Consider the following 96,745-nt stretch of genomic DNA (forward strand, 5'->3'; position numbering starts at 1 on the left):
TCAACATAATATTTATCAACACTGGTCGAAATCCAATACTCACAACCACCCCTACAAATCAAGCTATATGGAGGAGTAACATTCTCTTTAGCCTCTAGATCTGCTAGCTCAATACTAATTCTAATAATATCAAAATCCTCACACATATTCCTTCCAGAATCAGAGAGCACACCAATTATCTTCTCAAAACCATCTTTAACCAAATAGATTTTATGGCTGAAAGACCAATACAGAATTTCAACTTCATCATCAATCCAGTAAGGCTCACAAATGAAAAACACAGGAGTATGCACATAGATGCTTATATCTCTTCTGTTAAATACTTTAGTTGAAAAATTTAATATTGAATCTCCATACAACTCAATTTTCTCCTGCTTCGGATAATGAAGAAATCCACTAAGATAAGCACCCTCTCCAATTAAATCAGTGAAATGTAATTCAAAGTTGACCCCATAAACTTCAAGGTCAGAGCCTATCTGAACACTATACTTAGCAATAAAGGGCATAAAGCTCGGCGGAATTAAATAAAAAAGAAAACCACTAAGAATCAGAAAACAAGAAAAAACTGTTAATGCATCTATTCTCAATCTTGCTATATTGAGAAATCCAACCTTAGAGGGAAGAGGTGGTTTGGGTAGCCAACCTCTAATCAAACTAGCTAGCTTATCTCTAGCTCTCACTTTTTACACCCGTTTGTTTTAAGATAATTTTAGAAACTCCAGATAGTATTATAATGGCAAATCCACCTAGACCACTAAAAAGAACACCCATAATATTTTGTCTTTCATACCATTCTAAAACTACAAAAATTTTCACCCATTCACCTACATATAAATTAGGATTTTCGACAACGAAGAAAATCATCCCATCAGCCTGCTCTTCCTTAAGAGGTATTCTAAAAGTAATTCTTGAAATATTTTTAGCTTCAAAATATGCTGTATAAGGCTCACATATTTTCCAGTTATGGAAGCTAGTCTCATTTAGAATGTAAAAATTGATAGGATTATTCTCTTCTGTTACAAGTTGCCCCCTAATGAAGATGTCTTTTACATCTTTGAAAAGGGACAGAGGAGATCTGCGAAGACCATAAAAATATACATTCTCATAAAAGGATGTTTCAGTAAGGTAATCAAGAGATACATCAACATAGACTTTAAGCTCTATTTCAGCTAAAGCTCGCTCAATAACGAAATAGTAATAATTAAGGTCTCGTATACTTGCTGAAGTTAGATTAAAGTTAAAGTTGACTGACGATATGTTAAATGTTTTAAAGTAGCAAGTATAATTTTTATTTAACCTCCATAAATCAAAGTTTTCTCTATCAAACACATAGAAATTAAATATGCTTACGGAAGATAGTTGCCCCTTAATTGTAATATTCTTTGAAACTGCTAAGATATAGGGAACCTGTGGGGGAGGATAATCTACTTCAGATAAATAAAAGACTAAAACTTTTTTGTAAGTATAAGTTTCAGAAGACTTCAAAGTCAAATTTTCACGTACCAAATTAAAATGCATATACTCTAATTTAGGATCAATGTGCCAATCTTCATCTAATAAAATAATACTATTTCTCCTCCAGTCAAAATAAGATGTAAAAGCAAAAGCAGTATTAGTAATGAGAAATATCATACCAATAATGAAGAGTATTTTAGGAATATAATTCTGTAATATGGTTAATCCCCTCGCTTGCCTTGTTTTTTGAATTATTTTTGATTGTTTTGGTAGCCATCCTCTTATTAGCTTAACATATTTATCTCTTAGTTTCAGGGCTTTCACCTCGTGAATTTTTGATAGAGAATAGCTATGCTTACTACAAGTCCAACAATAGCAATTAATGTAAGACTTATTGTTTGCTGTTGAGATGTGGATTCAACTTCAAATATTATTTTCCAGCTGTTAAATGCTGCTTCTCCATCAGTTAATGGACGAATTTCACACGAAGACCAATAGTATGTAGAATCAAAGGAGGGCTTAAATGGAAGGAAACTACTGCAATTGGACGGCAGGGTCATTTCAGCAAACTTATATCTCACCCCAATTGGTGGATAAATTCTCATGTAAAGATAGGATCTCCAAACACTATTATTCAGAATAACAGTTTTATTTTCTCCAAACATCTTAATAATGTCAATGACATTTACACTTCCAGAAGTATAATTGATATTTGTCTGCATTTGAGTAAGGATTTGTATGCCTTTTCGACCTCCATCTTCACCTATCCAGTAAGTGACAATTGAATTGTTATTTATATGATTCTTATCTATTAGGCTACTGAAACCAAGATTTGGCTTAAAGCTAAAAATAAAATCTAAAGCCTTTTCACTACTTGTATTTTCAAATTTATACTCATAAATCATAATATGCTTATATTCTCCCAACGTAGAAGAATACTCTTCCTCTTTAATCAAAACAGGAATACCATTTATTTTCGAAGCAAACTTTCCAGCAACAATATCAGCCCAAACCTTAGTCTTATTTTTAGGAAGAAATCGAACATCATAAACTATTCTAAGACTAACTTCACTCGAATCCCTTCTAACAGCATAGAATGATAATGAAGTAAGTCCCATTCCTGCTTCTCCCAACACGAAGGGTAATGGAATCTGTATGAGAAAGCGCAATTCAACAATATTGTTAGGACGAAAGACCATTTCAATCTCCTCAGACATACTTGTGACAACGCTTTTTCCTCTCAAGATTGGTTTAGATTTAAACGAAAATCGTGAAGATACTGGTGGGGAAGTAATCCAAGGTGAAATTAATTGTGCAATAAGAATTAAAGCCGTAAATGTGAATGTAACTGAGAAAGCTATTAGGTTAATGCGATTAAAAATCCCCATTTCCCAAGATGGTTTAGGAGGCTTAGGCAACCATCCTCGAATCAGTTTAATAAAATATTTAAGAGACAAAGACTTACCTCCTAAATTTAGAGTAAGCCAAGAATGATAACAATGCTGCTAAAAAAGCGATCATTATTATTGCTGATGGGAAAGTCTCTGTAGACTCTACTTCAAATTCAATTTTCCAACTATCAAAAATCGACTCTCCATCTATCATCGGATAAATCGAACATGACATAAAGTAGTGTGCACCTTGATTTGAATGATAATACTTAAGAGGTGAAAGATAACTATAGTTGAAAAGTAACTCGAATTCAATAATCTTATATCTAACTCCACTCGGTGGGAAAATCCTCAGATATAAATTCGAACTCGAGACGTTACCATTTAAAATAACAGTCTTATTTTTACCAAAAATTTTGACTAAGTCAAGTATATTTACACTTCCAGGAGTTTGGTTAATGTTAACCTTTATTTTAGTTGCAATACCAATATACATGTCTCCCTTGGGGTATGTACCATACCAAACTTCCGAATCTTCATTTATATGACTCTTATCTATTAATCCTGAAAAACCCAGTTTTGGCTTAAATGAAAACATAAAGTCCAATGCTTTTTCTCTACTAGTATTTTCGAAAATGTAGCTGTAAAAAATTAAACGTCTAGATAAAGACATATCAATTATGGGAAGAAAATCATACTCCTTCTCTTCTACAAGTACTGGTGTTCCGTTTATCATTAATGCAAACTTCCTCGCAATGGAGTCAGCCCAAAGTCTAGTTTGATTTTTTGAAAAGGAAGTAATATCATAAGTTAAATGTAACATAACTTTATCAATCCTCTTCTTTATAACATAAAAATCTAAGTCTCGAAGCTCAGTTTCAGCTTCACCCAATTCAAATGGAAGCGAAACAAAGACATAAGCAACAACTCGAAGAGTATTATCAGGCTCAAAAATAAACTCAACTTCTTCCGAAACACTAGAGTTAGAAGCCCTACTTAGCATTATTGGTCTAGATAAGGATGGTGGACTAGAATAGGTAGTAGACGTAATACTCCAAGATAAGGGACGTATAAATATTGCCATAATCACTATAGCTAAAATGCCAATTGAAACAACCATCGCATTTGACTGAGTAAAGCTCCTTAAAGACTTTGCTGGTTGTGGAGTTTTGGGTAGCCAGCCTCGAATTAACCTCCACAACTTATCCTTAGAAATCACGATTTAACCCCCGGAAGAAGCCTACTAAAGATGACATTTGCAAGCTTTGCTGGATGAAGCTTTTTCTCCTCCTCGGTCAAATGAATCCCCCGCTCCTCCGCGAAGGTTAACAAGTATTCCCTTGTCTCGTTTAGAAAAGCTTGGTCAGTGACTTCCTCTGGATTATCATACCAATACCAAATCTTAATCCCCTGTCTAGCAGAATAAGTTATGATCGCATCCCTCCTAAGACCTGGATGATAACCCCAAAGAATGCCAGCCTCAGGTCTAGCCAACTTTATCTGAATACTACTAGCACACGCAGCCTCCATCAAGGCGCGAAGCAATTTAGCCTCAGCAGCCCTCCTAGTCTGATGAACATATTGTGGAGTAGTCCTCAACCTCCTAGCAACCTCAGAAACACTAAGACCACGACTCAATAAAGACCAAATCAACCTCTGCCTAGGACTTAAAGGCGAAATAAACGACAACACAACAACCCCAAATAAACATTTTTAAATATAAATATATTTAATTTAATATAAAAATATTGTCATACAAACTTATTGAAATAAATCACAGAGCAAACTAAATATCTAAAATTCAGTTTACCAATAACAATCTTGATAAAGTAGAAATACTTGAAATTTTACTTCATATCAGCTATTTTCTATACTTGGGCTTTAATGGTCCCTATATTTGACTATTGGTTTAATTTAATTCAATTTCAACGACCTTAAAATATTATTCTAAATTTAACTCCCACATGTAGAGGGAGCACTATTTTGGACACTTATATCATCAGCAACTGGAATATAATCAACCGATAGAAAACACTTAGGCCTTGACTTAGCAACAGTGTTATTATTTCTATGAGTGATAATTGCATTTCAACCGCCAGCAGGATGTGTGAGAATTGGTTTAATTAATTTTATATTAGCTTTTCTAATATCCTTTCATGTCATAGACTGGGACATTAACATAGGCAATAATCTTAATAGTCTATAGGCTATATTTGATGAAAAAAGAGAAACTTGAAAAACTAAGTGAAACAGAGTAAAGCTAAACAATAAACTGGAAATAAACAATTACAACAAAAATAAGTTTACTTAGGAATTCTAGAAATTTTATGAAACTGATTCTTAGATAGATAAATTAAGTTTTTTAACATAGCCTAAAGGAAGTAGAAAAGGCTTGATATATATGATTAATGCGTTAGGTTTGTCTTCAACTGCGAGATTTATTTTTGTATTCTCAAAGGGCATTATATTGTAGTAATTACAACTTCCCCCACCAGTTATGACAACTGTAAACGGTATAATATTTTTAGAGGATAGAGCAACAATAACTTTGGATTGATTAGTATAAGGAGTGTAAACGGTTACTGAATCTATAAGAAAGTTTCCATGTTCAGGACCTGAAACAGATACTGCTCTCATTAGTATTTCTAAGCTCTTGACCATGAAGTTTTCAATTTTAAATTCCGGCCTATAGCCTATTCCAAGTTTTGAACGTGCATTTCGATCTGAAGATGCAACTCCGAAAGCCTTACTCAAATCTAATTCAACAATTCGCCAACCATTGTAGACATCATGCTCTAAACCTGTTTTAGGTGAAGCCCAACCGTTATCTTTAGTGACTGCAAAATCTGGATGCATTGCAATTGTACCTCCAGTATACCCTAAACTAACATTAAATTCTTTAATTCCAATTTTGATTGTCATATCAATCCAGAGCACATATAAGTAACCCTCAGCAGTTAAGTTAGCAACTTTATATGCAAATAAAACTTTAAAACCCCTAGCAGGGCAAGGTCTAGATAAATTAATCTTTACACTTCCACGATCTCTAATAAGCAACGCCTTAGAGCCTTCAAAGCTATCACTACTTATAACCATACCATTAGAAAACCAACCAACTAATCCACCTTCAAATCCACCATTACTTAGTAGATTATCACCAGCAACATATGTTTCATAATGAATACTGATTCTAGGATAACTTGCTTCAATAACAAGGAAAATTGCAGAAAGGAATATAATAGAAAGAACATAAAAAATAACGCGCTTAGTAACCATCTATTTTCAACCCTCAAACTCCTCTACTAGAACCCATTCAGTAGCAAGAACCGTTATGCTTTCATTCTTTTTAACACAAAATTTAATTCTTGCCCAGCAAGTTTCATCCATTATATCACAGGTAACTTCTTCAACACGAGAACAATAATATTTCTTCTTTCCATCATAATCTTGAAGACATGCCTCTGACACATACCATTGAATTGGAGGACTAGGTCCAGATAAACAACCAGCCCACCACTCTATTTCAAAGAAAACCTTATCAGGGATGGGCTCTTCTTCCTCGGTTATATCTCCCTCAGCATAAGCATAAAGATAACATCCTCCATAACTGGTATATTTTTTAGAAGGAACCTTTTGAAATTTCCCTTTCAACTATAATTCCCCTTGTCATTATTCTTAAAAAATATTTAAATATTACTAAAAGAAGAATAATTTTAATTAGAGTGATATCAAACGAAAGCCGTTTGTCCTAGAACAAAATTGTAAAAAAGTTTAGGTAACGATACATATTCTTTCGTTTATTTCAGATGTGAAAGAAAATAGAGAGCTTAAAACAATATTGAAAAAGTCACAGTGAATATTTTAATTTAAGAATTTTAGATATCTCCTTTAGTTCCCTAATCATCCCAGAAACATAAGTGGATAAAGCCCTTCTTCCTTCCTCAGTAAGATGATAATCTGTGCGTGGCTTACGCTTCAAAAAGCCCTTCTTCACCCCAATAAAACCAGCCTTCTCGAGAACTTGAAGATGACTCCACAGATTTCCCTTACTCAACTCAGTAGCCTTAAGCAAATCATTAAAACTAGCACACCCACCCATCTCAGCAATAAACTTCACAATAAACAGCCGATTAGGCTCATGAAGCACCTTAAATGAAGAATCTACATTCATAATCTATGCACCAAGGTATAAGAAGATAAAGACTTATTTAAGGTTTCCATGACAGACCAGTCTGTAAAAAAGACTAAATTGAAGCTTATATATCAATTTACAATACAAATAGAGGGCAACATATCTACAAGAAACACAAATAAACTACAAAAGCATACTGGAGAGACTAGACGAATTAATTCATCAAATCGAAATCCTACAAAAAGCAACTGAAAAAGCCCAAGAACTGAAGGCAGAAGAAATAATTTGGGGAGACATAATAGCTGGAGGTTTTCTAGCTGGAAGTGTAATAAATTTTCCAAGAGACCCAACCGAATACATAACAACCAACCTTAAGAAACCAATCCCAATAATCCTAACAACAGATATAGCATTCATTCTAATGTCATCAATTCTAATTTACAAGCGGTTCAAGTAGGCAAGCTATGTTAATATCTATATTTTAAAAATTTTAAAAGGAATTTTCTTTAAAAATTAATGAGAGGAGATGGATGAGTATGTTTTATTGTGATAGACAATGTTTTTTCTGTGTTTTAAGGGAAATTTGTGATGGTGTTGGGAGAGGTGGGCATTATTGCCCCTTTTTGAGGTGTAATCTTTCTGGACGTGTGATTGGGAAGATTGCGGATTGCTGGATTTATGGTTCAAAATTTGTCTTATTAGATATGAGTAGAGAGGAGGTTAAGGCTTTACTTGATTCTCTAAGAGAAGTGGAGGCTTTAAGTGTTAGGGATGCTTCATTGCCCAGAGTTATTCCAATAATTTCTATTGGTGATAAGGAAACTTATTGTTGGAGATGGGTTAATGTTAAGGCTGTTATAGTGCCTTTTGAGGAAATTTATTGTAGGAGAGATTTATTTAACGATGTTTGTCTAGAGGTATTCATTCATATCTAGATTTTGAAGGTAAAGTTTTATTATCATCCATAATGCTTGATGAGCTTTTACTTGATGAAGAAGTCTTTGAAGAATTCATTAAGATTGCTAAGCAAGGTGGATTTGACGCTGTGATTGGATGGGATGTTCCAGTCTATCTTGACATACCATTATACTACTCATGGATCAATTTGCTAATGGGTTTAAAGTTAACATACAAGCTCTGCCTAGAAGATTTAGCTGTAATTGGCTTACTTAAGGGGAATACGCCTAAGCAAATATCATTCAGCGTAAAATCTCTTAAGAAAATGGGTGTTAAAAATGTAGCTTTACATGCATCTGAATACCTAGCAAACTTCAAGTTTGACCCATGGGCTAGAAACATAATTTATCGATATGCAAGTGAAATTCAAGGTAAATTTAAATCCCTCCTAATCATTGGCGCACTACGTCCATCCTCAATAAAATTCATAAAAGAAGTATTCCATAAAGTTAAGAATCTAAGTATAGGCGGATTCAGCTATTATTTAGATGCAGGGAGATTTACACTCTACTTAGATGAAAGAGAAGTAAATGTTTCAGGAAAATTTCTAAAATGTAACTGTCCCACCTGTAAAAATATTAGAACTAAAGATTTGCTTGAAAATGTAGGGTTTAGAGCTGGTCACAATTTAAGTCAAGTTAAATCAATGCTAAATGGTGGAGAAGCACATAGCTATGAATTATATGACTTAGTAATAGAGAGAGGTGAAATTGCAGTCTTAATATCAGACAGCCACATATGGACTCCCCAATCACTATTCGAAGAACTACTTGAATTCCTTGAAGATTTAGAACCAACATACATAATATTTCTAGGAGACGTCTTTGACTTAAGATGGGGAAGACCAGAACTATACCAAACAACAATGTTCTTCAGGACGCTTAGAAAACTGAAAAGCTACGTACTTACAGTTAAGGGATGCTGCGACAGCTCAGACAAAAACCTGCTAAAATCAATGGATAAACTAGCCCTCCAAAACATGCACACATCAAACATATACAGAATAGAAAGAGACATAAAGGAAAAACTACTAGAAGAAAACCTACTAAACCTATACCGATTCCACAGAACAGCAAAAGAAAAACTAGTAATAAAACTCCCAGACAACCAAACAATCCAAATCCAACATGGACACAAAATAATTGAAAACCCAAAAACCAAAATGAAACAAGCCATAAAAACACTAAAACAATACAAATTCACAATAGAAGCAGACTGGCTAATAATAGGACACATACACAGAGCCTTCATAAACCATGAAGAAGGACTAGCATCAACAGGATGCTGGCAGCTACCACCAACACACCTACTCGGAACACCAACCAAAAAAGACCTAAAAACAGCAATCATAATCACACCAAGAGGAAAAGTAAAACTAATCCAGTGAAAAACCATGGGACAATACAAACTAAAAACAAGAACATACCTAAACACAACAAGAAAAAGAAGAATACTAGCAAAACTAATCATAAAAATACTAAAAGCAACACAAAACCAAAAAGAAATAGACATAGAAGAACTAAGAACAAAAATAAAAATACCCAAACAAATAACAAACAACTAACCAAAATAATACAAAGACTAAAACCAAACACAAAAATAATACACAAACACTACCACTGGTACGACGAACCACCAACAATAAAGATAGCAATAAAAACAAAGATATTAAAGCAAATCTTAGACAAACTAGTCCAACAAAAACAGGCAAAAAACTACTACGACCTACTCAAAAACAAACTAAAAATACCATCAAGAAAAGCAAAACTATATATAGAGTGGCTTAAAAAACCAGTAACACACCCAACTGTAAAATCACTACTACAATTCTGCAAATACCTAAAATTAAATCCAAAACAACTAGAGGAAATAAACCTATTCACAAGAATATTCCCAATAAACCTAAAATCACCAACCATAATCAAACTAAAAACACACATACTAAACGAAGGAACAATAGTAGCAAAAAGCTCAACCCAAGTAAAAGCCGAATACGTCAACAAAGACCCAACACTACACAGATACGTAATAGAACTCCTAAAAGAACTAAAAACAAACGTAAAAGAAAAACCAAGATGGGACAAATCCAAAGGAGCCTACGTAACAAACATAGACCCAACAATAGCAAGAGCACTAATAAAAACAGGAATAAAACCAGGCAAAAAAACAATAACAAACCCAACCCTAGACCCAGAAATATACAAAAACCCAGAACTACGCAAAATACCACTTCCAAGCAACGCTAACAGAGGAAGGAACAAGTAGCCTCCATATCACAAAAGAAAAAAGACTAAGAATGACAGTATCATGGAGTAGATCAATAGACATAACAGACAAACTAACACCACAACAAATACAAAAACTAAAACAACTAACAACAGAGAAAAAACGAAAAATACCAATAGGAAAAATTAACGATGAACATATTATTGATATCGTTCTAGAAAACCCGCCCACGATGTTGGAGCAAGAAGTAGAAATCTTAAGAAAATCGCATCAAAAAATTATTAGAGAAAAAGCATTAAGAATCCGTCCAGCTTCACTGCATATAAGCAAAAAGGATAGAGTAACAGTTTCATGGAATTGTAATATTGGAAGACAAAGTCTACTTGAACTAATATGCAAAAAGTATGGAATGTTACCAGAATCATGGAAAGCTGAAAGACTTAAGAAACAATACGAAATCTTCCTCAAATATAGGCATAGAATGTTGGAGAAAACACTGAGAAGAAAAATTGAAAAATTGATAGACAATATTCCTTCATACATCCCACAGGAATGGAGGCAAAATAAATTTAATGAGATCTTTTATAGGAAAACGAAGAAAAAATCATGAAGAAAGAAAGTTTGAGGGATAAGAATGGAAATAAATAAATTAAAGAGAATGATCAAAGAAGTTTTTGATTTCTATAAAGAAAAAATAATATATAGAGAAGAATTTATCGCTTACTTTAAAAAGAAAGGTATGGAAGAAGATGACATAAAAAACTATGGGTGAAAGCCTTAAACAATAATATAATAGATATAGGAGTAATACCGATATCAGAGCCAGAAAACCCACTGGAAATTATAGGAAGAAAAATAGTGTTTGAGTTAAAAACTGAGGAAGAAGATGAAGAATAGGAAAAACACTAGGAAACTAATCAAAAAAGCCTTTAAACACTACAATAAAAACGCTTTACTTGAAGAAGAAATCTATGAATGCCTCATGAAAAAAGGACTAAGTAAAAATGTAGTCAAAAAGTTTATTAGAAGATGCACTAGTCTATGACGTAGTGGACATAGGACTAACAACCATAATAGAAAAAGAAGAAATAAAAACGAAGAAAGTATATATCCTAAAAGAAAAACTCGCAAAAACAGAATAAAAGTACCAATAACAGATAAGAATTAAAATACAATTTAAAACTCTAAAATAAGGGCATAAATTAAAAACTAAAGAAGCTAATCCAAGAAGTCTTCAAGCATTACAATGAAAAAGCACTCTTCAAAGAAGAAATCCACCAATACTTCAAAAGCAAAGGAATGAATGAAAAAGAAATCGAAAAAATACTCAGAGAAACACTAATGCACAACATAATAGACGTGGAAATAGCACCAATAATAAAAGAAGAGATGCCACCAAGAGAAATCAAACAAAAATAGCATACAGCCTAAAACAAAAACCTATTAAATTAGGATAACCAACATTAGAAAGAAGTGGTGCGGCGGCCGGGATTTGAACCCGGGTCGCGGGCTTTTTGCTAGGATCGGCAAGCCCGTGTCCTAGTCCAGGCTAGACGACCGCCGCTTTCTTCTATTTTATTGGTGGATTTTTTATGTTTAAGTTTTTCTGTTATATTTGTTCCAAATGAAGAGATCTTTATATTATTGTTAGTTTTATGCTTTGCTTTGTCCAGCTCTAGGATTATAGCCTCTTCTCCACTAATTTTACTATGGAAAACTGGACTTTATTTTGTACCGATATTCCTCTTTATTGTCTATTAAATTATTGTATATTCGTACATTTCATTGAAATCAATCTACTTTAATAGACAAATTTAGAAAACATGTTCTCGTAATGTTTATTTATAGTTTTTGTTTAGTGGGTTTGGTGATTTTGTGACCAGCGTAGAGGAAGTTGTTCAATGTCCTTGTGGTAGGTTAATTAGGAATGCTAATGAATATAGATTGGTGTTTTTAAGGCGTGGCGCATTCGAAGTTGATATTTTGTGTCCTAATGAAGTTTGTTATCTTAAGGAGTTGGGTTATGTTAAATTTAGGATGAATAATGGTAAGGTTGTTTTAGAAAGTGCTGAGTTTTACCCTCCTTTTGTTACTTGGAATTCTAGTAGATTTGGTTTTAAGAAAACGTCTAGTATTTTGAAGAAGCATTTAAAGATTATTGTTAAGGAGCTTATTGACTGGAATGAGATTAAGAGGATTTTAGGGAGAAATAAAAATAAGATTTTTTCATTTTAATTGTTGGTGGTTTAATTGACCTGTTTGAAGCAAGTTGTTGAGGTAGCTGATTTACTTGATAGTGCATATGTTGATGGAAGAAAAATAAAAGAAAAATTGAAGGAGAGAGGTTTAAAGAACATTAAAGTAGAGAAATTAACTGGAAAGAAAGGATCTACGGATTTCATAAAGATAATTGTTTCAGGTAGAAAAGGGAAAATAGCTGGCGGCGAGGCACCTACACTTGGAATTATCGGTAGACTAGGTGGTGTTGGTGCTAGGCCGGCTATGTTAGGTTTAGTTTCAGATGCAGATGGCGCTATTGTCGCTTTAGCTTGTGCATTTAAACTCGCAGACATGGTTAACCAGGGAGATGTTTTGGATGGAGATGTTATTGTAACTACGCATATATGCCCTAATGCCCCAACAACTCCACATAAACCAGTTCCATTCATGGGTTCACCTCTGGACATCTTTACAATTCTTGAGAAAGAAGTTGATGAAAGGATGGATGCAATATTATCTATCGATGCAACTAAAGGCAACAGAGTAATTAAAGTTGATGGCTTCGCCATAACTCCAACAGTTAAAGATGGATGGATATTAAAGGTTAGTGATGACTTAATTGATATTTATGAGAGGGTTACTGGAGATGTAGCGAAAATTGTTCCAATAACCATGCAGGACATAACTCCCTATGGAACAGGAATCTATCATATAAACAGTATAATGCAACCATGGTTAATGACAAATTCACCTGTAGTTGGAGTTGCAATAACAGCCAGACTCCCCATAGCAGGATGTGCAACTGGAGCAACCTACATCAATAGCCTTGAAGCAGCAACTAGATTCTGTATAGAAGTAGCTAAGGAGTATACTAGAGGAGAATGTAAATTCTATGATGAAGAAGAGTATAAAAGGCTAATTGAACTCTTCGGTGAAATGAAAAAGCTAAGAAGAGGGATTAAAAGGAAAAATAAAGTATAACAAGATAGCAGTCATAATTCACTTAAAAATTGAATTAAAGTATTTAAACTCAACTTTACATCACTGAAAGTAATATTCTCAATAATCATGGGGCCAGACAGACCAGAATTCAAAATTTTCATTAATGCTTGACGCCAATTCAATGAACCCCTATCCAGAGCCCAATGTAAATCACGCTTACCATTATTATCACTAATATGGAAATAAACTATCCTATCTGACAGAAGATTAAGATAATCATCAAAAAAGCCAGTTAAAAGAGAATGTGGAATATCTAAAACCATTCTAAAATTACCTGTCAATTTAAAGAAAAATTTAAAGTCACTTGGAGAAATAATTGTAGCCCTCATTGTAGATAAGTTCTCTAAAAGAGGAGTTATACCATACTCATTACATAAGTCTCCAATTCTAACTAGAAAATCAAAGCTCTCAACTATTGGTTCATTTAAATCTTCAAATAGAAAAGTAAATGGATCCCTTAATCCAGGATGAAAAACAATATACTTACAGTCAAGCTTCCTAGCATGATCTATACAGCTCAAAGTAATATCTTGAGTATATTTACGTAAAACTGGATTAGTAGCAGAAATATTAATTGAAGCATAAGGAGCATGCATAAAAAGAGTCAAGCCTAAATCTCTAACCCTCCTACATAATGCCAATAATTCTTCCTCTTTTCCATGAAGAAAATGTAAACCATCATTAACAAACTCCCAAACATGGATAAGCGTATCATCAATATGATTAATAAGAAAATCAATATCCACATCCATAGTAAAAAGAGTTGAAACACCAATTTCAAAGGACATCTATATTCACCCTAATAATACCATGTCTCAGTGAAATTATGTTCAGGAAGCACTTGAAGCTTTGGATTAAGTCTACCCCTACACACAGCTTGTAAAGGACAGTTATGATGGCAATTACCTATTAAATCCATAAGTGGACAGTCAAAGCGATTACAACCAACCATACATACAGGTGAAACTCTTCTACAACAATACTTGCCAAGTAACCAGAAAAAATCATCCAAGACGGTTGGCCTAACTCTAGAAAAAGCTGAAACCAATTTATAAGCCTCTCTAACTCTAAGTCTAAGAGCATAATCCTCAGTTACAGTGAATCTCTCACCCAGACTAATTTTATTTAAAGTCTCATCATCAACATGAATTATTCCTAGCCTCAAGGCAATTCTAGCTAAGTGATTATCAACTGCAACATTAAGATTATCTTCGTCTATAACCTCTAAAAGACCACGTCTCTCAAGAAACTTCACTAATAAAAATGACTTCTTCTCAATAGGATCTTCATAAGCTCTAAAGATTTTAAGTCTCTCAATAAATCCATCACCATTACGATAAAGATAGCCCTTCGACCTCTCAATTAAATTTAAAACTGAACCATCATAGTACGTGATAAGCTTAATAGCTGCATCTCTAAGAAGAAAAGCTCTAACATCAGGATCTCGAATCCAGACAGGCACAGGAAAATCAACTTTAAACCATTCCATTATGTCACGAGTAGAAATATTCCTCATATTTTCAGGCAAAAACAATTCAGGATTAGAGTTAAACTTTAACTTACCTAATCTCCAAAGCAAATTTGAACCATGAAACATTCTTCCATGAACACGTCCATTAAAAGGCAGGCAGTTAATACCAGTCCTATGATCAATGGCAACCATGAAGAAGAAATAATTTGCAACCAATTCATCATCACATTTTAATCCTGGATAATATAGCTCATCAGTAAATGATGAAGGATAAAACCTTATTTTACTCAACAATAAACCTATGTAACGACAAAACTCTATATTCAAGCTTACCTCCAACTAGTTCACCTAAAGAACAATATAGATAAGTAGAATATTAGGTTTATATGCTAGACATAAAAGAACACCAAAATAAAGTGATGAAAATGAAAATATTAGCATGGGATGAAAAAAGAGGCATAATGAAGTTAAAAGTTGAAAATCAAGATGACCTATGGCTACTCTATAACATAATTAATGAAGGAGATATAGTTTATGCAAAAACATCGAGAGAAATAAAAGTCGGAGAAAAAAGTGCGAGAAAAACAATGACCCTAGGCATTAGAGTAAAAAAACTTGAATTCCAACCCTTCACAGAAAGATTAAGAATTAATGGGATCATCATTGAAGAACCGGAAAAATATGAAGAGAGAGGATTTAGAGGAAGCCACCATACAATCAGTCTAGACATCGGAAAAGAAATAGCCATAATAAAGGATAAATGGCAAAAACACATAATAAAAAGAATTAATGAAGCATGCAAAAAAACCAAAATGAAAACCATGATCCTATCAATAGATGACGAAGAAGCCGCAATAGCAATCCTCAGAGATTACGGCGTTGAAATACTCTTCGAAATAGCATTAAGACTACCAGGGAAAAAAGAAGTACAAAAAAGAGAAGAAAAAATAAGAAAGAAGATATCAGAAATAACTAATAAAGTAAAAGAAATAGTTAAACAAAAGTCAATTGAAACACTAATAATATCAGGACCAAGCCACATGAGAGAAAAAATAGCTAAAAAAATAAAGGAAGCATTTACAAATGAAAAAACAAAACCAAGAATATACGAAGAAAACACATCAAACGGTGGAATAAGAGGAGTTTATGAAACACTAAGAAGAGAAGCAATAATGAAAGCACTAAGCGAGTATGGAATAATTGAAGAAGCAAAGCTAATTTCAGAACTACTAGAACTACTCATAAAAGAAGAAGAAAAAATAGTCTTCGGAATAGAAGAAATAGAGAAAATGGCAAAAATGGGAGCAATAGAAAAATTATACGTGCTCGACGAAATCTTACATTCCTATGATGAAACAAGACTAAAAATCGAAGAAATAATGAGGGAAGTAGAAAACAAGAGAGGAAAAATAAAAATCTTTAGCTCTATACATGAGCCGGGAAAACAATTAAAATCACTAGGGGGAGTAGTTGCAATTTTAAGATATAAACTTAAAAGTTAAATAAAGGATTAATATATGGCGATGATGTTGCGTGTAAGGGCTGAATATTGATGAGCCAGCTGAGCACTGAGCCAATAATTACTAAAAATAAATAAAAATAATAAAATATTTCTATAAAAAATACAATTATTTAAAAATACTCTTAAATTTTTCTTCTTTAAAAAACATGTATTGATAATCATTTGAAAAAAGTTCACATAAAAATAAAAGGAAGATATCTTGAGAACAATATGAAAATAAATCAAGGTGTAAAAGATGAGTTGGAAAGTATGCCCGCACTTCAGAAAGTACGTAAAAGCCATAGACGACAACTGCATCAAAATAATTAGAAATCTAAACAAAGTCAGATCTAGAAATCTGTCACTAGTAGCCAGAGAAACAGGTATGCCTCCAGCATTAGTTCACTACTATTACGATAAGCTTGCTAGAAGAGGAATTCTAAAATTAAACGTAGACATAGACCTAGAAAAAATAGGATTAACCCCAGTTATTGTAATTGCAAAGCCATTCTATAATGCTATCGACAAAGCAGGTGAAGCATTAAAAATCATTGACTACTGGAGAGAAATATCAAGATGCTACCTATCAGATCAAACATTCTATTATTGCTATTATGCTATTCCATCTGATAAAAAGAAATTATTCGAGAAATTCATAAACGAATTAAAGCAACAGGAGATCTTAAATAAAGTAAAACTATACTGGAAACCCAAAAAACAACATCCAAAGCCAAACTTTCAATGGTTCGACACCATAAATAAACAATGGATATTTAACTGGGATAAATGGATTAAAGAATTCTTAACTCATCTTTCAAGTAGTACTGAGAAAGACGTAATGGAGGAAGGTTTTAGAAAAGAAGCATATGCCCCCCTCGATGAATCTGACTTCTTTATACTCGAAAAAATTGAAGAAAACAGTGAAGTAACCTTCAAAGACTTAGCATTAATGCTTGGAGTAACTCCACCCACAGTAAGATACCATTACTATAAACATTTAGTAAACTATGGTGTAATAAAAGGATATGAACCAACTATATATCCATATCCAAGACAATTTGCCCATCAATCAATTGTAAGAGTAAAATTTGACAGCCACCATAAACTAAATGCATTCATAAAGTCTCTTGAAGAAAAACCATTCATACAGCAATTAATGATCTATGAAAAAGAGCTACTACTAATTCTTAGAACATACATATTAATTGACCAGTTACCCGGATTTGCTCGGGCATTAACTCAAATGCACTCTAAAAAGGCTATTTCAAAATATGAATGGTGTTTAATAGACCCTGAAAAAGACTGGAAACAATTATTACCAATAAGGCTACACGTCAAAGGTAAATGGCAGTATCCACATGAAGATTACATCAAAGCTCTGGAAAATATGAAAGTTAATTAAAACCACATAAAAAATAAACTTTATTTTTTATATCTGTGCATTTTACATGAAGCTACATAAAAAATTTAAGCACGAAACTATTCTCTCAAACTTAGGAGGCTGACAATTTAATGATTAGAAGTGAAGAGGAAGAAGAATGGTGGGAAGAACTAGAAGAAGAGGAAGAAGAATGGCTTGAAGAAGAATGGGAAGAAGAGTGGGAAGAGGAGGAATGGGAAGAAGAGGAAGAGGAAGAATGGGGGGTAATATAGTTAAACTAGAACCAATAAACAATCACCTTGGCAGAAAATCTTCTGGACGAGGTATCTCTAGAGGTAAACCCTTCCTCTTTCTTATTTGCTTAATTATCTCCATTGCCAATTGAGATGGAACTGGAGCCCATCTTGAAAATTCAGTACTCCAGAAGCATCTTCCTTGAGTAGAACTTCTAATCTGATCTGCTAAGTCGAAGGTTTCAGAAACAGGAATTTCTCCCCTAACTAACATTAACATTCCATGCTGCTCCATTTGATGAATTCTTCCACGCTTAGAAGTTAAAACTCTTAATAATCCACTTAAAAATTCCTGTGGAACCTTAGCTTCAATCTTCAATAAAGGCTCTAAGATTATTGGTTCAGCCATTAAGAATGCTGCAAAAATAGCATCTTTAGTGGCAGGCATAATCTGAGCAGGACCTCTATGTGCTGGATCTTCATGAACCATTGCATCTACAAGCTTAATCTTAACTCCTCTAATAGGTTCTTGACACAATGGACCTGCCTCCATAGCCCATCTAAAACCAGAAATGATTGTATCTCTAATGTCTCTTAAATATTGAACACCTTTCGTAACATCTACCAGAATATTTAGATGCTCATCTATAGCCCAGATGCCCCTTGCTTCACTAGAATCCCAATTAGCTTCTGTACGAAGTATTTTTGCACGTGTTCTCCAGTCTTGATCCTCATAAACTTTACCTTCAGCTAATAAATTCAAAGTAGTCTCATCTAAAGGTTCGATTGAAATATAAACTCTATTATGCTTATTAGGAGACTTCCCTTCCACTGGTCCTGCAGAACGTTTAATACTCTCCCTATAAACGACGATTGGTGGAGAAGTCTCAATTGGTATTCCACCAGTTCTTTGTTGCAAATCCCATAAAGCAATTTCAAGGTGTAAAGTGCCCATACCGCTAATCAAATACTCACCAGTCTCCTCATTAATTTTGACTTGAAGTGTTGGATCCTCAATAGCCATTTTACGTAGAGTTTCAACCAATCTAGGTAGGTCACTACTTCTTTTAGGTTCAATAGCAATAGTAACTACAGGTTCACTAATATACCTTAAGCGTTCAAATGCAGGCATAACGTCCTTGTACTTTAAATCAACAATGGTTTCTCCAGCTCTAGCTCTATCTAAGCCTAATAAAGCGACAATATTGCCAGCACTTATCTCATTAGCTACTTCACGGTAAGGTCCCATATATAAGCCTACTTGCTGAACTCTACCACTACTCCTAGCCATAATTAAGTATACTTCATCTCCATTATGAACCGTTCCACTAAAAACACGTCCAGTAGCAACTAAACCTGCATGAGGATCAACAACAATTTTACTAATACAGATAACTAGTGGTCCATCTGGATCACAATTTAACATTGCTTGGCCAATCTCACTATTTAGATCACCAGACCAAAGCTTAGGTATCCTATACCTCTGAGCTTCACGGGGATTAGGAATATGTTCCACAACCATGTCAAGTATAGCAGCATACAATGGGAATTCCTTTGCAAGTTCCTCTACAGCTTCAGGACCACTATTATATGCATTGATAATGTCACTAAACTTTAGACCTTTTTTCTGAGCAATAGGTATAGTGACGCCCCATTTATGCAAAGCCGATCCAAATGCAACTTGACCCTTAGCTGGATTAACTTTCCACTTATTTTTAAATTCAGGTTCAGCATATAAGTCAATCAATGCATTAAAATCACGAATAATCTCCATTAACTTCTCTTGAATCTCAGTTGGAGACAATCTAAGTTCACGAATTAACCTATCAATCTTATTAATATAAAGTAGAGGTCTAACTCTCTCTTCAAGACCTTGACGCACCACAGTCTCAGTTTGAGTCATAACCCCCTCAACAGCATCAACAACAACAATCGCACCATCCATAACTCTAAGTGAACGAGTTACATGCCCTGTGAAATCTACGTGTCCAGGGGTGTCGACAAGATTAATAACATAGGGTTTACCATTCCATTCATGATAGAGAGAGACGTTTGCAGCCTTAACGGTCATTTGCCTCATCTGCTCGATTGGCACATAATCTAAAGCTAATGCTTTACCTGCAACCTTAGGAGAAATCATTCCTGCAGCCATCAACAAGGAGTCAGATAAAGTTGTTTTCCCATGATCTACATGTGCCAAAGTACCAATATTCCTAACCTGCTCTAAATTCTTCATCAACCTTAAGACATGCTCAGTAGTTTTGAACTTTACCATAGTACACCACCAACATTGAAATTAGAGCTGAAAGATAATATGAGAAAGGTTTCTTAAGTTTTACTACTACACCTCAAATCACTTTCACCAAAAATGAAAGATAAAAATTACGCTTAAACTTTCCACTACCCTTTTAACGTTCAATATATATAAAATTGAATAAAAGGAGAAATAAGAATGCAGAAAAAGAAATGCTATCCATCGAAATACTATGTTAGATTTAGCCCTCCAAGCCCAGTTGTGCTTGTAACATGCATTAACAAAGAGAATAAATCCAATATAATTACCATTGGAATGTATATGCCGATCTCATTTAATCCACCTCTACTAGCCATAGGAGTATCACCGAAAAGATATTCACATAAACTAATTGAGGAAAACGGTGAATTCGCAGTTAACATACCTCCCAAAAAACTGGTTAGAGAAATAATTTACTGTGGAACACACTCAGGAAGAAATGTAGACAAATTCAAAGAAACAGGTTTAACTCCAATTAAAGCCAATAAAATCAAAGCCCCCTTAATAAAAGAATGTATCGCCCACTTCGAGTGCAAAATGGCTGGAAAATATAAAGCAGGTGATCACACCATTTTCATAGGAGAAGTAATCTCAGTAACATTAAATGAAAACCTAGAAAAAGAAGAATTACTAAACGTGTTAAAAGCAGAACCAATCTCGCATAGAGGAAAATACTATTACATACACAAACTATTCTTTGAAGCATAAACATCAAAAACGACATATATCTTAAAAATAAAACAATCAAAAGTAAAGTTAAAATTGAATCTTTTCACAATCATTTAAAAATTTAATCACCAAGAGTTAAATGGGTGTCCTTCATGAGGATTAAAGATGCAAAAAATATGTTAGAAAAAATTGGTTTACCTGGAAGAGACTTATATGAACTCCCAACTTCAACAAAAACCTTCCCCGATAAATGTCAATATAGAATAGAAATTTCAGGCGTAGAAAGACCATCCACACTAGAAGCACTAATTAATGAAGCTGATAAAAGAGACGTACCAGTACATAGACTCATAAGCACAGTTATGGGATCGACACTACTATCAAAAAAAGAGCTTGAAGAATTTGCTAAAATGGCAGCAAATGCAAAAATGGAAGTAATATTAACACCCGGCCCACGACCAGCATGGGATGTTGGGAGGCAATTTATAACTCCAGAAGGTAGAATATCTGGATTAAGACATAGGGGAGCAGACCAACTATCATATATCATCACAGATATAATGAGAAGTATAGAAATAGGATTTCGAGGATTCCTAATAACAGATGAAGGACTACTATGGGCATTAAATGAGCTCAAAAAAATTGGTGAAATACCAAATGATATAGTCTTCAAAGTATCAATATATGCCGGACATGCCAATCCAGCTGGAGCAAAAGTCCTAGAAATGCTAGGGGCAACAACCTTCAATCCAACAGGTGACTTAACACTACCCCAGCTAGCTGCAATAAGACAAGCAATCAGCATACCAATAGACATACACGTATATCTTTTTGAGTCATTTGGTGGATACGTAAGATTCTATGAATGCCCCGAAATGGTGAGAGTAGCAGCACCATGCTACTTTAAAATAGAGCCTGGAATAGGAACATCAAATCTATACCGGCCATGGACAAATCCAGATACACTAGCATTCCTAGCAAAAGAGAAAGTGAAATACGCTGAAATAATAATTGAAATAATTGAAGCCAACTATCCCCAAGCAAAACTATCTAAGCAAGGAGCATCAGACCTAGCCATACCTAAACCTTAAGAGATGATTGAAATGAAAAAGGAGAAAGCTCTAGAAGGCATTCTTCCAGCATTAATAACACCCTTCAAAAAAGATGAAATAAACGAAGAAAAGCTAAGAGAACTAGTCGACTTTCTAATAGAAAAAGGTGTACATGGAATTGTACCAGTAGGGACAACTGGAGAATTTATGTATATGACAGAAAGCGAAAAAAGAAAGGTTTATGAAATAGTAGTAGATCATGTCAATGGTAAAATACCAGTAATAGCAGGAGCAGGAGCCAGCGGAACAGAGGAAGCCATTAGACTAGCAAAAATTGCTGAGGACATAGGAGCCGATGCAATACTAGTGGTAAGCCCCTTCTATCTAAAGCCATCAGATAAAGGAGTATATCAACACTACTACACCATCTCAAGCAAAGTTAACATACCGATAGTCTTATATAACATACCTCAATGCACTGGATACTATATAAGCGGAGAAGTAATCGAAGACCTAGCCGAACTCGACAATATAGTGGCATTAAAAGATAGTAGTGGAAACCTAGCCTACATACTAGAAATAATAAATCGAGTAAAAGAGAAAATAGGAATTTTCATAGGCTATGATGAAATAGTCATGCCAGCATTAATAATTGGAGCAAAAGGAGCAATACTAGCCACAGCAAACATAATACCTGAAATATGGATAAAAATATATGAAAAAGTAAGAAAAGGCGAAATCCAAGAAGCAGCTGAAATCCAAAAATCAATACAAAAATTATTGAGAATTATAACTAGGAAAGGAGGAATACTAGCCGTTAAAAAAGCAGTTGAAATGAGAGGAATAAAGATTGGAACAGCTAGAAAACCATTAAGTCTAGGGGGAAGCCTAACACTAGAGAACATGGAAGAAATAAAACTAGAATTAGAAAAACTAGGATTAATACCCGTAAAAGAAACAAAAATAGAAAAAGAGCAAAAACCATTAGAGGAACTCTTCCTAGACTTAGGAATAAATGCAGAAACAATTAATAAAGAAGGACTAAAGGCAAGTAAAGGAGAAGAAGGAGAAAACATAGACAAAATCACCATAGCAATTCTAATAGGGGAAAAAGAAACAAAAATCACTGAAGCATATATTAAAGCCTTAGCAGGACTCATAAATGGACGCGAAGCATTAACAGCAATACTAGAACCAAATCTTATGATAAGACCACCAACTATAATCATACCAGAAATAGAAATCAAAAGTTTAAGACAAGCAAGCATAATTTATGGACCAATACAAGCAGCAATATCAAAGGCAATCATCGACTATATAACAGAGAAACAAGTCAAAGAAGAAACCATAGAAAAATACGTAATAATAGTAAAAGTACTAGCAAATCCATCATTAACAAATAGAAGAAAAGCCTTCAAAAACACTTATAAAGCTATGAAAAAGGCGTTATCAAAAATTGAGGTGACAGGATGAAGAACAAAAAAACACTCTACGGAGTAATACCAGCAATAGTAACACCATTTAAAGAAGACAGTATAAACGAAGAAGTATATCGAGAATTAATCGAACATTTAATAGAAAAGGGGATAACAGGAATTGTTCCAGTGGGAACAACCGGAGAATTCATTTACATGAAAAAAGAGGAAAAAATAAGAACAATAGAAATAGCAGTAGACCAAGTCAACAATAGAATCCCTGTAATTGCAGGGACAGGAGCAAATACAATCAAAGAAACTATAGAGCTAACAAGAATAGCTAAAGATATAGGAGTTGACGCAGCATTAATTGTAACACCATACTACTTAAAATTAACTGATAAGGAAGTATATGAATACTATGAAAAAATAGCAGAAAAAGTAGAGCTCCCAATAGTCCTATACAATATATCCCAATGCACAGGATTTGAAATGAAATGGTGGACAGTAGAGGGATTATCACAAATTGAAAACATAATTGGAATAAAAGATTCAAGCGGAAGTATGAAACTAATAAACACACTACTAGAAAAAGTTAAAGGAAAAATATCCATAATATGCGGACATGATGAAATAGCCGCAACAGCATTAATGGCAGGTGTAGATGGAGTAATCTTGGCAAGTGCAAATATAATTCCAGACAAATGGGTAGAATTATACAAAGCCATAAAAAACAGAAAACATGTTGAAGCAAGAAAAATACAAAGAGAAATCCAAAAATTAACCAGGCTAATTGTAAAAGGAGGAGCAGTCGCAGTAAAGGAAGCATTAAACATGATGGGATATAAAATTGGAGAAACAAGAAAACCAATGATACCAGGCGACTTCTTCACCTTCGCAGACATAGAAGAATTAAGAATAACTCTAGAAGACCTAGGAAAAATAAAGAAAAAACCAGTAGAATTCATATTAGACAAAGAAAAAAGTATAATAACTCATATCCCAGCTATCCCAGAAACACCAAAGAAAATATACGGATTAACATTCAAAGTAGGAGAAGGATTTGCAGGACCACCAATATTTGAAATAGCACATATAGATCTCATATTAGGCTTAAAAAATGGGCCACTAGGAAAAGTAGCTAAAGAAATAATTGAAAAATGTGTACAAGAACATAAACCAAAAATAATCACAGAAAAACCATTAACCATAATTATACCCACAGTAAAAATAAGAAGTAAAAAACAGGCAAAATTAGTCTATGAAGTAGCAGGTGAAGGTATAAAAAGAGCAGTTAACGAAAGCATTAAAGACGGATTCCTACCAAAACAAATTGTCGATGAAATCATTATAATAGCAAATGTATTTGTACATCCAACAGCATCTAATGAAAAAAGAATATTAGCAAACAATTTTAAAGCCATGAGATATGCTATAAGAAAAGCTATTGAAGAAAGACCAAAAATAAGAGAATTACAGAAACATAGGGAAATATTCAGACATCCATTTAGATATCAACCATAACCTAAATTGCTTGAGATATAAATAAAAAATGGACTATGCTTCCTCACCGGTAATCATTTTCACTTTACTTTTCTCAAGCAAAGACTTCACAGTCTTAGCTAAAAGTTCAGCTTGTGAAGGAGTCAAACCAGTAATTTTGGTATCTTTAACTCCAAATGGCGTTTTTTCTCTAATAATTACTTCTCCATTAGGAGAACAGTTTATATCTAAAATCTCATCTAAATAGAAATCCCTTGGAAATACATATGATAGAACCCATCGCAAAGTCTTGTAGAATCTACTCCCCTCTAAAATATTTTCGATATAAGCTCTGGCGCCACGCTTCAAGTCTATTTCAAGCTTTTTATCAGTCAAAGTAATGATATAATCTCTAGATTCGAAAACTATTTTCATTAATAACCACCTAAAAGACTATAATATTTAGTAAATATAAATAGTTCTCTATCCAAACAATCATAAAGTAACAGTTTAAAATAAAATTACTCTAAGGCAATTCATGAAGATATTAATCAAAAAAGCTAAATCCCTCAAACTATAAGCTGAAATAGGGATACAAAATGTCAGAAAGCAAGGAGAGATGGTTAGATTTAAAAATTGAAGAGGAAGAGTGGAGCGAAGAAGAGGAATGGGAAGAAGTAGAGGAAGAGGCAGAAGAATAAAAATATCCTCACAAACTAAATAACAAATAAAAAAGACATAAGGTAATTATGCATTATGATGCAGTAATTATAGGTGCAGGAATAATAGGGTTGTCAACCGCATATCATATAAAGAAAAATAATCCAAATAAAAACATCCTCATAATAGAAAAGGAAAAAGGTCCTGGCTTCGGAGCAACTGGAAAAAGCGCTGGATGCTTCCAAGGATTCTTCAAATCGGAAATCAGCAGAAAATTAGCAGTATCTTCAATAGAATTCTATAGAGACATACACAAACAATCAAAATATAACTTAAAAATCAGGTGGATAGGATTTCTATGGCTGCTAGATGAAGAGCAATATATTGAAATAAAGAAAAACCTCAAAGAAATGAAAGAAAAGGGAACTGAACATGAAATAATAGAAGCAAAAACTCTAATGAAGAGACTAGGAGTAAAAACAAACAAAGATAGAAGTCAAGACGCAAAAATAATTGGATTAAGCAACATTGAAATCGGAGTACTAGCAAAATATGCAGGGACAATAAGTGTTGACGCCCTAGTAAAATTCTATGAAAAAGAATTCATAAAAATGGGAGGAAAAATAGTCTACAACCACAAAGTAAATCAAATTTTAATAGATCCAAGTAAACCATTAAGCATACCTGGAGAACCATATTACTGGCAAGAGAAGAGAATATCAGGAATAAAAGTAAATGGAAAGAAAATTCTAGCAGAGAAAACAATTATTGCAACAGGAGGATGGATGCAACAATTACTAGACAACATAGGAATAGACTCCCATATAAGACCCCTAAAAAAGAATATCCATGTTATAAAAGCAAAAAATGAGAAATTAAGAAAAATCCTTCACACTAAGGGATTTAACAAAGAAAAATGCATGCCATTCACAATAATCCCAAAGCCGGAAGTATATATAAAACCAGAAATTGAAGAAGAAGCTTTTTGGATTGGGCATGGATTAACTCTAGGGAATCCATTCAAAATCGAACAAGAATATTTACCAGACTTTAAATTTTATGAGAAAAACATATATCCAATTCTAAAATGTTACTTTCCTCAATTTAAAGACATGAGACCGTCAAACGCATGGTCCTCCATATATGAAGTAACCACCATTGATAGACAACCTGTAATATTTGAAGAAAACGATTTAATTGTCGTAGGAGGAGGTAGTGGCTACGGAATAATGAAGGCAGACGCCATAGGAAGAATTGCATCAGCAGTCTTTAATGGAGATAAATGGGCTGAATTATATGGAGAATTAAAAATTAAATGTACAGACCTAAGCATTAAAAAAAGAACGATTGAGGAAGAATTATTCCTCCTATAACCAAAAGAATCTACTTAAATAATAATTTGAAGAAAGACAATAAATGAAATGGTGTACATATTGCTAGACGTAAGTGAACTATCCAAATATTTAAGCAAACTATTCAATGAAAAAAAAGTAAAAATTATAGGGATAGGAGAACTTGGAGATAAAATTGAGCAACTAGACAAACTAAAGGAATTTGGGTATGGTAAACCGTACCTAATAAAGTTTAAAGTAAATGGCGAAGAAAAAGAAGTAGTCTTAAGCACAATAAAACCAAGCATCTTCAATCACCATCATTTTTCCGATAGAGCAAAAATATTATTGTGGCAGCATCAAGCCTTCAACAAACTACCAAGACATGTTAAATCAATAGACGTTGGAGCATTCACCCATGAAAATCAAATAATTTCACTAGGGAAATGTAAGGAATTCTTCATCCTAATGGAGAAAGCTGAAGGAGAATTATATCATAAAGATCTTGACAAAATAAAAAGGGAGAAGAAACTCACAAGCATAGATATTAGAAAATGTAAAGCTTTAGCAAAATACTTAGCTACAATACATTCAGTAAAGGGTAATGACCCCTCATTATACATTAGAAAAACAAGAGAATTAATAGGACATGGGGAATGTATAATGGGATTAATAGACAGCTATCCAGAGAACTTAGAGTATGTAAAAAAGGAATTTTTTATCAAAATAGAGAAAAAATGCATAAACTGGAGATGGAAACTTAAAAACAAAGCATATCGATTAAGTCAAGTTCACGGCGACTTTCATCCATGGAACATAATGTTCAAAGACGAAAACACATTCACATTATTAGATAGAAGTAGAGGAGAATATGGTGAACCAGCAGACGATGTAACAGCACTAACAATAAATTACATATTCTACAGTCTACAAGCATATGGCAGATTAGAGGGGCCCTTCAAAAAATTGTTCGAAGAATTCTGGAGAACGTATTTAGAATTAACAGGTGACCATGAAATACTAGAAGTAGTACAACCATTCTATACATGGAGAGCCCTAGTCATAGCATCACCCATCTGGTATCCAAACCTACCCCTAGAAGTAAGATTAAAACTATTTAAATTCATTGAAAAAATGCTTCATATAAACAAATTCAACATTAAGGATGTAAATAAATACTTGGAGGGATAACGATAAAGGGATGGTGTATCTGGATAACAGGACTACCAGGCAGTGGAAAGTCAACAATTTCAAGACTACTTAAGAATAAACTAGAAGAAAAAGGAATAAAAGCGTATATAATATCATCAGATGCCCTAAGGAAAATAGCCACACCCAAACCAAAATATAGTGAAGAAGAAAGAGACATAATATACGGAGCACTAGTATATGCAGCTAAAGTTCTAACAGAAAACGATGTAAATGTGATAATAGACGCCACTGGAAATAAAAGAAAATATAGAGAACTAGCTAGAAAAAACATGGAAAAATTCATGGAAGTATACCTTAAATGCAAACTAGAAACATGTATCAAGAGAGAAATGGGAAGAAAAGAAACATATGGAGCACCCCCAAAAATCTATCTAAAAGCATTGACTGGAAAAAGTAAAACAGTCCCGGGAATAGGATCTCCCTATGAAGAACCAGAAAAACCAGAAATAACTATAGACACGGAAAGAACACCCCCAGAAGAAGGCGTAGAAAAAATAATAAACATATTACTAGAAAAATACTACCCAAAACAATATAATAACCTAAGCATAAATAACAAATAGCATGAAAAACAGAAAACGAAAAACAAAAGAAAAGCCTCTAAAAATAAGAAAAGTAATAATAAACATGATAGAAAAGAAAAATGCAACTCTTGAACCATACTACTCAATAAATTACTTAACCCCAGAAGGTTCAGGACTATTTCAACTATTCACAAAACCAGAACTAGCATTCTTAAAAGAAGCTTATTTTTCCAAGTTAAAACAAATAAGAGAAAGGAAAGGTGAAAAAAATGAGAACATTAAATGAACTTCAAAACGAAATAGAGAAAACACAAGTAATAATACTAGCTGGAGGAGTAGGTAAAAGACTAGGCCTCCCAGACATTCCCAAAGCATTAGTAAAAGTAGGAGGAAAAACGCTTATTGAAAGAGAAATCGAACTCTACTGCAACTGTGGATTTAAAGACTTCAAAATTTTAATCGGCCATTTAGGAGAAAAAATAAAAAATCATCTAGGCAATGGCTCAAAACTTGGAATAAAAATAGAATATTCTGAAGACCCCCCAGTCAAGAAAGTTGGAAAAGGAAAAGCATTAAAAAATGCACTAGAAAACCAAACAATTGACAGAGATAAAAGAGGAATAATAACATTTCCAGACGACTTAAAACTGGATAAGTATCTACCAATCAAATTCATGGCACACCATCTATATGGAAGAAAGGTCTTCAATATATGGGCATCCGTCCTATTAATATCATCCACAACATATCCATATGGAGTAGCAAAAACAGATTATAACGGATTAGTTCTAGAATTCGAAGAAAAACCAAAAATCCATCTACCAACAAGCATTGGAGTATGCATAATGGAAGCTGAAGCATTTAAGACAGTAATTGAAGAAATCGACATAAATCTACCACAACCCATAGAATTTGAAGCCACAGTACTACCAAAACTAGCAAAAATGAAGAAACTATACAGCATGACACTACAGGGAGACGACAAAACAACATGGATACCCATAAATACGTTAAAAGAACTAGAATATGCAAATAAAATTTTAGCTAAAACAACCTTCTAGATATTTAAATCTACTCTTCAGAACTCTTAACAATATAATTGCAGGAACAATTGAGAAAACCACATGAACCCCATTATAAATCCCTGTAAATATCAAGGTCCAGTATAACGCCTCATCAATATTAGGCAAGTAACCTAACACATTTTGAAGCATATATGAAGCAAAAACCAAGTATTGAGGAGCTATCCAAAGTAAAACAATAACATTAAAAATAGACATAACTACAATTCGAATAAATCCTCCCACAAAAGAACAAATACCAAAATAATACTTAGCAAGAAAAGGATTCGAATAAAATCTCTTAGGCAATATGGAGGTTGCCCTAAAACCAATTAACATTGAAACTACAGCAGCAAACTTCATAGAAGGACCAAGAATGTCACCACTACGATACATTAAGAAGAACCAGTGAAGAATAGAGCAAACAAATCCTGAATAAGGATTAACCATAAAAAAGGCAATAACTGTCGGAATTTCAGCAAAATCAAATTTTAAATAGGGCAGTAGAGGATAAGGAAGTTCAAACTTAAGAACAGTTAAAATCATTGAAAGAGCAGAAAACAAAGCAGTCATCGTAACAATCACACCACGCCTCAAATCCACCACCTCACAAAACTATACGAAAAACCCATATAAAGATTGTCTTTTTTGAGTAAATACTCATTTTTGAGTAACAAATATCATTTACTACAAATCAATATGATTGATATGGTGGACAATAAATGAAGATAAGAGAAATGAGAGAAGAAGATCTAGACAAAATAACACACTTAGTACTCAATGCACAAAGAAGAGAAATACCCTATGATCCAATATTGAGGTTAAGTGAAGAAGCACACTACTATATTCATTCCTGGCTAAAAGAAAATATTCTAATGGGAGGAGAAGTTCTAGTAGCTGAACATAAAGAAGAGATAATAGGTTTCATATGGGGATGGATTGTTCAAAAACCACTAGAAATATTTAAAGTTGAAAAAATAGGATACATTTACCAAGTCTATACTGAAAAACAACTAAAAAACACAAAAATAAAAGAGAACATGATAAAAGAAATGATGCAAGTTTTCAAAGAAAAAGGAATAAGATACGTAATAGCGGACTGTTATGTAAAAGATGAAGAAAACATCAACCTATATAAGAAACAAGGATTTAAGCCAAGAGCATTAACTCTAATGAAGAAACTGGGGGACTAAAATTGAAAAAAGAAACCCTAGAAAATGCAGAACGTTATGACAGACAAATAAGAATAATAGGAACAGAAGGCCAAAAAGCTCTTTCAAAAGCAAAGGTTCTAGTGGCAGGAATCGGTGGATTAGGATGTATAGCATCAATATATCTAGCCGCTGCAGGCATAGGGAAGATAATCTTAGTGGATAAGGGAAGAATTGAAGAAAGCAACCTTAATCGTCAAATATTATACTCAGAAAAAGACATTGGAAAATTTAAAACAAAAGTAGCAGCTGAAAAATTAAGAAAAATGAATTCTGAAATAGAAATAGAGGGAATTATAGCTGAAATAAACAATGGAAATGTTGAAGAATTAGTTGAAAAAGTCGATATTGTAATAGATGGAATGGACAACTATAAGGGAAGATTCCTACTAAATAAAGCATGTGTTAAACTAAATAAAATATTCATTCATGGAGCAGTACATGGTTTATTTGGACAAATGATGGTAATCATTCCAAAAAAAGGTCCATGCCTCCAATGCGTTATTCCAAAAGAGCCACCTCAAACAGACATAATACCAATTCTAGGAGTAATACCAGCTGTAATTGCATCACTAGAAGTACTTGAAGCCATTAAAATAATAACTGGAATAGGAGAAACAACTGCTGGAAAAATGATATTCTTTGATGGAGAAACTGTGAAAATACATGAAGTAAAAGTAACTAAAAAAGAAGACTGTCCAATTTGCGGAGGGTAAAAAGTAAAAAATAATGACAGTCTACTTAGTAGTCACAGTATAACGGCAGCCCAATGGCTTTAATGCTTCATCAATTTTTTCAATTAACCGTTTAAGCTCTTCAAATTTTGGAGCTCTAGCCCATTCAAAGTAAAAGTCGTAATCTCCAAGTGTCCAACCACTTTTACTCACAAGCTTTTCACGATGAAGTCTGGCATCATCAATAGACATGCCAAGGACGTCTGAAATAGTCTCATCTAGAGGTAATGCCTGTGCACCCAGCATATCATAGAAGCAAATCTCTGGGAACTCCTTGGAAATCTCCACTGCAACACGCTCCAAAGCCTTCAAGGCTTCTAAAACAGGTGGTCCATAAATCTTAATATATGTCTTCATTTGCCGTCACCATTTTTCATATATTTATAAAACTTAATTAACTTTATGTTATGAAAGCTTCTCACTTATTAGTAAGCCGAACGCGTTTCTGTTAGGACTATTATCATATACGGATTCAACATTAAAAATTAAGCAAGGCCGCATAACCCTCTTACTTGCTCGAGTATAGTGAAAAACATCATGAGCTAAATTTACAAATTCAAAATATAATCCATCCATATGAATCTCAATTATCCCATGCAATTCAAAGCTAATTGAAGGGGGCATATAATATAAAAGACATGCAGACTTACAATACTGCAAATTAGTCCAAGTATGCTTAGATGAATGTGGAATATCTTTAGCCAACTCCAAGGTTGAAATTTTTGAAAAATCCATCCTTCTATAAGCCTCCCTTTCATCTTCAAAATAAACATGCTTCAATAACAACTTAATCCCCCTAACTGTATATTCACGTGGAGATAGATCCCCACTCGAATTCACATGATCCCTGAAATCTTCAATTGCCTCAGAAAGAAACTCTACTTTAGGAACAAAACCAGCACCAACAATCTTAGCGTTAACAAATATTCTTCCATTATTAGTTAACCTAGCTGTACACAATGCAGGAGTATGTCTAGTGCTCTCAATAAGAAAATCTTTACTCATTTGCCCTCCACTCATAAGAAAAGACTTAACAAACTTAACTCTCTCAAAATAAGCCCACTTAAGAAAACTTTTAGGAAGAATCACGTTAACCACCCCTAAAATAAATAGAAAATTTACTTTTATTACTCCATCGAAACAGTCTAAACAATATTAAATGCCAAAATGAAATAAATGAGTGATGACAATGAAGAATGGAGTTCCAAATAGAAGTAAACTGAGCGAAATAATGGAAGAATTAATTCATACTGCAACTGGAAAAATAAAGGCAGATGTAGTAATCAAGAATTGCGATCTAGTCAATGTATATACAGGTGAAATAATAGAAAAAACGGATATAGCAATAAAAAAGGATAGAATTGCATTAGTAGGGAAAGCAGATCACACAATTGGAGAAAATACAACTATCATTAAAGCAAAAGGCAAATATGCTACACCAGGATTCATAGACGGACATATCCATGTAGAAAGTTCAATGTTAACAATATGTGAGTTCTCAAGAATAGTCATACCAAGAGGAACAACCAGTATCTTTATAGATCCCCATGAAATAGCCAATGTATTAGGAGTAAGAGGCATTAAACTATTTATAGAAGAAGCAAAACTTACTCCATTAAAAGTGTTTATATGCATACCCTCATGTGTACCGGCTACAAAGAGTGAGTTTGAAACTTCTGGAGCGAAAATAACAGCAGAAGACATTATTAAAACTATGAAATGGAATGAGGTAGTAGGACTAGCTGAAGTAATGAATTATCCAGGAGTCATCGAAGGAGATAAAGAAATACTAGATAAAATCAAGGTAACCATAAAAACAGGAAAAATAGTCGAAGGACACATACCAAAAATTTCAGGAGCAAAATTATGTGCGTATACATCTGCAGGGATAAGATCATGCCATGAAACTACAAGCAAAGCCGAAGGTATTGAAAAACTACGATTAGGAATGACACTAATGATTAGAGAAGGCTCAGCATGGAAAGACTTGAGCAGAGTCATAAAAGTGGTAACAGATAAAGGAATAGATTCAAGAAGAATAATCCTAGTTTCAGATGACAGACACCCAGAAGATCTAATCAGAGAAGGACATATGGATTACATTGTGAGAAGAGCTATAGAAGAGGGGACAGATCCCATAAAAGCAATTCAAATGGCAACCATAAATCCATCTCAACATTACAACTTAGACCTCCATATAGGAGGTCTAGCACCACCAAGATATGCAGATATACTCATCATAAATAACTTGGAAAAAATAATAGTCGAAAAAGTAATTATCGATGGGAAAATTGTAGCTGAAAAAGGAAAAATGAGAACCCCAATTAAAAGATTTAAATATCCAAGCTACGCCAAGAAAACCATTAAAGTAAAGAGAAGACTAAACAAAGAAGATTTCAAATTTAGAGTAGAAAATAAAGAGGAAGCTAAAATCCGAGTAATAAAGGTAAATGAAAACAGCATATTAACAGAGCATTTAATTGAAAAAGTAGAGGTAAAAGAAAATGAAATAAAAGCCAGCATAGAAAGAGACATTATAAAGATAAGTGTAATTGAAAGACATAAAGCTACAGGAAATATAAGTCTCGGATTCGTTAAAGGATTTGGAATAAAAGCAGGAGCAGCAGCATCAACAGTAGCACATGATAGCCATAATATAATAGTCATAGGTGTAAACGAGGAGGATATGGCGGAAGCAGTAAACAAAATAATCAAAGTTGGAGGAGGAATGATAGTAGTTAAAAATAAAAAACCTCTAGCAATAGTAGAACTACCAATAGCAGGATTAATAAGTGAAGAAAATGCAGAAAAAGTCTCTAAAAAAGTTGAAAAAATAGGGGAAGCATGGAAAAAGTTGGAATGCAAGATAAGATCACCATTCATGACCATGTCAATATTAGCCCTACCAGTAATCCCTGAATTAAGGATTACAGACAAGGGATTAATTGATGTAAATAAATTCAAAATAGTCAACGTACTAGTAGAAAACTAGTTTCTTTCTAAAAGTAAAGAATGAAAATGATAAAAACAACAAATCACTAAACTATCACAAGAAACCTATAGTACATTACAAAAACATTGAAATAACCAAAAATCATTACCTTCAAATAAAGAACTAAAGCAAACATTCTCCTTTAAAATCAAAGTGAAATCCAAATAAATAAAGATAATATTAAAATTTTTAGAGGCCATACAGATTAATAGTAGAACTCTCCATTGCCTACATCCATAAGTTACTGAGAATTAGTTTTCAACACAAATCTCCTAATCTTAACACCAGCTTGTTCAAGCAACTCTTTCGATATTGGATCCTCATATTCTGCATCATAGATCACTTCCTTAATTTCAGCATTAATTATCATTTTCGCACAGATTGAACATGGAAAGTCAGTTACATAAAGAGAAGCCCCCCTAGTACTTACCCCGAAAACTGCTGCTTGTATAATTGCATTTTGCTCAGCATGAACCCCACGGCAAATCTCATGTCTTTGACCTGAAGGAACATTTAACTTTTGTCTTAAACAGCCAACCTCGGCACAATGAAGCAGACCCTTTGGTGCACCATTATAACCAGTTGATAGAATATGTCTATCCTTAACTAATACTGCACCAACCCTTCGTCTAAGACAGGTAGATCTCCTCTTAACTAAATGAGCTATTCTCATAAAATATTCATCCCATGATGGACGATGAATGATTTCTCCCATGAATATTACACTCCACATTAAACATTAATCATAAAGCAATACCCTTTTGCTTATAAACTTAGTTCAATAAAATCTAAAAATCTTTTCACTTCTACATTAAAAGTAAAATTAAATATTTCATCCAAAAAATCATTAGCTAAGTGAATTAAAATTTCATCTGCATTCCAGTTAATATAGACTAAAACACACTTCACATCTGGAAAAATTCGCTTAAGCAGAGTAAAGTTGAATAAAGCAGTTTTAAGTCTAGGAGCATCAACATCAACTTTAACCTCAATAGCTATTGATGGATTAATATTTCCATTAACCATCCTACCAACAATCACATCGAAAGCTGCATTATACTCTTCATTCAACATTGACCGCCATATAGGAAGCTTTTCATTCCAAAAAACTTCGTAAGAAAACTTCAAATCTTCCAATTTCCTTTCTATTAAGTCTATAACAAATTCCTCAAAACTAAACGCTCTAAACTGACCAATAGTTTGAGCCATTCCATTAATAGAAATCAATATATCTTCTTTCAACTCATTCTGAATTAAATTTAAGAAATAAAGTAAATCATTAACAGACATCGAACTTTTCCAAGCCTTATAAGCCTTAAGAAGTCTTTCTCCTGCAATAATTCCACGTTTAACATTACTGTTTAATAGCCGCTCTATATAAGTTAAAGGTCTAACACGACGCAATGTAAATCTCCAATATAAAATTAACGTATGAAAGAAAAATGTTACTTGAAACTCTAAATCCCATTAACCACAAACTTTTTAGATTAAAATAGTCATCTAGGTTTGTTGGGGAGGATTAATTTAGTGAAATGTCCATTCCTCTTGGAAAGTAGGTATTGTAGAATAAAGGGATGGAGAATAAGTGGAGCAAGACTTTCAATATGTTTAAGTGGAAAGCAATGCCCCTACAGGCTAAGATATCTAGCCAATGAAGGATATAGAGCTGGACCAGAAATAATGTGGGCAGTAGATAGATAGCAAAATAATAAGCTATGTTCCCTCAATAGTAGCATGCCTAGCTCTTAAATCCTCCTCTGTTTTACCTAGCCTATGCATCAATTCAGATATTATGGACTCCAAGAAAACCATTGCACAAATTTCAAAAAGAGTGCCTAGAGGAGCAAGTGGCTCATGAATTCCTAAAATTTGACGTGAAAAATAATCAGTTTCATCAGAAATCTTAGTCCTACCAGGAACAAAAACAATATGGTCAGCCAATTTCCCCAAGGGTGAATCTGGATGAGAAGTTACAGCTACAACCTTAGCACCAACCTGCTTAGCAACTTGAGCAACAGTAACAACTATCATAGTTCTACCAGACCCCGATATAGCTATAAGAATATCACCCTTACCAGCCGCAGGAGTAATTGTTTCTCCAATAACATAAACATGGAAACCTAAATGCATTAAACGCATAGCAAAAGCCCTTGCAATTAGACCCGATCTTCCAGCACCTACAACAAAGATAGATCGATTAGCAGCTTGAGCATAAATTAACATGTCAATCATTTGTGCAATTTGGCTATAATCCATCATAGAGGGAAGCTTTGAAATAAATGATGCAACTTGCTCCATTGCCTCTCGAACCATCTTTAAAGTCAAATGTTTCCCCCAAATCAATCTAATAAAAGCATCTAAAAACCCTTTCCTTACAATATAAATTATTTTGAATTGTACATTAGACAATTAAGCGAGGTGAAATATTTGTCAAATATAGAGGAAGTAGAAATAAAAATTTTAGTTGAAAATACAGCGAAACTTGGTATGAGAAATATTTTAGGAGCACATGGTTTATCAGTTTACTTAAACTTAAAATATAACAACCAAGAAAATACAAGTATACTTTTTGATCTAGGTCCCTCCTTCAATATTATAAAAAACAACATAGAAGTAATGGGCATTAAACTCGATGAAATAAACATAATAGCTCTAAGCCATGGACATTACGATCATACAGGAGGGCTACTAGGAGTATTGAAATCCATAAACAGAAAAACTCCAGTAATCGCACATCCAGACTGCTTCCTACCCAAATTCACATTAAAACCAAAGTTGAGATATAATGGTATTCCATTCACAATCAATGAAATCAAACAACATGCCACTCTACTATGCGTTAAAGAACCCATGGAAATTTCAAGACAAGTATATATTAGTGGAGAAATACCTAGAAAAACAAGCTTTGAAAAAATCTCAGGACTAAAAACCATTAAAAACTATAATGTCGTTCAAGACCAAATGCTTGATGACCAATCAATAATCATAAAATTCAAAGATGAATTAATTATAATAACTGGATGCGCACATGCGGGAATAATAAATATAATAGAAAGAGCACTAGAAATCACTCAGACGAGTAGTATTAGAGCAATAATAGGTGGATTCCACCTAGCTAGAGCAAAAAAGGAAAGAATTGAAAAAACCATTGAAGCATTGAAATCCTATGAAATAAAAAATATAATGCCATGCCATTGTACTGGAGAAAATGCAATCATTAAAATGGCAGTAGAATTTAAGGATAAAATTAAAAGAGTATATGCAGGTAGCACACTAATCTTCAAATAGAAACTTAAAGTTCATCTAGCCTTACTTGCCTCTCAGAAACATCAGCCTCCTCATATTTTAAATTAAAGAAACTAACAAGCTCTGAAGCAACCTTTCTACCTATACCATCAACTAATGCAATTTCAACAGGAGAAGCATTAACAATTCTCTTAATAGACCCAAATCTCTTAAGTAACCTCTCAGCCAATTTAGGTCCAATATTAGGAAAACCTTGAACAACATACAATTGTCTCTCTCTAATCGATGAAAACTTAGGCTTCACCCTAACTATAACTCTCTTCCTATCCTTAACTTGCTCATGCCTAATCAAAGCATATAAAAGCTCAGCAGTTTCAAACTCATTAGAAGAAAAGAAAGAGGCAACACCATGAACCAACCATAAATAAGTAAGAGCCCCATAAAAAGACCTTATACCACCCTTAAGGAGAGAAATGGCTAAATCAACGTCACCCTCAACAATCAAGGTAGGTTTAGAATACGAAGAAGCTAAACGAGAAACTTGATCAAACAATCTTCCACTACTAATACTGTTAACAAAGTCTCTAACAGTTTTTCTCTCAACAGCACAATCCTCAGAAATAATATAGTCACCAACAGTCAAACACCTAAAGAGAACAATAACACCGAAATTTCTAAGCCTCAAAGGAACTCTACTATTTCTCTCCCGTTCATCTACCACTATCCGCAATATTCAACCCCATAAACAATATGTGAAAATAACTTATAAAATGTCAAAACATATATTTTCAAGTCGATTAAATTTAAATATTAGTATAATCTTTTCCTAATATCGCACTGGAGGTGATTAAAATCGAGTACGTATATGCAAGCTTACTCTTGCACTATGCTAAAAAACCAATTACAGAGGAAAACGTGAAGAAAATTCTAGAAGCAGCAGGCATTGAGACAGATGAGATGAGAGTAAAGGCATTAATAGCTGCATTAAAGGAAATAAATATTGATGAAGCAATTAGTGCAGCAACAATAGCCGCTCCATCTGTAGCAGCACCAGCTGCACCTTCAGTCACTCCAGGTGCAGAAGTAGAAGAAAAGAAAGAGGAGGAAGAAGAAGAATCAGAAGAAGAAGTAGCAGAGGGATTAGCAGCACTATTTGGTTAAGTAGAAAACTAATCAACAAAAAATAAACATTTAACTGGATAATATAAGCCATGCTGTTTTATTCATGAAAATTATTTTATTAAACCAGTATTATAGTTGCTGATGGTGTAAACATTGGGGAATAATGACAAGAAAAGAGTAAAGTTTTGGCAAGGAAATATCGCTTGTGCAGAGGGAGCAATAGCAGCGGGATGTAAATTTTTCGCTGGATACCCTATAACACCAGCCTCCGAAATTGCAGAACACATGGCGATAAGACTACCACAAGCGGGGGGAATATTCATCCAAGTAGAAGATGAAATTGCCGCAATAAACTCAATAATAGGTGCAAGTTGGGCTGGCGCTAAATCAATGACAGCGACAAGTGGTCCAGGATTTAGCCTAATGCAAGAAGCAATAGGATACGCATTCATGACGGAAACACCATGCGTAATAGCAGTAGTACAAAGAGTAGGACCAGCCACAGGCCAGGCAAGTAAAGGAGCACAAGGAAATGTAATGCAAGCGAGATGGGGAACCCATGGAGACTATGCAGCCATAGTTTTATCACCAAACTCAGCCCAAGAAATGTATGAACTAACAATAAGGGCATTTAACTTATCAGAAAAGTATAGAACTCCAGTAGTATTACTAGCAGATGAGCTATCAGCCCACATAGTCGAAACAGTAGAAATACCAGAGAAAATAGATATCATAAACAGGAAAAAACCAATCAACCTATCAGAACCATTCTTCGGATCGAAGGATCCAAGAGGAATACCGCCAATGCCAGAAGTAGGAGAAGGATTCAACATCCTCGTCACAGGTTCAACACATAACGAATGGGGATATAGGTTCACAGCAGATCCTAAAGTACACCGAAAACTAATAACTAGGTTATACTGGAAAATAGAAGGGAATGCAAAAGAGATCGTAGAATATGAAGTAGAAGGAAATGAAGATGCCAAGATTGGAATAATATCATATGGATGCACCTCTAGATCAGTTTATGAAGCAGTGGAGAGGGCGCAAAAACAAAACATAAAAATAATTCACCTAAGACTAAAAACACTATGGCCATTCCCCGACTGGATAGTAGAAGAAGTAGCCGAGAAAACGGAAATAATAATTGTACCGGAATTAAACCTAGGCCAGTTAACAAGAGAAGTGAAAAGAACAGTAAAAGGCAAGTGCAAAGTAATTTCTCTAAACAAGGTGGGTGGAGGAGAACTTATAACACCAAATGAAATCCTAAAAATTATAAGGAGATTAAATCCATGAATGATCACTTCTCTGTAAAATACTTAAGAAAAGAATGTCTTCCAACACCATTCTGCCCAGGTTGTGGAAATGGCATCATCATAAATAGCTTCTTTAAAGCTGTTCAAGAATTAGGCTACCAAGACTTGAAAAACTTCGTATTCTGTAGTGGAATTGGATGTGCTGCTTGGATACCATCACCCCACTTCAAGGCAGACAGCATACACGCCCTTCACGGAAGAGCAATACCAGTCGCCATGGGAATAAAATTAGTAAAACCACATCTGAAAGTCGTTGTATTTGGAGGTGATGGTGACATTGCAGGAATAGGATTAAGCCATTTAATCCACGCTGCAAGAAGAAATATTGAGATAACAGTAATAATGGTAAATAACATGGTTTATGGAATGACTGGAGGACAGGTAGCACCGACAACACCAGAAGGAGCAAAAACAACCACAACACCCTACGGCAACATAGAAAATCCAATAGATGTAGTGAAATTAATGGTAGCAGCAGGTGCAAATTATGTAGCTAGATGGACCACCTACCATGTAGTACAATTAAAAAACTCCATAAAAAAGGCATTAATAAAAAATGGATTCTCATTCATAGAAGTCATTAGTCAATGTCCGACATCCTTCGGAAGAAGAATAGGAAAAAGACAACCAATAGAAATGCTAAAATGGTTTAGAGATCATTCAATAACAATACAAAAAGCAAAAAACATGAAAAAAGAAGAAAAGAAGAGAAAAATAATCATTGGAGAATTCATAGATAAGGAAGAAGAAGGATTCACAAGAAAAATCTACAGGCTAATGGAAATTGCGAGGGAGAAAAATGAGAATAGAAATTAGAATATGTGGATTAGGAGGACAAGGAGTAATATTGGCAGGAGAAATTCTAGGTTTAGCAGCAATATTAGATGGAAAATATGCAGTACAAATGCGAAGTTACGGCTCAGAGGCGAGGGGAACAGCGGCAAAAAGCGACGTTATAATATCAGATAGAAGAATTAAATACCCATTAATTGAAAAATGCGACATAATGATAGCCATGAGTCAGCCAGCATTAAACAAATACATAGATACACTAAAGAAAAATGGAATATTAATAATAGACGAAGACTTAGTAAAAGAAAAAATCCAACAACCAATAACAATATACAAAGTGAAAGCCACAAGAATAGCTAATGAAAAATATCATAGAATAGTTGCAAACATGATAATGCTCGGATATCTATTAGAGAAAACAAAGATAATCACATCAAACGCCCTTGAAAAGGCAATAAAAATGAAAATAAGAAAAATGACAGAAATCAATTTAAAAGCCATGAAGGAAGGAGTCAAATTAGCTCAAGAATAGAGAAAAATAATCTTCAACATTCAAACAATATCTCAAATATAAAGCAAACATAAAAAGTATAGTAACCATTAACAAGAAAAAGTAATCATTAAACTTTAACTTCATCTCTCTCAAACTAGTCCTCTTAGATGAAGCTCCAAAAGCTCTAGATTCCATAGCCTCTGCAACTTTAACAGAACGCCTAATAGCACCAACAATCAAAGGAATTAAAATTGGAATATAATTTCTCAACTTCTTAATGAAACTACCCCGCTCAAGCTCTAGTCCCCTAGAACGCTGTGCATCAATAATAATTTGAGCCTCCCTAGATAAGCTGGGAACAAATCTAATAGCCATCGTAAAAGTCAAGGCAAATTCATATGGAACCCTCAATTTAACTAAAGCCTCAGCAAAATCCTCAGGATAAGTAGTCAAAAAGAAAATTGAAAAACAAGATATAATGAGGATAAAACGAACACACATAGCCAATGCACGTTCAAAACCCAAAGTCAAATAGTTAACTATAAAGATAAAAGCTATCAAAAATACTGAACCCTTAAGAGATCTAAAAAGCTTCCCCAAACTCTTAGCTACATAGAAAAGTGGAAGAGTAGAAATGAATAAAAATGCCAGAATTAAATAATGGGAATAAATCATAGCCAATGCAAACATATAAATTGAATATAAAAGCTTAACTCTAGGATCAAGCTTATGAATAAAGGTATTTCCACGTCTAAACTCAAAACCCTCTAAAACCTTCAAAATCCACCACCCACAATTCTCAAAATAGCATCTCTAATTTCAGGCAACCATAATAAGTCACGTGGAACACCATAGTTAGACAACTCCCAAGCAATTTGAGTAACTTGAGGGGGCAATAGCCTTGCCCTCTCTAAAACCTCACAATCAGTTAAGATCCTTCTCGTAGCACCATCAGCAATAACCTTCCCCTCCGATAAAATAACAACTCTAGGGAAATTCTCAGCTACAAACTCTACATCATGGGTAACAATTACAATTGTTTTACCCTGAGACTGTAAAAGTTTAATTAATTGAGCCAATCTCTCCTTTTGAGCATAATCCTGACCAACTGTTGGTTCATCGAAAATGATAATATCAGGATTATAACTCAAAACTGAAGCTATAGCAACACGCTTACGCTCACCTCCACTTAAAGCAAAAGGAGATTCATCCTTCAAATGATATAAATCTAGAAGTTTTAAAGCCCATTTAACACGCCGCTCAATAACATCTGCAGGAAAACCAAAATTCTTTAAAGCGAAAGCTATTTCATCCCAAACAGTCTCAGCAAAAAGCTGATGATCAGGATTCTGAAAAATTAAACCTACACGTCTAGATAGTTCAGCAACAGTAACCTCCCTAGTATCAACACCAAAAACCTTTACAAATCCTCTCTGAGGCTTAAGCAAACCGTTAAAATGCTTTATCAAAGTAGTCTTACCAGCTCCATTCTCACCCATAATCGCAACAACTTCACCAAGCTCTATCTTCAAAGACACATTCCTAAGTGCCACCACCTCCCCATAACTATACCAAAGATTTTGAACCTCAATCATCTACCTAAAACCTCCATTAAAGCCCTCTTAAAATCAGAAGGAGACAAAGGAACAAAACCTAAATTCACATTATACTTCCTTAACTCACCATAAAGTCTAATAGCCTTAGGAACACCAACACCAATACCCTCAACTACAGGGTTTAAGAGAACCTCCCTAGGAGAGCCATCCAACAATATTCTACCCTCATTCATAATGATAAATCTATCAGCATAATTAACAACCATATCCAATCTATGTTCAACAAGAATAATGGTGATATCCAAATTCCTCCTCAAACCAGAAAGAACATTTAAAATATCCCAAGCACTCTTGGGATCCAAGTTAGCAGTAGGTTCATCTAAAACTAGAACCTTAGGCCTCATAGCAATACAAGCAGCAATTGCAACCTTCTGTTGCTCACCACCAGAAAGCTCATGAGGCGATCTATCACGCAAATGTTGAATGCCAATCAACTCTAATGCTTCCTCAACTCTAGCTACAATTTCTTCTCTAGGCAAACCTAAATTCTCCAGTCCAAAGGCAACCTCCCTTTCAACAGTTAAGAGAAAAAGCTGAGACTCAGGATCTTGAAAAACCATACCAACATATTGGGCAAGAGTACTAGTAGGAGTATCCTTGACAGATAAACCTAAAACATAAACTTCACCCTTAAGATCACCACCATAAAAATGAGGAATTAAACCATTAAAACACCTACACAAGGTAGTTTTACCACAGCCACTAGGACCCGTTACAACTACATATTCTCCAGCCTCTATCTTCAAGTTAATATTCCTTATTGCAATTCTATCTGAACCAGGATACCTATAAGTGACATTTCGCAACTCTATGATCGGCAATTACAAACCTCCAACAAGCTAGAAGACTAAACGAAAAGAAAGCTATAAAATTAGCTCAACTTCTCCTTTATCATCTTAATACAAATCTCAATAACCGAATCAACATCTCCGACACCATTTGCACCAGCAGCAGTTGCATGTCCTCCACCATCACCTCTAATTAACTCTCCAATAGGCTTCATTAAATCTCTACCAAGATGTAGACCAGTCTCCTCATAAAATCGCCTAGTAGACCTAGCACTTAATCTTATAGACTCCTTTCCACCTCCAACAACTAATGCTAAACTTGCACCTAATTCAATTAAAGCCCTAGCAGCAGATGCCTCATATGAACTCACATGTGATAAAACAATAATCCAATCCTTAATCCTTAAAATTTTCATCCTTTGTGCAGCTTTGAGACGAGCAATTCTCTCAGAAACATCCATATCAACAGTCAAAATATTTAACACATCCCTATAATCCACACCACAATCAAGAAGAGCAGCAGCCATCCTAAATGAGTTCGAGGAAGCAAATACAAAGCGTCTAGAATCAAAAAGTAGACCAGCAAAAAGTGAAAATGCCACATCTCTACTTAGATTAACACCTAACTCCTCAAAAATAGAAAAGACAATCTCAGCAGTTGAAGAAGCACTATCATCAACTATTAAAAGAGAAGCCCTATCCTTAACCTTATTGCTCGGTAAATGATGATCAATAATTATAAGCGGTACATCCGAATTTAGAATCCTACTTGAAAATGAGCCAAGCTGAATAAAGGTACAAGTGTCAACCATTACTAAAAGATCGGCATAATCAAAATTAGAAAAAACAGTGGCATTCGAAATACAAGACAATAGCTTGCTGGATAAAAGGCTAACACCTTCAGGAGCAACAATACGTACATCCATGTCTGAAAACAAAGATTTCAGCAAATATGAAAGAGCATATGCACTACCAATAGCATCAGGATCAGCATTATGATGACATAAAAGAACACATTTCTCAGGCTTCAAGTTTAAGATGAAATCTCTAAGTATTTTCCCCTTCAAATCCACTAAACTCCCTCAATCTTCGTTCAATAACTTTGAAGGCCTCCTCAATTGCCTCATCCTCAATTTTTTCTAAATCCACTTGGAAAAAGGGAGATAATGTAACGTCAACATCAATAGTAATTGTCAAAGAACTATTTAAATCAGCTTCAACAGTTACATCTAAATCCAACACCTGTCTCCTAGGAATCCTTGAAAAAATATAGTCCCGAATAACACTTTCAGCTAATTCACATAATTCAACTACTCGATCCTCACTAATATTTTTAATACCTATAAGCTCCAATTCAACCAAGCTTTTTTCCACCTCTAAGTAGGGCTAGTGAAAGACAACGTCCTACTTAAATCTCTCCTAAGCTCTTCAAACTCTTTCCGAACTAATTTCTCCTGCTTCTCAATAGTTTTAATCCTCAACTCTAGTGTCTCCTTCTTATCAGTCAATTCATCTACGATTTGATTCTTGCTTGTCCTAAACATTACATATCCAGTTGACTTATAAAGTTCAACATCAGCTGCTAAATCCTTAACTTGGTTAAGAGCATGTTCAACTTCCCTTAATTGGAGCTCTAACTGCTGCCTCCTCAACATAAGTAATCTAAGTTGCTCCTGTAACTCTTGAAGTCTAATGAGCTTATTCTCCACTTCGGGAGGAATTTTCTGTGTCAAACCACACACCTCACACCTAGGTTGAAATCTAAACTTAAAATTCTTGCGGTTAATTTAACAAAGACTCTTAATAACATATAAACTTCTCGAAAGAAGAGAAATCCACCTTAAATATGAGTTAACAGCCGCCCTTAAAGAGGATAGAGAATCAGCCTTAATATGAATATTAATAAAGCATCCATCAATATTCAAGTCAACTTTAATCCTAGAAGAAGGAGGAAATTTAATTTCAGGATAAAGCGACTTGAAGATAATTTCAGCAATATAAACATCCTTTAAGTCAACCTTGAAGAAAGCTTCAGTCCTCCACAAAGCTAATCTCCTCCAATCTATCACTTAACTTAAAGCGTACACTTTTAACCCTAATTAAAGGACCAATAGGAACATTAAATTTATCCACAAAAAATAAATTATAAGGATTATTTCTACCTCGCTCAACCTTTAAAAAAGCAGTATTAACCTTAAAGTTGCTAGAGTCAGGTGAAAAAACAACCTTAGCCTTCAATGCATTAGCTAGAAGATGAGAAAAATTTAATAAATCATCCTTCATATCACTTGGAACAACAATTAGAGATGAAACCCTAATATATCGACCCTTCCTAAACTCCCTTAAAAGCTTAACACCAAGAATATTAATTAAAGGAGGAATCTCAACAAATGAACTCCTAGAGACTAAAAAAAACCTAATTCTACCAGGATTACCCTTAAAAACAGAAATTAAAACAACACGATCAACATTACATTCAATAGCCTTCAAAGCAACATCAATCAGACTCATCTTACCCCTATTAACTCTAATAGCATTAGGAAGCACCTTCTCAAGATCCTTACAAAAACTCCTCGTCCTCCTTGTAGGTCTTCTTGATGTAGTTATCAAGAAACCCATTAAAATCACATTACTTCATCATAGAAGATCTAGGCACATATGCTCCGCCTGTAAAAGTTAAACCACACTTTCTACATGTCCAAATCCCAACACTTATACGCTTAACTTTACCCCTAGTCCTACATCTAGGACATCTATGAGGAGCACGCATAGCCTCCTCTATACGCTTAACTCTAAGTCTAATCGTTGAACCATATCGCGCACCAAATCTACCTGCACTACCAACCTTCTTAGTCCTACCCAAGTCATTCACCACTCAAATCTACGATAAATTAAATACTTTGAAAAGTTTTTCCCTTAACTCAATAGCCTTTTCACGTGCAAGATCAACTGCAACCAAAATCTCCTCAGGTGAAAACACACCGGGAAGACTCTTTTGAATTGCACATATACTCCCACTCTTAGTTACAAAGAAAGTTATCCTTCCATCTAACACTTCCTCCTCCTCCAATACAGGATCAATTAGCAATGAATCACCAAGCTTTCCAACAGTCACAGCAATTGGATAATCATCCAACCTGAGAGAAAAAGTTTCATCAGACAATACAACCTCTTCACCATTAACCTTAGCTACAGGAAGACTAGTATTCATTAATGCAGCTAAGGCAGCTAAGGCAGCGCAATCCATCAAATTCCCATTATAATCTAAAACATAGATGTCTACCCAAATCATCCAAACCTTCCTACCAGGAATAATGCAGAGATCCTTAAAATTGAAAGCCTCACTCTTCCTCAAACCCCTATCAACAACTCTTGCAAGTTCAATGGCGTTCTCATCTGGAGGACCAGGCTCAAAGGAAGGAGAAGCCAACGGGACAAATTCTGCATTAACCACTAAAACACCTTCATCAGGAGTATCTGAGAAAGGCGAGCCAATCTCAGCCTTCACACCAACCATAACATATGTATCACCAATCCTAACACTAGCAGATCCATTAGCCTTCCCAGCAACCCCAATCTCAATTGAAATAGGCCTATAATCCCTTAAACCTCTACCATCAACTCTACGACCCTGAGAAAGCAAATTTAAAAGACGATTTCTATTCAAAATTAAAGAGGCCCTATTAACCATTACTTCTCCCCCTCCATAGCTTCTTCAATTATAGAAAGATGCTTCTTCAAAGCATTTAATTGAAACTCATAAATCTTCTCACAAGCACTAATAGCCTTCTTGAAGGCCTCCTCAAACTCTTCCCTAGTTAAAATACCATCCATCTGTAACAAAGTAACAACTTTCTTATTAGGCATGTAAGCTACAGGCATATCAACTTCACCATACTTATCCTCTAAATCACAAAGATCAACAACAATTTTACCATCAACCTTACCTACAGCACAAGCTGCCACTAAATCCCTCATAGGAATACCAGCATGAGCAAGAGCTACTGAAGCAGCAGTAACAGAAGCACACCTCGTACCACCATCAGCCTCTAAAACTTCAATAAAAATATCAATAGAAGTCCTAGGGAAACGGTCAACTAAAATTGCAGGCTCTAAGGCCTCACGAATAATTTTAGATAATTCAATTTCCCGTCGAGAAGGAGCAGGTGACTTACGCTCCTCAACTGAAAATGGAGCCATATGATACCTACATCTTATCAGCGCCCTATCAGGTAATGCTAAATGTCTCGGATGAATTTCCCTAGGCCCATAAACCGCAACTAAAATCTTACTCTTACCCTGCTGAATAAAGGCAGAGCCATCAGCATTAGCTAAAACACCAACCTCAATTTCAATAGGTCTAAGCTCATCTAACTTCCTACCATCAACTCTCAATCCATCCTCACTAATCAAACGAACATTCTCACTCTTCATCACACTCAACTCCATTAAAGCTAAACTATCTTGCCAAATAGGATATTCAACCATATAAGTTAAACGCTTCTCAAAACCCTCCTCTTAGCCTTCGCCTCCTTAATCAACTCTCTAACCCTTTGAGTTAAACCGGGAATTGGAGCCTCTAAATCAATCTTCTTAATAACCTTCAAAAATAACTCTTCATCATCTAAACTCTTAGCAGAAAACCAAATCCTACCATTCTGACCTACAATAATCTGGCAGTTCAACTCCTTCTTAAGCATGTTAATCATTGAACCTCTCCTACCAATCAGTCTAGGAACCTTAGTAGGAGAAATCTCAACAACATATCCACCCTTAAGCTTCCCATAACCCTTACCCTTAGTAGTTAGCATTGGACTTCTAGTCTTATCAAAAACAATAACTTCACCTAACAATACATCTCCAACATCAAAATACTTTTTGACATGCTCCCTAGCAGGATCAATAGGCTTCGGCAAAGCATCAATAACTTGCAAAATAGCAGTATAAGGAGAGTTAATGTCAACCTGCCAACTTGTAGGAGAATAATCAGTAACCACCCCTACAACAACATCTCCAACCCTAGGCACATAATAACCCTTAAAAGCAATAACACTAATCACTCTACTCTGAATTTCAGCTAAACCCATAACAGCGGAATAAATTTTATCACCCTCTCTATAAGTGTTAGCTCCACTACCATACTTACCTTCAGCAAGCAATTCACCTGGGAAAACAATCTTCCTCCTCTCAACATAAATTGTCAATCTAACTCCTCCAATTATTTAACAATTTCAATTTGAGCTTCACCCTTAGAAATTTCATTAACCTTCGATATAAAGGAAGGCTGCAACCCAGCAGGCATCTCAACCTCACAAAGCCAAGAACCATCAGAAAGCCACTGCGACTTATTAATAGTACCAAAGCGGGAAACTATACCATAAGCTTTCCCAGCATATCTAGGTGGAAACTTTACACGAATAGTTACATGAGCTATTTTAAGTGGAAGAATAGTTCTCAAAGCCTTAATAACATTCAAAGCTTGCTCATCAGCATCTCTAAATGGATCAATAGAAACCCTAGCCTCAACCATAGCCAATTCAATACGCTTAGGAGGATGGGGAAGACCAGTTCTAGGATCAATACAATTCCTAGAAATAAAACTTATTATCCGCCTCTTCTTGGCTTCAATAAGCTCCCTTCTCTGCTCAGCAGTCAACTGTAAACTTCCACGTCTAATAATTTTCTCAGCAATTCTATATAGATCAGTAGTCCCAAAGGCCTTTAAAAGAGACTCCTCAGAAGCCTTAAAACCCTTCCTAGCATCCCTATAAATAATATCACCAACAAGAACTTCCTCCAAATTAACAGGCTTACCAGACTTAAACTTCCAGGCTAAATCTGGATCCACTAAGATTTCAAAGTGCTCCCCCTTAACAGATAACCTGGCAATAACAGCTTTCTGACCACTCAACTCCATCACCGCTACTAAGTTATTATATTCTAAACAGAGAACTTCTCAAGCCATTCAGCAATTTCCTTTTCACTTAACTTCCTAAACTTCCTATCCTTAACATCTGCAATTCCAATTTCAAGCTTACTAGGCTCAAGGGGTCCCTCAACCACTGGCTTCAAAGCATTAATCGCAAGTATAACAGCCTCCTCCAATGTTATATCAGGCCTATAATTCTTTTCAAGAAAGTCAAGTACAGGCTGACTTCCAGCACCAATAGCACCAGCAATATAGCCAGCATATGCACCACTAGGCTCAGTCATAAAAAGTCTAGGTCCATTATCATCAATACCAGCAATAATCAAAGAAACACCAAAAGGTCTAACTCCACCATGCTGGGTATACAGTTGCATTAAATCACTAATCTTTCTAGTTAAAACCTCCACATCAATAGGCTCATCATAAAGCAACCTATTAATTTGAGCTTGAGTTCTAGCTCTATCAATTAAAACTCTAGCATCTGAGGGAATACCAGCATATGTAATTCCAATATGCTCATCAACCTTAAAAATCTTCTCAATACTACGAAAATCAATTAATGGAGAAAGCTTACGCTTCTCAGCCATTAGAACTACTCCATAATTACACTTAACACCCAAAGTTGTAAAACCCTTCCTAACAGCCTCCATAGCATATTCAACTTGAAACAATCTACCATCAGGGGAAAATATAGTTATAGCTCTATCATAACCCATTCCAGGTGGTGTAAATATTTCAATCACCTCCTAATCCAATTACACCTCAGTGAATCCAGTTACTTTGAAATACTTAGGGGCAATAAGCTTTACGGCACCTCAAATATAACTTTAAACAATGAAGTATAATAAGTTAATGGAACAAAAATCAGCTACCTAGTAACCCTAATCTCCTCCATCTCCTCTAGGAACTTTCTACCTCCCCCCTCAAAAAAATACTTTCTAATGGGAGCTAAAAACTCAATTAACCTATCTGCAACAAAATTCTTTAAATCCAATGGATGAACCTCCCCTCTCACAAAAGCTCTCTCCAACTCAAAATAATCCCTAAACTTAAATCTCCCACCAGTCTTTAAATTAACAATTTCAAATTGATCTTCACGAAGATTCCTATATAAAACATTCTTGAAAATATCCAAAACAGGATTAACCTCAATATTCCTAAATGGACAAAAAGCCCTTCTAATCTTCATTCTAATTTCATCCTCACTATCATGAATAAAAATTGCACTTTTAGGCTTAGATTTAGACATCTTTATTTCAATCATACCCTCCTCAAAAGCCTCCACATCACCACTACTCTTAGCCATTGAAATCACCTTGAAATCACGATCCGAAACCTTCAAACCCATCAATAAATGATTATGAACAGCAATAGGTTTATAGCCAAAAACCTTATCCCCAATATCAATTGCAATAACATGAGCCTTCCTCTGATCCATACCACCATGAGCTAAATTAACATTTAAAGTAAAAATATCAGCAACCTGCATTGGAACATAAAGAAGCTGAGCAAAATCTAAGGCTTCACCTTGCCTCCGCCCCATAATAGTAACAGAACGCCTAACCCTTGAAAGAGTAGTCTTCATCGAAACCCTAATAATGTTCTCCACATATCTTAACCCAACCCTCTCATAAAGCTCAGAGCCCAAAATAAACTTAGTCTTATCAGGATCTCCACCCACAATCTTCAAAGACTGCCTTAAAGCCTCCTTAAAATATCCACCAGCAACCCTCCTAATAGTATCTAAATCCCCACCAAGCTTCCTATTAATCCAAGAATGATAATCAGCCAAAAAAACAATAGTCTCAACACCAGCCCTCTGGAAATCAGCAACCTTCTGCATACAGATAATCCCAGTACCCAAATGAACATAACCAGAAATCTCAAAACCAATATAATGCTTTAACTTTAAACCCTCATTCAAATAAGCCCTCAACCTATCTTCAGTTAAAACCTCCTCTGTGGGAGGAGCCTTAATAAGCGAGACAACTTCATCAACATCCAATATAACCACCTTACATAAAACCATACATCAACATAAATTAAAATTTTAAGCAAAAAACTATTAGAAATAAGAAACAAAAACTTTACTAAAATCATTATTAAACATACTTAAACAACATAACATTAGAAGCCCCCATATAAACTCTACATAGAAGTAGCAATACACTTAACTCAATTTCACATGTAAACCAAACTTTCAAAACATAGAAGAGGCTCATAATCAGACTCCATCCTCAACATTATAGTTAATTATATAACTCTAATTTTAACTTAAAGGAGGGGAAGCAAAATGAAAATTCGGCTAGCATCCCTCGCAGGATTAATGTGGGCAGCAGCTTCAATGAGCGTAGGGATACTAAGCTTCACACTTCCATCCATAATAAACTTCCTTGAAATTTCAGGCCTCATGATACAGTTAATGGCTGCATCCACTACAATTGGAATGTTAATTGGAGCACTAATAAGTGGACCAATAGCAGACAAACTTGGAAGAAAAAGAATATGCGTCATTCTAGCGATAATATTTTCAATATCAAACATAGCAATACCAATAACTCCACCAAGCTTTCAAACTATATTCACCTTAAGGTTAATATCAGGAATAGGTGTAGGGGGATTCCTCCCCATTCTAGCTGCACTAGTATCTGAACTATCAAACCCCATTGAAAGAGGGAAAAATATATGCTTCCTAGAAAGCTTCTGGGCATATGGATGGCTAATAGCATTAATAGTAACATGGACTATTCTCCCATCACATGGATGGCAAATATCCATGGCATCAATAGGCATAATATCACTACTCTTAACACTATCACCCTACCCGTTCATTCCACAATCACCACGACACCTACTATTAGTAGGAGAAAAAGAGAAAGCAACAAAAATAGCAGAACAATACAAGTTAACACTACCTAAAATGAAAACCTCTAAGCCAAGGATAAGTGAGCAAATAAAAATATTGTTCTCAAAGGAAAATAGAAGGGTAACCATTGCATTATGGATTGTCTGGTTTACCATTGCAATGGGATACTATGGAATATTTATATGGCTTCCCAAAAGCATACTATCAGCCAAAATACCACTAATAAGAAGCTTTCAATACCTAGCCATAATGACCATAGCACAAATACCAGGATACTATAGTGCAATCCTACTAGTAGAAAAGATTGGAAGAAAAGTAATATTAAGCACATACCTAGCTCTAACAGCATTATCATCATTCATGTATGCCAATTCCAACACCATCACAGAGATGATAATATGGGGAAGCACATTATCATTCTTTGACCTAGGATCATGGGCAGCACTATACGCCTACACACCAGAGCAATATCCAACCTACACTAGAGGACTAGGATCATCATGGGCATCAGCAATAGGAAGAATAGGTGCCATCCTCGGCCCATACATAGTTCCACCACTAATATCCATAGGAAACTGGTTCCTAGCATTCAGCTTCTTCGCACTAATACACATCATAGGCGCAATATCAGCATTGATAGGGAAAGAAATGAAAGGGAAAGAAATGCCAGAAATAACATCAATCTAACATCTAAATAAAAGCTACACACATCATAAACAGTTAATCAACATTATGTCTTAACACTTTCCCAGGAAGCCTACCAGTATGCCTATTTTTCTCTATTACTATTTCCCCATTTACAATGACATACTCTATTCCTTCAGGATACTGATATGGTTCTAAATATGTTGCCCTATCAGTTATTCTCTCTAAGTCAAATATCACTATGTCAGCCCAACACCCAGGCCTTATAAGTCCCCGATCCCACAACCCTAATTTTTGTGCTGGAAATGAAGTCATCTTCCTAACAGCCTCCTCCACAGTTAATATCCTAGCTCCCTCATCATATAACAACTCTTTTCTAGAGATTCCCTTAACATACTTTCTAAACACCATGGGAAAAGCACCATAACTTCTCGGATGATTTTTACCAACAGCCAGTACTCCATAGGGTGCAAATGCATATCCATCAGAGCCAATCATTGACGTTGGATGCAATAGCACTCTCCTAATATCCTCTTCATTATAATAGAAGCCTACAATCTTCCCAGAAGCCTCCTCTTCAATGACAAGGTCAAAGTAAGCTTCAAATGGATTTTTACCCCTAATCTTAGCTATTTCCTCAAAAGTCTTCCCAATTAAATTTCTATTTCTACGGCAATCAGACAATACTATCTTGTCCCACATACCTCTCTTAACTAATCCACATGGCCCTGGACCTGGAATGGGCTCCTCAATCATATCCACTATTATCCTTTCATGCAGATGAGATTTGCTTAGCCTTTCAATAATCCTTCTAGTGCCGCCTTCCTGAACCCATGCAGGTAGAAGACTACTTAGACCAGTACTCCCAGCTATATATGGATGAAGATCACAAGTTACATCAACACCACGAAGCCTAGCCTCCTCAATCAACTTTAAGGTATCCCTAGACTTATCCCAACCACCAATCTTAGCTGGATGATGAGAAATCTGAACAGGCACACCGGCTCGCTCACCAATCTCAATTGCCTCAGCTGTAGCTTCAACAATAGTTTCCCTCTCACCCCTAATATGACTAGCATAAATTCCATCATACCTAGCAACAATTCTACATAGCTCAATCAACTCCTCTTTGCTAGCATATCTACCAGGAGGATAAACTAAACCCGAAGACATACCAAATGCTCCAGCCTCCATAGCTTCAGCTACTAAAGCCTTCATCTCATCAAGCTCATCTCTAGTTGGAGATCTACTATCTAAACCTAGAACACACCTCCTGACAGTTCCATGACCAACTAATGCAGCAACATTAACTGCAACACCCACAGCCTCAAGAATACTCAAATATTCTGAAAAACTGCTCCAACTAAACTCCACACCATACTTACGCATTATACTAAGCAATCTAGCTTTAGCAACATTCCCCTTGACAGGAGCAGCAGAGGAACCGCAATTGCCGATAACCTCAGTTGTAACACCCTGCCTAACCTTACTCTCAGCTTTAGGATTAACAATTAAGGTGAAATCAGAATGGCTATGTATATCTATGAAGCCAGGACAAACAAATAATTCCTCAGCGTCAATAATGAATTTAGCATCACACTTCCTCAAGTCACCTATATTCATAATCTTACCATTAGCAATCCCCACATCAGCTTTAAACCACGGGCAACCACTCCCATCCAAAATTCTTCCATTAATAATTAACAAATCATACTCCAAATCACTCACCCATCATGAAGATGAAACACCACCATCAACTACGATCAAAGCACCATGGACATATGCTGACAATTCACTCGCCAAAACAAGAACAATCCTAGCTACCTCATCAGGATCACCCATCCTTCCCAACGGAACCCTCTTAAGATATTCACGGCCAATCTTCAACGCCTTCAAACCAAGACTCTTTGCAGCCCTCATAGCACCAGGAGTCTTTATACCACCAGGAAGAATAACATTAATTCTAAAACCACGCCTACCATACTCCTTAGCCAGAGACCTAGTAAACGCAATTATACCAGACTTACTGATACTGTAATGCGATAAGTTTTCTTCGAGGGGGATTAAAGCTTCAATTGAACTTACATTAATTATCACGCCACCCTTACCCATTTTAATTCTCCTCTTTATCATATGCTGACACATCCAGAAAACTGAATATAAATTAACTCTCATAATCTTATCAAGAAACTTTTCATCGACCTCTAGAAAATCCTTGAAGGGGAAAATACCAGCATTGTTGACTAGTATATCTGGAACACGATTTCCAATACGATCCCATAGGAAATCTATTTCCTCCTTAAATGAAAGATCTACCCTATGCAAATTAACCTCCACATCAAACACTGAAAGCTCATCTCTAACCCTCTTTAACCCATCTAAATTAATATCCACAAGCTCAAGATCAGCTCCAACCTCCCCAAAACGAAGAGCAATAGCCCTACCAATACCAGAAGCAGCACCAGTCACTAAAGCTCTCCTACCCTTCAAAGAAATCAAATCAGAAATAGACTTCAAACTACAATCCCCTCAAAAAATAATATATTATAAAACAAATTTAACGTTAAAGATGAAATGAGATACAATAAATTTAAACTCCAATCCAAATATTGAAACAAAAATAAATATAGACATTCAATCAAATAAGCATAAAAGCTGATTGATGATTTAAATGACTAAACAAGTAATCTTAAAACCAAAAACAGAACATTATGAAATTCGACTACTCATAACTATTATAACTACAATACTATTGTTCACTGTCTCCCTAGTGATAGACCCATCCTACTCACAGCCACAGCATCCATAATTCTATTCTCAATCTTAATCTCAACCCTCCAAACCTACAAATCCATTTCAAGTAAGAAACTAATTGAGAAATTCATAAAGGAAAATAGCATCAATAAAAAACTCCATAAATTTCATTAAACCAGTAGATCTTAAAATTGGAACAATAAGCATTGAAGAATACAGAGAAGCATACATGATTCATACAGGCAAACACATACATACCCACAGTAGAAAAATAAAAATCCAATAAAAACCAACATCCATAAACCTAGAAAAATATCCAAAGGCTACCTACTATTACTCGACAAACACAAATGTGGAATTCTAAAAGCCCCATACATTAAACCTCTAAGAAGAAAACTCAGCAACATATTAATCCTAATCTTAAAACCATCAAAAATATCCATGAATCCAACTAGACTAATAGCCTCATCCAAAGATGAATACTATGAAGCTAAAATTGAAGCTTCAAACAACTCCCTTAAAGGCTATATTGCCAGACTAAAATTCAATAAATCTAGAGGCGCCAGAATAGAACTCCACGCAAACATCAAGCAAACCAAAACATATAAAATTAAATTCGAAATAGCCAGAACAACCAACAAATACATTAAATTCACAAGAGAATTAGAACCAATAAAAGAACCAATAATAATCATCACAATCAAGGAAAACTTAACCCTAGTAAACCTGGCAAAGCAACTTAAATTACAAACACCAATAATTAGTGGATTCTCCAACCCACATAGAATACAAGGTTAAACTCATAATAGACATGCCACTAGCCATAGACATTAAATCAGAAAAATTGAAATTACAACTCAAGAATAAAACCTCAACTACTTCCAACTATAAGTCCAAATACCATTAAAACTCACCCCACCAATACATCAACACAGCAGGTGTTACTAAAGAAAAATTTAATAACACTATTCAAAATAAAGTCAACCATGATTAAGAAGAAAGGACAAAGCAGCAATTTCTCACCCAAACGAGAAATTGAAAAATTAATTGAAAAAGGGGACTTAAAAGAACTACTCTATAAGGCTGCTGAATTACATGGACATTTATGCCCATACCTAGCCTATGGTGTAATGGCCGGCTATACCGCCATAAAAGAATTAAATGTAAAGAGTAGAGGAATGGAAGAAATAATAGCAATAGTTGAAACTAACAGTTGTTTCGCCGACGGCGTACAAATTGTAACTGGATGCACCTTCGGAAACAATGCACTCATATTCAGAGACATAGGAAAAACAGCAGTCACAATAGCAAAAAGAGATGGAACAGCAATAAGACTAGTTCTAAACCCAGAATTTGAAGAAACACGCATGAAAGAGTATCCTGAAGCATACAAATTATGGAATAAAATTGTAGTTAAAAGAGAGAAAGCAACAAAGGAAGAGCATGAAAGAATGATGAAGCTCTTCGCCGAAATATCACTCAAGGAACTAAATCAACCTATAAACAAGGTATTCAAAATCACCCACTTAAAAATCAAAGTACCAGAATACGCTCCAATATTCAAATCAGTAATATGCTCAATCTGTGGAGAAAAAGTAATGGAGCCAAAGGCAAGAGTTAAAGATGGTAAACCAGTCTGCATAGATTGCGTCAAAGGAGAACACTACATACTAAATGGAAATGGAATCTACACAAAGCAAGAACCATTCACCCTCTAGGAGATGAAAAGCATTGGAAAAAACAATTTTATCATCAAAGGAAATAGCACTTATATCCATATTCGCATGCATATCATCACTAAGCACATTAACAACAGCCTTCATCCCAGCACCACTCCCAGGACTCTACGCAGTTATCTCAATTCCAATAGGCACAATTCTAATCCTAACATTAAGAACAATCATTGACAAAAATGGAATAGCAACCTTCACTCAACTCGTCAGCGGCCTCATATCAACTATACTGCCAGGAGGTCCACCAGTAAAATTCATGATAATACCAACATGGCTAATAGGAGGAATAACAATCGACGCATTATTCAAGACAATAAATCGCACACGCAATCCAAGACTATTCTATGGAATCACAGGCGCAATATACATTATACCTGGAGACTTCATATTATACTGGTCATTCAGCATATTCCTAAACTGGACATGGCCACTAATCTTCTTCCTATACGGATTCGTCGCCATCCATGCCATCCTAGGAGGACTAGCCGGAATAATAGTACCAGACATACTAAAGAGAATAAAGCCAAAAAACATACAAAACTAGCAAAGCAAAGAAGATACAAAATCCTATTTTACAAAAAACACATAATCTATAGAAGCGGGATAGTAGGTTTATTTTTTAATTAATAATTTTGACAAGAAATTTATATATTATAATAATAGCAAGTATATCTAGAGGATTTTCATGAAAAAAGATAAATCATTAATAATATCTGATTTGTTGCTGGTTGGAATTTTCACATTTATAATAACTTTCTTCTTAAGTTACAACTATTTCATGCATAATGTGGAAACAAAGGAGGAAGAACCAGTTTTAATGCCACGTATTTCTCTAAAAGGTAAAGCATTAACATTAGAAGAAGCGCTAAGTCTTTTAAGCAAGAATGGCTTATACTTCTCACCACCAACCTATATTCCTAAAAAGTTTGAACTCAAGCTGATTTTACAATATGCATCAAATAAATTGTATCTTCTATATTCAGACACAGAAATTAAATTAACAAAAAGTGAAGACGGAAGAATCATTAACGTTTGCTTAGACATACCATCTAATGAAGGCCCCAAAGTTATGATAAAAATTACTTTCGAAAATATAAGTGAAAACTTATACTGGTATGGCATAACTTTTAATGCAGAATATAATGGCGATTTAAATAAATTTAAGGAGAAAGTCGACGAGTATATTGATCAAAGACTAAACTTTGACAAGGAAAAAATAAAAAATGAAGGATGGAGCGGAATAACATTAGAAAAGCGAATAATTAGCGATTGGCCTACACTATGCTGTCATTATAGTAACGCTACAAATCCAGATGGTTACAAATATGTAGTACCAAGCTATATTCTGATTATTACTCCTAAAGCTATTATAGAACTTTATGCAACCCTACCTCTGAACGAATTATGCAAAGTAGCTGAAACAATGAGGTGGAAGGTTTGAAACGATATCTTAGTATATTCCTATTAGTAACTTTTCTTCTTACTCCTCTATATTCAACCATCATAAAGGCAGAGACAAAGCCGCATGATGACTTTGAAGACTCATCATCTTATAATCAGAATAATAAAGGAGTTTTTGGATATGGAGCAATATATGCAGTTTCAATAAAAGTAGGTGAAATTATTTGGTCACATATATGCGTTCTTGAAGATTCTGATAAATTTATTGAAGTTGGATTATGTAGAAAACGGGTAGATGAATATACTTATGAAAATAAATTTTATTATACTGTTAAAAATGGCCCTTATTATATTATACATAAAAGATTTGGTTCAGTGACTATAGGTAAATTTTACATGCTTTACCTTGATAATGACCATTCTGACCCATATTATTGGAATATTTTTGCAGGTGGATATCAATACCATGAATATACTGGATTTACTAAGGGAAGTATTAAGGTTTGGTCTCAAGTTGAATATAATCAAAATGCTACTTCACCGTCAGGTACTTACATATTTGAGTGGAAAGAGTTAAAACATCGAATTAATGCTTATTGGGGATATTTTAAAAATTCTATAGTATCAAATTATAAAGGATATAACATAAAAATATTTAAGATAAGTGACACTCATTATGAAAGTAAAGTTCAAAATTAAAACTAAAAGAAAAAACTCATTTCCAACAATGGAAGTAAGGACTCCTTCTAGAATCTATAAGGGAGATGGGGGTCTTTTCTTTCCAAACAGCACATATGATTTGTGAAATGCAAATAAGCCAATTGAAATTGAGGCCACCATGTATATGGAGAGCTTAACAGCATAATCAGTAAAATCACCACTTTTAAAAGCAAATATGGATCTAATCGCATCCACACAATAATAGTGGGGCAAGAAGTATGAGAATAACTTCAACCAACCAGGAAGTAAATCTACGGGAAAATAAACACCAGAGGCAAGTGACACCAAAACCTCTAAAAACCATAGTAATGGACTTTGAGGCATTAGAATACCTGTAAGCCAAATTGTGCTTGCCACCAGAAAACTTAAACCCAACCAGTCAACCCAAGAGTATAAAAATAATACACAGCCACAGACACTAAAACACCAATAAACTCGAAAGGTAAAGCCCATCCAACACTAACAATTTTAACCCATAAAAACCATCTAAATAGTCGAAGACCATCCCAAAAATCTTCTTAAACCCCTCAAAGCCAAGTAGATTCATTCAACTCCACCTTCACCTACATAGTGAATAAAAACTTCCTTCAAGCTTATATCCCGAACCTTCACGGATAAAATTCTACCATCCATTCCAACAAAACCTATTAACCATGTTAAAAACTGGTTGAAGACCAGTAGGACTCAGCATGAATTAAAGGAGATGGCTGAAGAGCTAGCCAAAGAAGTGCGGTTAGAAGAGCTGAGAGGAGAAAGCAGTTATGATGTTAGAAACAGATATTCTGTACGCTTATGTTAAACCTAAGGACTAGTTGGAATTCATTACCGAAAGATTGATTAAAAGAATAGAGCAAGATGAATTTGAAGTAATTTATGCTTCAAGATAAATGTTGCATAAATTATACTATGTATCCATACAGGAAGGACTCTCAATAAATGCCTGTTTTAAACTTGTCATGTAAACGGCTTTCTGCTGGCTTTTCCACCATGAATTAAAGGTTAAAAAAGCAGTGTTGGGGTCGGTTCGTCGCGAGAACGTCATTCTCCGCCCAAAGTCAGACTACTGGGACGGCTTCTTCATCCCCCAAAATGAATGTCTTGGGGAGACTATTAAGTATTTCTCTTGCCTTCCTAATTGTTCCAGTAATTTTTACTATATGTATCAGGGTGGGAATACCCTCTATTTCATGTATGGAAGCTAGGGCAGCTCGTAACTTCAATACTGATTTATGATTACATCTTATTATTCCTCTTTGAAGATCTTTTTCATATTCTATAAGGTTTATGAAAATCAAGCTTGAACCAACTTCACCAAACAATCTTAGATTCGCATCGAAAATATGCTTTAATAATTTCTGCTTGCTTAAGTTTAATGGTTTGGGTGAATGTATTTCAAAGATTATGTAGCGATTTCTATGTGTTTTTATCATTTTTGTTCGCCTTTTCAATTATTTTTACTCCAGGCATTATGTACAGGTTGCTTAGCTTCTCTCTATTCTTTTTAATTAGATTTAAAGGTATGTTGGATAATGATTCTCTCGCTTCGAAGTCTGTTAGCCCCAGTAGAGCTGCAAGTGCAGCTAGTTCTCTAGGTGCTCTCATTTCATATATACTAGAGGCCCCGCTTGTCACTATTATTGGCACATTATGTTTTTTTGCAATCTTAATGTTTTCCGAGTATATTCTGATTGCTTGTATTCGCTCTCCATGGGTTTTTGCCTTAATTAATGGGTTTAAATTTATCTCTAGCATTGATTCTCCTTGGAGTGCGAGATGTGCTTCAGATTTATCGAAAAAATTTTTCTTCCAGCTTTTAATTGAAAAGTAGAGCAAATCCACTCTTCTATCCCTCGCAGCAAGTCTCGCTACATTCAAGTTTTTGCAAAAAACGGCTATTACTTCCACTTTTCTCCTTAGTTTTCTTAGTGCTTGTTTTAATTGTTTTGGTGTGTTCTCATCTATATCTGCTCTTGTAACTAGATCTATTCCGTAATCCTTAAAGACTTTTTTAACTTCACTAATTATGCCTAAATTTTTAAAGTTAAAATCGGAGAGAGCTATAGCTTTAAAACCTAGATGAGCGGCCATTTGCGCGATTTCTAGTGGACTTGATTGACCAGTTGAAATATTAGATTTTATATTCAAGTCTATAAAGAATCTTTTTGGCAAGGTTTAATCCCCACTTAACCTACTCATATTGCTATTACTAATTATTCCTCATACAATACATATTATTTTAAGCTACGATTTAATTGCTGACTTGCTACCATTCTAATTCTATTATATAAGTGCTAATTTCAGCTAAACTCAACTATAATTTCAATGAAAATTAAATGTTGGAAACTGATAGTTAACTAGTCTCTTTAGTGGGTAGTAATCCAAGTCTTCTACAAATGCTAATTAAATCTTTTTTCCGTTTAATAGATGTAAATGAAAGAATAACTTTAATTACATCACTCGAGTCAGATAATGTTAATTTTCCACTATAAGCATCATCCTTATCAAAGCGCATGTAAAGATTCTTACTTTTATCAACTCTTAAATCAAAGGTGGACTCTAAAAACTTCTTATCTAAACTATCTAACTTAGAAGAAATATACTCGATAATCCTCTTAATAATATCTTCATCTTTAATCCTAATCTTCATTATTAAAATAGGATTCCCATAATACCCCTCCACTCTACTTCTCTGTATTCTAATGTTGGATTGTAGATTCTCTGGAATTAAGGTTAACATGGCCTTCTCTACTTTTTTAGGATTTTCAGTTGCATGTGAAAATGCCTCTAATTTTATTTCAGAAATAGCGAACTTTCTAGTAGACATTAAATCAACCTTTCTTTCTCTTTTTTCTACCAGCCCTCTTAAATGCAGCCTTTCTACTTGGCCTATTTTTAACTGCTCTTTTACCCTTAACTGTTAGTCCCCTAGACTTTCTCCCAGCTGGAGTAAGTCCACGGAAAACTCTCCCTCTTTGTGATGAATTACAAATCCAGTTTACATCAGGGTCATTCTTAATGGCTGGATGATGTGGATCCACCAATACAACCTCAAACCACTTAAACCTCCCATCCTCTGCAACCCAGTAGCTACCTAGAACCTCGAGATTCGGGAATTTCCTAGCAGCTTTTTCTTCAGCTATCCACTGAAGACTTTTTCTAGGAGTATGACCCAACACACCCATTCTCTTAGGTCTTCTCCCACTTCTAGGTCTAGGCTTACTTAAGCCACCTTTTCGAACTCTAACTCTAGCTACAACGAAACCTTGCTTCGCCTTGTATCCTAGTGCTCTTGCCCTATTAACTCTTAAAGGCTTCTCCACTCGGACTACCGTGGGCTGTCTTCTCCATTTAATTAATCTAGATTTCATTAACTCAGCTAACAGTCCTACACCTGGCTTCTTCCATAGGAGTGCAAGATACTTATACATTACGTATCACCTTACATTAACTATAAATCACTAGACTGCCATATCATTCACAAATTGACTTTAAAGTTTTTCTCCTCTAAATAGGGAAATTATTTTATTTGCAAGAATTATGGAAGCATTCCTCTGAGCTTCAACAGTCATGGCACCAATATGTGGAGTAGCTATTACATTTGGAAGTCTAATCAACTCTAACTCCCATTCTTCAGCTGGAGGTTCATGCTCAAACACATCTAAACATGCACCAGAAACCTTACCACTCTTCAATGCATTCAATAATGCTTTAGTATCAACAACAGGTCCACGTGAAGTGTTCACTAAAATAACTCCATCCTTCATTAATGAAAATTCTTTCTCACCAATTAAATGATAAGTTTGAGGAGTCAACGGTACATGGACAGTAATAATATCAGATTCACGCAGTAAATCTGAAAATTCCTTAAATTCAACGCCTAAACTTCTTTCAACATCACTGCTAGGCCTATATACATCATGATATATCACTCTCATAGCAAAGGCATTAGCTCGAACCGCAACCTCTCTACCAATTCTTCCAAGACCAATTATACCTAAAGTTTTACCTTTAAGTTCAAATCCTAAAGCCTCCCGCTTAACCCATCTACCCTCCTTCATCATACGGTCACAATAGGAAATCTTCCTGGAAAGACTTAAGAGCAAACCGAAAACCAATTCAGCCACTGCCACTGTAGGTGCCTCTGGACTGGAAAGCACCTTAATTCCATACTCCTCAGCAGCCTTTAAATCAATATTATCTAATCCAACTCCAGCTCTACCAATAACCTTCAATTTTTTGGAAGCCTCAATAATCTCCCTAGTAACCTTAGTTCTACTCCTAACTATCACTACATCATAATCCTTAATCTTCTCTTTCAGCTCCTTCCCATTAACACCATAAGCCAAATCAACCTTAAAGCCCTCATTCATAAGCATCCTTAAACCATCCTCATGTACGGGATCGGTCACCAACACCTTCATGGTAAACACCACTTATGATTAAAGATCATTACTTCTTAAATTTTCTTAATGCAACCTCAGCAGCCCTAACTATAGGCTCAATAGTATCTGCAACTGGTGGACTATAGCAAGTATCAATAGATACTAAGCCATCTACATCCATACCACAAGTCATAGCAGTAGCAAGCATATTAACTCTAGGAGCAACAGCCTCTCCACCAATTATCTGTCCACCTATAAGCCTACCATCATCAACATTAAAAATCAACTTTACAACTATATCTTTAGCTCCAGGATAATATTCAGCTCTAGTCTTCCATCTAACCTTGCTAGAAATCACATTATAACCATTCTCGAGAGCTTGACTAGTCGTCAAACCCGTAAATCCAACTTCAACTCCAAAAACCTTGAGAACAGTTGAACCTAAAGCACCATGATATAATGCTAAACCACCAGCAGAGTTAACACCAGCTATCCTGCCCTGCCTATATGCAGCTGTACCAAGTAAGGGTAAGAAGGGTTTTCTAGTTATTAGATGGAAAGTTTCAGCGCAATCACCAGCAGCATACATATTGCCATTAGAAGTCTGCATTTTCTCATCAGTAACTATTCCACCCAATTTACCAATAATTACACCCGCAGTCCTAGCTAAATCAACATTAGGTCTAACTCCAGTAGCCATGACAATGAAGTCGCAAGGATAATGATTATCATTTATAATGACCTCCTTGACCCTATTACCTCCAACAATTTCCTCAACACGAGAATTTAACATTAGATTAACTTTAGAAGAAATAAATCTATGGAGAATCCTCGCCATATCATCATCTAAAATTGCTGGAAGAACCCTAGGCATAATTTCAACTAAAGTTACATTTAAACCCAATTTATTCAATGCCTCAGCAACTTCAAGTCCAATAGCACCAGCACCAACAACTACTGCATTTCTCGCCCTCTTCACCTCATCAGCAATCCTCATACCATCTCTGATAGTCCTCAAAGTATAAACTCCATTCAAATCTCTTCCAGGAATAGGTGGAATAGAGGGTTTACTACCAGTAGCAAAAACTAGAGATGAAAAAGCAATTTTTTCAACATAGCCATTACGCTCAACTAAGAGACTCTCACCATTAACCTCAATAGCACGACTCTTAATTAAAACTTCAACTCCAATAGACTCTAAATATTTCATTGAAGTAATAATTAATTCTTCAAAACTCTTAATTTCACCACTAATAACGAAAGGTAGACCACATCTAGAATAAGTAGGAAACTCTTCATCAGTCACAACAGTAACTCTAACTGAACGATTAGTCATTCTAGCTGAAATTGCAGACCATAAACCTGCAGGACCTAAACCAACAACTGCTACTCTCTCCATACTCATCCACCTAGGTGAATTATATTACTTAGGGATTAAATTATTTAGCATTGAGGGAAAAAATTGGCAAGACAAGCTGGGTTAGTAGGAAAGCCAAACACAGGAAAGTCAACCTTCTTCAGTGCCGCGACATTAATACCAGTAAAAATAGCACCATACCCATTCACAACAATTAATGCAAACAAGGGTGTAGCATACGTTAAAGTAAAATGTGTATGTAGAGAACTTAACGTAAAGGATGATCCTAGAAACTCGGTATGCATAAATGGAAATAGACTAGTGCCAGTAGAATTAATAGATGTAGCTGGACTAGTACCTGACGCATGGAAAGGAAGAGGATTAGGAAATAAATTTCTAGATGAGCTTAGAAGAGCAGACGTACTAATACATGTAGTCGACACCTCAGGTGGAACTGATATTGAAGGAAGACCAGTGAAGCTTGGAGAACACGATCCATGTGAAGATGTAAGATTCCTGGAAAGAGAAATTTCAATGTGGATTGCCCAGATATTAATGAGAGATTGGAAAAGATTATCAAGACTAGTAGAACACTCAAGAGAGGATCTCTCAACAGCACTAGCAGAAAGACTAAGCGGATTAGAAGTAAATAGAAAGCAAGTTTCAAAGGCATTAAAAATGGCGGATCTTGAAGGGAAAAAATTAACATTATGGAGAGAAGAAGATATTATCAAGTTCTCAATAGAACTTAGAAGAACATCTAAGCCCATAATAATAGCTGCAAACAAAATAGATTTACCAACATCACCAGATAATCTAAAGAAACTAAGAAAAGAATTCAAAGACTACATTATAATTCCATGTAGTGCTGAAGCTGAACTAGCACTGAAAAAAGCAGCGAAAAAGGGATTAATAAAGTATAATTCTGGAGACAGCGACTTCGAAATATTAAAACCGGGAAATCTAACAGGAAAACAATTGAAAGCTCTGGAAACCATAAGAGAGAAGGTACTTAAGCCATGGAAATCAACAGGAATACAAGAAGTCATTAATACAGCATTCCTCAAAGTATTGAAAATGATAGTAGTATATCCAGTAGAAGATGCCACTAAATATACAGACCATAAAGGAAACGTTCTACCAGATGCAATCCTAATCCCAGAAGGAACAACAGCTAAACAACTAGCATATATGATCCATAGTGAATTGGGAGAAACATTCATCTATGCAATAAATGCGAAAACAAAGCATCGAATAGGAGAAGACTATCAATTAAAAATGAATGATGTAATCAAAATAGTAGCTGTAAAAGCTAGAAAATAAATCAATGAGAACAATAATATGGATCCTCTCTAAAATACCATCCAGGCTCCTTCTTAGAACCAAAACTTCTAACACCCTTCTCTCTCAACTGTCTCTTAAGCCTATCAGCATACTCCTCGGAAATCTCCCCCCGCTTCTCTAAAAACTCTATTATCTCAAGGGCTTGCTCATCATTATCACATCGCCTAATAAAATCTATAACATCAGGAATATAACCCCAAAACTTAGGCTTCCTCTCAAAGGGATTTCTAGACGCAATTTTCTCTCCAGCCTTAGAATCAGACCTAAAACCACTAATAGGAATAGAAATACTCTGCTTCTTTTCAATCTCCCTAGCTAGATTAGGAAAATATTTCCTCAAAGTATTCCAATCAGTACTCAATAGAGATCCATCCCAACATATAATATGAAAAAAGCAATTTAAACTTATATATCAACTCAAGCAACCTCAATAAAATTCCATGGAAAAGAATATTCTAAAGACATGTTAGCAGTAACCTCCCTTTCAATAGAAATTCCAGCAATCTTCTCAGCCTTCCTCCAAGCACTAAGAGAACCATTAAACTTAGCTACATTAACAATTAAAGAGGCAGCCTTTCTATCAGCCCTCGACAAGAAAGCTTGAATAACAGCCTCCCTCAAACGCATAACCCTCAATTCAATCCTCCTATCTTTAGCACAAAGTCTTCTTAAAATCTTTATTTTATTACGCAAATTAGATAAACTATCTAAACCATACCATTGGAAAGGAGTATTAGCCTTAGGAATAAAAACACTAACAGTTAATCTAACACTTCTAGGAAAAGAAAAACCAACATCAGCTACACGCCTAGCTAAATAGAAAATCGACTTCACATCATCCATAGTCTCATTCGGTAAGCCAATAATAAAGTACAACTTAATATTCCGAACACCACAGGAAAGGGCAATTTTAGCAGCATCAACAATATCCTCATTAGAAAGAAATTTACCAATAGAACGACGCAGATTATCAGAGCCAGTTTCAGGAGCTAATGTCAATGTTCTCTGTCCACCCTTAACTAAAAGTCTGGCAACTCTCTCATTGACAGCCTTAGCCCTCATAGAAGGGATAGATAGCCTCCAATTCCTCGAAACAATATACTCGCAAATATCTTCAAATCCACTATGATCAGACGCATCAGAACCAATAACAACAACTTTACTTACACCAGTCCTCTTTAACCCTTCATCCAATATCTCTTCAATAACACTAATAGAACGCTCCCTAAAAGGACGATAATTAAAGCCTTCAAGACAGAATTTACAAGCCCACTTACATCCTCTAGTGACCTCCAACAAGAAGGAGCGGCCGAAAATAGGGGAAAAGCGACTAGTAGATTTAACTTGAGGAATTATCTGTGCAATTGCATGATGTGCATCATCTAAAGATTTAACCCAACTCCTCTTAACATTATAAACATCCCTCGTAACATAAACACCCCTAATACTCATTAACTCATCTAAACAACTCTCTTTATTTTCGCTATTAATGAGAACATCTAAGATATCATCGATAATAGGCTCTAACTCTCCAATAACCACAACGTCAACTAGAGGAGCGATAGGCTCAGGGTTAGAAGAAACTGCAGGACCACCAGCAATAACTATGGGATAACCAGCCCCTCTATCCCTCGAATATACAGGTATATTAGACAATAAAAGCATACGAACAAAATTCACATAATCAACTTCATACTGAAGAGAAAAACCAATAACATCAAAATCTCTCAAAAACCTATTAGATTCAATACTCCTAAAATTAAAGTAAGGCTCAAAAAATATACGCTCACATAAAACATCATCCCTAACATTCAAAAGTTCATATATTAAATGTATAGCTAAACATGACATACCAACCCTATAAAAACTTGGATAACATAATGCAAATTTTAAGTCAACCTTTCTCCAATCCTTCCTTACAACATTGACTTCCTCAATAAACATCAAGAACTCTAAAAAAATTAAATTTAATAAAGTTATGGGAGAAATTTCCTAGTAGGATCCTCCACTAAAACCCTTTCAAGCTCATCGACAGATAAACCCTTAATCACATCACCATAAATATCACAAACCTCCTCAACATTGATGTCTTCAAGGTCCCGGACAACAATCTCAGCCTTAAAATTATATGGAAGGGAAACATGAATATGAGTATAAACTTTCTTCACTCCAGTATCAGAATAAACTTTAGCTTTTCTCTCAATAAACAATATTGAAAAACCATTAGACCTCAATCTCTCAATTACAACACCAGGAGAATCAGTATAAACAATAATATCAATATCACTTCCAATCCTAGCAGTACCCCTCCAAACACTTCCAATAAGTCTAGGAGAAAAATCCCTGAGAATCCTCATAATCCGCAAAGCCTCCCTACGCATTTGAATAAGCCTCTTAATACGTAACTCTCCTTCAAGCAAGTCTGCTAAAGCATCAAGCTGTTCAGCCACTTCACGGTTACTTGGAAGAACAGTTACCCCTAATTCCCTAGCAGCTCTCAACTTAGCAAACTTATATTCAGTAGCCAACCGATAATAAAGTAATCTAGCTGCCTCCTTTGCAACTAGAAGACGTTCATCCTCTAAATTCATATTCCACCGCCACAAAACTATGCGGGTGGAGTGGAAACAGGAACTTCCCGCTTAACCATTGAAGGCCTAGATAGTAATTTACTCTTTCTAACTTCAACCTTCCTTAGAGGATAAATCTTCTTAGCTTCATTATAAATTTCAGATGCAATCTTACCTAAAACTGCCTGCTGAACAAATTCATCAAAAGATAACTGCTGAGCCTTAGCTTCAATAATTTCCTTCATAATCTTCCTAATAGCCCTCTCCTGAGAAGTCTTAGCTCTATGCCTAGTCAAAGCTATAGCAGAAACTCTGAGCGTATATCCATCCCTAGTTGTAACCTTAAATATTCCATCAACTCTAGAGCTACCTCTACGTATCAGACTTCTCAGATAATCCCTCGTCAAATCATGACCCTTAAAAACAGTTTTAGCTACATCACCCTCAACATCAATTATCTGAAAATACAGTTTAACATGAAGAAGCGAGAAATCTCCCGTCAAATCACTAAGAGAAGTTTCAATCACCCTACCTTTAAGTTTCGACGGATCATCTGCAGGAATCCTACCTATCTCAACATTACCAAAAGCACTAGAAGCTAATACAGTATACCACTTCTTCATACGCCATTTATCCCTAGCTCTACCCCTACCCCTCGAAGACACTTTTCAACACCCCACACTGGCTTAACGCCAATTAGGAAATCTCACTTATAACTCTATTGGATAGATTTAATTGATTTTTCAGCAACTTGAATACATGACAACAAGTCATCTACAGTATAAATCAAAGTTTCAAGCTTACCCCGACAAGTAATAGAAACCTCTAAACATTTACCAACAATCCTTGACTCTATATCTAGTATAGATGGAGCCTGCATATTATCAGGCTCAATTGCAAGAAGAATAGAGTTAGCAGTCTCCTCATCATCAAAAATAATTTTAATAACTGCTTCATGCAAATTATTCACCTCCAAGTTGCTCAGCAATTAACTTATCAAGAATCTCAATGAAGACTTCCTCAGAATTTGATGGAATCTGAGCTCCAGCAGCAACATCATGCCCACCACCAATACCATCTACTTGATAAGCAGCACTCCTAATAGCTAAACCTAAATTTAACCCCCTACGAGACAATTCTTTACTAGCCCTAGCTGAAACTTTAACTCTACCTTCAGGAGAAACTGCAAAGGCAACAGCAACCTTCCTCGGAGACAAAATTCTAGATGAAAGAGCTATTGAAATTAAAGTACCAACAATCCTATCATCAACAAAATCCCCACCATAAATAACCTGTAGAAATCTAGTCTGCCTAACCTTATCTAAATTACGTGAAAGCCAGTCAAGATACTTTAAAAGAGTCAGCCTATACTCAACCATCAATTTTTCAGCCCTATCAAGTACCTCACCCCTCCTACCCATACAAATTGCAACACCAATACTAGGAAAACCTAGACGGCCACATGCGTTCAAAAGAGAAGCGAACTCCCTGGCATCCCTTAAAGAAGAGGTAGGAGGCTCACGAGAAATAGTGTAAATAGTACCCATAATACTTTCAGCTTCCTTACTTTCAATACCCTTACTCAACATATACTTAACCAAGTTAATCATAAGAACACGAAGTTCATTAGAAGATAGATCAGATAACCTCCTAAGATTACCATCCTCATCAATAGGATTAACACCAATACGCTCTAAAAACTTTAAGCAAGCATTATAATTACCAGTCAGACCAGGTATAAGAGGATCAATAGTATATTCTAAACTTTTAACTACAGGTCTAGATTCAAAACCAAAAAGCCTCAAACCAAACTTAACCTCTAGAAAACCAGCTTCAACAGCCTCCTTAACAATAGATTCATTCAAACCTATCAAATTATGATGTCTACCTGAATCTTGTCTATCCCCTAAAGCTCCAACAATAGCAATAGGAGCCAAATCAACATTATCCAAATCAACACTCTTAGCAACAAGATAAGACAAACCAGAGGAGCTAATAGAAATCGAACCATCAATACTAAACAGATGTGGATTAACTTCAACACAGTTTTCAAATTCATAATCTATTGGCTGATGATGATCAATTACAACAACTTGACATTCAGGCAAAAAACTATAAATTAAGTCCTTCTGACCACTACCTAAATCAGTAAAAATTACATGAGAAATAGGCTCAGAACCCAAATCCTTCAATGAAGATTCATCCAACTGCTTAAGTATTCTAATCTTAAATGATGCATTTAACCTCTCCAACATAGAGCCAATAATACCAGCAGCAGTCAAACCATCAGCATCAAGATGAGAAATAACAGTTATAGCATAATCATGTTCAATCCACTCTAAAATAGCCTTAGATGCAAAATTGACTCTATCATTCAACTTACTCACAGATGAATTATCCATATTCAAGGCAATCTACCACTAGCGCCTCTGAAACTGCAACTTCAATCTCGTATAACTCCAATTACTTGGAAGTCTACCAGTCCTAATATAATACTTGGTCAACCTCCAAATTTTAGACTCAATTAACTGTAAACCACGTCTGCTATGCTTATCCTTAGGATGCTCCTCTAAATGCCTTCTAATCCTCTCAGCCCTCCTAATCAAGTTAGCTAAATCCTCTGGAAGTGATGGTGCAAAACCCTTCTCCCTTAAAATCTCAGTAATCTTCTTACCAGTAATCTGTTTAACTAGGGGAATTCCATACTGATCCCTCAAAATTACTCCAATCATAGAAGGAGGATTACCTCTCTTAGCCAACTCTATAACTAAGTTTTCAACCTCCTCTGCAGTATACTTACACCACTTAGGCGGAGTACTTCTTACAGGTCTAGTGGAATGAGACTTACCCTTCTCCTTACTCTTCCGCATCTCTACTCCTCCACAAATCTTAATCGAATAACACTCAAAAATATTTAAGTGTTTATTTACATCTCCCTAACAAACCATTTACCAAACTCTCTAAAAGCTCTCGCCCTATGAGAAAATAAATTTTTTTCAGCAATATTCATTTCAGCAAAAGTTCTCCCATTGGATCCATAGGGAATAAATATTGGGTCAAACCCAAAACCACCACTACCCCTAGCCTCATAAGCTATTTCCCCAAAAACCTCACCAATAAACACTCTACAAACACCATCTGGAGAACAAAAAGCTACTGCAGATCTAAAGCATGCACTTCTATTCTCGATGCCGAGCATCAACTTCAAAATTCCATTCACACCAATAGTTTTATAAACATAGGATGAAAATGGACCTGGAAAACCATTTAAAGCTTCAATGAAGAGACCTGCATCCTCAACTACAAGAGGTTTTCTAAGTGCTTTAACAGCACACTTCGCACTAATCAATGCAATTTCCTCTAAATCATTAGATTGAACTTCAACCCTCCCTATAGACACTTGCTCCAATTTAATTCCAAATGAAATTAAAACTTGAAAAGCCTCCTCAAATTTATGCCTATTCATAGTGACAAACAAAAGCTTATGATCTATGTCTACGCTCAGAAACATACCTCCCCCTCAACCGTATTTCCTCAACCTTTCCTAAAACCCTCTCAGCTTCACCAAAAACACTACTATATCCTTCAACCACACTTCTAAAGCATTCATCAGCTATATTATAATGAGTGCTTTCCAAAGCCCTCAACATCAAATGCAAATCTACACCCATAGCCTCAATCTCTCTAGTAAACTCACCTAAACCAAAATCGATAAGGTAGATCTTACCGTCAAGAAGAAGCATATTAGAAGTCGTCAAGTCACCATGAACAATACCGTTAGAATGTAGCAAACCAATATACCTACCAATCTTTCTACATAAATCTCGCCTCTCAAAACTAGAAAGATTAGAAAGCAGATCCCTCAATAGTTCCCCTTCAATAAACTCCATAACAATCGTAGTTCTAGATAAGTCAACATCAAAGACAATTGGAGTTGGAACTCCACATGACCTCGACTTCATTAGAAGTTTCGCTTCATTAACTGTCCTAAACCTCCTCAAATACTCATCAAGAATAGGAACTCTAAAATTCTTGGGAACTCTAACCTTCCTTATAACCTTAAATCCAAACCATTCGTCAACATATAAGTAGGCTTCAGCACCCTTCTTCAACAAGGACAAAATTAATCCTCCATCCAAGGGACATCAACTTGATCTAAACGCCACCTCGGCTTAACAAAACTCTCCTCAACTGGGAGGATAATATTATGCTTTAAAGATAAAACTCCAGTCCAAGCAATCATTGCACCATTATCCCCTGCATACTCACGAGGCACAACTTTAAAGACAGCATCATGCTCAGTTGCAACTAGACCCAACATCTCCTGCAACCTCCTATTAGCTGCAACACCACCAGTCAATAAAACCTCCCTCTTCCTAGTATGCGTAATCGCCCTCTCAGCAACTTCACATATCATTGAAAATGCAACTTCTTGCAAACTATAACATAGATCCTCCAATCTAAAACCCTCCTCCAACTTCCTCAAAGCAGCAGTTAAAAGACCAGAAAAAGAAACATCTTGACCCTTAACAATGTAGGGTAGCTGAATAAAATTCTTACCCTTCCTTGCAAGTCTTTCAACATGAGGACCGCCAGGATGAGGTAAACCAGCCTTCCTAGCAAAAACATCAAGACAATTACCTAAAGCAATATCCATAGTCTCCCCAAAAACACGATACTTCCCCTCAACATAAGCAGCAATAATAGTGTTGCCACCTGAAACATAGACAACTAATGGGTCATTAAGATTACAAGTCAACCTACCAATTTCAATATGGGCGACACAATGGTTAACTGGAATTAAAGGCTTACCTAAAAACACTGATAGAGCCCTAGCAACAGTAGCACCAGTCCTCAAACAGGGACCCAAACCAGGACCAAGAGAAACAGCGATACCATCAATATCACTAACTCTGACTCCAGACTCCTCAAAAACCCTTCTAATAATCTCGGGAGCTACTGCTGAATGATGACGAGCAGCCTCTCTAGGATGAATACCACCACTAGGAGGAATATACTCATCATTAACGTTAATTAAAATCTCACCCTCTGAAGATGCAATACCGCAACCAAAGGTATGAGCAGTACATTCTATACCTAAAATTAACATTACATCATAAACCCCTTAAATAAACCGCTCTACTCTTCCTCCTTCTTTGAGGGCTCATTTCTAGCCCTAATATATTCAGGCTCAATAACCTTGGCTCTCTCAGGAGAACGATAAATATGAATTCTCCCCAAACTCCTACCTATACCATACTCAGTCTTAATACTTCTAATATAAACACAATCTAAAGGCACATTAAATTGAGAAGCAATTTCCCTTCTAACACTAAATCTATCAGGAGTCCCTGAACCGATATGATAAATTATAACATCCAATTCAATTCTATCAATTAATGGATTATCCCTCTTCTCAACAATCTCAATTCGAAATCTTTCGCCACTCAATTTACAATTCACCTCTAACTAGATGACTAAATCCTACACACCCACTTATATAATTTAATCAGAGCTACAGGGCTTAAGTAAACCCAACAGTCTAAAAGCCTCACGTCTAGAAATTAAATTAACTGGAACAACCATAACACCCTCATCAGGCAATCCAAAAGACACAATGGAACCAATAGGAGCACATAAAACAGCTGGAAGAGCCAATAAGTCCTCCTCACCATCAACTTCAATTAAATATCTACCATCAAGAGCTAAAGCATATTGAATAGCCATCCAAGCATTACAAGTTATAAAACCAGCAGGATTAGAAACCCTAAAAACACCATCAAAAACACTTATATCAAAATCAAAACTTACACTTCTCCTAGAAACCTTAAAATCAACAATAGCCAAATCAGGAACAAAATTGAAATATAAAATATAATGTAAAACCATGTCACCAACACAAATAAATTTCAAGGGATTAAACTCCTCAACAAAGCCTATAAGCCTCCTCCCCACCTCCAACTCATCACCCCTAAAAATAAGTCCAAAAGGTCTCCTAAACTGCTCTCTAAAGTCTATGGGAAGCATTAAATCAGTAAATTGAAAGGTATTCTCAGTGTACTTCAATTGCATACTTCCCCGGCTTATTCTTCTCCAAGATCTTAGCAGTCTCAGAAGAAGAATCTAAAATTATAACTAAGCCCCTCCAATCCTCGGAAAAATCCTTAGAACCACAATTTGGACATACTTGAGCGTCAAAGTCAACTAGAAAGTGGCATTTCCTACAAGCCTTAAACATTAAACCTCTACGCGGCATGAAAATCCCCTACTTCTTGACTTCACTTACAACTTCACCCTTAATTCTCTTCAAATCCTCATCAATCCAAGATAGGACACCTAGGAAAGGTTGCCTCATAGTCAATCCAACCCTAGCACCCTTACTAGACAAACTAACAGTTACAATCCTAGCCCTAACAAGGTCACCCTCCTGTAAAATTCTCTGAGACTCTCTACCCATTAGTGCACCACGACGCTTATCATAAACAATATAGTCATCCATAACTTGAGAAACATGAATTAGACCATCCACAGGTCCAAGACGTATAAAGGCACCAAAATCAGTAACCTCAACAATCTCCCCCTCAACAACTTCTTGGACATGAGGTAGAAATGCAATTGCATCAAATTTAACCTCATGATAAGTAGCACCATCACCAGGAATAATCACACCAACATCAGATACATCTATATTAGAAATTGCAATTATAATTCCAAGTTCACTATCAATAAGTCCCTCATACTTCTCCCTCAAAATTTCAAATGCAATTTCCTCTAGCGGCTCTGAAAATTTATCTGGGGGAATTCTAACTACATCAGAAATCCTCAACAAATAATACACCCTACATTCCTCCAAATTAAATATAAAGATAATCCAGAAAGCTTAGAGACATTGACATTAATAAATATCTCCCTCAAGATCCAAATGATCAAAACCCCTCATAAAAACCACAGGGACACCAAGCTTCCTCAACTTCCTTCTTAACTCAATATCATTAGTCGCTACAACCACACGCCTATACTTGCGGGCAAACTCTAAGATAGCATTATCGGCATCATTAAAAAAGCAGAAATCAACAATCTCACATCGCTTAACCAATTCCAATGCAAGCCTACTCTCCCTCCTCTCCTTAGGACTACCAAAAGTAGCTAAGTAATCCAGCTCGTTTTTAACAGCGGTTAAAACAATAGGCCTATAAGCCATGTTCAAAACTCTATAAACCTCATCAAAGAGGTTAAAGGGCTTCTGTACAGCCATTAAAAGCATATTAGAATCGAAAACCACTTTAACCCTATTATCATCCTCTAATGAAGCCATATCCAATCAACCTCCAACGACCACTAATCCTCCTACTAATAGCTATCCTTGCACCCACATCAGCACAAACAGGTCTCCTTAAAGTAACATGAACCTCCTCTCTAGAAAGACCGGTAACAATTCCAAGAGTAGTTGCAGTACCAACATTAATCATCAATGGCTCCTTAAACCTAATTGGCTCAACCTTTTGTAACTCTCTAGTTCCAACAACCCATTCCAATAAATGAACCTCAAATGAAAAATTATACCAAACTGGAGGAAGAGTACCAGGCTTACCAATAACATTACCAACTAAAGCATCTGCCTTCGTCAATGAAGGATCAAGAAGGGTGCCAACACCAACTAAACCACCAGGATTCGCCTCTTCAACCACTAATTCACCAGCCTTCAAACTAATAATCTCAGTATAGAGAGGAACATACTCAACCTTACCCATTCTCTCAACACGTAGACCAGGACTAATTTCAATTTCATCTCCAACCCTCAACTTCCCTTGAATAATCGAACCCCCCAAAACACCACCCATAAGCTTCTCAGGAGGAGTACCAGGCTTATTAACGTCAAAAGACCTAGCCACAAGCATTCTCGGAGGCTTAGTTGGATCCCTCTGGGGAGTAGGAATATACTCTTCAATAGCTTGTATTAAGACGTCAATATTAGCCTTATGCAATGCAGACACAGGAATTATAGGAGCATTCTCAGCAACCGTGCCTTTAACAAAATCTAAAATCTCATTATAACTTTCTAAAAGCCTCTCCCTAGAAGGAATTTCAACCTTATTCTGAACAATGACAATATTCTTAACACCAATAATCTCTAATGCAATTAAATGCTCCCTAGTTTGAGGTTGAGGACATGGCTGCGTCGCATCAATAACAAGTAAAGCACCATCCATCAAAGTAGCTCCAGACAACATAGTAGCCATCAACATCTCATGACCAGGGCAATCCACAAATGATACACGTCTCAACAAAATAGTTTTAGAGCCACAAAACCTACATATAGACTCAGTAGTATATCGCTGAGGAGGAGGACAATTAGGACAAATCCTAAAACTAGCATCAGCATAACCTAACTTTAAAGTTAATCCACGCTTTAACTCTTCACTATGCCTTGCAGCCCAAACTCCAGTTAAAGCTTGAACCAAAGTAGTCTTACCATGATCAACATGACCAGTAGTTCCAATATTACATTCAGGCTGCTTAACCACCTCTTCAACTTCACTCTTCCGACTCAAACTCTTCAAATTTTAATTCCCCCTCCACAACCACCATATTCACCTGAACAATATCCTCAGTAATAACATTTCCTCGAACCATCTTTCTCCTCCTCAAACCCTTCTCTTTAGGTCTAAAGCCAGGTGGACCTGAAAGAAGTATTCTATACTTTCTCCCACCAGGAAGATATGGAAGCATGGGGAAGCCAGCTTTATCTGAACCTCCAGTAATTCTCAATCGTAACCCTGGAAGACCAATAGAAGACCCATCAATTTCATCTCCAATTTTAAGTCCAATTAGAGCATATGACTCCGGTTCACTAATCGTAATCTGCTTAGCTCTCCCACTCTTAGGATCACTAATAACCAACTTAAACTCAGGCACCACCAACCCTCCTAGCCTTCCTCCTAATTCTACCCAACTCCTTCAAGAGTTCAAGTTCATCATCAGACAGTATACCCTTAAACTCCGAAATCAACACCCTAACATGGCTTTCAGGTACATTTACGTAGAGAACATCACCCTCCTTTATATGTCTTCCCACCATAACATTCCCCTTAATTGAAATGGCAACACTCTGTCCAGCTACAGCCTCCTTAACACTCTTACCCCTATCCTGAATTTGCATAATCTCTCCAATAATCTTACCATCATCTCTCATCAACTGGTAACCAGGACAAATCCTACCAACCTCAACCTCCACCCCAACAATAGCTGGATCACTCCTTCTGAAAACATATCCGGGAAGAAGCTTAATTTTACCAGGCTTAATAAGCTCACTAAACTTTCTAACGCGATCCCGATAAACCATTTCTTCATACCATTTCTGATATTCCTCAATTAAACGATAAATAATCACGTCTCTAAATATTCTAATATCTCTACTCTTAGCCTCCTCCTCAGCGTCAGGTAAAACCTTAACATTAAAAGCCAGTATAACACCCCTATATGGATCAGAATCCTTCACAATAGAAGCCTCAACAACATCCCTCTTAGAAACCGGACCTACATCTGCAAATCTAACTGGAACACCTAAACGCTCCAAATAACTCGTGAGAGCCTCAAGGGAACCTAAAGTATCAGTCTTCAAAACAACACCTGAAATTTTCCTCTTAAGCCTCAACCCAGAAACTTCCTCAGCAACCTGAGAAATAAGCTCACCAATCCTCTTAACATCATCAACGACAAGTAAAGGTGCACCAGCAACAACACCCTCCAAATTAGGAGCTACAATCTTAACACCTGTAGCAGCAGAAACCTCATCAACACTCATAAACTTATCCTCAGGAGAGCGCATTTCATCTAAGGGCTTAGGAAGCAGAAGCGACCTAACACGAGTAACAATAGGCTTCTCAAGACCACCCACCACAATTAAATCTCCACGCTTAATAATTCCATCATAAATTATGACATCGATAGTAGTTCCAAGTCCAGGCTCCTCTCTAACCTCCAAAACAACACCCCTAGCAGGACCAGAAGTAAACCTTAACCTCTCACTCATAAACCTCTGAGTTAAACCAGCTAAAACCATTAAAAGCTCAGGAATACCCTCACCAGTCTTAGCACTAGTTGGTACAATACTGATAGTTCTAGCAAAATCCTTAACCCTATCAAACCTATCAGCCTTAAAACCAAGCTTATAAAACTCATAGATTATTGATTGAATAAGCTCATCTAAACGCTTAACAATATAGTCATCCTGCCTACGAATACTATCCAAAAAACATGCGCCCTCAACAGGCTTCCAGCCAGGAATCCTATCAATCTTATTAGCAGCAACAAGAAAAGGAGTTTTACGAGCCCTTAAAATCTCAATAGACTCATAGGTCTGATTTTCAAAACCCTCAGTCACATCAATAACTAAAATCGCTATATCAGCAATAGAACCCCCCCTACGCCTCAAATTCACAAAGGCTTCATGACCAGGAGTATCAATAAATAAGAGTCCGGGAACCTCAATTTCAACTCTCAATCTACTAAGTAAAGGGCCACAAAGCTTTCTTAACACACTCCACGGAATAAAACTTGCACCTATATGCTGAGTCATTGTTCCAGGCTCCCTAAGCATAACAGCAGTACCTCTAATCTTATCTAGAAGAGCAGTCTTACCCACATCAACATGTCCAAGCACACATACTATAGGTTGCCTTATCCTTTCTTTTGACATCATTATATCCTCCAATATACTAACAGCATATATAAGTAACAATACCCTAAAGCCAATCCTCGTCGACTCTTTTATATGAATAGAATTCATCCGAATTAAATATTATTGAAAGCTCCCTCAAAGCATTACTAACACTATCAGCAGCATGAACAATATTTCTATCAATACTCAATGCAAAATCACCTCTAATAGTTCCAGGATTAGCATCAACAGGATTAGTCAAACCAATAATATTCCTAACAACTCTAACAGCATTCTTCCCCTCAACAGCAATTGCAACAATAGGCGCAGAAGTAACATACCCAATTAAACCCTCAAAAAACGATTTCCCCCTATGAACTGCATATAATTCCTCAGCCCTCTCCCTAGAAAGCTTCAACATCTTCAAACCAACAATCTTCAAACCCTTCCGCTCTAATCGACTAATAATCTCCCCAACAAGTCCACGAACAACACCGTCAGGCTTAACTAATACAAGCGTCCTCTCAACCGCATCTGACATATATAACCCTCCTGCCAAATTAAATTAAATCTATTTAAAAACTCTTATTAACAAATAAAATAAGCTACTTAGATTTAGTCTTAGCCCTCTTTAAAACCCACTTAACCCTATATGGCTTCCGCTTCAAAATCAACATATTCTTCCTACACTTACTAGAACAGAAGTGAAGAATAGAGCCATCATTCCTAACATACATTATCCCGAAACCCTTAGGAATCTCAGAGCCACAAAAACTACATCTCCTAATACGAAGACTCAACTAGGACACCTCTATCTAGGAGTTAGCTTCCTAGCCTCCCTCTCAGTCTCTCTGAGCATCAATATATCTCCAAGCCTTACAGGCCCCTTAACATTCCTAGTCAAAATTCTACCTCGATCCCTACCCTCAAGTACACGTACGCGTACCTGTATAACTTCTCCAGTAACACCAGTCCTACCTATTATCTGTATTACTTCTGCAGGAGTAGCATCATATGTACCGCTCAACTTAAACACCGCTATAGTATGAATAAACTAGGGGGAATTTATGCTTTACCCAAATCACTTTTTAGCTTTACGCTTCCTAGTCTTCCCTTTAGACTCTTCCTTCTCTCCAACCTCACTTACGCCACCAGTTCTAATCCGCTCAACCTCAGCGATGATCTCCTTAATTAGGTCAGAGGCATCTCCAGGATCAATAATACATGCAGAGGCAGCAGCAACCTCTATACCTGTAGCCCTACCTAACTTAACTTTACTTGGAACATAAATGTAAGGTATTTTCCTCTCCTCACAGAGAAGCGGTAAATGCGCTACAATTTCAGGCGGATCAACATCCTCAGCAATATAGACAAGCTTAGCTAAACCTCTCTCAACAGCCTTTGTAGTCTCATTAGTACCCTTCTTAATCCTCCCCGTATCCCTCGCAATCTGTAAAGCCTCATAACTTTTTTCAGCCAATTCAGATGGAACCTCAAATCTAACATAAAACGGCTTAGACATCATCTCACCTCACTCATCGAATCATGCGTTATAAAATTCGGTGAAAATCTACTTATTAAACTTTTCTGATTAAGGATGCGTATAATAGAAAATAAGAACATCATCAACTTCGTCCAATCTAACAAAACCAAAACGAACAAATTGAATTCTATCATCAACCCTCAATCTTCCACAAAACTCTTCACAAATACCATCAATCACAGAGGCATCAGGCATCACAACCCTAGCCTTAATCCATCTATCACAGGGAAGCCAATGAATTATAGGCGATCTAGAAGGCAATTCATCAACATTAAAACTATGAAATTCAGCCACAACAAAGTTATCCTCAACCACACACACCTTAAGATTCATCAAACCCATCAACCTAAAGGTTAAACCCGACTTCAAAATATCCAGATCACGTCTAGAAATATAAAGCTCCAACAAGCCATCCATAACATGTAACTCCACCTTCCTATAACCCCTCTCAGGAAAACTTGGATGAAATGGAACTCTAGCTACAACTCTACTGGACATAAGACCTTTAACCCTCAAAACCACAGGATCATCTATAAAGAAAAACCTATTAGCGATAGGCTCGATAAAACGCCTATTAATAGAATAAAGATTTTCAAGAGAAATTGAAGACTCAACAGGTTTAACTCCAACTTGAATAATAAGCTCCCTAATAGCCTCAGGCAGAAAACCTCTCCTCCTTAAAGCCTTAAGTGTACCTAATCTAGGATCATCCCAAGACTTAAAAAGCCCCCTCCTAATACCTTCAGCAATCCTAGACTTACTTAAAACCCAACCAGTCAACTTTAAACGTCCAAAATGTATAGCCTCAGGATAATCCCAACCAAAATACTTGTAAATATACTGTTGCTTAACCGTATTACTAATATGCTCCTTCCCCCTCAAAATATGTGAAATCTCCATTTCATGGTCATCAATTGCACAGGCAAAATTATATGTAGGCCAAACCCAGTACTTACTACCAATCTCAGGTCTAGGATGAGGATATCGCTCAACATCTATTATACGAAAAGCAACCCAATCTCTAATAGCCGGATTAGGATGAGCCATATCGGTTTTAATCCTAACAACAGCACCACCCTCCTCAATCTCACCCACCTTCATCCTGTCCCATAACTCCAAACTTTCCTCAACAGACCTAGAACGACAGGGACAAGGCTTCCTCGAAGCTTTAAACTTGCTGAAAACATCCCTAGGACAAGTACAAACATATGCATCATCCATCTCCATCAACTTTTCAACATAACCATAATAAATTTCAAGTCTATCAGACTGAATATACTCCTCATCCCACCCAGCACCAAGCCAGATTAAATCATCTCTAATCCAATCATAGACCTCAATAATAGGACGCTTAGTCTTAGGATCAGTATCCTCAAACCTTAAAATAAAAACTCCATCATACATCCTCGCATACTCATGACATAAAATAATAGGCCTAGCACTCCCCAGATGAAGAGGAGCATCTGGATTAGGAGCAAATCTAGTTCTAACCCTTTTAAATCTCTCAACATTAGGAAGAGGAGGTAAACCCTTAACCTCCACCCTCTTCTTCTCAACCATCAATTCAGGCCAGTAACTCTCAATTAAAACCCTCTGCTCATCAACACTCAGAGAATTAACTTCATTAATAATACGCTCAACATGGGGTATAAGTTGCTTAACAACCCTCTTTAAATCAGGTCGCTCACCTAAAATCTTAGAGATAACAGGGGATAATCTAGCTTTACCCTCATGTCTATAAGCATTAAGAAGAGCATACTTTTTAATCAACAACTCCAACTCAGGAGAAAGTTCAATAGACATACTATCCATCACATCCTTCAAATGGAGCTATAATAAAGAGATAACGTTGAGGCTTATCTCCAATCTGAACAACATATACAACCCTACCTTTAACAGACGACCTTAAATATCTAACCTCCCTCTTACAAGTAAAGATAGCAGCAATCCGCATACCAACAAAAACTTCATCACCAGGATTAACAAAGGAGTGAATATTCCTTCCAATGGCCTCCATTAAGCAAACCTTATCCCCCCTCCTAAGAATAATAGGATCCACACCTTTAGAGGGGAGTATAACACAATCTTTCAAAATAATTCCAGACTCCAAATCAACCATCCATTTATAAGCATCATCATAAATCTCTTGAACATAAAATTCACCCATACAACTCAAGGCATCGCCAACATCAAAAACCCTAAAACCACCATCAAATAAAACAAGCAATCTCCTCTGAACAATCCCATCCAATACATACTTTGAAAGTTCATCCTCAGAAATTCTCATGAAAACTCTAGGAAACATCCAGCAAAACCTCAATATCTTCTAGCAACTATAAAATCAGCTAAATCAAGCAATAAACTCTTAGCTTCACTCGAACCTAAAACTTTAAGAGAATTCTTAGCAAGCACTATTCTTTTCCTTGCAATATTCTCAACATACTCTATTGAACCTAGATCCCTCAAAACATCAATAACAAGCCTAACCTCTTCATATGAAATATTCTCTCTACCGTAAACATTCATTATAATTTTCCTCTGCTCATCAGAAGCATGCCTAAGGGCATGAATAAGTATAAGGGTGCACTTTCCCTCCCTTAAATCGCTCCCCACAGGTTTACCTAAAACATTCTCATCACCCATAATTCCTAAAATATCATCCTTCATTTGAAAAGCAACTCCAATATGCTCACCATATTCTGAAAGTGCATTCAACTCTATAGAATTCGCACCTCCAAGTATACCTCCAATCTCACATGAAACCTTAAATAAAGAAGCAGTCTTCTTATAAATCATTTCAAAATAATCCTCCTCACCAATCTGAAAATCCTTCAATTTACCAGAAAGAGACATATCTAAAGCTTGACCCTCAGCTATAGTGCTAACAGCAGATGCAAGTCTACGCCCAGCCTCAACAAGACTCTCAGAAGAAATACCCGGATAAGAAGAACACATAAAAAGAGCCTCAAAAGCCTTAGAGAAAAGCAAGTCGCCAGCTAAAATTGCAGTTGAAAGACCCCACAAAACATGAACTGTAGGCGCACCCCTCCTAAGCTCATCCTGATCCATAATATCATCATGAATAAGAGTAAAATTGTGAATTAACTCGACAGCAACAGCCGCTGGAAGAACAGACTCTTCATTTCCACCAACAGCCCTACAAGACTGAATAACAAGAAAAGGCCTAACACGCTTCCCTCCCGCCCTAATAAGATGCCTAGATGCATCATAAAGCTCCACAGGTTTAAGCTCATCTGAAAGCAAGTTAAAAATGAACTCATCAACTCTAACAGAATAAGATCGAACTACTTCCATTAACCCCACTACAAACACCTCCACCAAATAAATATCAACACAATTTAAACATTTCCACTCCGTCTAGAGAAGGCCTCTAAATTAACACCTCGAAGTCTAAGCCATTCACCAGTAAATCCACTAATAATCAAAGGAACACTCTTCAAATCAGAAATAGATTTCGCACCAACAAGAAACATTGTAGTTCTAAGCTCTAAAATAATCTTATTAAGAAAATCTATCACACCCTCAACACCTCTCTCATAAGCAGGTCTAAGAAGTGGAAGTGCAATACCAGCACTAGAAGCGCCAAGAGCAATAGCCTTAGCTACATCCAAACCACTCCTAACACCACCAGTAGCTATAATTTCAAGATTAGTAGCATAATTAACTTCACAAGTACTTATAACAGTAGGAATGCCCCAATCCCAAAATAATTTAGCCAAAGAAGCATACAAGTCATTATTAGCCTCCAATGCTCGATAATACTCAACAGCAGCCCAACTCGTCCCCCCAGCACCACCAACATCAACACACTTAACACCACACTTTTCAAGGAGAACTGCAACTTCCATAGAAATACCTGAACCAGTCTCCTTAACAATCAAAGGAACATCCAACCCATCAACCAACTCACTAATTTTAGAGAGAACATCTCTAAACTTAGGCTCACCCTCACATTGAACAATTTCCTGTAAAGGATTCAAATGAATAGCTAATGCATCAGCATCAATCATATCAATAGCCCTCTTAGCCTCATCTAAACCAAACCCCAGAGAAAGCTGAGCAGCACCTAGATTAGCAATCAAAAAAGCATTAGGCGCAACTTCCCTCACAATAGAAAAAGTAGGTGAAAGATCAGGATTCTCTAATGCAACCCTCTGACTACCAACACCCATACCAATTCCAAGCTTCTCAGCAACTCTGGCCAAAATCTCATTGATCTTCATAGCTAATCTACTACCACCAGTCATAGCTGAAATCACAATTGGAGCCTTAAGCCTATGGCCAAGCAGAAAAGTCTCTAAGGAAATTTCATCAAAATCAATTTCAGGAAGAGCTCTATGAATAAACTCAACATCACTAAAACCAGTAAACTTATCTTTAAATGAAACATTCTTATTCAAACAAATCCTCAAATGATCAATCTTCCGATTAAAAGTTAAATTAGCTTGAAACTTATCATTAAAATCGCTCAATCCCCAAACCTCCATCAATTAAAAGCAAGTTGATAATAACCTAAATATTACTCTCTAAAATGCTTAACTATTCTAGTACACTTAACTTCTTCGCCTAAAATAGCCCTCCTAACAAAATCAGACTTCAACGCATTAACAATTAAAACCTCAACACCCTTCAATGCAGGCTCAACTATCTCCCTCAACTTACCGACAATCCCACCAGTCACATCAAAAACTAAGGCATCCCCAACAGAAAAACCTTCCAAAAAAACAGCCAACTCCTCAGCATCAATCTCAGAAATAAACTTAGCATTACAATCAACCTTAGGATCAGAAGTATAAACACCATCAACATCACATGCAAAAACAAGCCGCCTAGCATTAAACCTCAAAGCCAAGTAGGAAGCAATCTTATCCCCAGACAAGATAGTGAATCCTAAAACTTCATCAAAAACTACATCACCAAACAAAACTGGAACACAATTCAACTTTAAAATACACTTAATAGGCTCAAGATAAAAATGATGAATAGAACCATTCCTCAAAACAATACATGAGGAAGGCTGAACAGTAACTGCAGGGACACCGGAGTCAATTAAAGCTTCAACAACTATTTGATTCAACTCATTCATAGCAAATCTTGTTTCAGCCAAACCAATCAATTGACCATCACTAATAAATCCCCCAACCAAGTTATATCTATGTGCAAGAGGATGACCAAAAGAACCGCCACCATGAACAACTATTAAATCAACATAAGAAATAGCATTGTAAACCTCACTGGCCAAACGCTTAATAACCTTAATATTAGCCTTTTTAAATTCATCCTTAAAGGTTATAGCACTACCACCAAACTTAACTATAACTAAAGGTTTAACACACACCTACAGAAACACCCCTCAATGTTATTTTAGCAATAATAGCCCTTCCACCAGCAGCCTCAATAGCAGAAACAATTTCCCCAATATTTTCATTAGAACAAACCGCAATAATAGATCCACCTCCCCCAGCACCAGTAATCTTAGCACCAAAAGCCCCCGCAGACCTAGCAGCATAAACAAGTTTTTCAAGCTCCAAATTTGAAACATTAACTGCAGAAAGCAAACCATGATTAATATTCATTAAAATACCTAGCTTAACTAAATCACCCTCCTCAATTGCTCGAGCAGCCTCAATAACCAAGTGTCCAGCTGAATGATATAGTGGATCAAAAACCTCTGGGAAAACTTTTTTCAAGGACCTAACCCTAGTAACCATCTCACCAGTAGACCTCAATATACCAGTAACACCAATAACTATAGGAAAACTCTTCTTAACCCTCAATCTAATGAAACCCTCATCCTTCCTATAAATTAAAATACCACCATAAGTTGCAATAGTTGGATCAATACCACTAGGCCTTGCATGAGCAACCTCCTCAGCTTCAGAGGCAAGAGATAAAACAATCTTTCTATTAACTCGACCTAAAAACATTTTACATAAAGCCGCAGCAGAAGCAACTAAAACTGAAGCAGATGAACCCAAACCAACAGCGATGGGAATCTTAGAATCAATGGTCAACTTAAAACCATCCTTAAAGTTAAAGTACTCACTGGCCCGCATCACCAAAACCCTTAGAGGCTCAAAGAAAACTGAACTATCACCAATAGACTCAATTAAACTAAGGTCATCAAGAAAATATTTGGCAGAAAAAACAGAATCCACAGTCCTAAATTCAACTATCCGCCCTTTAATTAAATCAACTCTAACCTTAGCCCTCAAATTTATAGCAGCCGCAATAGCAGGTTCACCTTCAACTACAAAATGTTCACCAACTATAATCACCTTAGCAGGAGCAGAGGCAATCACCGACAAAAAATCACCTATAAATTACAATTGAAGCATAACCAACAACAGTATGATAATTTCCCGAAACATCACCTGAAGTCGAATACTTCAACTTCTCAACTCTACTGGCACCAAGAAGTTTACTGGCAATCAAGGCAACTGCTGTAGGGCCAGGACCACACATTGAAACTCTACGCTTAAAAACTACATCCATCATACCCTTAGCATCCAATTCTAAAATTTTATCAATAACAGCAGCATCATTTCTAGAAGCAACTTCATGAGGTTCATAATGAGAGAAATCAGTACTAGCAATAACAACCACATTCCTATCTAAAACAGCTCTAGCTATAGCCTGGCCAACCTTAAGGGCAGCATCATAGTTTTGAAGCATCATACATATAGGTACAAAGGAGAAATCACCATACAGGTATTGTAGAAAAGGTAATTGAACTTCAATAGAATGTTCAGATAGATGTGCATATTCATCCTCCTCAATTACCTCTGCATACTTTAAAATTAATTTAGCTAAATTAGAATCAATCTTCACATCACCGAGAGGTGTACGCCACCTCCCCTCAGTCATAATTGAAATTACAGCACCAGAACCAGTATGATTTGGACCTAAAATTATGAAGCAATCAGGCTTACCGTCCCTGGCCAAAGCATGGTAACTCCAAGCTGCCACTGGACCAGAATACATATAGCCAGCATGTGGACAAATTAGACCAACAATCCTTCTAGGACCATCAATTACAGGTCTAGGAACCTCTCCAGGACCAATCCTATGCTTAAAACACCATTCAATTCTCTTCTTCAATGCTTCAGGATTAAATTCATAAAACATTCCAGCAACAACTGGATTACGAACTTTCAAGCCAACTCACCAAATAATAGTTTATAGCAAACGAGATTTAAAAGAACTATTGTTTAAGCCTAATAGACTTCAGGCTTAGCTTCAAACTCCTCAACAGAAACAGGTAAATCTCCATCTGGAGGAATGTCACCCCTATACCTCAAAACTTGTCTTGCCAATAACCAGAAAGTCAAAGCCAATGCCTTCCTACCCTTATTGTTAACTGGAATAATTAGCTCAACAAAACTAGCCCTATTATCAGTATCACAAAGAGCAATAATTGGGATACCAACCTTAGCAGCTTCATCAATGGCTTGCTCATCAGCCCTAGGATCAGTAACAATGGCAACACTAGGTTCAACATATGTTGGAAGCCTTGGATTAGTAAAAGTACCAGGTATAAAACGGCCTGTAATAGCCTTAGCACCAGTTACAGCAGCAAACTTCTCTACAGGTTGCCATCCATACTGCCTAGAAGAAATAGCTACAACCTTATGGGGGGGAAAATAAGCAATAAATCTTGCTGCAATCCTAATTCTCTCATCAATTTTCCTAACATCTAAGACATATAGGCCATCAGGTCTAACACGATAAATAAAAGGTAACATAGCTTTAGTCTTAATTCTAGTACCAATATGGAGGCCAGCAGCTAAATAGACCTCTAATGGAACCAATAACTCAGAAGACTCGTCAGCCATTATTAATATACCTCCAATCTAGCTATCTCAGCCTTCTCACCTAAATCCTCCTCTATCCTTATAAGCTCATTGATCTTTGCAATACGCTCACCACCAACAACACCAGTCTTAATTATAGGGCAACGAAAAGCAACAGCTAAATGAGCAATACTGGAATCCACATTCTCACCAGACCTATGAGACATAATTGGAATAAAATTACTAGTTAAAGCAGTGTCAACAGCTAGAACTACACCAGTCAAAGTGCCAACTTGATTAGGCTTAATTATAACAGAGTTACCGCAACCCTCACGGGAACCATACCTAATCCTCTCAGCATTAGTAACATAAAGATCATCACCACAAATAAGCCTATCAGAAAAAAGTTCAGTCAACTCAGCAAAAGAAGAGAAATCATCCTCCCTAAATGGATCCTCAACATAAACTAAGTTAAACTCCTCAATAAGACTCTTAACAAATTTAAACTGCTCTTCAGAAGTAAAACTCAAACCCATCCTACGATAAACATATTTACCCTTACCTTCATCCCACAATGAGGAAGCAGCTACATCAACACCAACACCAATCTTCACACCAAACTTCTCCTCAACATAATCACATGCACGTCTAACAAGCTTCAAAGCATCCTTAAACTCTAAATTCACAATCCAAGCACCCTCATCATTACGTCCAAGCACAACATTTGAAGGAACCTCCCTCAAAATCCTCCAATAAACAGAAACATTTACCTCTGCAGCCTTAAGAAAACAATCAACATCAAGAGGTAAAACTAATATCTCCTGAACATCCAGTAAACCAGCCCTAGAATGAAGACCACCACCAACAACATTACCTAAAGGCAAAGGTAAAACATAGGATAACATACCACCTAAATATCGATATAATGGCAAGTCTAACGAGGAAGAAGCAGCCTTAGCATTAGCAATAGAAGTTGAAATTGCAGTGGCACCACCAATCTTAGAAAAATTATCAGTACCATCAATCTGAATAAGAACACTGTCAATTTCAAATTGATTAGAAGAATCCAAACCTATGAGCTCAGGAGCAACATCGCTTTCAAAAATAGAAATAGCCTCATCTACCCCACCAACAGGAAAAGCAACAACCTCATACCTACCTCTACTAGCACCACCCGGCGAAGAAAAACTACCAAAACCAGACTCAGTATAAATATCAACTTCAATAGAAAAAGAACCTCTACTATCAAAAACCTTCCTAGCAACAGCATCCCTAATAGTCGTAGGCAGAAAAGTCAAACTAGCTCCTCCTAATCTTCTTATAACCACCATAAACCTCATGCAACTTAATAACCTCATCAATCAACTCAATATGACTCAAAAGCATTCTCCTACAACAATACCTCTTAATACCTAAACTATCAAGAACTCTACTTGGATTCTCACCACTCCTAACTCTCCTCTCAAACTCCTCATACTTATCTCCAATCAAAGCACCACAACTAAAACATCTAATTGGAACCATCATATCAAACACCTACCTATAAGACTTCTGCCGCCTCCTCCTAGCAGAAGGACCACCAAACTTCTTAGGCTCAGTCCTCCTAGGATCACCTGCAAGCATAGTCCTATCATAATCTAAGAAAAGCCTCTTCAACTTCTCATCCTTAAACCACTTAACTAAACCCCTCGCAATAGCCATTCTAGCAGCATCAGCCTGCCCCATAAAACCTCCACCACGAGTAAAAACTTCAATATCAACCTTGCTAACCCGACTCTCACCAGCAAGCAATAAGGGTTCAAGAATCTTCCACCTAGCAATCTCAGGCTCATACAACTCTATTGGCCGCCTATTAATCAAAACTCTACCTCTCCCAGCTTTAAAGGTAGCCCTAGCCACAGCAGTTTTTCTCTTACCACTAGTAACCAAGATCTTAACCATAAATTTCACCCCTTCCAGCCAATCTCCCTAGCCACATCACCTAGTAAAACATATTTCCTACCAAGCCTACTGGCATCAGCCTCCGGAATAATAATAGCCTTGTAACGCTTAAACTCTTCAGGAAAGCCAATATAAACCCTAAGCCTCTTAAGAGCACTTCTACCACGATAGTTATTCTTCGGTAACATACCTCTAACAACATCCTTAAAAATATTATCAGGCCTCCTAAAATGCTTAGGTCCACGCTTAGGATTCCTCAAAGTACCAATCTCAAGCATCTCCTTATACTCCCTAACAATACTACGCTTATTCCCAGAAATAACAATCTTCTCAGCATTAACTACAACTACACGTTTACCCTCCAAAAGCCTCCTTGCAATTACACTTGCAAGTCTACCCATAATCATATTCTCTCCATTAATGACGATAAGCTCACTTGACATTACCTTCACCCCAAAATCTTAACACCACTCCCCCTAGGAAAACGTTCAACAAGCTCCAAAATAGATAGACACTCACCACCAACACTCCGAATTTTCTCATAAGCCTTCCGGGAAAAAGCTAAAGCACCCACAGTAACTGGATGATCCAAAACACCAGAACCCAAAACCTTACCTGGAACTACAACAACATCACCTGCAACAGTATATCTTTGAATTCTACTCAAATTAACCTCCACTCTCCTCCTTCTAGGAGCATTCAACCTCTCAGCAACATCCCTCCAAATCTCAACATTATACATATTAGAAGCCTTCCTCAAAAATCTAATAAGCTTCCTGACTTGAACATTTGTTGGACCAGTCCTCTTCACTCCTCTCCACCTCCTTCACTTAAAGCGTCAATAAGCTCTGAACATTTGTCAGCTAAAATCCTAGCTGAACACACAATAATTTCACTAACAGGAAGAACACCAGTAGACTCAACATAGAATATAAAGGTGTTCTCATCAGGATCCACTTTAATAGCCTCAACCTCACAAACATCCTCACAAGCCCTACATAAATTACAATTCAAATAATCCCTCAAATATGGAAGCTTATTCTCATCAAACTCTAAAACCCCCCTCGGACAAGCCTCAATACAATCCCCACAATTAATACACTTATCAGATGAAACAATAATCCTAGGCATATATTTATAGGCACAAGCAGAAACAGGCTGCCACTTAGCCCCATCCTTACCCCTACCAAGCCTAGCATAAGCCTCCAAGAAAATTCTCTGATTAGACGCAAGCTTAGCTATAGGAATCTTATCACTAACAGGCTTAACGAAAGGATCACTAGAAGATAAATCTCCAGAATAAACTATACGTGACTCCTCATCAGCCCTAACATCCAAAATCAAAGTAACTTGACAACGAGGACAACCAATACCGCCACACTCACATTCATCAGGAAATAAAAATCGATCCAAATCAGTTCTAATTGGAATCAATGACAATCGATGAGACAAAATCTCATCAAACATCGGGGAAGTATTATCTAGAATGACAACTTCATTAATAGCCATACATGGGACCTCAGCTATCATAATTCTCCTAAGTGCATTTGCAAATGAAACATCAACACCACTCAATATGAAACGGGCATATTTATCCGTAATCTCCAATACCTCAACCTGCATCAACGCAACCTCACATATATAAGCTAGAAGGGAGAATTACAAGAGAAGGATTTAAATTTTATGACTAAAATTCAACCCTCCAACTCACCTGAAGCAATCTTCTTTAATAGATATTCACCTAAAAACCTAAAAACACCATAAGCCCTAATAAGAGGAGCGTCAATAACAACATCCCCATCCTTCACCTTAACAACCCTATCATAATTCTCCTTAAAGGAGTAGCAAACCTGCTCCATTAAAATAACATTATTCCTCAAAAACTCCCTTGCAATAGTCCTAGCATCAAGAAAATCACAACAAGCACATATCACAAGACCCTTAATCCACAAGGGATTCTTCCTAGACAAATAAGCACAAAAAGCAAGATCCTCTAAATCCCTTTTATCAATATAATAAACCTTGATTCTCAAATTATCTAAGCATATCTCCACAATGTAGGACCTCCAATCCACCTATACTCTTCTACCTCTACGGCCACCTGGACGCCTAGTAGTATCATGTGGAATTGGAGTTACATCTTCAATCCTACCAATTATAAAGCCAGCTCTAGCCAAAGCCCTAATCGCAGCTTGAGCACCAGGACCAGGAGTCTTAGGTCCATGACCACCAGGAGCCCTCACCTTAATATGAATAGCATTAATCCCCTTATCCCTAGCAACTTGAGCAGCTCTAAATGCAGCTTGCATAGCTGCATAAGGAGAAGGCTTCTCTCTATCAGCCTTAACAACAACACCACCAGAAGAAATAGCAATAGTCTCAGCTCCAGAAAGATCAGTTATATGGATAATCGTATTATTATATGAGCTATAAATATGAGCCACACCCCACCTCAAACCAGTTCTACCCATAGACAATTCCACTAACCCTCCACAGACTTACTAGCAACAGGAGTTAATGGCCTCTCCCTAAAGGGACTTCCAGGAGCATAATCAATTAAATTCTCTTCATCCCTCCTCACAATATATCCAGGAGAAGTAACACGCCTACCATTAATTGCAATATGACCATGAACAATAAGCTGCCTAGCCTCATAAATAGACCTAGCAAACTCTCTACGGAAAACAATAGTCTGAAGTCTACGCTCAAGCAAATCCTCAACCCTAAGCCCTAAAACATCATCGAGAGTAGCATCCTCAGGAAGCAAACCCAACTTAGAAAGCTTATTAATTAATTGACGCTCCCTAACCCTAAGCTCCTCAGGTGGAAGAGCCAACATAAGCCTTGCCTGCTGCCTAAACCTAGCTATCATACTCTTAGCAATCCAAAGCTCACGCTTATTTCTCAAACCGTACTGACCCATTAAACGAAGCTCTTCCTCTAAAACCTCCTTCCTCCAAGGATGCCTAGGACCCTTCCACTTCTTCCTTGAACGCTTAGGATCACCCATAACCTCTACCTCCTCCTACGAGTAACACCAACAGTCTGTCCAGTCCTACCAGTAGTCCGAGTACGCTGACCCCTAACCTTCAATCCAAGAGCATGCCTAACACCCTTCCAACACTTAATCTTCTTCATCAAATCAATATCCATCTTAACACGCAAAACCAAGTCAGAACCAATTAAATGTAAATCCTCACCAGTCTCCAAATCCTTCCTCCTATTCAACATCCAAACAGGAACCCCATACTTCTTAGGATTCCTAACAATATTTTCAAGCCTCTTAATATCAGCATCAGAAAGAAAACCAATACGAGCATTAGGATCAATATTAGCTAAACGAACAATACTATAAGCCAAATTAATACCAATACCCTTAATCTGGGAAATAGCATAAGCTACCTTCTTAGAGCCATCCACATCTTGACCAGCAATACGCACTATATGTCTAAACGCCAACACCAATCACCCATCAATGCTAGTAGGGAAAATATAAAGGCACTATTTAAGCTTTATTTACAGAATAAAGTAGAGATGATGCAGGCCTCATCATCAAATCAGCAAGCCCACCGACAAACAACAATACCCAAAATACAAAAATAAATTTAACCCTTCATAACGACTACACTTAATTCTTGTAGCAGTATTTTATGTATTAATATTTTAATTTCAGTTGTTTGTAGTGTTTTATTCATTCTTCTTAGAATTTGTCGGATTATTATGAAGTATTAACTCTTCCTTTTCATCAGCTTCAAAATTAAATATTTTCTCATAACCTCCAAATGGCTAAGCTCATCTAGATAGGTAATTCTAGCCCTCAAACTAAAGCCTAAAGCCAATTTGCTAGGCAGAGTCTTTGAAGCATCATGCATAATGCATGAACACTTGAAACAACCACAATAACTTCACCTTGAACCTCAAGAAAAGCTTTAACTATCCTAATTCTTGAAAGAAGGAGTAACTATGGAATTCTTATTTTAAAGTTTTTTGTATTAAAATATAGGTTATAATAAGTATTATAAAAGAAGATATTGGTGTCATTATATATCCCAAGCAAGGTTGTGACGATAGAAAAAAGAATATAAGGGTAAAAGAAATACTGGCATTATTATTGCTGGAAGAAAGCCGCCGAGGCATGAAATAGCTAGAGTTAAAATTACTGGAGTATGGAAATACTATTCTGGAGGTATTGTTGGATCAAACCATAAATTGCCAAGGGTATGAGGCAAAATACATTAGCAAAATAGCTAATAAAAAACCAGATATCAATAAGTTTACTAGCATTCCTCCACACAGTGGCCACCAATTATTATCTTAATTATTGCCTATTTTTCCAAAATGGCTAACTCATCTAAACATGAAATTCTAGTCATCAAACTATAGTCGAGTTCCCTGTTCACTAGAAATGTCCTAAGCATCATAAATATTAAAAATTATTTGCCATTTATCAGATGGAGCTGAATTTTTAGTATTTTATATTGTGTTGTTATTCTTTATTTTGAAGAATTTCTTCACTTCTTCTTTTTGGAGGATTTTTTGGATTGTGATGTGTGCAATTATGGTTATGGCGATTGATAATGTTGCCATTAATAAGGATGCGTTAACTATATTGTATGGAAATATCATTGATGATAAGAAGAATAGAGGGAATGTTGGTATAAAGCCTACGATGCAGCTTAGTCCTAGTGTTATTACTATTGGTGCATAATATTGCCATTTAGGTGGGATAGTTGGGCCACCAAACCATAAGTAATACAGTATAAGTATTAAAGCATAAATGGCAATTGTAGCAGATTGAATTTTAGTTAGCCTTAATGCCCACTTTAAGTATTTTAAATCTCCCTTCACAAATTGAAAACCACAATAAACACCAGGCAACCCCAAAACAAATGCAACGAAAAAGAGATAAAATGAAAGAAATCCATTTATAAAATAAATAATCAAAATCCAATTAAATAGAAAATATATTACTTTTGGAGTATGAATCTCAGATTCAAAACTATCATTCAAATTTAAGCCTCCAATTAAAAAAGAAAATTATAGTTATTTTACTCTTCCTTTTATTATAATTATGAGTTTCCATTGTCCTCTGCTTGTATTTAGTG

The 96,745-nt window shown here is 35.9% G+C and carries 124 protein-coding genes and 1 tRNA gene; 38 read left to right on the forward strand and 87 right to left on the reverse strand.

What is annotated here, in order from left to right:
* The 3 genes from ACW8TM_RS05705 to ACW8TM_RS05715 form a co-directional block, all read right to left on the reverse strand.
* The coding region (locus ACW8TM_RS05705) for a hypothetical protein (protein ID WP_491532313.1) at nt 1-680 on the reverse strand (680 nt) is incomplete at its 3' end.
* Nucleotides 670-1,779 (reverse strand): hypothetical protein, encoded by a 1,110-nt coding sequence (locus ACW8TM_RS05710; RefSeq protein WP_491532314.1) that lies wholly within the window; start codon nt 1,777-1,779, stop codon nt 670-672. The genes ACW8TM_RS05705 and ACW8TM_RS05710, both read right to left, overlap by 11 nt.
* Nucleotides 1,776-2,654, reverse strand: coding sequence for a hypothetical protein (locus ACW8TM_RS05715; protein ID WP_491532315.1), 879 nt, complete (start codon nt 2,652-2,654; stop codon nt 1,776-1,778). The genes ACW8TM_RS05710 and ACW8TM_RS05715 overlap by 4 nt, the downstream gene beginning before the upstream one ends.
* Before the next feature lie 22 nt (nt 2,655-2,676).
* On the opposite strand from ACW8TM_RS05715, the gene ACW8TM_RS05720 reads away from it, so the two are divergent.
* On the forward strand, nt 2,677-2,949 hold the full coding sequence (locus tag ACW8TM_RS05720; RefSeq protein WP_491532316.1) for a hypothetical protein: 273 nt from the start codon (nt 2,677-2,679) through the stop codon (nt 2,947-2,949).
* Here ACW8TM_RS05720 and ACW8TM_RS05725 read toward each other — a convergent pair.
* The 6 genes from ACW8TM_RS05725 to ACW8TM_RS05750 form a co-directional block, all read right to left on the reverse strand.
* Nucleotides 2,917-4,065, reverse strand: coding sequence for a hypothetical protein (locus ACW8TM_RS05725; protein ID WP_491532317.1), 1,149 nt, complete (start codon nt 4,063-4,065; stop codon nt 2,917-2,919). The genes ACW8TM_RS05720 and ACW8TM_RS05725 overlap by 33 nt on opposite strands.
* Nucleotides 4,062-4,535, reverse strand: coding sequence for a hypothetical protein (locus ACW8TM_RS05730; RefSeq protein ID WP_491532318.1), 474 nt, complete (start codon nt 4,533-4,535; stop codon nt 4,062-4,064). Before ACW8TM_RS05730 ends, ACW8TM_RS05725 begins: the two co-directional genes overlap by 4 nt.
* 651 nt (nt 4,536-5,186) lie before the next feature.
* Nucleotides 5,187-6,122: a hypothetical protein gene (locus ACW8TM_RS05735; protein ID WP_491532319.1), complete on the reverse strand. Its 936-nt coding sequence runs from the start codon at nt 6,120-6,122 to the stop codon at nt 5,187-5,189.
* A 6-nt stretch (nt 6,123-6,128) separates the two neighbouring features.
* Nucleotides 6,129-6,497 carry a hypothetical protein gene (locus tag ACW8TM_RS05740; RefSeq protein WP_491532320.1) on the reverse strand — a complete coding sequence of 123 codons (369 nt, stop codon included), beginning with the start codon at nt 6,495-6,497 and terminating at the stop codon, nt 6,129-6,131.
* A 196-nt stretch (nt 6,498-6,693) separates the two neighbouring features.
* Complete coding sequence (locus ACW8TM_RS05745) at nt 6,694-7,017, reverse strand: transcriptional regulator (RefSeq protein ID WP_491532321.1); 324 nt, start codon at nt 7,015-7,017, stop codon at nt 6,694-6,696.
* Nucleotides 7,018-7,200: 183 nt separating this feature from the next.
* Nucleotides 7,201-7,395, reverse strand: a complete 195-nt coding sequence (locus ACW8TM_RS05750; RefSeq protein ID WP_491532322.1) for a hypothetical protein — start codon at nt 7,393-7,395, stop codon at nt 7,201-7,203.
* Nucleotides 7,396-7,508: 113 nt separating this feature from the next.
* On the opposite strand from ACW8TM_RS05750, the gene ACW8TM_RS05755 reads away from it, so the two are divergent.
* The 6 genes from ACW8TM_RS05755 to ACW8TM_RS05780 all read left to right on the forward strand — a co-directional run bounded on the left by ACW8TM_RS05755 (nt 7,509) and on the right by ACW8TM_RS05780 (nt 11,206).
* A complete protein-coding gene (locus tag ACW8TM_RS05755; RefSeq protein WP_491532323.1) occupies nt 7,509-7,913 on the forward strand; it encodes a hypothetical protein in 405 nt (134 codons plus the stop codon).
* Entirely contained in the window at nt 7,886-9,322 is a 1,437-nt protein-coding gene (locus ACW8TM_RS05760; protein ID WP_491532324.1) for a metallophosphoesterase family protein, read from the forward strand. The genes ACW8TM_RS05755 and ACW8TM_RS05760 overlap by 28 nt, the downstream gene beginning before the upstream one ends.
* A complete protein-coding gene (locus tag ACW8TM_RS05765) occupies nt 9,319-10,200 on the forward strand; it encodes a hypothetical protein (RefSeq protein ID WP_491532325.1) in 882 nt (293 codons plus the stop codon). Before ACW8TM_RS05760 ends, ACW8TM_RS05765 begins: the two co-directional genes overlap by 4 nt.
* A gap of 31 nt (nt 10,201-10,231) precedes the next feature.
* Nucleotides 10,232-10,771 (forward strand): hypothetical protein, encoded by a 540-nt coding sequence (locus tag ACW8TM_RS05770; RefSeq protein ID WP_491532326.1) that lies wholly within the window; start codon nt 10,232-10,234, stop codon nt 10,769-10,771.
* Nucleotides 10,772-10,795: 24 nt separating this feature from the next.
* Nucleotides 10,796-10,933, forward strand: coding sequence for a hypothetical protein (locus ACW8TM_RS05775; protein ID WP_491532327.1), 138 nt, complete (start codon nt 10,796-10,798; stop codon nt 10,931-10,933).
* Between the two features lie 114 nt (nt 10,934-11,047).
* Nucleotides 11,048-11,206: a hypothetical protein gene (locus ACW8TM_RS05780; RefSeq protein ID WP_491532328.1), complete on the forward strand. Its 159-nt coding sequence runs from the start codon at nt 11,048-11,050 to the stop codon at nt 11,204-11,206.
* A 429-nt stretch (nt 11,207-11,635) separates the two neighbouring features.
* Here ACW8TM_RS05780 and ACW8TM_RS05785 read toward each other — a convergent pair.
* Nucleotides 11,636-11,725, reverse strand: a tRNA-Gly gene (locus ACW8TM_RS05785).
* A gap of 311 nt (nt 11,726-12,036) precedes the next feature.
* On the opposite strand from ACW8TM_RS05785, the gene ACW8TM_RS05790 reads away from it, so the two are divergent.
* Both ACW8TM_RS05790 and ACW8TM_RS05795 read left to right on the forward strand, forming a co-directional pair.
* Nucleotides 12,037-12,396: a hypothetical protein gene (locus ACW8TM_RS05790; protein ID WP_491532329.1), complete on the forward strand. Its 360-nt coding sequence runs from the start codon at nt 12,037-12,039 to the stop codon at nt 12,394-12,396.
* Nucleotides 12,397-12,411: 15 nt separating this feature from the next.
* Nucleotides 12,412-13,362: a DUF1177 domain-containing protein gene (locus ACW8TM_RS05795; RefSeq protein WP_491532330.1), complete on the forward strand. Its 951-nt coding sequence runs from the start codon at nt 12,412-12,414 to the stop codon at nt 13,360-13,362.
* An 11-nt stretch (nt 13,363-13,373) separates the two neighbouring features.
* Here the strand turns inward: ACW8TM_RS05795 and ACW8TM_RS05800 are convergent, their stop codons facing one another.
* Together ACW8TM_RS05800 and ACW8TM_RS05805 are read right to left on the reverse strand one after the other, a co-directional pair.
* A complete protein-coding gene (locus tag ACW8TM_RS05800; protein WP_491532331.1) occupies nt 13,374-14,171 on the reverse strand; it encodes a sugar phosphate isomerase/epimerase family protein in 798 nt (265 codons plus the stop codon).
* A gap of 11 nt (nt 14,172-14,182) precedes the next feature.
* Nucleotides 14,183-15,193: a hypothetical protein gene (locus ACW8TM_RS05805; RefSeq protein ID WP_491532332.1), complete on the reverse strand. Its 1,011-nt coding sequence runs from the start codon at nt 15,191-15,193 to the stop codon at nt 14,183-14,185.
* 86 nt (nt 15,194-15,279) lie between these two features.
* Between ACW8TM_RS05805 and ACW8TM_RS05810 the strand changes: the two genes are divergently transcribed.
* From ACW8TM_RS05810 to ACW8TM_RS05820, 3 genes are all read left to right on the forward strand, one after another.
* The gene (locus ACW8TM_RS05810) at nt 15,280-16,356 is read left to right on the forward strand and encodes an mRNA surveillance protein pelota (protein WP_491532333.1); all 1,077 of its coding nucleotides are present in this window, start codon (nt 15,280-15,282) and stop codon (nt 16,354-16,356) included.
* A gap of 255 nt (nt 16,357-16,611) precedes the next feature.
* Nucleotides 16,612-17,757, forward strand: coding sequence for a winged helix-turn-helix transcriptional regulator (locus tag ACW8TM_RS05815; protein WP_491532334.1), 1,146 nt, complete (start codon nt 16,612-16,614; stop codon nt 17,755-17,757).
* 110 nt (nt 17,758-17,867) lie between these two features.
* Nucleotides 17,868-18,008 carry a hypothetical protein gene (locus tag ACW8TM_RS05820; protein WP_491532335.1) on the forward strand — a complete coding sequence of 47 codons (141 nt, stop codon included), beginning with the start codon at nt 17,868-17,870 and terminating at the stop codon, nt 18,006-18,008.
* Nucleotides 18,009-18,030: 22 nt separating this feature from the next.
* On the opposite strand, the gene ACW8TM_RS05825 is transcribed toward ACW8TM_RS05820, so the two are convergent.
* Nucleotides 18,031-20,244 (reverse strand): elongation factor EF-2, encoded by a 2,214-nt coding sequence (locus ACW8TM_RS05825; protein ID WP_491532336.1) that lies wholly within the window; start codon nt 20,242-20,244, stop codon nt 18,031-18,033.
* Nucleotides 20,245-20,421: 177 nt separating this feature from the next.
* Between ACW8TM_RS05825 and ACW8TM_RS05830 the strand changes: the two genes are divergently transcribed.
* The 4 genes from ACW8TM_RS05830 (at nt 20,422) to dapA (ACW8TM_RS05845) (ending at nt 24,922) form a co-directional block, all read left to right on the forward strand.
* Nucleotides 20,422-20,970 carry a flavin reductase family protein gene (locus ACW8TM_RS05830; protein WP_491532337.1) on the forward strand — a complete coding sequence of 183 codons (549 nt, stop codon included), beginning with the start codon at nt 20,422-20,424 and terminating at the stop codon, nt 20,968-20,970.
* A 113-nt stretch (nt 20,971-21,083) separates the two neighbouring features.
* Nucleotides 21,084-22,022 carry a hypothetical protein gene (locus ACW8TM_RS05835; protein ID WP_491532338.1) on the forward strand — a complete coding sequence of 313 codons (939 nt, stop codon included), beginning with the start codon at nt 21,084-21,086 and terminating at the stop codon, nt 22,020-22,022.
* Between the two features lie 12 nt (nt 22,023-22,034).
* Complete coding sequence (dapA, locus tag ACW8TM_RS05840) at nt 22,035-23,456, forward strand: 4-hydroxy-tetrahydrodipicolinate synthase (RefSeq protein ID WP_491532339.1); 1,422 nt, start codon at nt 22,035-22,037, stop codon at nt 23,454-23,456.
* Nucleotides 23,453-24,922, forward strand: a complete 1,470-nt coding sequence (dapA, locus tag ACW8TM_RS05845) for a 4-hydroxy-tetrahydrodipicolinate synthase (protein ID WP_491532340.1) — start codon at nt 23,453-23,455, stop codon at nt 24,920-24,922. Before dapA (ACW8TM_RS05840) ends, dapA (ACW8TM_RS05845) begins: the two co-directional genes overlap by 4 nt.
* A gap of 33 nt (nt 24,923-24,955) precedes the next feature.
* On the opposite strand, the gene ACW8TM_RS05850 is transcribed toward dapA (ACW8TM_RS05845), so the two are convergent.
* A complete protein-coding gene (locus ACW8TM_RS05850; protein ID WP_491532341.1) occupies nt 24,956-25,315 on the reverse strand; it encodes a hypothetical protein in 360 nt (119 codons plus the stop codon).
* Nucleotides 25,316-25,629: 314 nt separating this feature from the next.
* Between ACW8TM_RS05850 and ACW8TM_RS05855 the strand changes: the two genes are divergently transcribed.
* The 5 genes from ACW8TM_RS05855 to ACW8TM_RS05875 are packed head-to-tail and all read left to right on the forward strand — an operon-like array spanning nt 25,630 to nt 29,668.
* Complete coding sequence (locus ACW8TM_RS05855; protein WP_491532342.1) at nt 25,630-26,913, forward strand: NAD(P)/FAD-dependent oxidoreductase; 1,284 nt, start codon at nt 25,630-25,632, stop codon at nt 26,911-26,913.
* Between the two features lie 51 nt (nt 26,914-26,964).
* Nucleotides 26,965-28,062, forward strand: a complete 1,098-nt coding sequence (locus tag ACW8TM_RS05860) for a phosphotransferase family protein (RefSeq protein WP_491532429.1) — start codon at nt 26,965-26,967, stop codon at nt 28,060-28,062.
* Between the two features lie 17 nt (nt 28,063-28,079).
* Entirely contained in the window at nt 28,080-28,646 is a 567-nt protein-coding gene (locus ACW8TM_RS05865) for an adenylyl-sulfate kinase (RefSeq protein ID WP_491532430.1), read from the forward strand.
* Between the two features lies 1 nt (nt 28,647).
* On the forward strand, nt 28,648-28,893 hold the full coding sequence (locus ACW8TM_RS05870) for a hypothetical protein (RefSeq protein ID WP_491532343.1): 246 nt from the start codon (nt 28,648-28,650) through the stop codon (nt 28,891-28,893).
* Nucleotides 28,877-29,668, forward strand: a complete 792-nt coding sequence (locus tag ACW8TM_RS05875) for a nucleotidyltransferase family protein (protein ID WP_491532344.1) — start codon at nt 28,877-28,879, stop codon at nt 29,666-29,668. Before ACW8TM_RS05870 ends, ACW8TM_RS05875 begins: the two co-directional genes overlap by 17 nt.
* On the opposite strand, the gene ACW8TM_RS05880 is transcribed toward ACW8TM_RS05875, so the two are convergent.
* Complete coding sequence (locus ACW8TM_RS05880; RefSeq protein ID WP_491532345.1) at nt 29,648-30,265, reverse strand: ECF transporter S component; 618 nt, start codon at nt 30,263-30,265, stop codon at nt 29,648-29,650. The genes ACW8TM_RS05875 and ACW8TM_RS05880 overlap by 21 nt on opposite strands.
* Before the next feature lie 125 nt (nt 30,266-30,390).
* Between ACW8TM_RS05880 and ACW8TM_RS05885 the strand changes: the two genes are divergently transcribed.
* Nucleotides 30,391-30,861 (forward strand): GNAT family N-acetyltransferase, encoded by a 471-nt coding sequence (locus ACW8TM_RS05885; protein ID WP_491532346.1) that lies wholly within the window; start codon nt 30,391-30,393, stop codon nt 30,859-30,861.
* A 2-nt stretch (nt 30,862-30,863) separates the two neighbouring features.
* A complete protein-coding gene (locus tag ACW8TM_RS05890; RefSeq protein WP_491532347.1) occupies nt 30,864-31,595 on the forward strand; it encodes a HesA/MoeB/ThiF family protein in 732 nt (243 codons plus the stop codon).
* Nucleotides 31,596-31,616: 21 nt separating this feature from the next.
* On the opposite strand, the gene ACW8TM_RS05895 is transcribed toward ACW8TM_RS05890, so the two are convergent.
* The gene (locus ACW8TM_RS05895; RefSeq protein WP_491532348.1) at nt 31,617-31,970 is read right to left on the reverse strand and encodes a hypothetical protein; all 354 of its coding nucleotides are present in this window, start codon (nt 31,968-31,970) and stop codon (nt 31,617-31,619) included.
* Between the two features lie 48 nt (nt 31,971-32,018).
* Nucleotides 32,019-32,702, reverse strand: coding sequence for a hypothetical protein (locus ACW8TM_RS05900; RefSeq protein ID WP_491532349.1), 684 nt, complete (start codon nt 32,700-32,702; stop codon nt 32,019-32,021).
* Nucleotides 32,703-32,802: 100 nt separating this feature from the next.
* Here ACW8TM_RS05900 and ade point away from each other — a divergent pair, with 100 nt between their 5' ends.
* Entirely contained in the window at nt 32,803-34,605 is a 1,803-nt protein-coding gene (ade, locus tag ACW8TM_RS05905) for an adenine deaminase (RefSeq protein WP_491532350.1), read from the forward strand.
* 241 nt (nt 34,606-34,846) lie between these two features.
* On the opposite strand, the gene ACW8TM_RS05910 is transcribed toward ade, so the two are convergent.
* Nucleotides 34,847-35,320 (reverse strand): deoxycytidylate deaminase, encoded by a 474-nt coding sequence (locus tag ACW8TM_RS05910; RefSeq protein WP_491532351.1) that lies wholly within the window; start codon nt 35,318-35,320, stop codon nt 34,847-34,849.
* Nucleotides 35,321-35,370: 50 nt separating this feature from the next.
* The gene (locus ACW8TM_RS05915) at nt 35,371-36,009 is read right to left on the reverse strand and encodes a hypothetical protein (protein ID WP_491532352.1); all 639 of its coding nucleotides are present in this window, start codon (nt 36,007-36,009) and stop codon (nt 35,371-35,373) included.
* A gap of 123 nt (nt 36,010-36,132) precedes the next feature.
* Between ACW8TM_RS05915 and ACW8TM_RS05920 the strand changes: the two genes are divergently transcribed.
* Nucleotides 36,133-36,306 (forward strand): hypothetical protein, encoded by a 174-nt coding sequence (locus ACW8TM_RS05920; RefSeq protein WP_491532353.1) that lies wholly within the window; start codon nt 36,133-36,135, stop codon nt 36,304-36,306.
* Nucleotides 36,307-36,318: 12 nt separating this feature from the next.
* Here the strand turns inward: ACW8TM_RS05920 and hxlB are convergent, their stop codons facing one another.
* Entirely contained in the window at nt 36,319-36,930 is a 612-nt protein-coding gene (gene hxlB, locus ACW8TM_RS05925) for a 6-phospho-3-hexuloisomerase (protein ID WP_491532354.1), read from the reverse strand.
* A 102-nt stretch (nt 36,931-37,032) separates the two neighbouring features.
* On the opposite strand from hxlB, the gene ACW8TM_RS05930 reads away from it, so the two are divergent.
* On the forward strand, nt 37,033-37,893 hold the full coding sequence (locus ACW8TM_RS05930) for an MBL fold metallo-hydrolase (protein WP_491532355.1): 861 nt from the start codon (nt 37,033-37,035) through the stop codon (nt 37,891-37,893).
* A gap of 4 nt (nt 37,894-37,897) precedes the next feature.
* On the opposite strand, the gene ACW8TM_RS05935 is transcribed toward ACW8TM_RS05930, so the two are convergent.
* Nucleotides 37,898-38,572: an ERCC4 domain-containing protein gene (locus ACW8TM_RS05935; RefSeq protein ID WP_491532431.1), complete on the reverse strand. Its 675-nt coding sequence runs from the start codon at nt 38,570-38,572 to the stop codon at nt 37,898-37,900.
* 131 nt (nt 38,573-38,703) lie between these two features.
* Here ACW8TM_RS05935 and rpl12p point away from each other — a divergent pair, with 131 nt between their 5' ends.
* The 4 genes from rpl12p to ACW8TM_RS05955 all read left to right on the forward strand — a co-directional run bounded on the left by rpl12p (nt 38,704) and on the right by ACW8TM_RS05955 (nt 41,616).
* Nucleotides 38,704-39,012 carry a 50S ribosomal protein P1 gene (gene rpl12p, locus ACW8TM_RS05940; protein WP_491532432.1) on the forward strand — a complete coding sequence of 103 codons (309 nt, stop codon included), beginning with the start codon at nt 38,704-38,706 and terminating at the stop codon, nt 39,010-39,012.
* A 114-nt stretch (nt 39,013-39,126) separates the two neighbouring features.
* Complete coding sequence (locus ACW8TM_RS05945) at nt 39,127-40,272, forward strand: 2-oxoacid:acceptor oxidoreductase subunit alpha (RefSeq protein ID WP_491532356.1); 1,146 nt, start codon at nt 39,127-39,129, stop codon at nt 40,270-40,272.
* Entirely contained in the window at nt 40,269-41,108 is an 840-nt protein-coding gene (locus ACW8TM_RS05950) for a thiamine pyrophosphate-dependent enzyme (protein ID WP_491532357.1), read from the forward strand. The genes ACW8TM_RS05945 and ACW8TM_RS05950 overlap by 4 nt, the downstream gene beginning before the upstream one ends.
* Entirely contained in the window at nt 41,092-41,616 is a 525-nt protein-coding gene (locus ACW8TM_RS05955; protein WP_491532358.1) for a 2-oxoacid:acceptor oxidoreductase family protein, read from the forward strand. Before ACW8TM_RS05950 ends, ACW8TM_RS05955 begins: the two co-directional genes overlap by 17 nt.
* Here the strand turns inward: ACW8TM_RS05955 and ACW8TM_RS05960 are convergent.
* From ACW8TM_RS05960 to ACW8TM_RS06030, 15 genes are all read right to left on the reverse strand, one after another.
* Nucleotides 41,602-42,357 carry an energy-coupling factor transporter transmembrane component T family protein gene (locus ACW8TM_RS05960; RefSeq protein ID WP_491532359.1) on the reverse strand — a complete coding sequence of 252 codons (756 nt, stop codon included), beginning with the start codon at nt 42,355-42,357 and terminating at the stop codon, nt 41,602-41,604. The two genes, ACW8TM_RS05955 and ACW8TM_RS05960, sit on opposite strands and share 15 nt — an antisense overlap.
* A complete protein-coding gene (locus ACW8TM_RS05965; protein WP_491532360.1) occupies nt 42,354-43,130 on the reverse strand; it encodes an energy-coupling factor ABC transporter ATP-binding protein in 777 nt (258 codons plus the stop codon). The genes ACW8TM_RS05960 and ACW8TM_RS05965 overlap by 4 nt, the downstream gene beginning before the upstream one ends.
* Nucleotides 43,131-43,168: 38 nt before the next feature.
* Nucleotides 43,169-44,014: an energy-coupling factor ABC transporter ATP-binding protein gene (locus tag ACW8TM_RS05970; RefSeq protein ID WP_491532361.1), complete on the reverse strand. Its 846-nt coding sequence runs from the start codon at nt 44,012-44,014 to the stop codon at nt 43,169-43,171.
* A gap of 50 nt (nt 44,015-44,064) precedes the next feature.
* Entirely contained in the window at nt 44,065-45,048 is a 984-nt protein-coding gene (locus ACW8TM_RS05975) for a DHH family phosphoesterase (RefSeq protein ID WP_491532362.1), read from the reverse strand.
* On the reverse strand, nt 45,029-45,343 hold the full coding sequence (locus ACW8TM_RS05980) for a DUF3194 domain-containing protein (protein WP_491532363.1): 315 nt from the start codon (nt 45,341-45,343) through the stop codon (nt 45,029-45,031). Before ACW8TM_RS05980 ends, ACW8TM_RS05975 begins: the two co-directional genes overlap by 20 nt.
* A gap of 14 nt (nt 45,344-45,357) precedes the next feature.
* Nucleotides 45,358-45,714, reverse strand: coding sequence for a prefoldin subunit beta (locus ACW8TM_RS05985; protein ID WP_491532364.1), 357 nt, complete (start codon nt 45,712-45,714; stop codon nt 45,358-45,360).
* 54 nt (nt 45,715-45,768) lie between these two features.
* Nucleotides 45,769-46,026 (reverse strand): KEOPS complex subunit Pcc1, encoded by a 258-nt coding sequence (locus ACW8TM_RS05990; protein ID WP_491532365.1) that lies wholly within the window; start codon nt 46,024-46,026, stop codon nt 45,769-45,771.
* Complete coding sequence (locus ACW8TM_RS05995) at nt 46,013-46,600, reverse strand: hypothetical protein (protein WP_491532366.1); 588 nt, start codon at nt 46,598-46,600, stop codon at nt 46,013-46,015. The genes ACW8TM_RS05990 and ACW8TM_RS05995 overlap by 14 nt, the downstream gene beginning before the upstream one ends.
* A 10-nt stretch (nt 46,601-46,610) precedes the next feature.
* On the reverse strand, nt 46,611-46,844 hold the full coding sequence (locus ACW8TM_RS06000) for a 50S ribosomal protein L37ae (protein ID WP_491532367.1): 234 nt from the start codon (nt 46,842-46,844) through the stop codon (nt 46,611-46,613).
* 18 nt (nt 46,845-46,862) lie between these two features.
* Nucleotides 46,863-47,672, reverse strand: a complete 810-nt coding sequence (rrp42, locus tag ACW8TM_RS06005) for an exosome complex protein Rrp42 (RefSeq protein ID WP_491532368.1) — start codon at nt 47,670-47,672, stop codon at nt 46,863-46,865.
* Nucleotides 47,672-48,415: an exosome complex exonuclease Rrp41 gene (gene rrp41, locus ACW8TM_RS06010; protein WP_491532433.1), complete on the reverse strand. Its 744-nt coding sequence runs from the start codon at nt 48,413-48,415 to the stop codon at nt 47,672-47,674. The genes rrp42 and rrp41 overlap by 1 nt, the downstream gene beginning before the upstream one ends.
* Before the next feature lie 59 nt (nt 48,416-48,474).
* A complete protein-coding gene (gene rrp4, locus ACW8TM_RS06015) occupies nt 48,475-49,185 on the reverse strand; it encodes an exosome complex RNA-binding protein Rrp4 (protein ID WP_491532369.1) in 711 nt (236 codons plus the stop codon).
* 14 nt (nt 49,186-49,199) lie between these two features.
* Nucleotides 49,200-49,898 carry a ribosome assembly factor SBDS gene (locus ACW8TM_RS06020; protein WP_491532370.1) on the reverse strand — a complete coding sequence of 233 codons (699 nt, stop codon included), beginning with the start codon at nt 49,896-49,898 and terminating at the stop codon, nt 49,200-49,202.
* A gap of 23 nt (nt 49,899-49,921) precedes the next feature.
* Nucleotides 49,922-50,653, reverse strand: coding sequence for an archaeal proteasome endopeptidase complex subunit alpha (gene psmA, locus ACW8TM_RS06025; protein ID WP_491532371.1), 732 nt, complete (start codon nt 50,651-50,653; stop codon nt 49,922-49,924).
* A gap of 125 nt (nt 50,654-50,778) precedes the next feature.
* Complete coding sequence (locus ACW8TM_RS06030) at nt 50,779-51,915, reverse strand: tyrosine--tRNA ligase (RefSeq protein WP_491532372.1); 1,137 nt, start codon at nt 51,913-51,915, stop codon at nt 50,779-50,781.
* A gap of 288 nt (nt 51,916-52,203) precedes the next feature.
* Between ACW8TM_RS06030 and ACW8TM_RS06035 the strand changes: the two genes are divergently transcribed.
* A complete protein-coding gene (locus ACW8TM_RS06035; RefSeq protein WP_491532373.1) occupies nt 52,204-53,463 on the forward strand; it encodes an MFS transporter in 1,260 nt (419 codons plus the stop codon).
* Nucleotides 53,464-53,496: 33 nt separating this feature from the next.
* Here the strand turns inward: ACW8TM_RS06035 and ACW8TM_RS06040 are convergent, their stop codons facing one another.
* Together ACW8TM_RS06040 and ACW8TM_RS06045 are read right to left on the reverse strand one after the other, a co-directional pair.
* On the reverse strand, nt 53,497-55,140 hold the full coding sequence (locus tag ACW8TM_RS06040; RefSeq protein WP_491532374.1) for an N-acyl-D-amino-acid deacylase family protein: 1,644 nt from the start codon (nt 55,138-55,140) through the stop codon (nt 53,497-53,499).
* Nucleotides 55,141-55,152: 12 nt separating this feature from the next.
* A complete protein-coding gene (locus ACW8TM_RS06045) occupies nt 55,153-55,938 on the reverse strand; it encodes an SDR family NAD(P)-dependent oxidoreductase (protein WP_491532375.1) in 786 nt (261 codons plus the stop codon).
* A 154-nt stretch (nt 55,939-56,092) separates the two neighbouring features.
* On the opposite strand from ACW8TM_RS06045, the gene ACW8TM_RS06050 reads away from it, so the two are divergent.
* The 6 genes from ACW8TM_RS06050 to ACW8TM_RS06075 all read left to right on the forward strand — a co-directional run bounded on the left by ACW8TM_RS06050 (nt 56,093) and on the right by ACW8TM_RS06075 (nt 60,008).
* Nucleotides 56,093-56,230, forward strand: coding sequence for a hypothetical protein (locus ACW8TM_RS06050; RefSeq protein ID WP_491532376.1), 138 nt, complete (start codon nt 56,093-56,095; stop codon nt 56,228-56,230).
* A gap of 386 nt (nt 56,231-56,616) precedes the next feature.
* Entirely contained in the window at nt 56,617-56,973 is a 357-nt protein-coding gene (locus ACW8TM_RS06055) for a hypothetical protein (protein WP_491532377.1), read from the forward strand.
* A 188-nt stretch (nt 56,974-57,161) separates the two neighbouring features.
* A complete protein-coding gene (locus tag ACW8TM_RS06060; protein ID WP_491532378.1) occupies nt 57,162-57,893 on the forward strand; it encodes an FmdE family protein in 732 nt (243 codons plus the stop codon).
* A 13-nt stretch (nt 57,894-57,906) separates the two neighbouring features.
* A complete protein-coding gene (locus ACW8TM_RS06065) occupies nt 57,907-58,452 on the forward strand; it encodes a hypothetical protein (RefSeq protein ID WP_491532379.1) in 546 nt (181 codons plus the stop codon).
* A gap of 141 nt (nt 58,453-58,593) precedes the next feature.
* Nucleotides 58,594-59,349, forward strand: a complete 756-nt coding sequence (locus ACW8TM_RS06070) for a hypothetical protein (RefSeq protein WP_491532380.1) — start codon at nt 58,594-58,596, stop codon at nt 59,347-59,349.
* Nucleotides 59,346-60,008 (forward strand): hypothetical protein, encoded by a 663-nt coding sequence (locus ACW8TM_RS06075; protein ID WP_491532381.1) that lies wholly within the window; start codon nt 59,346-59,348, stop codon nt 60,006-60,008. Before ACW8TM_RS06070 ends, ACW8TM_RS06075 begins: the two co-directional genes overlap by 4 nt.
* Before the next feature lie 54 nt (nt 60,009-60,062).
* Here the strand turns inward: ACW8TM_RS06075 and ACW8TM_RS06080 are convergent, their stop codons facing one another.
* The 7 genes from ACW8TM_RS06080 to ACW8TM_RS06110 all read right to left on the reverse strand — a co-directional run bounded on the left by ACW8TM_RS06080 (nt 60,063) and on the right by ACW8TM_RS06110 (nt 65,810).
* Nucleotides 60,063-60,404: a hypothetical protein gene (locus ACW8TM_RS06080; protein WP_491532382.1), complete on the reverse strand. Its 342-nt coding sequence runs from the start codon at nt 60,402-60,404 to the stop codon at nt 60,063-60,065.
* Between the two features lie 680 nt (nt 60,405-61,084).
* Entirely contained in the window at nt 61,085-61,459 is a 375-nt protein-coding gene (locus ACW8TM_RS06085) for an Rpp14/Pop5 family protein (protein ID WP_491532383.1), read from the reverse strand.
* Nucleotides 61,443-62,198 (reverse strand): RNase P subunit p30 family protein, encoded by a 756-nt coding sequence (locus ACW8TM_RS06090; RefSeq protein ID WP_491532384.1) that lies wholly within the window; start codon nt 62,196-62,198, stop codon nt 61,443-61,445. The genes ACW8TM_RS06085 and ACW8TM_RS06090 overlap by 17 nt, the downstream gene beginning before the upstream one ends.
* 181 nt (nt 62,199-62,379) lie before the next feature.
* On the reverse strand, nt 62,380-62,853 hold the full coding sequence (locus ACW8TM_RS06095) for an RNA-binding domain-containing protein (protein ID WP_491532385.1): 474 nt from the start codon (nt 62,851-62,853) through the stop codon (nt 62,380-62,382).
* Nucleotides 62,854-62,857: 4 nt separating this feature from the next.
* The gene (locus ACW8TM_RS06100) at nt 62,858-63,457 is read right to left on the reverse strand and encodes a 50S ribosomal protein L15e (RefSeq protein WP_491532386.1); all 600 of its coding nucleotides are present in this window, start codon (nt 63,455-63,457) and stop codon (nt 62,858-62,860) included.
* Nucleotides 63,458-63,517: 60 nt separating this feature from the next.
* Nucleotides 63,518-64,450, reverse strand: a complete 933-nt coding sequence (locus ACW8TM_RS06105; protein WP_491532387.1) for a D-2-hydroxyacid dehydrogenase — start codon at nt 64,448-64,450, stop codon at nt 63,518-63,520.
* A gap of 28 nt (nt 64,451-64,478) precedes the next feature.
* Nucleotides 64,479-65,810 carry an NAD(P)/FAD-dependent oxidoreductase gene (locus ACW8TM_RS06110; RefSeq protein ID WP_491532388.1) on the reverse strand — a complete coding sequence of 444 codons (1,332 nt, stop codon included), beginning with the start codon at nt 65,808-65,810 and terminating at the stop codon, nt 64,479-64,481.
* Between the two features lie 63 nt (nt 65,811-65,873).
* On the opposite strand from ACW8TM_RS06110, the gene ACW8TM_RS06115 reads away from it, so the two are divergent.
* Nucleotides 65,874-67,091, forward strand: a complete 1,218-nt coding sequence (locus ACW8TM_RS06115; RefSeq protein ID WP_491532389.1) for a redox-regulated ATPase YchF — start codon at nt 65,874-65,876, stop codon at nt 67,089-67,091.
* Between the two features lies 1 nt (nt 67,092).
* Here the strand turns inward: ACW8TM_RS06115 and ACW8TM_RS06120 are convergent, their stop codons facing one another.
* The 42 genes from ACW8TM_RS06120 to ACW8TM_RS06325 all read right to left on the reverse strand — a co-directional run bounded on the left by ACW8TM_RS06120 (nt 67,093) and on the right by ACW8TM_RS06325 (nt 96,650).
* Nucleotides 67,093-67,473 (reverse strand): DUF2095 family protein, encoded by a 381-nt coding sequence (locus tag ACW8TM_RS06120; protein WP_491532390.1) that lies wholly within the window; start codon nt 67,471-67,473, stop codon nt 67,093-67,095.
* Nucleotides 67,474-67,529: 56 nt separating this feature from the next.
* Nucleotides 67,530-69,056: a radical SAM protein gene (locus ACW8TM_RS06125; protein WP_491532391.1), complete on the reverse strand. Its 1,527-nt coding sequence runs from the start codon at nt 69,054-69,056 to the stop codon at nt 67,530-67,532.
* Between the two features lie 32 nt (nt 69,057-69,088).
* Nucleotides 69,089-69,703 carry a nucleotidyltransferase domain-containing protein gene (locus ACW8TM_RS06130; protein ID WP_491532392.1) on the reverse strand — a complete coding sequence of 205 codons (615 nt, stop codon included), beginning with the start codon at nt 69,701-69,703 and terminating at the stop codon, nt 69,089-69,091.
* Between the two features lie 17 nt (nt 69,704-69,720).
* Nucleotides 69,721-70,347 (reverse strand): 30S ribosomal protein S3ae, encoded by a 627-nt coding sequence (locus ACW8TM_RS06135; protein WP_491532393.1) that lies wholly within the window; start codon nt 70,345-70,347, stop codon nt 69,721-69,723.
* 53 nt (nt 70,348-70,400) lie between these two features.
* A complete protein-coding gene (locus ACW8TM_RS06140) occupies nt 70,401-70,643 on the reverse strand; it encodes a KEOPS complex subunit Pcc1 (RefSeq protein ID WP_491532394.1) in 243 nt (80 codons plus the stop codon).
* A gap of 1 nt (nt 70,644) precedes the next feature.
* Nucleotides 70,645-72,069: a RecJ family nuclease gene (gene recJ / locus ACW8TM_RS06145; protein ID WP_491532395.1), complete on the reverse strand. Its 1,425-nt coding sequence runs from the start codon at nt 72,067-72,069 to the stop codon at nt 70,645-70,647.
* A 33-nt stretch (nt 72,070-72,102) separates the two neighbouring features.
* Entirely contained in the window at nt 72,103-72,552 is a 450-nt protein-coding gene (locus ACW8TM_RS06150; protein WP_491532396.1) for a 30S ribosomal protein S15, read from the reverse strand.
* Nucleotides 72,553-72,608: 56 nt separating this feature from the next.
* Nucleotides 72,609-73,193, reverse strand: a complete 585-nt coding sequence (locus ACW8TM_RS06155; protein ID WP_491532397.1) for an XTP/dITP diphosphatase — start codon at nt 73,191-73,193, stop codon at nt 72,609-72,611.
* Nucleotides 73,165-73,803 carry a Kae1-associated kinase Bud32 gene (locus ACW8TM_RS06160; protein WP_491532398.1) on the reverse strand — a complete coding sequence of 213 codons (639 nt, stop codon included), beginning with the start codon at nt 73,801-73,803 and terminating at the stop codon, nt 73,165-73,167. Before ACW8TM_RS06160 ends, ACW8TM_RS06155 begins: the two co-directional genes overlap by 29 nt.
* Before the next feature lie 2 nt (nt 73,804-73,805).
* Nucleotides 73,806-74,792 (reverse strand): KEOPS complex N(6)-L-threonylcarbamoyladenine synthase Kae1, encoded by a 987-nt coding sequence (gene kae1 / locus ACW8TM_RS06165; RefSeq protein ID WP_491532399.1) that lies wholly within the window; start codon nt 74,790-74,792, stop codon nt 73,806-73,808.
* 29 nt (nt 74,793-74,821) lie between these two features.
* The gene (locus ACW8TM_RS06170; protein WP_491532400.1) at nt 74,822-75,133 is read right to left on the reverse strand and encodes a 30S ribosomal protein S24e; all 312 of its coding nucleotides are present in this window, start codon (nt 75,131-75,133) and stop codon (nt 74,822-74,824) included.
* Between the two features lie 54 nt (nt 75,134-75,187).
* A complete protein-coding gene (locus ACW8TM_RS06175; protein WP_491532401.1) occupies nt 75,188-75,748 on the reverse strand; it encodes a GTP-dependent dephospho-CoA kinase family protein in 561 nt (186 codons plus the stop codon).
* Nucleotides 75,735-75,938, reverse strand: coding sequence for a transcription elongation factor subunit Spt4 (spt4, locus tag ACW8TM_RS06180; protein WP_491532402.1), 204 nt, complete (start codon nt 75,936-75,938; stop codon nt 75,735-75,737). Before spt4 ends, ACW8TM_RS06175 begins: the two co-directional genes overlap by 14 nt.
* Before the next feature lie 9 nt (nt 75,939-75,947).
* The gene (locus ACW8TM_RS06185) at nt 75,948-76,520 is read right to left on the reverse strand and encodes a DNA-directed RNA polymerase (RefSeq protein ID WP_491532403.1); all 573 of its coding nucleotides are present in this window, start codon (nt 76,518-76,520) and stop codon (nt 75,948-75,950) included.
* Nucleotides 76,521-76,577: 57 nt separating this feature from the next.
* Nucleotides 76,578-76,997 (reverse strand): type II toxin-antitoxin system VapC family toxin, encoded by a 420-nt coding sequence (locus ACW8TM_RS06190; RefSeq protein ID WP_491532404.1) that lies wholly within the window; start codon nt 76,995-76,997, stop codon nt 76,578-76,580.
* Nucleotides 76,978-78,207, reverse strand: a complete 1,230-nt coding sequence (locus ACW8TM_RS06195) for a translation initiation factor IF-2 subunit gamma (RefSeq protein WP_491532434.1) — start codon at nt 78,205-78,207, stop codon at nt 76,978-76,980. Before ACW8TM_RS06195 ends, ACW8TM_RS06190 begins: the two co-directional genes overlap by 20 nt.
* A 10-nt stretch (nt 78,208-78,217) precedes the next feature.
* Nucleotides 78,218-78,598, reverse strand: coding sequence for a 30S ribosomal protein S6e (locus ACW8TM_RS06200; protein ID WP_491532405.1), 381 nt, complete (start codon nt 78,596-78,598; stop codon nt 78,218-78,220).
* Entirely contained in the window at nt 78,591-80,384 is a 1,794-nt protein-coding gene (infB, locus tag ACW8TM_RS06205; RefSeq protein WP_491532406.1) for a translation initiation factor IF-2, read from the reverse strand. Before infB ends, ACW8TM_RS06200 begins: the two co-directional genes overlap by 8 nt.
* Before the next feature lie 43 nt (nt 80,385-80,427).
* Entirely contained in the window at nt 80,428-80,883 is a 456-nt protein-coding gene (ndk, locus tag ACW8TM_RS06210; RefSeq protein WP_491532407.1) for a nucleoside-diphosphate kinase, read from the reverse strand.
* Nucleotides 80,884-80,947: 64 nt separating this feature from the next.
* Nucleotides 80,948-81,142, reverse strand: a complete 195-nt coding sequence (locus ACW8TM_RS06215) for a 50S ribosomal protein L24e (protein ID WP_491532408.1) — start codon at nt 81,140-81,142, stop codon at nt 80,948-80,950.
* A gap of 11 nt (nt 81,143-81,153) precedes the next feature.
* Nucleotides 81,154-81,369, reverse strand: coding sequence for a 30S ribosomal protein S28e (locus tag ACW8TM_RS06220; RefSeq protein ID WP_491532409.1), 216 nt, complete (start codon nt 81,367-81,369; stop codon nt 81,154-81,156).
* Between the two features lie 54 nt (nt 81,370-81,423).
* Nucleotides 81,424-81,864 (reverse strand): 50S ribosomal protein L7Ae, encoded by a 441-nt coding sequence (gene rpl7ae, locus ACW8TM_RS06225; RefSeq protein ID WP_491532410.1) that lies wholly within the window; start codon nt 81,862-81,864, stop codon nt 81,424-81,426.
* Between the two features lie 69 nt (nt 81,865-81,933).
* Entirely contained in the window at nt 81,934-83,688 is a 1,755-nt protein-coding gene (locus ACW8TM_RS06230; protein WP_491532411.1) for a glutamate--tRNA ligase, read from the reverse strand.
* Nucleotide 83,689: 1 nt separating this feature from the next.
* The gene (locus ACW8TM_RS06235) at nt 83,690-84,190 is read right to left on the reverse strand and encodes a DUF2118 domain-containing protein (protein WP_491532412.1); all 501 of its coding nucleotides are present in this window, start codon (nt 84,188-84,190) and stop codon (nt 83,690-83,692) included.
* Between the two features lie 11 nt (nt 84,191-84,201).
* Nucleotides 84,202-85,200: a polyprenyl synthetase family protein gene (locus ACW8TM_RS06240; RefSeq protein ID WP_491532413.1), complete on the reverse strand. Its 999-nt coding sequence runs from the start codon at nt 85,198-85,200 to the stop codon at nt 84,202-84,204.
* Nucleotides 85,201-85,244: 44 nt separating this feature from the next.
* On the reverse strand, nt 85,245-86,378 hold the full coding sequence (gene fni / locus ACW8TM_RS06245; protein ID WP_491532414.1) for a type 2 isopentenyl-diphosphate Delta-isomerase: 1,134 nt from the start codon (nt 86,376-86,378) through the stop codon (nt 85,245-85,247).
* 47 nt (nt 86,379-86,425) lie between these two features.
* A complete protein-coding gene (locus tag ACW8TM_RS06250; RefSeq protein WP_491532415.1) occupies nt 86,426-87,244 on the reverse strand; it encodes an isopentenyl phosphate kinase in 819 nt (272 codons plus the stop codon).
* Entirely contained in the window at nt 87,234-88,208 is a 975-nt protein-coding gene (mvk, locus tag ACW8TM_RS06255; RefSeq protein WP_491532435.1) for a mevalonate kinase, read from the reverse strand. Before mvk ends, ACW8TM_RS06250 begins: the two co-directional genes overlap by 11 nt.
* 10 nt (nt 88,209-88,218) lie before the next feature.
* The gene (gene amrB / locus ACW8TM_RS06260) at nt 88,219-89,064 is read right to left on the reverse strand and encodes an AmmeMemoRadiSam system protein B (protein WP_491532416.1); all 846 of its coding nucleotides are present in this window, start codon (nt 89,062-89,064) and stop codon (nt 88,219-88,221) included.
* 59 nt (nt 89,065-89,123) lie between these two features.
* Entirely contained in the window at nt 89,124-89,741 is a 618-nt protein-coding gene (rpsB, locus tag ACW8TM_RS06265) for a 30S ribosomal protein S2 (protein WP_491532417.1), read from the reverse strand.
* Nucleotides 89,742-89,743: 2 nt separating this feature from the next.
* Nucleotides 89,744-90,997, reverse strand: coding sequence for a phosphopyruvate hydratase (eno, locus tag ACW8TM_RS06270; RefSeq protein WP_491532418.1), 1,254 nt, complete (start codon nt 90,995-90,997; stop codon nt 89,744-89,746).
* A 1-nt stretch (nt 90,998) separates the two neighbouring features.
* Nucleotides 90,999-91,226, reverse strand: coding sequence for a DNA-directed RNA polymerase subunit N (locus ACW8TM_RS06275; RefSeq protein ID WP_491532419.1), 228 nt, complete (start codon nt 91,224-91,226; stop codon nt 90,999-91,001).
* Between the two features lie 9 nt (nt 91,227-91,235).
* Nucleotides 91,236-91,640, reverse strand: coding sequence for a 30S ribosomal protein S9 (locus tag ACW8TM_RS06280; protein WP_491532420.1), 405 nt, complete (start codon nt 91,638-91,640; stop codon nt 91,236-91,238).
* 5 nt (nt 91,641-91,645) lie between these two features.
* On the reverse strand, nt 91,646-92,083 hold the full coding sequence (gene rplM / locus ACW8TM_RS06285) for a 50S ribosomal protein L13 (protein WP_491532421.1): 438 nt from the start codon (nt 92,081-92,083) through the stop codon (nt 91,646-91,648).
* Between the two features lie 5 nt (nt 92,084-92,088).
* On the reverse strand, nt 92,089-92,451 hold the full coding sequence (locus ACW8TM_RS06290) for a 50S ribosomal protein L18e (protein WP_491532422.1): 363 nt from the start codon (nt 92,449-92,451) through the stop codon (nt 92,089-92,091).
* A complete protein-coding gene (locus tag ACW8TM_RS06295) occupies nt 92,448-93,263 on the reverse strand; it encodes a DNA-directed RNA polymerase subunit D (protein ID WP_491532423.1) in 816 nt (271 codons plus the stop codon). Before ACW8TM_RS06295 ends, ACW8TM_RS06290 begins: the two co-directional genes overlap by 4 nt.
* Nucleotides 93,264-93,334: 71 nt before the next feature.
* Nucleotides 93,335-93,715 carry a hypothetical protein gene (locus ACW8TM_RS06300; protein ID WP_491532424.1) on the reverse strand — a complete coding sequence of 127 codons (381 nt, stop codon included), beginning with the start codon at nt 93,713-93,715 and terminating at the stop codon, nt 93,335-93,337.
* Nucleotides 93,716-94,111, reverse strand: coding sequence for a 30S ribosomal protein S11 (locus ACW8TM_RS06305; RefSeq protein ID WP_491532436.1), 396 nt, complete (start codon nt 94,109-94,111; stop codon nt 93,716-93,718).
* An 11-nt stretch (nt 94,112-94,122) separates the two neighbouring features.
* Nucleotides 94,123-94,650, reverse strand: a complete 528-nt coding sequence (locus ACW8TM_RS06310; protein ID WP_491532425.1) for a 30S ribosomal protein S4 — start codon at nt 94,648-94,650, stop codon at nt 94,123-94,125.
* 5 nt (nt 94,651-94,655) lie between these two features.
* Entirely contained in the window at nt 94,656-95,105 is a 450-nt protein-coding gene (locus tag ACW8TM_RS06315) for a 30S ribosomal protein S13 (protein WP_491532426.1), read from the reverse strand.
* 263 nt (nt 95,106-95,368) lie between these two features.
* Entirely contained in the window at nt 95,369-95,512 is a 144-nt protein-coding gene (locus tag ACW8TM_RS06320; RefSeq protein WP_491532427.1) for a hypothetical protein, read from the reverse strand.
* A gap of 601 nt (nt 95,513-96,113) precedes the next feature.
* Nucleotides 96,114-96,650 carry a hypothetical protein gene (locus tag ACW8TM_RS06325; protein ID WP_491532428.1) on the reverse strand — a complete coding sequence of 179 codons (537 nt, stop codon included), beginning with the start codon at nt 96,648-96,650 and terminating at the stop codon, nt 96,114-96,116.
* Nucleotides 96,651-96,745: the final 95 nt, after the last annotated feature.

It is taken from the genome of Candidatus Culexmicrobium sp. (assembly GCF_058356305.1).

Bases quoted from the DNA above. Each gene is read 5' to 3' on its own strand.
- ACW8TM_RS05715 (WP_491532315.1), bottom strand. From the start codon at position 2,654: ATGGTCTTTCGTCCTAACAATATTGTTGAATTGCGCTTTCTCATACAG.
- ACW8TM_RS05735 (WP_491532319.1), bottom strand. From the start codon at position 6,122: ATGGTTACTAAGCGCGTTATTTTTTATGTTCTTTCTATTATATTCCTT.
- ACW8TM_RS05745 (WP_491532321.1), bottom strand. From the start codon at position 7,017: ATGAATGTAGATTCTTCATTTAAGGTGCTTCATGAGCCTAATCGGCTG.
- ACW8TM_RS05750 (WP_491532322.1), bottom strand. From the start codon at position 7,395: ATGAATGCTATATCTGTTGTTAGGATTATTGGGATTGGTTTCTTAAGG.
- ACW8TM_RS05755 (WP_491532323.1), top strand. From the start codon at position 7,509: ATGAGTATGTTTTATTGTGATAGACAATGTTTTTTCTGTGTTTTAAGG.
- ACW8TM_RS05770 (WP_491532326.1), top strand. From the start codon at position 10,232: ATGACAGTATCATGGAGTAGATCAATAGACATAACAGACAAACTAACA.
- ACW8TM_RS05775 (WP_491532327.1), top strand. From the start codon at position 10,796: ATGGAAATAAATAAATTAAAGAGAATGATCAAAGAAGTTTTTGATTTC.
- ACW8TM_RS05780 (WP_491532328.1), top strand. From the start codon at position 11,048: ATGAAGAATAGGAAAAACACTAGGAAACTAATCAAAAAAGCCTTTAAA.
- ACW8TM_RS05800 (WP_491532331.1), bottom strand. From the start codon at position 14,171: ATGTCCTTTGAAATTGGTGTTTCAACTCTTTTTACTATGGATGTGGAT.
- ACW8TM_RS05810 (WP_491532333.1), top strand. From the start codon at position 15,280: ATGAAAATATTAGCATGGGATGAAAAAAGAGGCATAATGAAGTTAAAA.
- ACW8TM_RS05815 (WP_491532334.1), top strand. From the start codon at position 16,612: ATGAGTTGGAAAGTATGCCCGCACTTCAGAAAGTACGTAAAAGCCATA.
- ACW8TM_RS05820 (WP_491532335.1), top strand. From the start codon at position 17,868: ATGATTAGAAGTGAAGAGGAAGAAGAATGGTGGGAAGAACTAGAAGAA.
- ACW8TM_RS05825 (WP_491532336.1), bottom strand. From the start codon at position 20,244: ATGGTAAAGTTCAAAACTACTGAGCATGTCTTAAGGTTGATGAAGAAT.
- ACW8TM_RS05830 (WP_491532337.1), top strand. From the start codon at position 20,422: ATGCAGAAAAAGAAATGCTATCCATCGAAATACTATGTTAGATTTAGC.
- ACW8TM_RS05835 (WP_491532338.1), top strand. From the start codon at position 21,084: ATGAGGATTAAAGATGCAAAAAATATGTTAGAAAAAATTGGTTTACCT.
- dapA (WP_491532339.1), top strand. From the start codon at position 22,035: ATGAAAAAGGAGAAAGCTCTAGAAGGCATTCTTCCAGCATTAATAACA.
- dapA (WP_491532340.1), top strand. From the start codon at position 23,453: ATGAAGAACAAAAAAACACTCTACGGAGTAATACCAGCAATAGTAACA.
- ACW8TM_RS05850 (WP_491532341.1), bottom strand. From the start codon at position 25,315: ATGAAAATAGTTTTCGAATCTAGAGATTATATCATTACTTTGACTGAT.
- ACW8TM_RS05855 (WP_491532342.1), top strand. From the start codon at position 25,630: ATGCATTATGATGCAGTAATTATAGGTGCAGGAATAATAGGGTTGTCA.
- ACW8TM_RS05870 (WP_491532343.1), top strand. From the start codon at position 28,648: ATGAAAAACAGAAAACGAAAAACAAAAGAAAAGCCTCTAAAAATAAGA.
- ACW8TM_RS05875 (WP_491532344.1), top strand. From the start codon at position 28,877: ATGAGAACATTAAATGAACTTCAAAACGAAATAGAGAAAACACAAGTA.
- ACW8TM_RS05885 (WP_491532346.1), top strand. From the start codon at position 30,391: ATGAAGATAAGAGAAATGAGAGAAGAAGATCTAGACAAAATAACACAC.
- ACW8TM_RS05895 (WP_491532348.1), bottom strand. From the start codon at position 31,970: ATGAAGACATATATTAAGATTTATGGACCACCTGTTTTAGAAGCCTTG.
- ade (WP_491532350.1), top strand. From the start codon at position 32,803: ATGAAGAATGGAGTTCCAAATAGAAGTAAACTGAGCGAAATAATGGAA.
- ACW8TM_RS05910 (WP_491532351.1), bottom strand. From the start codon at position 35,320: ATGGGAGAAATCATTCATCGTCCATCATGGGATGAATATTTTATGAGA.
- ACW8TM_RS05950 (WP_491532357.1), top strand. From the start codon at position 40,269: ATGAATGATCACTTCTCTGTAAAATACTTAAGAAAAGAATGTCTTCCA.
- ACW8TM_RS05955 (WP_491532358.1), top strand. From the start codon at position 41,092: ATGAGAATAGAAATTAGAATATGTGGATTAGGAGGACAAGGAGTAATA.
- ACW8TM_RS05995 (WP_491532366.1), bottom strand. From the start codon at position 46,600: ATGGGTTTCTTGATAACTACATCAAGAAGACCTACAAGGAGGACGAGG.
- rrp42 (WP_491532368.1), bottom strand. From the start codon at position 47,672: ATGGTTAATAGGGCCTCTTTAATTTTGAATAGAAATCGTCTTTTAAAT.
- rrp41 (WP_491532433.1), bottom strand. From the start codon at position 48,415: ATGAAGAGTGAGAATGTTCGTTTGATTAGTGAGGATGGATTGAGAGTT.
- ACW8TM_RS06020 (WP_491532370.1), bottom strand. From the start codon at position 49,898: ATGGAGTTGAGTGGTCAGAAAGCTGTTATTGCCAGGTTATCTGTTAAG.
- ACW8TM_RS06035 (WP_491532373.1), top strand. From the start codon at position 52,204: ATGAAAATTCGGCTAGCATCCCTCGCAGGATTAATGTGGGCAGCAGCT.
- ACW8TM_RS06050 (WP_491532376.1), top strand. From the start codon at position 56,093: ATGACTAAACAAGTAATCTTAAAACCAAAAACAGAACATTATGAAATT.
- ACW8TM_RS06055 (WP_491532377.1), top strand. From the start codon at position 56,617: ATGAATCCAACTAGACTAATAGCCTCATCCAAAGATGAATACTATGAA.
- ACW8TM_RS06060 (WP_491532378.1), top strand. From the start codon at position 57,162: ATGATTAAGAAGAAAGGACAAAGCAGCAATTTCTCACCCAAACGAGAA.
- ACW8TM_RS06070 (WP_491532380.1), top strand. From the start codon at position 58,594: ATGAAAAAAGATAAATCATTAATAATATCTGATTTGTTGCTGGTTGGA.
- ACW8TM_RS06085 (WP_491532383.1), bottom strand. From the start codon at position 61,459: ATGATAAAAACACATAGAAATCGCTACATAATCTTTGAAATACATTCA.
- ACW8TM_RS06095 (WP_491532385.1), bottom strand. From the start codon at position 62,853: ATGTCTACTAGAAAGTTCGCTATTTCTGAAATAAAATTAGAGGCATTT.
- ACW8TM_RS06100 (WP_491532386.1), bottom strand. From the start codon at position 63,457: ATGTATAAGTATCTTGCACTCCTATGGAAGAAGCCAGGTGTAGGACTG.
- ACW8TM_RS06105 (WP_491532387.1), bottom strand. From the start codon at position 64,450: ATGAAGGTGTTGGTGACCGATCCCGTACATGAGGATGGTTTAAGGATG.
- ACW8TM_RS06110 (WP_491532388.1), bottom strand. From the start codon at position 65,810: ATGGAGAGAGTAGCAGTTGTTGGTTTAGGTCCTGCAGGTTTATGGTCT.
- ACW8TM_RS06125 (WP_491532391.1), bottom strand. From the start codon at position 69,056: ATGTTTATTGAGGAAGTCAATGTTGTAAGGAAGGATTGGAGAAAGGTT.
- ACW8TM_RS06130 (WP_491532392.1), bottom strand. From the start codon at position 69,703: ATGAATTTAGAGGATGAACGTCTTCTAGTTGCAAAGGAGGCAGCTAGA.
- ACW8TM_RS06150 (WP_491532396.1), bottom strand. From the start codon at position 72,552: ATGCGGAAGAGTAAGGAGAAGGGTAAGTCTCATTCCACTAGACCTGTA.
- ACW8TM_RS06155 (WP_491532397.1), bottom strand. From the start codon at position 73,193: ATGTTTCTGAGCGTAGACATAGATCATAAGCTTTTGTTTGTCACTATG.
- kae1 (WP_491532399.1), bottom strand. From the start codon at position 74,792: ATGTTAATTTTAGGTATAGAATGTACTGCTCATACCTTTGGTTGCGGT.
- spt4 (WP_491532402.1), bottom strand. From the start codon at position 75,938: ATGCCGCGTAGAGGTTTAATGTTTAAGGCTTGTAGGAAATGCCACTTT.
- ACW8TM_RS06190 (WP_491532404.1), bottom strand. From the start codon at position 76,997: ATGGCTTCATTAGAGGATGATAATAGGGTTAAAGTGGTTTTCGATTCT.
- infB (WP_491532406.1), bottom strand. From the start codon at position 80,384: ATGATGTCAAAAGAAAGGATAAGGCAACCTATAGTATGTGTGCTTGGA.
- ndk (WP_491532407.1), bottom strand. From the start codon at position 80,883: ATGTCAGATGCGGTTGAGAGGACGCTTGTATTAGTTAAGCCTGACGGT.
- rpl7ae (WP_491532410.1), bottom strand. From the start codon at position 81,864: ATGTCTAAGCCGTTTTATGTTAGATTTGAGGTTCCATCTGAATTGGCT.
- ACW8TM_RS06230 (WP_491532411.1), bottom strand. From the start codon at position 83,688: ATGTCTATTGAACTTTCTCCTGAGTTGGAGTTGTTGATTAAAAAGTAT.
- ACW8TM_RS06235 (WP_491532412.1), bottom strand. From the start codon at position 84,190: ATGTTTCCTAGAGTTTTCATGAGAATTTCTGAGGATGAACTTTCAAAG.
- ACW8TM_RS06240 (WP_491532413.1), bottom strand. From the start codon at position 85,200: ATGGAAGTAGTTCGATCTTATTCTGTTAGAGTTGATGAGTTCATTTTT.
- rpsB (WP_491532417.1), bottom strand. From the start codon at position 89,741: ATGGCTGACGAGTCTTCTGAGTTATTGGTTCCATTAGAGGTCTATTTA.
- ACW8TM_RS06275 (WP_491532419.1), bottom strand. From the start codon at position 91,226: ATGATGGTTCCAATTAGATGTTTTAGTTGTGGTGCTTTGATTGGAGAT.
- ACW8TM_RS06280 (WP_491532420.1), bottom strand. From the start codon at position 91,640: ATGGTTAAGATCTTGGTTACTAGTGGTAAGAGAAAAACTGCTGTGGCT.
- rplM (WP_491532421.1), bottom strand. From the start codon at position 92,083: ATGTCAAGTGAGCTTATCGTCATTAATGGAGAGAATATGATTATGGGT.
- ACW8TM_RS06295 (WP_491532423.1), bottom strand. From the start codon at position 93,263: ATGCAGGTTGAGGTATTGGAGATTACGGATAAATATGCCCGTTTCATA.
- ACW8TM_RS06305 (WP_491532436.1), bottom strand. From the start codon at position 94,111: ATGGGTAGAACTGGTTTGAGGTGGGGTGTGGCTCATATTTATAGCTCA.
- ACW8TM_RS06310 (WP_491532425.1), bottom strand. From the start codon at position 94,650: ATGGGTGATCCTAAGCGTTCAAGGAAGAAGTGGAAGGGTCCTAGGCAT.
- ACW8TM_RS06320 (WP_491532427.1), bottom strand. From the start codon at position 95,512: ATGCATGATGCTTCAAAGACTCTGCCTAGCAAATTGGCTTTAGGCTTT.